We start from the raw sequence: 113,890 nt of genomic DNA on the forward strand, positions 1-113,890 counted from the left end.
GGCGCGGCCCGACCCCGACCCGCACGTCGCGCTCGGTAGACTGCCGCTGCTCGCGGGAGTGGTGGAATCGGTAGACACGCAGGATTTAGGTTCCTGTGCCCCAGGCGTGAGGGTTCGAGTCCCTCCTTCCGCACCCTCGGCCGTTCCGCACCCTCGGCCTTCCGCATCATCGGTGGAGTCACACTTCCGACGGATGGCCGCCACGGTCCCGGGCGGTACCCTCGTTCCGCGGGAGTCTCCCCGTGCCCGCCGTCTCCACGACCGGAAGAACCATGCACTCCGTCGCTCTCGCACTCATCCCCTGGCTGGACCCGCAGTACATCCTCGACCACTTCGGGGCCATCGCCGTGCTCGTGGTCTGCGCCATCGTCTTCGCCGAGACCGGTCTGCTGATCGGCTTCGTCTTCCCCGGTGACAGCCTCCTCGTCATCACCGGCCTGTTCGCCTTCGACCGGGGCGGCTCCATCGGCGGCATCCCGATCTGGGTCGCGGCGCTGATGATCGGCGCCGCAGCCTTCCTCGGCGGTGAGCTCGGCTACTACATCGGCAAGAAGGCGGGGCCGCCGATCTTCGAGCGCAAGGAGAGCGGCCTGTTCTCCAAGGAGAACGTCGACCGGACGAACGCGTTCTTCCACCGGTTCGGGCCCCTCGCGGTGATCCTCGCCCGCTTCGTCCCCGTCGTGCGCACCTTCGCGCCGATCGCGGCCGGCGTCGGGCGGATGAACTACAAGAAGTACTCGCTCTACAACGCGATCGGTGCGGTGATCTGGGGCGTCGGGGTGACCTTCCTCGGGTACTTCCTCGGGTACATCCCGCCGATCGCGTACGTCGTGCGCAACTACATCGACGTGATCCTCATCCTCGCGGTGGTCGTCACGGTCGTCCCCGCAGGGCTGCACTACTGGCGGACGGCGCGGAAGGCGAAGCACGCCGCCGAGGCCGAGCAGGCGGCGCAGACCCCGACCGACGGCACGGCTCGCCCCTGACCGGCTGACGGAGCCCCCGCGGACGGACGCCGAGTGGCGAGACGCCACACGCAGACCGAGACGCCCCCGGAACCGGGGGCGTCTCGTACGTCCGGGGGCGTCTCGCATGTCCGGGGGCAGTCGCCCGCGGCGCCCGGCCCGCCGCCCGGCCGGTCAGACCCCGAAGTACTCCCGCACGATCGGCGCGATCCCCCGGAACGCCTTCGAGCGGTGCGACAGCGCGTTCTTCTCCTCGCGGGTCAGCTGCGCCGCCGAACCCTCCGCGTCGTCCGGGTGGAAGACCGGGTCGTACCCGTGCCCGCCGTCGCCGACCGGCTCCGTCAGGACCTCCCCGTTCCACACCGCCTCGAACAGGTGCTCGGTGCCGTCGGGGGTGACGAAGGCCGCCGCGCAGACGAAGGCCGCGGTGCGCTCGACGACACCCTCCAGGTTCCGGAGCAGGAGCGCGATGTTGTCGGCGTCCACCCGGGTCCCCGCGTAGCGGGCGGAGTGGATGCCGGGCGCGCCCTCGAGGGCGTCGACCGCGATGCCCGAGTCGTCGGCGAGCGCCGGCAGCCCGGTGTGCGCGACGGCCGCGCGCGCCTTGATCAGCGCGTTCGCCGCGTAGGTGTCGCCGTCCTCGACCGGTTCCGGGCCGTCGTAGCCGACGAGCTCGACCCCCTCGCCGAGCGCCTCGCCGAGGATCCCGCGGAGCTCGACGACCTTGCCCTGGTTGTGCGTCGCCAGGACGACGGTGCGCCCGGTCACGCCAGCCCCAGCGCATCCCGCTGGACGGCGGCGAGCGACCGGTTGCCCGCGAGCCCGAGGTCGAGCAGCGTGTCGAGCTCCGCGCGGTCGAACGGCGCGTGCTCGGCGGTGCCCTGCACCTCGATGAACTTCCCGGAGCCGGTCGTGACGATGTTCATGTCGGTGTCGGCCGCCGAGTCCTCGGTGTACGCCAGGTCGAGCATCGGCTCCCCCTTGACGATGCCGACCGAGATCGCCTGCACGCTGTCGGTCAGCGGCGTGGCCTTCTTCGCGATGAAGCCCTTGTCGCGACCCCACTCGATCGCGTCGACCATGGCGACGTACGCGCCCGTGATCGACGCCGTGCGGGTGCCCCCGTCGGCCTGCAGCACGTCGCAGTCGAGCACGAGGGTGTTCTCGCCGAGGCCCTTCATGTCGACCACGGCACGCAGCGACCGGCCGATCAGGCGCGAGATCTCGTGCGTCCGGCCGCCGACCTTGCCCTTGATCGACTCACGCTGCATGCGCTCGTTCGTCGAGCGGGGCAGCATCGAGTACTCCGCCGTCACCCAGCCCGAGCCCTTGCCCGCCATCCAGCGCGGCACCCCGTTCGTGAAGGACGCCGTGCAGAGCACCTTCGTGTTGCCGAACGAGATGAGCGCGCTGCCCTCGGCCTGCGTGCTCCACCCCCGCTCGATGCTGACCGGACGGTGGTCGGTGGCGCTGCGGCCGTCGATGCGGGTGCTCATGGGGTCCTTTCGGTGCGGGGCAGCGTGATCGCCCCTGTCTGGAGGTGTCCGACGCTCGAGACCTCGGGTCCGAGGAAGCGCCGGGCGAGCCGGATGAAGCCGTTGCCGTCGTCGCCCGTCGCCTCGAACGCGTAGGTCGGCGGTTCGGGGCTGGTGCGTTCGAGTCCGTGTTCCACGAGCCGGCGGTAGACGTCGTTCGCCGTCTCCTCGGCGCTCGAGACGAGCGTCACGTCCGGGCCCATCACGTACTGGATCGCCGCGGACATGAGCGGGTAGTGCGTGCAGCCGAGCACGAGCGTGTCGACGTCGGCGGCACGGATCGGCGCGAGGTACTGCGCCGCGACCTCGCGAAGTGCCGGCGACGAGGTGTCGCCCGCCTCGACGAACTCGACGAACCGCGGGCAGGCGGCCACGGTCAGGTCGACGTCGGCGGCCACCGCGAAGGCGTCCTCGTACGCCCGGGAGGCGATCGTCCCCACCGTCCCGATCACGCCGACGCGACCGGTGCGGGTCTGCTTCACCGCTGCCCGGGCCGCGGGCTGGATGACCTCGACGACGGGGATGCCGTACGCCTGCTCGTACCGTTCCCGCGCGTCGCGCAGCACCGCCGACGACGCGGTGTTGCACGCGATCACGAGCGCCTTGACGCCCTGGTCGACGAGGTCGTCCATCACCTCGAGCGCGTAGCGCCGCACGTCGGCGATGGGCTTCGGGCCGTAGGGCGAGTGGGCGGTGTCCCCCACGTACCGGATGCTCTCGCGGGGCAGCTGGTCGATGATCGCCCGCGCCACCGTGAGCCCACCGACGCCGCTGTCGAAGACTCCGATCGGTGCATCCGTCACCGCACCAGCGTACCGAGCCGCGCCGGGGCACCCCACCGGGCCGACCGCGCGCCGCAGCCGCACCCACCTCCGCGTCACTAGTGTCGGGAGCGTGACCAGCGCGCTCCTCACGGACCAGTACGAACTCACCATGGTGGACGCCGCCCTCAAGGACGGCACCGCCGATCGACGCTGCGTCTTCGAGGTGTTCTCCCGCCGCCTCCCCGACGGCCGCCGGTACGGGGTCGCCGCCGGTCTCGGCCGCTTCCTCACCGCCCTCACCGAGTTCCGGTTCGGCGACGACGAGATCGGCTTCCTCCGGGACCGCAACGTGATCGACGAGGGCACCGCACGCTGGCTCGCCGACTACCGCTTCACGGGCGACGTCCGCGCCTACCGGGAGGGCGAGGTGTTCTTCCCGACCTCCCCCGTCCTGCAGGTCGAGGGCACCTTCGCCGAGGCCGTCGTCCTCGAGACCCTCGCGCTGAGCGTCTTCAACGCCGACTCCGCCATCGCCGGCGCCGCGGCCCGCATGGTCTCCGCCGCCGACGGCCGTCCGCTCGCCGAGATGGGCTCGCGCCGCACGGGCGAGTGGAACGCCGTCGCCGCCGCCCGAGCCGCGTACATCGCCGGGTTCGGCGCGACGAGCAACCTCGAGGCCGGCCGCACCTGGGGCATCCCGACGATGGGCACCGCGGCGCACGCCTTCACGCTCCTGCACGACTCCGAGGAGGCGGCGTTCCGCTCCCAGCTCGACGCCCTCGGCGACGGGACCACCCTGCTCGTCGACACGTACGACATCGAGGCGGCCGTCGAGACCGCGGTCCGGCTGACGGACGGCCGGCTCGGCGCGGTGCGCATCGACAGCGGGGACCTGCCGAGCGTGGTCGCGTCGGTGCGGGCACAGCTCGACCGCCTCGGTGCCACCGCCACGAAGATCACGGTCACGAACGACCTCGATGAGTACACGATCGCCGCGCTGCGGGCCGCCCCGGTCGACTCCTACGGCGTCGGCACGAGCGTGGTGTCCGGCTCGGGCCACCCGGCGGCCGGCATGGTCTTCAAGCTGGTCGCCCACCAGACGCCGTCCGGCGACGAGTGGGTGCCCGTCGCGAAGAAGTCCGCGGACAAGGCCTCGACCGGCGGACGCAAGGAGGCCGGCCGTCGACTCCGCAACGGCATCGCCACGGCCGAGGTCGTGCTGACCTCCGGCCGCGTCGGCCCGGACGAGCGACCGCTGCTCGTCCCGGTGGTCGAGCACGGCGAGGTCGACCCGGCGTTCCTCGGGGTCGCCGGCGTCGAGGCCGCACGGGCGCACCACGAGCGCGCGAAGGCGGAGCTGCCGGCGGACGCATCACGCATCGGACGCGGCGACCCGGCGATCCCGACCCTGGTGATCTGAGCGGGACAGCGGGCCCGGTTACTCGGCCTTCATCTTCTCGTAGATCGCCTTGCAGTCCGGGCACACCGGGAACTTCTCGGGGTCACGGCCGGGGATCCACTTCTTGCCGCAGAGCGCCTTGACGGGCTTGCCGGTGAGGGCGGACTGCAGGATCTTGTCCTTCTTGACGTAGTGCGAGAAGCGCTCGTGGTCACCGGGCTCGATCGCCTCTTCCTCGAGGAGCTTCTCGAGTTCGCGGTCCATCACGTCGAGGCCGCCGCCGGGTTCGGTCATGCTCATGCCCCCAGGGTACGACGGTGCGGCTGCGGCCGCGACGGACTGGAGGCGCGTGGCGGGCCCGCCACGCGCCTCCCGTCCGGTGGGTGGTCACGGGACGGCGACGCGTCCCCTCCCACGCGTACCGCTCAGTTCCGCTGGGCCGCCGCGAGCAGGTCCGGACCGTGCCGGTCGAAGAGGCGGCCGCCGACGGCGACGCCCACCGCGAGGACGAGCAGGCCCACGGCGCAGCCGACCACGAGGGTGGCGAGCGCCCAGGGTTCCGGCCCCTCGACCGCGGCGAGCACGGCCAGCCAGACCGCGGGCACCAGCGACAGCAGGATCCCGACGACCATCGTGGTCTGCGCCACCATCGCGGTCGTCCCGGCCGCCTGCGGCTGCTGGAACGGGTGGTCGCCGGGTCGGACCGTCGGGTAGGGCAGGGCCACGGAGACGATGCTGGACAGGCCGAGCCCGGCGAGCAGTGCGCAGACGGCGATGCCGGTCAGCACCGGGAAGGCGGTCTGGTCACCGAAGAGCCGCGCCGAGACGGCCGCGCCGGCGACGACCAGGGGCAACCCGACGACGAGCACCGGCACGAGTCGACCGAGTCGGTCGCTCCACCCGGGGGCGCCGGACGCGACGTGCAGCCACACCGCGGTGTTGTCGTAGGAGACGTCGTTGTGCGGCAGGAAGCCCGCGATGAGGGCCATGATCGGCAGCGGGACGAGCGCCGTCCAGTGCCACGGGACGCCGGCGACGCCGAGGGGCAGCACGACGATCGGCACGAACAGGATGACCAGGTACGACATCCGGTACCGCGGATCGCGGGCCCAGTAGGTCAGGGCGCGGGCGGCCACGGCACCGAGCGGACTCGACCCGAGCGCGTCGAACCAGCCGAGGCCGCGGTAGCGGCGGGTGGACGCACGACCGTCGACGGCCTCGAGCGCACGCCCGACGATCGCCCACCACGCCCACGCGAGCAGGGCGACGACGACGAGCGCGACGAGCAGCTTGAGCACGCCCTCGCCCACCCGGCCGCTCGCGACGTCCGCGGGCACCGCCCATGCCGCACCCCACGGGGTCCACCCGGCCACGTCGGCGACCCGGCGCAGCTCGCTGCTCGCGGGGTCGAGCCAGTCGGAGCGCAGCAGGAGCGAGACGACGGGGAGCCCGAGCACCACGATCACGAGCGCGGCGAGCCAGCCGGCGTCGCGGGAGCGCTGCGGGCCGACGAACACGGCACCGACCGCGCAGCCGACCCGCACGAGCAGTGCGCACGTCGCGACGGCGAGCAGGGCGGCAAGGGTCGCGAGGACGGCGGTCCCGCCGCTGCGCGACCACGCACCGACCTGGCCGACGGCGACGATCGCGACCGCGAGCACCGGGACCCCGACGAGTCCGGCGACGGCGAGACCGACGACCAGGCGACGCCGGTCGATGCCGAAGACCGCGAAGCGCCGCGGGTCGAACTGGTCGCTGCGTCCGACGACGAGCGGCACGAGCGTGAAGGCGACGGAGACGAAGGTCCCGACGGGCACCGCGATCGAGCGCGCGACCTCGACGGGGGCGCCGCGCAGGGCGAGCAGCTCGCCGGCGACGAACACCGCGGCGAGCAGGCCGAGGAGGCTGCCGAGCACGACGAGCACGGACCGACGGGCACCGCCGCGGACCTCACCCGCGAGCAGGTCGACCCTCAGTCGGAGAAGCTGTGCAACCATTCCATGCTCTCTGCCACGACGCGGCCGCCCGCGAGTTCGACGAACTTGTCCTCGAGGCTCCGACGACCGCGGACCTGCGCCATCGTGCCGGAGGCCAGGACGCGGCCGCCGACGATGATCGCGACCGAGTCGCACGTGCGCTGGACGAGCTCCATGGAGTGGCTCGAGAGCACCACGGTCCCGCCGCCGCGCGTGTAGCGGCGCAGGATGTCCGTGATCGTCGCCGCGCTCACCGGGTCGACGGACTCGAACGGTTCGTCGAGCACGAGCACGCGGGGCGAGTGGATGAGCGTCGCGGCGAGGGCGATCTTCTTCGCCATGCCCACCGAGTAGTCGGCGACCTGGCGACCGAGTGCCTCCCCCAGGCCGAACGCCTCGGCGAGGTCGGCGCTGCGCTCCCGAGCGGTCGCACCGTCCAGGCCGCGGAGGGTCGCCGAGTACTGCAGCAGCTGTCCGCCGGTCAGCCGGTCGAACAGGCGCAGCCGGTCGGGCAGGACACCGAGGGCGCGCTTCGCCGCGGTCGGGTCGGACCAGACGTCGTGGTCGAGCACGGTCACCGTCCCGGCGTCCGGGCGCAGCAGTCCGGTGACCATGGAGAGCGTCGTGGTCTTGCCCGCACCGTTCGGTCCGACGACGCCGAAGATCGAGCCCTGGCGGATCTCCAGGTCCACCTCGTCCGCGGCGAGGGTCTGCCCGTAGCGCTTCACGAGGCCGCTCGCGCGCAGCACGACGGGCTGCTGCGGCTGCGCGGCCTGCGCGGCCGTCGCGGTCGCGGTCGGCTGGCGCTTCGGCGTGCGCTTCCGGCCCGCTGCGCCAGCGGCGGCTGCGTCGTCCTCCGCCCCGGTGGGCGCGTCGGCCGTGACGACGGAGCCGTCACCGCGTCCCGTCGCGGCGGCGGTGCCCGGTCCGGCGGGTCGGGACGCACGGCCCTTCCCCTTCCCCTTGCCCTTCCGCGGTGTGCGGGTCGGCGCGGGTGCGGCCGTCTGCTCGTCGGTCATCTCGTCACCATCGGAGGCGTCGCGCGCATCCCCGTCCCCCACGTCGTCGGCGGCGTCCCCGGCCTGGTCGTCCGCCTCGGTCGTCCAGGCGGCGTCGGACGTCGCGTACACGTCGTCGTCATCAGCTGCAGCCACGGCCCAACCGTACCAACGCGTTCCGGACACCGCGGACGCCGGACACCCGAGTCACGAAACGGGCACGAATCGCGTCGGGACGTACCCCGACGGCCGCTCGTTCCGTATCATTCACCAGGGCACGACGGAGTGTTCACCACTTGGAAACCTGCTCGCGCGGGGTTCCCCGATCGATTCGTCGCCCGCCGGAAGGCGCGGTTCCCGGACGTTCTCGGAGAACTCGGACGTTGCGCGAGCACACTGACGAGGCCCGCCCGCGCCCTCCGGGGCGTGCGGGCGGACACCGGAAGGGACCAGCATGACCACGCAGATCGTCATCCTCGCCGCGGGGATGGGCAGCCGCCTCGGCCGCAGCCTGCCGAAGCCGCTGACCGAACTCAGCGACGGCCGCACCATCATGCAGCAGCAGTTCGACAACATCCGCGCCGCCTTCGGGTCGAGCGCCCGGGTCACGATCGTCGTCGGGTACAAGTCCGAGTACATCGTCGAGGCCTTCCCCGAGGCGAACTTCGTCTACAACGAGTCCTACGACTCCACGAACACCTCGAAGAGCCTGCTGCGCGCCCTCAAGGCGACCGGCAAGAGCGGTGTCCTCTGGATGAACGGCGACGTCGTGTTCGACCCGCGCGCCCTCGTGCGTGCCGCCGACATGATGGACCAGGACCGCTCCTTCGTCAGCGTCAACACCGACAAGGTCTCCGACGAGGAGGTCAAGTACACCGTCGACGCGGACGGGTGCATCCACAAGCTGTCGAAGCAGGTCGTGGGCGGTCTCGGCGAGGCCGTCGGCATCAACTACGTCTCCTCGCAGGACAAGCAGGCACTGATCCGCCAGCTCGGCCGCGTGGACGACCAGGAGTACTTCGAGGGCGGCATCGAGGCAGCCATCGCCGAGGACGGGCTACGCTGGTCGCCGATCGACATCTCCGACCTGTACGCGGTCGAGATCGACTTCGCCGAGGACCTCGAGCGCGCGAACGAGCTGTTCGCCTGAGCCACCGTCAGGGTCCCTCGGCGGTACCGCCCGGAGGGAAGCCGTGACCACAGCGAGTGCGCCGACCGTGCCCGCGACGACCGCTCCGCCGTCGTCCCGGAGCGCCGGTCGGCGCTACCGTCAGGCGCTCTGGCTGCTGACGGTCCGTGACCTGCGGGTCCGGTACTCCACGTCGGCACTCGGGTACTTCTGGTCGATCCTCGACCCGCTGGTGATGTCGGCGATCTACTGGTTCGTCTTCACCCAGGTCTTCCACCGCGGGTCGGTCGGCGAGGAACCGTACATCGTCTTCCTCCTGTCGGCCCTGCTGCCGTGGATGTGGTTCACGGGAGCGGTCTCCGACTCGACGCGTGCCTTCATCAAGGAGAGCAAGCTCATCCGGTCGACGACCATCCCCCGGAGCATCTGGGTGGCACGCGTCGACGCGTCGAAGGGGATCGAGTTCCTCCTCAGCTTGCCGGTGCTCGCGGTGTTCGCGATCGCGACCGGGGCGACCGTGCACTGGGAGCTCGCGCTGTACCCCCTCGCCATCGTCCTGCAGTGCGCGCTGGTCTACGGCCTCGGCCTGATCGTCGCGCCGCTCGTCGTGTTCTTCCGCGACCTCGAGCGGGCCGTCAAGCTCGTGCTGCGCTTCCTCTTCTACGCGTCGCCGATCATCTACGGCACGCACGCGCTCCCCGACCGTCTGCGCGACATCGCGGCGCTCAACCCGCTGAGCGGCATCTTCGGGATCTACCGATCGGCCTTCTTCCCGAACCAGCTCAACTGGTTCGAGGTCGGGGTGTCGGTCGTCGTCACCGTCGTCGTGCTGGTCGTCGGGCTGGTCGTGTTCCGGCGGAGCGAGCACCGCGTGCTGAAGGAGCTGTGATGACCACCACCGACCGGACTGCGCCCTCGACCACGGTCGCTCCCGTCATCTCGGTGCGCGATGCGGGCATCCGGTTCAAGCGGAACCGGCGCGCGAGCCGGAGCTTCAAGGACCTCTTCGCCGGCAGCGACCGTCGGAAGCGCGCGGACGAGTTCTGGGCGCTCCGGGACGTCTCGTTCGACGTCCGTCCGGGCGAGGCCATCGGCGTGGTCGGTCGGAACGGCCAGGGCAAGTCGACCCTGCTCAAGCTCGTCGCGCAGGTCATGCTCCCGGACGAGGGCCGGGTGCAGGTGAACGCGGGCGTCGCCCCGCTCATCGAGATCACGGGCGGCTTCGTCGGCGACCTGTCGGTACGCGACAACGTCTGGCTCACGGCCGGTCTGCACGGCATGTCCCGGGCCGAGATCCGCGCGGCGTTCGACGAGATCATCGCCTTCGCGGAGATCGGCGACTTCGTCGACACCCCGTACAAGCACCTGTCCAGCGGCATGAAGGTGCGCATCGCGTTCGCGGTCATCTCGCGGCTCGACGAACCCGTCATCCTGGTCGACGAGGTCCTCGCGGTGGGCGACAAGGGCTTCCGCGAGAAGTGCTACAAGCGCATCGAGGAGCTGCTCGCCGCGGGCCGGACGCTCTTCTTCGTCTCGCACAGCGACAAGGACCTCCGCCGGTTCTGCGACCGCGGCCTGTACCTCGACAAGGGCCGGCTGCAGCTCGACGACACCATCGAGGCGGCGCTCGCCCGGTACGCCGCGGACCACGGCGCCTGACCCACCACTCCTCCACACCGGGAGCCGCCCGACGCTCCTCCACAGGCCGACCGGCGCACCGGTCTCCCGAGGCCCCCGACGTCGGCCCCTCCCCCTAGCGTGTCGCCCATGCACCACCCACCAACGGCATACGCAGTCCCGTTCACCGTCGACCGATCCCGGGCACCACGTCGCTACGACCTGGTGAACACCGGCTCCGAACCGCTCCACGCGATCTCGCTCACCCACCTCGGCAACGGGTACTGCCCGCCGCTCGCCGTGAACCAGCTCGACCCCGGGCGCTCGCTGTCCATCGCGGTCTTCGGTGCCGACCCCGAGCAGACCGGCATCGTCGTCGTCCGGTGGCGACGTCCCGACCGCTCCGAGTACCTCTGGCGGATGTCGCTCGTCGGTGACCGTCTGGTCGGACTCGCCTGCTGACGGCGGGCACGGCCGACGCCGTGCCGTCAGGACGCGCCGCGCGCCGCAGCCTCCTCGTGCCAGCGAGCCACCAGCTGGTCCACCGCGGTGTGCAGGCGGGCGGTCGCCACGCCGGGTGTGGTGTCGCCGAAGTAGTGCTGCACCCAGCGCCGGAGCTTCGCGAGCTCCTCCGCGTCGGTCGCGGCAGCGTCCACCCGGGCGACGACGTCCTCCGCGTCGGCGGCGTGCAACCAGTCCGCGTCGCCGAGGTACCCGCGCTCGTCGACGTCGGCGCCCGGGGCGGCCGGCCGTGTCACGATGAGCGGCTTCCCGACGGCCAGCCGGTCGTAGATCATCGCGCTGATGTCCGTGACGGCGACGTCGGCGTCGGCGAGCTGCCACCCGAGCTCGGGCCCGTCGTCGTACACGTGGTGGGCCGCCGGATCGGCCGCGTTCGCCGTCGTGATCGCGGCGACGATGCGCTCGTGCGCGGCGCGGTAGGTCGGGTCGAGCACGCCGCTGCGCGGGTGCGGCCGGTAGACGAGCCGGTGCCGCGGGGACGCCAGCAGTCGCTCCGCGAGCGTCACGCCGTGCGTCGCGATCGACCCGTAGGCCGCCGCCGCCCGGTCGCCCTCCCACGTCGGCGCGTAGAGCACGACCGTGCGGTCGTCCGCGGGGTAGGGCACGGCACCGGCGAAGTGGTCCGCCTGGGGGCGGCCGATGGCGGTCGTCCGCGCGTCGACGTCGTAGCCCCAGAGCGCCGCGGCCAGGCGCTCGCGTGCCGCGTCACCTGCGATCAGGGCGTGGTCGTACGCCTTGAACTGGTTCGTCGTCATGTACATCTTGTCGCTCTCGCCGTGGTTGACGAAGACGTGCCACATGCGGCCGTACCGCATCATCTGGAAGTTGCGGGCGTTCTGGTTGACGTACAGGACGATCTTCGGAGCCTGCTCGTCGACGAACCGTTCGAGGTCGACGACCTGACGGGCGTACACCACGGGGACGGGCGACTCGTCGAGCAGCGTGGTCATGGTGCCGGGACTGCGGGAGACGATGGCCACCGGGTGCTCGGCGGCGAGCTCGGCCAGCGGGGCGTACCACTGCCGCACCTGGTACATGTTCACCGGGCCGTCGGCGAAGTACACCGCGATCTCGATCGATCCCGGTGCGAGGGCGGGCACGGACGGCAGCCGTCGGGCGAGTTCGCGACGACTGCGTCGCGAAGCCACCAGGCGCTGGGCGAGGCGGATGGCGGTCCGGATGTCCTTCATGACGGGCATGGTGGTCCTCAGGGTACGTCGGTGGTGCTGTCGGGCTCCGGAGTGGCCGCGGTCAGACGACCGGCGGGCGACCCGCCAGCGTCATCCGGCCGATGGTCAACCACCCCATCGTGTGCGCCGCACCGCAGTCGGCGGTCCAGCCCTCGCGCACGCCGGCGAGCCAGGTGCGCAGTCGTCCGGGGTGTCGCCACCAGCGCGCGACCTGGATCGCGGCCCACGAGCCGACGTACAGCGGACGGAGCACCGCGGGCAGGTTGCGCCGGGCGAGGAACACCCGGTTCCGGGCGTTCAGCCGGATGTACTCGGTGTGCCGAGCGGGGTCGATCGCGGGGTGGTGGGCGACGAGGTCCCCGGCGTACCAGGCGCGTCGACCGGCATCCCAGACGCGCCACGCGAGCTCGATGCCCTCGTGGGCGTAGAAGTACGGCGCACCCCAGCCGCCGACCGCGCGGTAGACGTCCATCGGCAGGACCACGGCGCCCTCCCAGACGGAGAACACCGGCGACGAGTCCGTCGGTGCGCCCTTCCGGATGCGCGGCACCCAGCGGCGGGGGTTGGCGACACCGGTCGGGTCGACCACCCGGGGCTGCACGAGTCCGAGCGACGGGTCCCGTTCGAACAGCGCGACGGCGTCGCGCAGGAAGGTCGGCGACGGGATCGAGGCGTCGTCGTCGAGGAAGAACACGTGGTCGCCGTCCACGACCTCGGCGCCGGCGTTGCGACCGGCCGGGATCCCGACGTTCTCCGGCAGTGCGAGCGCACGCACGCCCTCCGGCAGACCGGTGGGCGCCCAGCCGTTGCCGACGCAGACGACGTCGAGCTCGACGTCCTGCTGTGCGAGGACGCTCTCCAGGCCCCGGCGGAGGTCGTCCGGCCGGGTGCCCTGCGACAGGCTGACGACGGCGATGCGGGGCCGCTCGCGGTGCGGGACCGCGTGGCGCCGGGTCGTGCCGGGCGTCACGCCCGGACCCGCTTCGACGAGATGATCGCGAGGAAGTGTCCGGCGGTCGCCAGGACCGCGAGCGGCAGCAGCGCGCCGACGAGGATCCGGTCGGCGAGCGGATGGCCGATCACCAGTCCGAGCAGGGCGAAGACGAACGCCAGGATCGACAGCTCGACCGAGTGGTACAGCCGGTGGAACGGCAGGAAGCGCGCGGCCTTGCGGAGCGACGCGAGCCGCCGACCGGAGGGCACGGTGCCGGCGTCACGGCGGTCGACGAGCTTCTCGAGCCCGGCGTTCGCACGGGCGACGTGCACCATGTCGTTGAGCGCCTTGTTGAGCACGATCACGAGTCCGAGGGCGCAACCGATGGTCGTCCACATCCAGTCCGCACCGTGGATCGGCCACGTGGCCGCCCGGACGCCGAGCGCGATCGGGATGAGCCCCTCGGTCGTGTAGTGCCCGACCTTGTCGAGGAACACGCCGGCCGGCGACCGGGTGCCCCGCCACCGCGCGACCTCGCCGTCGCAGCAGTCGACGAGCATCTGCAGCTGTCCGAGCACGAGGGCGAGCAGCGCCCCCCAGATCCCCGGGATCAGCAGTGCGGCGGCGACGCTCCAGCCGACCAGGATCATGAGGCCGGTCACCTGGTTCGCCGAGACCCGCGTCCTCAGCAGCAGCCAGGTCAGGTACGGGGAGACGTCGCGCAGGTACAGCGACGCCGTCCAGTGCTCCGCGTTCGCGCGCGAGCGGACCTCGTCCGGCTGGGCGACCGCGCGGAGCTCCGCGATCGAGGAGGGCCGGGCGCTGCCGCGGCCGGTGGTGTCGTCGGTCAAGGTCAGGTCACCGTCCCGTGTGCGTGGTCAGCTCGGAGGTCCGGGTGAGGAACCCGATGATGAAGCCGATCCCCCAGCCGACGTGGATGCACGGGAGCACGACGATCAGCCAGAGCATGGTCGACGGGCCCGAGCGCCGCGCCACGAGGACGGCACCGAGCACGACGAAGACGAGGTAGACCGCGGGGACGACGAACCCGAGCATCGCCCAGGCGACCGGGGACCCGAGCACGGCACCCACGATCCCGACGATGCCGGCGAGCACACCGAGGCCCATCGCGGCGACCATCGCCGGGGGCACGAAGTACCGCAGCCCGTTGTTCGCGGGGAACCGGCGGGCGAGCTCTCCGCGCCACAGGCCGGTGGCCACGAACTGCCGTCCGAGCCGTCGCAGACTCGGCCGCGGACGGTAGGTCACGACGAGCTCGGGGGTGAACCACACCGTGCCACCGGTCTGGCGGAGACGCCGGTTCAGCTCCCAGTCCTGCCCGCGCTTGATGCCCTCGTCGAACAGGCCGACCGCGAACAGGCGCTCGCGACGGAAGACACCCAGGTACGCGGTCTCGGCCGGACCCGCCTTCCCACCGACGTGGTGGGGCGTGCCACCCAGACCGACGCGGCTGCCGTAGGCCAGGGCCACTGCGCGCTCGAACGGCGTCCGCCCCTCGGCGTGCATGATCCCGCCGACGTTGTCGGCACCGGACTCGAGCAGCACGCGGACCGCGGTGCGCGTGTAGTCGGCCGGCAGCACCGAGTGCGCGTCGACGCGGATCACGACGGGGTGCACCGACGCCCGGATGGCGACGTTCAGGCCGGCCGGCGTCGAGCCGACGACGTTCTCGACCGCACGCACACGGGGATCGGCGGCGCTCATCTCCGCGACCAGCTCGTTCGTGCCGTCGATCGACGGGCCGAGGGCGAGGATGACCTCGAACGGGCCGGCGTAGTCCTGCTCGAGCAGGCTCGCGACCGCTGCGCGGACCTCGGTGACCTCGTTGAGCACCGGCATCACGTACGAGACCCCGGGCAGGGGCTGTCCGTCTGTCTGCATGCGGTCCTCGGGATCGGGGCTGGTGCGCGGGGCGCACCACGACGGGGCACCGCCCCGGAGAGCAGCCCTGAGCCTATCAAGCGGCCGGAGCGCCCACCTGCGCCGCTCCTGGCACCCGTGCACAGCACCGGACGACGGGAACGACGGACGGGAGGTGGGCCCCGCCCGGCCGGTACCGGCGCGGCACGGAGCCTGCGGAGTGCCGTGACGGCCGAGACGGGAGGGACAGTGCCAGCCGGCACCGCGCCTCCCGTCCGTCGTGTCCCGCGTCAGCCCTTGTAGGTGCCGAGCGTCACGTTCGTCTCGCGGGTCTCCCCGCCGCGCACGTAGGTGATCGTCGTCTTCGCGCCGCCCGCGAAGTACCGGACCTGCGCGGTGAGGTCGGTCGCGTCGGAGACGGTCGCGGACCCGATCTTCGTGACGACGTCGCCCTTCTGGAGGCCGGCGTCGGCCGCCGCGCCACCGGACGACACCGACTTGATGAGCGCGCCCATCTGGGTGGCGTTGGCGTCCTCGGAGGCGTCGCCCACCGTCGCGCCGAGCAGACCGTGCGTGGCGGACCCGTTCTCGCGGATCTCGTTCGCGACCCGCTCCACCAGGTTCGACGGGATCGAGAAGCCGACGCCGATGCTGCCCGACTGCGAGTCGGACGACTGGGAGCTGCCGGCGCTCGCGATCGCCACGTTGATGCCGATGAGCTTGCCCTTGGAGTCGAGCAGCGCACCACCCGAGTTGCCCGGGTTGATCGGCGCGTCGGTCTGGATGACCGGGAGCGAGACCGTGGTCTTGGTGCCGGAGCCGCCACCGTTGCCCGGGAACTCGAACGGGCTGCCGTTGCCGTTGCCGCCCTCGTTCGAGTCGCCGCCCTGGCTGGGGGCGCTCGACGCGACCTGGATGCTGCGGTCGAGGGTCGACACGATGCCGTCGGTGACGGTGTTGGAAAGGCCGAGCGGTGCACCGATCGCGACCGCGGTGTCGCCGACGTTGAGGTCGGACGAGTCGGCGAACGAGATCGGCTTCATGTCGGTCGCGTCGATCTTGATGACAGCGAGGTCGACGGTCGGGTCCGTGCCGACGAGCTTCGCCGGGTAGATCTTGCCGTCGGACGTCGTCACGGTGATGGTGCCGTTCGCGCTGTCGCCGTCGAGCGTCACCACGTGGGTGTTCGTGACGATGTAGCCGTCCTTGCTGAACACGACGCCGGAGCCGGTGCCGCCGGCGGAGCCCGACGACACGTTGATCGTGACGACGGACGGGGTGGCCTGTGCGGCGACCGCGGTGACCACGGTGGCGTTGTTGTAGTCGTTGACCGTGAGGTTGCCACCGCTCTGCGACGAGCCGGAACCGACGACGGTGCCGCTGCCGCCGTGCGACGCACCCGCGGCCCAGCCGGCGCCACCGCCGACGAGGCCGGCGAGGACGAGGCCGGCGACGATCGGCAGGACGAGCTTGTTGCGGCCCTCACGCTGCTTCGTCGTCGAACCGGCGGCTGCTCCCGCCGCGGCGCCCGTGGCGGCACCGCCGAAGTAGTGGCCGTTGCGCTGGTTCGAGCCGTCGACGTCGCCGAAGGCGCTGGCGGAGGCCGGGGCCTGGGCGGAGCCGGGGTACTGGGCACTGCTCGGGTACTGGGCGCTGCTCGGGTACTGGGCGTCGTGGGTCGTGCCGTACCGGGAGTCGCCCTGTGCGTACTCGCCGTAGCGCGGCTGGCCGTACTGGTCCTGGCCGTACTGACCCTGGCTCTGTCCGTACTGGCTCTGCCCGTACTGACCCTGGCTCTGGCCGTACTGACCCTGGCCCTGGCCGTACTGACCCTGGTCCTGGCCGTACCGGCTCTGGCCGTACTGACCCTGGTCCTGGCCGTACTGGCTCTGCCCGTACTGCTGCTGGCCGTACTGACCCTGGTCCTGGCCGTACTGGCTCTGCCCGTACTGCTGCTGGCCGTGGTGGCCGTTGTCCGACCCGTACGGGCTCGTCTGCTGCGAGTCGGTGTCCGACCGGCCGCCGATCGTCGGGTAGGGCGCCGTGTACCGGTCGGTCGGGTGGTCCCCCGGCGTCGAGATGACGTCGGTCTCGTCGGCGCGAGCGTGGCCGATGACGTCGGTGTGGTCGTGGTCCGCGGGGCGCGAGTTCGGCTCCTGGGAGGCGTCCGGCGCCGACGTGCCCTCGCCGGAGGTGTCGCGCGGGGCGTCCTCGGCTTCGGCCCGGTGGTCGGTGTCCTGGGGGCGGTTCTCGTCGCCCTGGCCGTGAGGCGTGGTGTCGGTCATGCTGGACGTGCTCCTTTCAAGCTCGTGCAGTCTTCCGGACCCACCTGTGCGGTGCTCCTGCTGGGGCTGCAAGCGACCTATGGCGATCTTATGCGTCGGCTGTGGGAGGCTCCCGGGCTCGGTGCCGCCCGAGCGCTAGGTTGGGACGGACCGCGACGTCGAGCGCACGGAGGACCCATGCACCGCACCGGACCGTGGCTGCGCGCCGCCGAGGGGGCCATGCTGCTCGGCCCGGACGGCGTCCCCGCGCCGACCGTGTTCGCCGAGATGAGCGCCCTGGCCGCCGCCACCGGCGCCGTGAACCTCGGACAGGGCTTCCCCGACGAGGACGGCCCCGCCGTCGTGCTCGACGCGGCCGTCGAGGCCATCCGGCAGGGCGTCAACCAGTACCCGCCCGGCCGGGGCACCCCGGGGCTCCGCGCCGCCGTCGCCGAGCACCAGTCGCACTGGTACGGGATCGACGTCGATCCCGAGCGTGATGTCCTCGTCACCGCCGGCGCGACCGAGGCCCTCGCCGCCACGCTGCTCGCCTTCGTCGAACCCGGGGACGAGGTCGTCACCTTCGAGCCCTTCTACGACGCGTACGGTGCGCTGATCCGGCTCGCCGGGGGCACGCACGTCACGGTGCCGCTCACCGCACCGGACTTCCTGCCCGACGAGGACACCCTGCGCGCCGCGTTCTCCGACCGGACCCGGGTCGTCCTGGTGAACACGCCGCACAACCCCACCGGCCGGGTGCTCCCCCGCGAGGTCCTGGCCACCGTCGTCGAGCTCGCCGAGCGGTACGACGCGCTCATCGTCACGGACGAGGTGTACGAGCACCTGACCTTCGCCACGCCGCACGTGCCGATCGCGACGCTCCCCGGAGCCGGCGAGCGGACCGTGACGATCTCGAGCGCTGGCAAGACCTTCAGCACCACGGGCTGGAAGATCGGCTGGCTCACCGCCGCACCGGCGCTCGTCGAGGCGATCGTGTCGGTGAAGCAGTACCTGACGTTCGTCAACGGCGCTCCGTTCCAGCCCGCCGTCGCCGTCGGACTCCGACTGCCGGACGAGGTCTTCCACGGCATCGCGCAGGACCTCGCCGCCAAGCACGACCTGCTCGCCGCCGGCCTCCGGTCCGCCGGGTTCGACGTGCTGCGACCGGACGGCGGCTACTTCGTCATCGCCGACACCGCGCCCCTCGGCCACGAGGACGCCCGTGCGTTCTGCCTCCGCCTCCCGGAGCTCGCCGGCGTGGTCGGCGTCCCGGTCTCCGCGTTCGTCCGGCCGGAACACGCGTCGGGCTACCGGTCCCTCGTCCGGTTCGCGTTCTGCAAGCGGCGGAGCGTGCTCGCCGAGGCGGCGACGCGCCTCGCGGCACTCGCACCAGCGCGCTGAGCCGCCGCGCCCCGACCGGCTGCGTGCTGACCGGCTGCGTGCCGGTCGCGCAGCGCCCCCGTTCGGACCCATGTCCGCGCCGAGCGGGCGAATCCTGCGCCGGTGACCGCCCGGCGTCCACCCCGCCCCTCCCCGCACGCACGAACCCGCCCGCTTGGCTGCGAGCGGGCGGAACACGTCAGGCGGCCGTGCCGTCGCCGTCGCTTCCGCCCGCTCGCCGGCCCCGACGTCCAAGTCGTCCACGAGATGCACGCCTTCCGCCCACGTCCACGAACGGGCGGAACGTGCTCGCACGGCGCCGTCCCCGCGACGCTTCCGCCCGCTCGCGCGCCGGACGCGAGGACGGTCACCCCGACGGGAGCACCCGACTGCACGAGCGGGCGGGACGTGCGCCATCGCCGACGCCCTGGCGCCTCCTCCGCCCGCTCGCCGCCCAGCCCGCGCACCCTGGGGCCCGGAGAGCCGTCGGGTACCGGACCGTGGCTGCCCCGGCCGGGACTCAGCCCCGCGGCACCACGTCGAAGCGCCGGAGCGCCAGGGACGGGTTGACCGCACGGACCCCCTCGGTCGTCGCGGTGTCGATCGTCGCCACCAGCAGGCCCGGAGCAGCACCGGCTGCCGCGACCGCGACGCCCGACGGGTCGACGACGACGGACCCGCCGATCCCCACCGGACCGGTCTGGCCGACGCCGACCACCCAGACGGTGTTCTCGATCGCCCGCGCGGTGAGCAGCGTGCGCCAGTGGTGCTCCTTGCCCGGACCGCGGACCCACTCGGCCGGCAGGACGACGACGTCGGCGCCGCCGGTCTCCGGAGCTGCGAGCCGTCGGGTCACCTCGGGGAAGCGCAGGTCGTAGCAGGTCTCCAGCCCGATCCGCACCCCGCCGAGCTCGAAGACGGGGACCTGGTCGACCGCGCCGGACTCGATCCGGTCGGACTCCCGCGACCCGAAGGCGTCGTACAGGTGCACCTTCCGGTAGGTCGCGCCGATCGACCCGTCGGGGTGTACCGCGACGAGGGTGTTGCGGAACCGACCCGACACGTCGGCCGTCTCGGCCACGCCGACCACGAGCGCGATGCCGACCGTCCGCGCCACCTCGCGCAGCCCGGACACGAACGGCCCGTCGAGCGGTTCCGCTGCTGCGACGAACCGGTCGTCGATCTCGGCGGCGAACCACGACGTGTACTCGGGTGTGACCAGCAGGTCGGCGCCACGGGCGGCAGCGTCCTCGGCGGCGGACCGGACGGTTCCGAGGTTCGCGAGGGTGTCGTCGACGGGGGCGAACTGCGCGGCGGCGATCGTGAGGGTGCCCATCCGGTGAGCGTACCCGGGCGCCGCACACGACGAAGGCCCCGGTCCGAGTGGACCGGGGCCTTCTGGTGACGCTTGGTTGCGGGGGCAGGATTTGAACCTACGACCTCTGGGTTATGAGCCCAGCGAGCTACCGAACTGCTCCACCCCGCGGCACGTCTTACAGCCTACACACGCCCGTGGCGGGGCACAAATCGAGTGCCCCGCCACGGCGTGTCAGTTGCCGCTGTCGGCTTCGGTGGCGGCCTGGATCGCCCGCTGCAGGCGCTCGTCCGCCTCGGCAGCGGCGACCAGGTCGTTGTCCGCGTACGCCTGCTGGCGGTCGTCGAGCGCGCTCTTGGCGTCGTTCAGCGCCTTCTGCAGCGCCTGGTTCGCGGTGCCGCTCGACGAGCCGCCGCTCGCGCCACCCGAGGTCCCACCGGTGGATCCGCTCGAGGAGCCGCCGTCGGACGTGTCGGATCCGGAGTCCGTGGACCCCGAGCCGGAACCGTCCGCGGCTCCCTGGTCGCCAGCAGCCGCGCCGGAGTCACCGTCGAACAGGCTGTTCAGTGCCTGGTCGAGGGTGTCCTCGAACGCGATCTTGTCGCCGAAGGCCACGAGCACCTTCTGCAGCAGCGGGTAGGAACCGCTCGACGTCGACTGCACGTAGACGGGCTGCACGTAGAGGAAGCCGCCACCGACCGGCAGGGTCAGCAGGTTGCCCTGCTTCACCGTGGAGTTACCCCGCTTCAGGATGTTCAGCTCCTGCGACACGGTGGTGTCACCGTTGAAGAGGCTCTGCACCTGCGCAGGACCCGGGATGTTGTCGGTCTTCGGCATCGTCAGGAGCGTGAGCTTGCCGTAGTTGGCACCCTTCTCGCCCTTGCCGGCACCACCGGCGTCCGAGTCGACCGCCAGGTACCCGGTGAGCACGTTGCGGTTGTTCGCCCCGGCCGACTGCTGCGGGATGTAGGTCGTGTAGAGCGAGTACGCGGTGTCCTGCCCCGGGACCTTCATCGTCAGGTAGTACGGGTCCTGCAGGTTGCCCTGCGTCGCCGTGGTCTGGGTGCCGAGCGCGTTGGTCGTCGTCTGCGAGACGTTGTCCGCCGTCGAGTCGGTGTCGCTCTCGGTCGTGCCCGTCGTGGTCTCCTGCGGCGTGTTCCACGCGTCGTCACCCGAGTAGAACGAGTTCGCGTTGGTCACGTGGTACGTGCCGAGGATGGACCGCTGCACCTTGAACAGGTCGGTCGGGTAGCGCACGTGGTCGAGCAGCTCGGCACTCATCTGCGACACCGGCTCCGTCGTGCCGGGGAAGATCTTCTGCCAGGTCTTCAGCACCGGGTCCTGGGTGTCCCACGCGTAGAGCGTGACCTTGCCCGTGTAGGCGTCGACGGTGGCCTTCACCGAGTTGCGGATGTAGTTCACCTGGTCGGTGCGGAACGCCGAGGAGTCCGTGCCGTTGACACTGTCCGACATGCTCTGGCTCTGCGAGTACGGGTACGCGTCGCTCGTCGTGTAGCCGTCCACGATCCACTGGATGCGGTGGTCGACGATCGCCGGGTAGGCGTCGCCGTCGAGCTTCAGGTAGGGCGCGACCTTCTGCACACGCTGGATCGGGTCGCGGTCGTAGAGGATCTGCGAGTCGCGGTTGACGGCGTCGGAGAGCAGGATCTGCTCGGACTGGAACTTCGCCGCGTAGACGAGCCGGTTGAAGAACCCGCCGAGGCTCGGTCCGCCGTTGCCCTGGTACGTCGTCGTGGCGTTCCCGCCGTCGCTGTCGTCCGAACCGGCCGGGTAGTCGAGCTCGACGTTCTTCGTCCCCTCGGGGCCGCCGACGATCGAGTAGGGCGGCGAGGACTCGCCGAAGTACACGCGCTGCTGGTAGTCGCCGAGGGCGCCGTTCGCCGGGATGCCCGACTCGAGGAACACCGGCTTGCCGTCGCTCGCGCGCTGGTTGCCGTAGGCGGCGGTGACGCCGAAACCGTGCGTGTAGACGAACGTGCGGTTGTACTGCGTGTTCGCCTGGGCGCTGAGGCCCTCGAGGTCGATGTCGCGGACCGCGATCACCGTGTCCTCGGTCTGCCCGTCCACGTCGTACCGGTCGACGTCGAGCTCCCGCGGGAACTGGTAGTACTGCCGGTACTGCTGCAGCTGGCTGAAGGTGTCGGGGACGATCTTCGGGTCGATCAGGCGGATGTTCGCCGTGGTCTGCGCGTCCTGCGCGAGCGCCCCCGAGGTGACCTCGGTGGTGGCGTCGTAGTTCTGCTCCTGCACGCCGCTCACCCCGTAGGCGTCGCGCGTGGCCTTGATGTTGCGCTCGATGAACGCGGACTCGTAGGTGCGCTCGGAGGGCTTGACCTGGATGCGTTGCACGATCCAGGGGTAGATCCCGCCGATGACGATGGCGGCGACCAGCAGCAGGCCGGTGCCGACGATCGAGATGCGCCAGCGGCCGATGACCGCGGTCACGATGAAGAGGATCGCGACGATGGCGGCGATGCCCGCCATGATCTCGCGCCCGGGGATCACCGCGTTGACGTCGGTGTACTGCGCACCGGTGATGAGCGGATTGTCCTTCGTCAGCGCGGCGTACTGGTCGAGCCAGAGGCTGACGGCCTGGAGCGCGACGTAGACGGCGGCCGTGACGGCCAGCTGGATGCGCGCCGCCCGCGAGATGCGGACCTCGCGCCCGCCGAAGCGGAGCGCACCGTAGAGGTAGGTCGCGGCGAGCGCGGCGATGCCGGCGAGGAGGACGACGGCCGACGAGTACGCAACGATCGAGCGCCAGAAGGGGAGCTCGAAGACGTAGAAGCCGATGTCCAGACCGAACTGCGGGTCCTTCTTGCCGAACGACGTCCGGTTGAAGTACTCGAGGACCATGCTCCACCGACCGGCGGTCGCGAGCCCGGCGAAGAGGCCGAGCACCACCGGGATGCCGATCACGACGGCCCGGCGCAGCGGCTCGATGACCTGCTGGTAGCGGTCGAGCTGCGAGTTGAGCTTGGCGTAGACGGGACGGAACCGGTACGCGAGCGCGATGCTCACGTACACCGGGACGGCCATGCCGAGGAACCCGGCCACGAACATCAGGGTGCTCGCGACCCACCTCGTGGTGAGGACCTGCTGGAAGCCGAGCTGCGCGAACCACGCGTAGTCGGTGTACAGGCTGGCGAAGATGAAGAAGCCGATCACCAGTGCGGCCAGCACGATGATCGTGACCACGATCGGGACCCGCGGCGAGCGCCGCCCAGAAGGAGAGGGACCCGAGGTGGACGAGGTTGTCGTCACTTGATGTGCTCCAGACGTGTCGGACCGGCGGGCCCGGCGCGGCGGGCCGTCAGTGCACCGATCCTACGGGTCCCCGCCGACAGCCAAGCTGTGCGGGGACTCAGGAAGGTGATCCGCTCCTCCAGGCCGTCCGGACGGGAGGCGCGGATCGCGACGTGCGCGCACGTCGCGGGTATCCGGTGGTCGGTCCTACGACGTGCAGCGCGCGAGACCGGCGGTGCTCTTCCCCGACGCGATGGTCTGCAGGTCGGTGACCGCCTGGTCCAGCGTCGCGACCTTGTACACGTCGAGCCCGTCGGGGACGTGACCGACGACCTCGTCGCAGTTCTCGGCGGGTGCGAGGAAGACGGTCGCGCCGGCGTCCTTCGCGCCGTACAGCTTCTGGCGGATGCCACCGATCGGTCCGACCTCGCCGTCGGCCGTGATGGTGCCGGTCCCGGCGACGTGCTCGCCGCCGTTCAGCTCGCCGGGCGTGAGCTCGTCGATGATCCCGAGCGCGAACATCATGCCCGCGGACGGACCGCCGACGTCCTGCAGGGCGATCTTCACCTCGAAGGGGAACTCGTAGTGCTCGGTGACGCCGACGCCGAGCAGTGCGGTGCCCTGCTCCTCGCGCGGGGTGACCTCGACGGTCCGGCTCGTGCCGTCGCGCTCGACGGTGACCGCCGCCGGGGACGAGGTCCCGTGGTCCGCCACCGCCGCCCGCAGCGAGCCGGCGTCGACGTTCGTGGTGAGCTGGTGCCCGTCGAAGGCCGTGATGACGTCGCCCTTGCGGAGGACGCCGTCCGCGGCGGACCCATCCTGCACCGAGCCGACCTCGAGCCGGGTGGGCAGGTCCTCGCCCTGGTGGATGAGCGCGGCGGCGACGGCCGACTGCTGCGACGACTGCATGTCCGCGGCGTCCTGCTGGTTCACCTGCTCGGTCGTGGTGCCCTCCGGGTAGACCGCGCTGGCCGGGATGACGGCCTCGGAGCGCGAGAACAGCGCCCGGATGACGCTCGTCCACGACGGCCGGTTCGTCGCGTCGCCCTGGATCCCGACGGTGAGCATGTCGAGCGCACCCGCGGTCGGGTACGTCCGCGCGCCGTCGATCTGGATGAGCTCGACGTCCTTCGCGTCCTTGCCCTGCCCCTGCCGCTGGGTGCCGATGGTGTTGTACACCGGACCCGGCACCTCGATGAGGTACGGGCTCGGCAGGAAGCTCGCCAGGAGCCCGAGCACCACGGCCCCGATGACGAACGCCCACCCGACGGTACGTGAACGGGAGCGGCGACGGGGCGCAGGGGCGAAGAGGGTCACGGACGTCCTTCCACGGGGTGGGCGCCCGCGCGTGCACGGGCTGTTCGCCCTCGGCGCAGCGGTTCGGGCGACCCCACGGGGGCATCCCAGGCGCGGTCCCGTGAGCAGCGATTAGCGTAGTCGGCATGCCTGATGAACCGCAGCGGGGTCCGGACGACGACTTCCAGGAGATGCTGCGCAAGCTGCTCTCCGGAGAGGGACAGATCGACCCGTCGCAGCTCGCGGGCGCGGCCGGCCTGCCGAACGACCCGGCGTTCGTGGCGAACCTCATGAGTCAGCTGCAGCGGGCCGCGCAGTCCGGCGGGGACGGCATCGACTTCTCGGTCGCGTCGGAGCGCGCGACCGCGATCGCCCGCGACGGCGGCCACCCGGTGGACCCGGCGACCTCGCAGGCCGCCGGGCAGGCCTTCCAGGTGGCTGCGCTGTGGCTCGACGAGGCGACCTCGGTCCCCGAGCTCACGGCGACGCCGAGCACCTGGACGCGCGAGCAGTGGGCGCGCGCGACCACCCCGGTGTGGGCGCAGATCGCCGAGCCGGTGGCGCTGAGCATCGCGAACGCCCTCACCGAGGCGATCGACCAGCGCGCGCCGGAGCAGCTCAAGGCCATGCTCGGCGACGTCTCGAAGGCGATGCGCGGCGTGGGCGGTGCCCTGTTCGCGGTCCAGCTCGGCCAGGTCGTCGGACAGCTCGCGAAGGAGGTCGTCTCGGGCGGCGACGTCGGCGTCCCGCTCCTCGACGAGCAGGTCGCGGTGCTCCTGCCGCAGAACGTCGCCGAGTTCGCCGAGGGCCTCGACGTCCCCGAGGACGAGGTCCGCATCTACCTGGCGGTCCGGGAGCTCGCGCACGCGCGGCTCTTCCGGTCGGCGAAGTGGCTCCGGCTGCACATCATCTCGTCGATCACCGACTACGCGCGCGGCATCCACATCCCGTTCGACCGGGTCGAGGAGCTCGCGTCGGAGATCGACCCGACGAACCAGGAGCAGCTCCGCGACGCACTGGCGTCGGGCGCGCTCATCCCGCCGCGCACCGCCGAGCAGGAGGCCGCGCTCGGCCGCCTCGAGACGATGCTCGCGCTCGTCGAGGGCTGGGTCGACACCGTCACCGCCGCCGCGACCGTCCGCCTGCCGCGGTCCGACGCCATCGCCGAGATGGTCCGTCGCCGCCGCGCCGCCGGTGGCCCCGCCGAGTCCGCGTTCGCGACGCTGGTCGGGCTCGAGCTGCGGCCCCGCCGCCTCCGGGAGGCCGCCGCGCTCTGGCAGCGGGTCACGGACGAGCTCGGTGCCGAGGAGCGCGACGCCCTGTGGGCGCACTTCGACGCCGTCCCGACCTCCGAGGACGTCGACGACCCGGAGGCCTTCGTCCTGCGGCTCCGCAACCCGGGCCGGTCCGCCGAGGACGACGCGTTCGACCGGGCGCTCGAGGACCTGCTCAACGACACGACCGGCGACCGTCCGCGCGAGGACGAGGCGGGTGGGATCGACGAAGCAGGCGGTCCGGAGGACGGCGGCACCCGGGACGGCGACGGGGACTCGCCCAAGTAGTTCTCCACAGATGGCGACGGCCGGTCCCCTCGGGGCCGGCCGTTCCGTCACGGTGGGGACATGGGCATCCGCATCGACCCCACGCTCGAGTTCGTCTGGCGCGACCCGGGGACCGTGCAGCTCGGCGTCGACCCGCCGCGTGCCGTCGTCCCGGTGCCGTCCACGGCCGAGGAACGGTTCCTCTGCGCACTCCGACGGGAGACGAGCCGTGACGCGCTGACCGCACTCGCCGCGACGACCGGGTGCCGCCCGGAGGTCGCCGCGCGGATCCTCGGCGACGCCTCCCCCGCCGTGGTCGAGGTGCTGCCCGAACCGCTCGCACGGGTCGAGGTGCACGGGCCGGGCGCCCTCGCCGACACGGTGGCGGAGCTGCTCTCCGGCGAGGGCGTCACCGTCGCCAGGACCGCCGCGCCGCGTGGCGGTCCGGTGGTGCTCCCCGACCCGCCGCCGTCCCTCGCGCTCGTGGTCGCCGACCACGTCGTCGACCCGGCCCTCCGCGCGGCCTGGGCACGTCGCGGGACGCCGCACCTCGCACTCGTCGTCGGCGACGGCCGGGTGCGCCTCGGTCCGGTGCTCGTGCCCGGCGAGGGCCCGTGCCTGCAGTGCGTCGAGTACGCACGCGTCGACGCCGACCCGGCGTGGCCGGCACTCGCCGCGCAGGTCTGGGGTCGACCGGCAGCGCCGCTGTCACCGTGGCGGCTGGCCGCGCTCGCGTCCGCCGCCACCCGGATGCTCGTGCAGCGGCTGCCGAGCACGACGCAGGAGCCGGGGACGGACCAGGTCGTGTTCGACCGCGACGACCTGTCCGTCAGCCTGCTGCCGGTGGCTCCGCACCCGCGGTGTGCGTGTCGAGCGCTGCCAGGAACCGGCTCGGGGCCCGGGCACCCCCTCGCGTGGAACCCTGTCGCGACCACGTGACGGTGACGGACCGGCGTGCGCGGGTGAGGCCCACGTAGAAGAGCCGCCGTTCCTCGTCGACCTCGTCGTCGGTGGACGCGTGCGAGATCGGCAGCAGCCCCTCGGCGGCACCGACCACCAGGACGTGCGGCCACTCCAGGCCCTTCGACGAGTGCAGCGTGGCGAGCGTGACCGCGTCGAGCTCCGGCTCGTGGTGGGTCGCCGCACGGTCCACGAGGTCCTGCGTGAACTGCTGCATCGTCGTGCCCTCGGGCGAGGCCTCGGCCAGGCCCATGATCGCCTGCAGCGCCTCCCACTGGTCGCGGACCGCGCCCGTGCCGTCGGGCTGGGTGGGGGTCCAGCCGCTCAGCTGCAGCACGAGCCCGACGCGTCGGGTGAGCTCGTCGTCCGTCTGCCGGACCGCCTCGCCGCGCATGTGGTGCACGGCGAGCTTCACCTCGGGCCGGTCGAAGAAGCGGGTGCCGCCCTGCACGCGGTACGGGATCCCGGCACGACCGAGCGCGGACTCGAGTGCGGCCGCCTGCGCCCCGACGCGGTACAGCACGGCGCACTCGCCGAACCGGGCGTCGCCCGCGACGAGCTCGCCGATGCGCCGTGCCACGGTCTGGGCCTCGTCCCCGTCGTGCACGCACGCCAGGACCTCGGGCGCAGGCCCCGGCTCGGCCGTCTGCGCGACGAGGTCGAGCGCGCCCGGCTGCCCGCGCATGAGGGTGTTCGCCGCGTGGACGACCTCCCGCGTGGACCGGTAGTTCCGCTCGAGCCGCAGCACCGATCCCCGCGGGAACTCCGAGCCGAAGCCGAGCAGGTACCGGCTCGAGGCCCCGGCGAACGAGTAGATCGTCTGGCTGGCGTCACCGACCACGCACACGTCGTCGCGACCGCCCAGCCACGCACGGAGCAGGTCGTGCTGGACGGGTGAGACGTCCTGGTACTCGTCGACGACGAAGAACCGGTACTGCTGCCGCACGTACGATGCCACGCGCGGCTCCGACTCGACCATCCCGAGCGTGGCGAGCAGGACGTCCTCGAAGTCGAGCTGCCGCCGGTCGTCCTTGAGCTGCTCGTAGGCGCGCATGAGGTCGACGACGCGTCGCGCCGGGGTGTCCCGCGGCATCACCCGGTCGACGGCGGCGGCCTCGTACTCGTCGTACGTGAGCATCTGCACCTTGCGCCACTCCACCTCGGCCGCCAGGTCGCGCAGGACCGGGGTGTCGACGTGGATCCCCACGGTGTCGGCCGCGTGCGCGATGACCCGGCCCTTGGACTCGACGATCCGCGGTGCGTGCCCGCCGACGGTGTCCGGCCAGAAGTAGCTGAGCTGCGCCATCGCGGCGGCGTGGAACGTCCGGGCCTGCACGGTGCCCGCACCGAGGGCGCGCAGCCGGGAGCGCAGCTCACCCGCGGCGCGCGTGGTGAAGGTCAGCGCGAGGACGTGGTTCGGCGAGTAGGTGCCGGTCGCCACCCCGTACGCGATGCGGTGCGTGATCGCCCGCGTCTTGCCGGTCCCGGCGCCGGCGAGGACCGCGACCGGACCGAGCAGGGTGCGGGCGACGGTCTGCTGCTCGGCGTCGAGCGCGGCGAGGAGCTCGTCGGGCGAGGGCGGCCGCACCGGGGCGGGGCGTCCGTCGGTCACGGCAGGTCGAGCGGCCCGCCGTACCACTCCTCGATGATGGCGCGGGCGATGGACGTCCGGCCGGGCAGCAGCAGGGTGTCACCGGCGCGTTCGCGGACCTCGTCGCGCGAGAACCACCGGACGTCGAGGATCTCGACCCCGTCCGGGCGGACCGTTGACGGGTCGCCGTCCAGGGCACGCGCACGGAAGCCCAGCATGAGCGAGGCGGGGAACGGCCAGGGCTGCGATCCGAGGTACTCGGGTTCCTCGACGCGGACGCCGGACTCCTCCCAGACCTCGCGTCGCACGGCATCCTCGAGGGACTCCCCCGGCTCGACGAACCCGGCGAGCAGCGAGTACCGGTCGGCGTCCCACGCCGCGTTCGAGCCGAGCAGGATGCGGTCGTCCGCGTCGGTCACGCCGACGATGATCGCCGCGTCCGTGCGCGGGAAGATCTCGTGCCCCTCCGGGTCGCGGCGGACCCACCCGCCGCTGACGACCGCCGAGGGCGAGCCGGTCCGCGGCGAGAACCCGTGCACGGCGTGCCAGTTGGCCATCGCCACGGTCTCGACCGCGAGGCCCTGGTCGCGTGCGGACAGCTCGGTGCCGAACATGCGGAGGCTCGCCCACGCGTCGTCGTCGGGCTCGATCGCCGCGGCCGCGGCCGTGTCGAGCAGCGCGGCGACGAAGCGCGTCCCGGCGGGGGCGTCCGGGGCGTCCGCGACCGCGCGGCCGAGGTACAGCACCACGGCGTCCTCGGGCACGGCCGTGACCTCGACGAAGCGGAGCGCACCGTCCGGTTCGCGGAGCAGGTCGGCGCCGCGCACCGGCAGCCACCGCGTCGAGGGGTCGTCCCGGAGGACGCGCTCGAGGTCCGGCGTGGTCCGGAACTCCGCGTCACGGTCGAGTTCGTTGCGGGACAGCGGGAGCCTTGCGGCGAACTCGACGGTCACGGCAGGGCGCTCCTTGCGGTCGGGACAGGGTCTCCGGCTGTCGTCCGGCGGGACCCCGTGGACCGTTCCGGGGCTCGACGGGCCAGCGTGGCGTGCGCTCGGCCCCCGGACGCGGACCTACCCTGAGGACATGGCGGGATTCCAGTTCACTCTAGCCGCGTTGGCGACGACGGCCGTTCCCGGCATGGTCGTCACGGGCACACGCACACTCGGCTCGGCGGCGTCCGGCGACTACGAGTCGGCCGTCCTCCGCGACGCTGACGGCGCGCTGAGCGCCATCCGCCGACCGCGCAACCAGCGCGCCGAGGCCCGGCAGTCGGCCGACCTCGTCGCGATCCGCGCCCTGAGCGCCGGCATCCGCACCCGACTCCCCTTCGCGGTGGCCGAGTACCGCGGCCAGGCACCGGTCGGGTCGACGCGCGCCATCGTCACGACCTACGTGCACGGTGCGCACCCGACGCTCCGCGACCTCGGGGAGCGCCCGGAGCTCGCCACCGCCGTGGGCCGCGCCGTCGCCGCCGTGCACCAGCTGCCGACGAGCTTCGTCACCGACGCCGGCCTGCCCTCCCTCACCCCGTTCGAGGTGCTGCGCTCCGCCGTGTCCGTCATGGACCGTGCGGTCGCGACCAAGCTCGTGCCCGCCGCGCTCGTCGAGCGCTGGGAGGGCGCTGCGCGCGACCAGCAGCTCTGGCAGTTCACGCCGACCGTCGTGCACGGCGCCGTCGGCACCGGGGTCCTGCTGGTCGACGGCGACGCCGTCAGCGGTGTCCTCGACTGGGGCGAGCTCCGGCTCGGCGACCCCGCGAAGGACCTCGCGTGGGTGCTCGCGGGGCAGCGCGAGGCGTTCGACACCGTCCTCAGCGCGTACGAGGCGAACGGCGGCGGTCGTGACCGCCAGCTCGCCCAGCGCGCCCGGGTGTACCACGAGCTCGAGACCGCGCAGTGGCTGCTGCACGGTGTGCAGGCGAAGAGCACCGAGGTCGTCGACGACGCCGTCGCGATGATGCACCGCCTCGTCGACGCGGTGCAGACGCCGACGGCGGCGCCGCTGCAGTCGGTCTCCCCCGAGACGATGGAGATCGGCGAGGTCGAGCAGCTGCTGTCGTCGACCGAACGCCGCCACGGCTGACCCGACGAGCGGGCGCACCGCGCCCGAAGCGTCCCGACCGCACACGGTGCGTCGCGACCGCGCAGCCGATCGACTGTCGGACGGGAGGCACGGGGCGGGCCCGCCACGCGCCTCCCGTCCGCTGTCGGATCAGCCGACGGCGTCCCGCCACGCGCGCTCGAGACCGGCGCGGTCGAGCAGCTCGGTCGGGCGGACCTCGAGGTCGTCGGCGACGAAGTAGAACACCGCGTCGACCTCGTCGAGCGGGCGACCCGTGAACTCCGCGTAGGCGACGCGGTAGAGCGCGAGCTGGAGCTGCCGCGCGGCCAGGTCGTCCGCGCCGCTCGGCGCCTTGCCCGTCTTCCAGTCGACGACCTCGGCCCGACCGTCGATCTCGTACACGGCGTCGAGCTTGCAGACGATGCTGTGGCCGAGGAACGGGATGTGGATCTCGCGCTCGACCTCGATCGGCGTCCGACCGGCCCAGCGTGACCGGGCGAACGTCGCCTGGAAGGCCGCGAGCCGTCGGGCGTCGTCGTCGGTCACGGCCGCGTCCGCGGAGGCGTCGACCGCCTCGTCCGCGTCGAGGTCGCGCTCGCCGTCCCACAGGTCCAGCGTCTCGAGGGACCCGCCGCTCCCCGCACGCTGCTCCACCCACCGGTGGAACAGGGTGCCGAGCCGGGTGGCCCGGTAGGGGCGCTCGGGCATCGGACGCCGCAGTCGCTCGGCGACGGCGCCGGGCTCCGCCAGGTAGTCCTTGAAGCCGGAGGCCGGGACCCGGTGCGGGACCGCCACGGCGTGCCGGGCGGACCGGCGCGCCTGCCGCTCGGCGAGCAGCAGGTCGATCTCGGCGGCGAACCGCCCGGCCGCGCCGGGGTTCGCGTTCCGCACCCGGTCGGCGGCGGCGAGCACCCGGGCGCCGCGCTGCCCGAAGGGCACGTGCGGCCAGGTCTGGGTCGCGCCGTCCTCGCCGAGCGGGTCCTCCTCGTGCACGGTGCGGTCGGGCACCGCCTCGGGGTCCACGATCCCGGCCTCGACCAGGTCGCGCAGGTACCGACTCGGCTCGGTCGGCTTCACGCCGCCGGCCCACCAGGACCCGGAGACGAGCAGGTCGTGCCGGGCCCGGGTGAGCGCGACGTACGTGAGCCGGCGTTCCTCGTCCTCGTTGCGGGAGCGCACCTGCTCCTTGTAGGCGTCGATCGCGTCGACCACGCCCTTCTGGTCGGCGTTCCCCCGCCAGGCGAGCTGCGGCAGTTCCTCGGCGTCGCCGCGGAACTCGTAGGGCAGCCGGCCGAAGCCCAGCCAGCCGGACGAGCCCTCCTGCGGTCGTGCCGGGAGCGCACCCTCGACGAGGCGCGGGACCGCGACGGCGTCCCACTCCAGGCCCTTCGACCCGTGGATGGTCAGGACCTGCACCGTGCCGGCCTCGGGCTCCTCGGACCGCGGGCCCATGTCGTCGCGGCGGGCAGCCGCGTCGATCCAGCCGAGGAAGGCGCCGAGGTCCGCCCGGTCGTCGGTGGCCGCGAAGCCCGCGAGCTCGTCGACGAAGGCGTCGAGGAACGCGGCGCTGCCCTGCTCGTGCGCGGCGACCTCGACGTCGAGCCGCATCTCCTGCACGACGAGCGTGACGAAGTCGACGAGGTCCCCCGAGGCCCGGGAGCGGAGCGCGGCGAGCTGCTGCCCGAGGGCACGCATGCGCTGCCGACCAGCGGGGCTGATGCCCTCGAGGGCACCGTGCTCGTCCGGGGCCGTCGCGACGAAGTCGAGTGCGTCGACGATCGAGCCGTGCTCCCCGGCCGCGACCGACGCCCGGAAGGCCGCGGTCACCTCGTCGTCGAGCCGCTGCTGCGTGTGGTCCCGCCCGAACAACCACCGCGCGAGCTCGTGCAGTGCGACGACGTCCGCCGCGCCCACGCGCCACCGTGCGCCCGCGAGCAGGCGGATCAGGTCGTTGCCCGCGGACGGGTCGTGAAGCACGCGCAGGCACGCGACCAGGTCGACGATCTCCGGTCGCTGCAGCAGGCCGCCGGTGCCGAGGACGTGGAACGGCACGCGCTGCGCGGCGAGCGCGGCGGTGAACGCCGACAGGTCCTTCCGCGAACGCAGCAGCAGCGCCATCGAGCCGTCGGGCGTCGCGGCACGGCGCGCGGCGAACCACCGAGCGACGCCCTCGGCCTCCTCCGGCAGGGTCTCCGGGAACAGCGCCGTGACGGTGCCGCGGTCCGCGCCCGGCCGCGGGGACAGGCGCTCGACGGCGACCTCCGACGCGGCGGAGAGCGGGTCGACGACGGCGTTCGCCCCGGCGAGCACGTCGACCGGGTTCCGCCAGCTCGTGGACAGGGCGAACGTGACCGGTGCGGGGCCCGCGTCGCCGAAGTCACGGGGGAAGCGCGCGAGGTTCGCCGCGCTCGCACCGCGGAAGCCGTAGATCGACTGGTGCGGGTCGCCGACGGCCATCACCGGGTGTCCGCGGAACAGCCGGGCCAGGAACCGGGTCTGGACCACCGAGGTGTCCTGGTACTCGTCGAGCAGCACGACGCGGAACCGGTGCCGCAGGTCGTCGACCACGCGCGGCGCGGACTCGGCGGCGGCGAGCGCGAGGGCGATCTGGTCGGAGAACTCCACGAAGCCGCGGTCGACCTTCTGCCGACGGAACTCCTCGACCAGGTCGACGAGCGGTTCGAGGGCGCCGATCGCCGCGACCGCGTCCGTGACCGTCTTGTAGGGGTTGCCCCGGGCGTTCCCGGGCAGCTCGAGCAGGCCCGCGAAGTCGATCGCGAAGCGCCGCAGGTCCGCGGGGTCGACGAGGTGCTCGGACACCGCGCCCGCGAGGGAGACCACCGCTGCGGTGACGGTGTCGACGTCACGGTCGAGCCCGGCCAACCGGTCGTCGCGCGCGGCGACGACCACGCGGCGCGCCAGCTGCCAGGCGGACGGTTCGGTGAGCACCTGGGACTCGCCGTCGCGTCCGACGAGCAGCGCGTTCTCGCGGAAGACCGCGTTCGCGAAGGCGTTGTACGTCGACACGGTCGGCGCCTCGAACGCGTCGCCCGCGGCGAGCAGGCCGACGTCCTCGAGCGCACGGATCCGGTCGTTGATGCGGACCGAGAGCTCGCCGGCGGCCTTGCGGGTGAAGGTCAGGCCGAGCACCTCGGCCGGTCGGACGAACCCGTTCGCGAGCAGCCAGACGACGCGGGAGGCCATCGTCTCGGTCTTCCCGCTGCCGGCGCCGGCGACGACGAGTGCGGGGGCGAGCGGCGACTCGATGACGGCGCGCTGCTGCGCGGTCGGGCGGGGTCGGCCGAGGGCGTCGGCGATCGCGTCGGCGTCGTGCTGCGCGGGAGCGCCTGCCGAGGGGTCCGCCGCCGCCGGCCGCTCGGTCTCGTGCTCGGTGCCGGTCGTCACCACGTCACCTCGCCCACCACGTGGATGCGGCACTCGACCCCGGTGCGTGCCCGGTCGCAGTGGTCGTCGACGTTCGCGAGGAAGGTCCGTCCGGCCATGCCCCGGGCGACGCCGTGGAGGCGGGCGCGGTACGCCTCGCGGGCCTCGTCGTCGAAGGCGTGCTGGGTCCGCTCCGAGAAGGCGCGACCACTCCGCGGGTTCTGCACGAAGACGAGCCGGGCGTCCGCCATCGACGACCCCGCGGGCACGCCCTCGACCGCGCCGTCCTCGACCGCGAGCTGGTACGCGCCGAGCTGCGGGTGCTCCGGCATGTCGTTCTTCTCGCTCGGCATCGAGCGCCCGGTCTTCAGGTCGACGACGCTGACCCGGCCGTCCGGGTCGACCTCGATGCGGTCGATGCTGCCCCGCATCCGCGCCGGTCCAGTTACGAGCGCGAACGAGGTCTCCGCGCCGAGGAGGCGCCGCCCGGCGCTCGCGAACGTCCGGAGGTAGTCGCTCAGCCCCTCGATCATGCGGCGGGTCCGGGCGCGCTCACGGTCGGCCACCCACGGCGACTCGAACGTGAGCTCGTCCCAGCGGCCCTCGACGTGCTCCCACAGGGACTCGACGTCGACCGTGGTCGCGTGCTCCATGGCCTCGTGCACGATCGTGCCGATGCCCATCGCCGGGCTCGGCGCCCCGCCGCCGAAGGTCTGCGCGAACCAGTGCACCGGGCACTCCTCGAAGGTGCCGATGCGCGACGGCGACACCGCGACCGTCGGCGGCACGGGTTCGCCGCCCTCGTGCTCCGGTGCCGGTGGGGCGTCGAGGTCGACGAGCGGGGCGTCCGTCGTCGGTGCGGCGGTGCCGTACCACTCGTCGGGAGACGCCCCGGGGACGTCGGCGTCGGCCAGGCGTGCGAGTGCCGAGGCGGCCTCGTGGTCCCCCGAGGTCACGACGCGACGGCGCAGCGACCCGGCCAGACCACGCAGGGACAGGGGGTGCACGGTCGGTTGCCGGTCGGGCGGCACGGGGACGAGCCGGACGAAGGGCGACGGTGCCTCGTCGTCGTTGGCGACGGTGCCGATCACCACCTGCGTCGTCGCGCGCGACACGGCCCGGGCGAACAGGCGCAGCTCGTCGGCGACCACCGCCGCCCGGTCGTCCACCGGGCCGTGTTCGACGCCCGCGGCCGCGCGGACCAGGCCGTCCGGGTCGAGGAGGCTCCCGCGGACCCGGGTGTTCGGCCACACCCCGTCCTGCAGCCCGAGCACGACGACGACGTCGCACTCGAGCCCGATGGTGGCCGACGGGGTGAGCACCCGGACACGGCCCGCCGTCCGGTCCGGTCCGATCGAGTCCTCGGGCAGGTCGGCCCCGAGCAGGTCGTCGACGAACACGCGGGCGGGGGCGTCCGGGGTGCGTTCCACGAAGCGCTTCGCCGCGGTGAACAGCCCGACGACCGCGTCGAGGTGCCGGTCGGCCTCGGCGGCGCCGACCCCACCGGCCGCCGACTGCCCGCCCCACGTGGTCGCCAGGCCGCTGCGCTCCCAGAGCCCCCAGAGGATCTCCTCGATGCTCGCGTCCGCGGCGGCGTCGGCGTGCGCGCGGACCAGGCTCCGGGCGAGCCGGGTCGTCCGGCGCGCGAACCCCGCGTCGACCGTCGCGAGCCGTTCGGGCGCGCCGAGCGCCTCGACCAGCAGCTCGTCGGCCGTGCGCGTGCCGCCGCCGGCGAGCTCCTCGCGGCGCAGGGCCAGCCGGAGTCGTCGCATGGCGAGGGTGTCGAGGCCACCGAGCGGCCCCGTCACGAATGATGTCGCGAGCTCGGCGTCGAGCGCCACGACGCCGAGTGCCACGCCGGCCGCGTCGAGGAGCGCCCGCGCGGCACCGTCGTCCCGCGGTCGGATCGGGGCGGCGCCGGCCGTGGCGGGGACCTCGGCGACGGACAGCGCCCGGACCAGCTCGGGGATCGCCGCGCCGCTGCGCGTCACGACCGCCATCCGGTGCCAGGGCACGCCGTCGAGCAACCGGTGCTCCCGCAGGCGACGGGCGACGGCGACGACCAGGGCCGACCGGCTCGCCGCCTCGAGGTGCAGCACGGCGTCGCTCCTGGCGTCGGTCGCCGATGCCGCCGCGGTGCGCTGCCGACCCGCGGCGGCGGCACCGATGCGCGCGGTCACGGCGCTCACGAGGGCGCGGACGGGCGCGGCGTGCCGGTGCACGGTGCCGAGCACGATCTCGTCGACCCGCTCGACGCCGAGGCGCACGGCCAGACGCCCGAGCACGTCCGGCTCGGCGCCGCGGAACGCCGACGCCGCGATGTCCGGATCGCCGAAGGCCACGACCTGCGTCCCCGCACGGGCGAGCGCGCCGAGCAGCGCGACCTCGCCCTCGACGAGCTCCTGCGTGTCGTCGACGACGACCAGCCGGAGCGCCGCCACGCTCGCCGGGACCTCGCCGCGGAGCACCGCGGCGGTCGCGAAGGCCACGAGCTCGGCGGCGTCGAGGCTGCTGCCGCGGAACGCGCTGACCGTGGCCCGGTACTCGTCGACGAAGTCGCCGACGGCCCGCCACTCCGGCCGCCCGGACTCGTCGCCGAGCTCGCGCATGTCCTCCGGCTCGACGCCGGCCGCGACCGCGCGCATCATGACGTCGCGCAGGGCCGTGCGGAACCCGGCGCGCTCCCGGACCACCGCGGTGATCGGTGCGGGCCACGCGGGCCCGGTGCCGTCGACCTCGTGCCCGTCGAGCAGGTCGGCGATGATGCGGTCCTGTTCGCCGCCGGTGAGCAGGGTCGGCGGCTCCTGTCCCTGCAGGGCGGCCGCGTGCGCGACGACCTGGAAGGCGAGCGAGTTCACGGTCCGGGCGAGGGCTCCGGGCACGACCCGGCCGGCCGCGGCGGCCAGACGGTCGCGGAGCGTGGTGGCGGCCGTGCGGGCCGAGGTCAGGGCGAGCACCGTCGCGTGGCCGTCCGCCGACACCGCGTCGGCCCGGCCGAGTCGATCGGCGACGAGCCGTGCGAGCGTCGTGGTCTTGCCGGTGCCGGGCGCCCCGAGCACGGCCGCGTGCCGTCCGTCCGGCAGCGCGAGCACCGCGTCCTGCGTCGGGTCGGCGACGAGCGGGCGGGCGACCCCGACGTCCTCGGGGAGGGTCGTCAGCGTCGTCCTGGGCACGCGGCAACGGTACCGAGGACGGCCGACAGCTCCGGCCGACGCACCGGTGCCGCGGCGGGAGAGCGGGCGCGTCCGCGGCCGGGGACGGCCACGAGTGCGCCCCGGGCGAACGCTCGATCCGCGCGCGGGGTGCTCGGATACGCTGTGCTCGTGGACATCAAGATCGGCATCATCAACAGCCCGCGCGAGATCGCCTTCGAGACCGCCCAGAGCGCCGAGGAGATCGAGCAGGCCGTGGCGCAGGCCCTCGAGTCGCAGTCGACCCACCTGTCGCTCAAGGACGACAAGGGCCGCCGCTTCATCGTGCCGGTCGCCTCGCTCGCCTACGTCGAGGTCGGCGCCGAGGAGTCGCGCCGCATCGGTTTCGTCGCCTGACGTGGAACTGCTCTTCGCCGTGCTCGGCGGCCTCCTCGCGGGGGCCGTCGCGCACGTCGTGGTGCCCTGGCGCTCGACCCGGGGCGCGCTGCTCGGCCCGGCGGTCGGCGGCATCACGGCCGCCGTGGCCTGGGAGGCCCTGACCTGGGCCGGCTGGCGGTACGACGGCGGCTGGATCTGGGTGGTCGCCCTGGTCGGTGCCGGTGTCGTCGCGGTGGTCACCGAGTGGGTGCTCGGTCGTCGTCGCACGACCGCGGACGACGCGTTCTTCGAGCGCGCCCGCGCCTGAGCCCGCCGGACCGCCCGCGCCTGATCTCGCCGGACCGTCGGCGCGCCCGCGCCTGACCCGCCGGACGGTCAGGCCGTCAGGCCCAGCGCGTCCATCCGCCGCGTGTGCGCCGCGATGAGCTCGGTCCACACCGGCTCGAGCCGCTCCTGGTCCTCACGCGCGTGCGATGCCAACGCCGACCGCGCCACGAGGAGCGTGTCCCCGACCAGCCGCCGGCCCCACATCGCGAGCCGCGAACCGACCTGCGGGTCCTGCTCGATGTGCGCCGCGAGCTCGTCCACGACCGCGCGTTCCTCACGGGCGTCGAAGACCGTCCGCAGGCGCTGCCGCACGTCGGCCGGCAGCGAGCGGAGCAGGCTGCCGAACAGGTCGTTGAGGATGCCGGCGGTGACGTACCCGGTCAGCATCGACTCGTACCAGTCGGCGCCGCTCGTGCGGGCGAGGAAGCGGTCGATCGCCTCGCGGTGCGGCTCCATCAGCTCGGCGGGCTGCCCGCCGTGCCGTTCGATCTCGGCCACGAGCGTCCGGTGCCGCTCGAGCGCGGTCGTCGCGAGGACGCCGGTCACCAGGCGGCCCGACATCGTCGGTGCCGCGGCACCCGCGCGGCCCATCGTCTCGTAGAGCGAGAGCTGGAGGTAGGCGGCCTGTCCCAGGTACACGTCGAGTTCCGGACTGACGTCGTCCAGCTGCAGGCGCTCCACGGGCTTGGCGTTCCGCGGGTTCCGCGACGCCAGCCACGCCGCCGCGAGCTGCGCAGCGCGCTTCCGGTTCCACCACGACACCACGCGACCAGCATAGGGGCCGTGGCACCCCGCTCCGGCCCGCGGGCGTGCTCGTCGCCGACCGTCGGTAGACTGGCCTGGACTTCCACCAGGACTAAGGTGCTTCTTTGACTTTCGCAGACCTCAACATCGAGCAGGACATCGTCGACGCGCTCGCGACGAAGGGCATCGCCGAGCCCTTCCCGATCCAGCAGCAGACGATCCCGCTCGCCCTCACCGGCCAGGACATCATCGGCCAGGCCAAGACGGGTACCGGCAAGACGTTCGGCTTCGGGCTCCCGCTCATCCAGCGCCTCGGCGCCGACCCGGAGCACGGCGTCAAGGCGCTCGTCGTCGTCCCGACCCGCGAGCTCGCGGTGCAGGTGACCGAGGACCTCGAGCTCGCCACCTCGAACCGGTCGACCACGATCGTGTCGATCTACGGCGGCAAGGCGTACGAGGGCCAGATCGAGCAGCTCAAGGCCGGCGCCCAGATCGTCGTCGGCACGCCCGGTCGTCTCATCGACCTGCAGCGCCAGCGCCTCCTCGACCTCTCCCACGTGCAGGAGGTCGTGCTCGACGAGGCCGACCGCATGCTCGACCTCGGCTTCCTGTCGGACATCGAGCGCATCTTCCAGGCCGTCCCCGCGGTGCGGCACACGATGCTGTTCTCGGCGACGATGCCGGCGCCGATCGTCGCGCTCGCCCGCCGCTTCATGACCCGCCCGGTGCACATCCGCGCGACGGACCCCGACGAGGGCCTGACGCAGGCGAACATCAAGCACGTCATCTACCGCGCGCACTCGCTCGACAAGGACGAGGTCATCGCCCGCATCCTGCAGGCCGAGGGCCGCGGCAAGACCGTGATCTTCACGCGCACCAAGCGCGCCGCCGCGAAGCTGGTCGAGGAGCTGAAGGACCGCGGGTTCAACGCCGCGGCCGTGCACGGCGACCTCAACCAGGAGCAGCGCGAGCGCGCGATGGCCGCCTTCAAGGCCGGCAAGCGTGACGTGCTCATCGCGACGGACGTCGCCGCCCGCGGCATCGACGTCGACGACGTCACGCACGTGATCAACCACACCATCCCGGACGACCCGGACACGTACCTGCACCGCGCGGGCCGCACCGGTCGCGCCGGCAAGACGGGCATCGCGGTCACGTTCGTCGACTGGGACGACCTGCACAAGTGGACGCTGATCGACAAGGCCCTCGAGTTCGGCATCCCCGAGCCCGTCGAGACCTACTCGTCGTCGCCGCACCTGTTCAGCGACCTCGACATCCCCGCCGGCACGAAGGGTCGCCTGCCCGGCGCGCCCTCGCACGCGGCCGAGGCCGGCTCCTCCTCCGCCGGCCGTGGCGCCCCGCGCAGCGGTGACCGTCGCGGGTCCGAGCGCAGCGGTGACCGCCAGGGCGGCGAGCGGGGCGGCTCGCGTCCGCGCTCGCGCACCCGGACGGGAGGCTCGTCCGAGGCCGCCACGTCGGCTCCGGCCGTCGAGTCCACGAGTCCCGACGCCGCGCAGCCCGCTGGCGAGGGCTCGACCACCGACGGCGCCGCGAAGCGTCGCCGTCGCCGCCGTCGCCGCGGCGGCAGCGGTTCCGCCGAGGCGACCGCCTCGGCTCCGCAGGGGTCGTCGGACGGCGAGTAGCGCCTCCGGACCGGAGGGCCCGTCGCTGACGCGACGGGCCCTTCGTCGTCCCAGCCCACGCGCGGGCCGGCCGTGCCGGGGTCGAGCGGACGGGGGTCAGGCCAGGCGGGAGCCCGCGCCGTGCACGGGCGCGCTGCCCGTCGCCTGCTCGACGATCGCGTCGAAGGAGACCCGGGCCGTGCGGTGCTCACCGAAGCGGTTCGGCTTGCCGGTGCCGTGGTAGTCGCTCGACCCCGTCACGAACAGGCCGTAGCGCTCCGCCCAGTCGAGCAGGGTGCGCTTGCCGTGCGCGAGGTTCTCGCGGTGGTCGACCTCGAGGCCGCCGAGCCCGGCGTCGACGAGTTCCCGGAGCGCCGGTTCGTCGATGACGATCCCGCGCGAGGACGCCGCCGGGTGCGCGATGACCGGGACCCCGCCGGCCGCCCGGATCAGCTCCACCCCGCGCAGGGGCGTCGGGGCGTCGTGCGGCTCGTAGTAGCCGGAGGCTGGGTGCAGGATGCCGCGGAAGGCGGCGCTCCGGTCGGGCTCGAGCCCGCGGGCGACGAGTGCGTCGGCGATGTGCGGGCGGCCGATGGTCGCACCGTCGCTGGCCTGCGCGATCACGTCGTCCCACGTGATCGGGTGGTCGCGGCCGATCCGGTCGACCATGCGTCGGGCGCGGGCGAACCGGCCGTCGCGGATGCGGGTCGTCTCCTCGACGAGGCCCGGGTCGGACGGGTCGACGAGGTAGCCGAGCACGTGGACGCTCCGGTACCCGACGCGGGTGCTCAGCTCGAGTCCGGGCACCAGTGTCATCGGCCGGTCGCGGACGGCGGCGATGGCCTCGTCCCATCCCGCGGTGGTGTCGTGGTCCGTCAGGGCGACGCCGTCGAGTCCGGCCGCGGCGGCTGCGGCAACGAGTGCGGCGGGGCGCTCGGTGCCGTCGGAGACGCTCGAGTGGGCGTGCAGGTCGATGAACGGATCGGGCACGTCGACCATGCTAGCGACAGGTGAACAGCCGCTCAGGCCGCACGGTCAGCTCGGTGCGATGATGGGTGACATGGCCGACACCACCCCTCGCGCGACGAGCAACCGTTCCACCACCCCCGGGTCCTCGACCTTCAAGGACCACATCGCGTCGCAGTGGGCGGACCGTGTGCGGCCCACTCCCGAGCCCCGCGAGCAGTCGGCCTTCGCAGCCGAGCGCCGCGCCCGGATCTCGGAGCTGCACCCCGGGCGCACGATCGTGGTGCCCGCCGGACAGGCGAAGGTGCGCTCGAACGACTGCGACTACCCGTTCCGCCCGCACTCGACCTTCGCGCACCTGACCGGCTGGGGCACCGACACGGTCGTCGGCTCCGTGCTCGTGCTGACGCCGAACGGGTCCGGGCACGACGCCACGCTGTACTTCCGCGCCACGGCCGGCCGCGACTCCGAGGAGTTCTACGCGAACCCCGAGATCGGCGAGTTCTGGGTCGGCCCGCGTCCGTCGCTCGACGAGGTCGCCGCCGACCTCGGGCTCGCGACGGCCGACCTCGGCGCCTTCGCCGAGGTCGCCGACGGGCTCGACGCCTCGGTGCTGCTCGTCCGCGACGCCGACGACGAGCTGACCCGCGCGCTCGACGCCCGCCTCGGCACCGCGGTGGGCGGGGCCGAGGCGACCGACGCCGCGCCCGCGACCGACGACGTGCTCTCCCGCGACCTGTCCGAGCTCCGGCTCGTGAAGGACGCGTACGAGGTGAACGAGCTCCGGAAGGCCGTCGAGGCCACGAAGTCCGGGTTCGACGACGTCATCGCCGACTTCGACGCCGTCCTGGCGCACCCCCGGGGCGAGCGCATCGTCGAGGGCACCTTCAACCGCCGTGCCCGGGCCGACGGCAACACGGTGGGCTACGACACCATCGCCGCGTCGGGCCACCACGCCTGCATCCTGCACTGGACCCGCAACGACGGTGCCGTGGAGCCGGGCGACCTCATCCTCATCGACGCCGGCGTCGAGGTCGACTCGTTCTACACCGCCGACATCACCCGCACGCTGCCGGTCAGCGGGACCTTCACCGACGTGCAGCGGATGGTCTACGAGGCCGTGCTCGAGGCGGCGGACGCCGCGTTCGCGATCGTCAGGCCCGGGATCACCTTCCGCGAGGTCCACGCCACCGCCATGGAGGTCATCGCCCGGAAGACCGCCGAGTGGGGCTTCCTGCCCGGGACCGCGGAGGAGTCGCTCCAGCCGGACAACCAGTTCCACCGCCGCTACATGGTGCACGGCACGAGCCACCACCTCGGGCTCGACGTGCACGACTGCGCGAAGGCCCGCCGCGAGATGTACATCGACGGCACCGTGCAGCCCGGCATGGTCTTCACGATCGAGCCCGGCCTGTACTTCCAGCAGGACGACCTCACCGTCCCCGAGGAGTTCCGCGGCATCGGTGTCCGCATCGAGGACGACGTCCTGGTGACCGAGGACGGTGCCGAGAACCTCTCCGTGGGCATCCCCCGGACCCCCTCGGAAGTGGAGGGGTGGATCGCGCGGTCCGGCCGCTAGCCTGGACCGGTGACGACGATGCCCGACACCAGCCCCAGCACGACGCCCGCCGCGGTCCCCGCACCGACCGGCACCACCGTGCCGCGCGGGCTGTCCATCGACGTCGAGCACTTCGACTCGCCGGACGCGCAGCGGCTCCGGGCCGCGCAGCGCCTGGAGATCGACCGGTCCTACGGTGGCGACACCGAGCCCGGCGAGAAGCCGACGGCCGAGTCCATCGCGGTGTTCTTCGTGGCGCGGGACGAGGACGGCACGCCGCTCGGCTGCGGTGGGCTGCGCCTCGTGCAGGACGGCATCGCCGAGGTGAAGCGCATGTACGTCCGACCCGAGTCGCGCGGTGCCGGGGTGTCGACCGGGATCCTCCGTCGCCTCGAGGAGGCCGCGATCGACCTCGGGTCGCCCGCGCTCGTGCTCGAGACCGGTGACCAGCAGCAGCGCGCCATCGGGTTCTACGAGCGCGAGGGCTTCACCCGCATCGCCAACTTCGGCCCCTACGTCGGGGCTGCGCGCTCCGTCTGCTACTCGAAGGTCCTGTAGCCGGGACCCCCGCACGACGACGCCCGCGCCGACCCGTTGGTCGGTCGCGGGCGTCGTTCCGTCGGCGAGGGCCTCGGGTCGTCAGGCGCGGTCGTCGTCGCGCCGCTGCTCCGGTGCACCGTCAGCAGCACCGCCGCGGTCGGCACCGCGCCCGCGGTCGTCGTCCGCGCCCGTGACACGCTCGCCGTACTGCGGGCGCTCGTCGGACCGCGACTGCGGCACCCGCGGGTCGACGGCCGGCGCGGGCTGCTGCGCGGTCTGCGGGGTCTCGCCGTAGCGGGGTCCCTCGTTCGTGCCGTACCGCGGGCCGTCGTTCGTGCCGTACCGCGGGCCACCGTCCTGGGGGCGACCGCCGTCACCGGGGCGACCGCCCTGCGGACCGGGGGCCGACGTGCCGGGCTGCTGCGTGCCTCCCGGCCGGTGCGGCGTGGCGTGTCCGCCGTACGGCGACCCCTGCTGCGGGCCCGGGCGCCACGGTTCCTGGCCCTGGAAGGGCCGCGCGCTCGTGCCGGGTGCTCCCGGCTGCGGGGCGTCGTTCCAGTGCGTCGACGGGGTCGCGCCGTGCTGGCCGAGGATCTGCTGCGCCTGCCCGGTCAGCTGCGGGTCGACCACGATCTGGTAGTTCGTTGCGAGCACCTGGTGCACGCTCGTGAAGTCGCGCTGCCGCTTCGTGATGGCGAAGGAGACGATGCCGTAGAGCATGCCGAACGCGGCACCGATGATCGCGGCAGCGATGATCAGGCCCCCGGCGGTCGGCGAGAACAGCGTCAGGACGATGCCGAAGAAGATGCCCAGCCAGAGGCCGGACAGCGCGCCCGCGATGGCGGCGCGTCCGTACGTCATCTTGCCGGTGACGCGCTCGACCGTCTTGAGGTCGTTGCCGACGATCGCGATCTTCGCGACGGGGAAGTCCGCCTCCGCCAGCTTCGCGACGACGCGCTGCGCGTCCGGGTAGCTGTCGTAGGTGCCGAGGACGTCCCCGCGCGGCAGCGTCGGGAAGGCCTGGGCGGTGCGTCCGGCGAACGGGCTCTGGTTGCTCACCCAGCCATCATCCACCGAGCACCTTGCGATCACACGTGCGCCTCCCGGGTGTCTCCGGGGTGCTCCGCGGTGCTCCGTCGGCGCAGACTTCGCCTCCGGGCGCCTCCGGGATGCCTCAGGGTCGGCGCCGTCCGTCGGGCATGCGCCCGGACCGGCACCGACTACGCTGGACGGGTGAGCGCCTCGAAGGTCTTCGTCGCCCGCCTCGCCGGGTGCTCCGTCTTCGACCCCGCGGGCGACCGCGTCGGCCGCGTCCGGGACGTCCTGGTGGTGTACCGACGGGCCGATCCCCCACGCGTGGTCGGGCTCATCGTCGAGGTCCCGGGCAAGCGCCGCATCTTCCTGAGCATCGGACGCGTCACGTCGATCGGTGTGGGCCAGGTCATCACCACGGGCATCGTCAACATGCGCCGCTTCGAGCAGCGCGGCGGCGAGGTCCGGGTGATCGCCGAGATGCTCGGACGCAAGGTCCTGCTGACCCGCGACCGCATCCGCGCCACGATCGAGGACGTCGCGATCGAGGACCGCGGGCAGGGCGACTGGGAGGTGTCGCAGCTCTTCCTCCGCAAGCCGAAGACGACCCCGTCGCCGTTCGGCAAGGGGCCGACGACCTTCGCCACCTGGAACGAGGTCACCGAGGACGAGCTCCCCGGCGAGGCCCAGTCCGCCGAGCACGTCATCGCCGCGTACTCCGACCTGGTCCCCGCCGACCTCGCCAGCACGCTGCTCGACCTGCCCGAGGAACGCCGCTTCGAGGTGGCCGAGGAGCTCCCCGACGACCGGCTCGCCGACGTGCTCGAGGAGATGCCCGACCAGGAGCGCATCGACATCCTGACCCGGCTCGAGGACGCCCGCGCCGCCGACGTCCTCGACCAGATGCAGCCGGACGACGCCGCCGACGTGCTCGCGCAGTTCCCCGACGACCGGAGCGAGGCACTGCTGCAGCTCATGGAGCCGGAGGAGGCGCAGGACGTGCGCATGCTCCTGGAGTACGAGCCGGACACCGCCGGTGGCCTCATGACCACCGAGCCGGTCATCGTCTCCGCCGACGCCACCGTGGCCGAGGGGCTCGCGCTCATCCGCCGGCACGAGCTCGCCCCGGCGCTCGGCGCGAGCGTCTGCGTGACCCTGCCGCCGTACGAGCCGCCGACCGGTCGGTTCCTCGGCCTGGTGCACTTCCAGCGCATGCTCCGCTACCCGCCGAACGAACGCCTCGGCACGCTCATCGACCAGCAGACCGAACCGGTGCGGGTCGACGCCAGCGCCGCCGAGGTCACGCGCGTCATGGCGACCTACAACCTCGTGTCCGTCCCCGTGGTCGACGACGCCCACCGCCTGGTCGGGGTGGTGACGATCGACGACGTCCTCGACCACGTCCTGCCCGACGACTGGCGAAGTCAGGGCGAGGGGGAAGCCCCCTCGCGACTCCGCCAACGCCCGCGCAAGACGCCCGTGACGACGGGAAGGAGGACCACCCGTGGCCCGAACGGATGACGACCGCCAGGAGCGTCTCGACTCGCCCAAGGGCATGCGCACGCGCGTGCTCCCGACCCGGCGTCGCGGCCGCGGTGACACCTTCGGTCGGGCGACCGAGGGCATCGCGCGCGCGATGGGCACGCCCTGGTTCCTCGTCGGCCTGACCCTCTTCTGCGCCGTCTGGATGGGCTACAACACGCTGGCCCCGAAGCCGTGGCAGTTCGACTCCGCGGCGATCGGCTTCACGGCGCTGACGCTCGTGCTGTCGCTGCAGGCCTCGTACGCGGCACCGCTCATCCTGCTCGCGCAGAACCGGCAGGACGACCGCGACCGCGTGCAGTTCGAGCAGGATCGCCAGCGTGCCGAGCGGAACCTCGCCGACACCGAGTACCTCGCCCGCGAGGTCGTCGCCCTCCGCCTGGCGATGCGAGACATGGCGTCGAAGGACTTCATCCGCGCCGAGCTCCGGTCCCTGCTCGAGGAGCTCGACCGCCGCGACACCGAGGACGCCGGCTTCGCCGACGAGCCGGGCACGACCACGCGTGGCTGAGGAGCGTCTCGGCGAAGCCGTCCTCGCTGCGCTCGGCCGCGTGCTCGACCCGGAGATCCGTCGCCCCGTCACGGAGCTCGACATGATCCGCGGCGTCGACGTGCAGCCGGGAGGCTCGGTGCGCGTGGACCTGCAGCTCACGATCGTCGGGTGCCCGGCCGCCGACACGATCGAGCGCGACGTACGGTCGGCCGCCGGTTCGGTGGACGGCGTGCACCACGTCGACGTCGACGTCTCCGTCATGAGCCCGGCGACGCGGGCCGCGCTCACCGAGCGGCTGCGTGGCGACCGGCCGCGCGGCGTGCAGTTCACGCCGGACACCCTGACCCGGGTCATCGCCGTGACCAGCGGCAAGGGCGGCGTCGGCAAGTCGACCGTCACCGTCAACCTGGCGGTCGCGCTCGCTGCCGCCGGACAGCGGGTCGGCGTGGTCGACGTCGACGTGCACGGCTTCAGCGTCCCCGGGCTGATGGGGCTGACGGACGCGCACGGCGTCGCACCCCGACCGACCCGCGTGGACAGCATGATCCTGCCGCCGGTCGCGCACGAGGTGAAGGTCGTCTCGATCGGCATGTTCGTCGACGACGTCTCGACCGCGGTGTCCTGGCGCGGGCCGATGCTGCACCGGACGGTCGCGCAGTTCCTCACCGACGTGTGGTTCGGCGACCTCGACGTGCTCCTGCTCGACCTGCCGCCCGGGACCGGCGACGTGGCGATCTCGGTCGGCCAGCTGCTCCCCCACGCCGAGGTGCTCGTCGTCACGACGCCGCAGGCCGCGGCGGCCGACGTCGCCGAGCGGAGCGGGGTCGTCGCCCGACAGACCGGGCAGCGGGTCATCGGCGTCGTCGAGAACATGGCCGGGCTCGTGCAGCCCGACGGCACCGTGCTGCACCTGTTCGGCGAGGGCGGCGGGGACGAGACCGCGGCGCGGCTGTCCCGTGGGCAGGACGTGCCCGTGCCGGTGCTCGGTCGCGTGCCGCTCTCGGTGCCGCTCCGGGAGGGCGGGGACATCGGCCTGCCCGTCGTGCTCGGCAGCCCGGAGGACCCGGCGGCCGTAGCCCTGCGCGGGGTCGCCGAGCGGATCACGACGATGGGCCGCGGGCTCGCCGGCCGGAAGCTCGGGCTGACACTGTCCTGACCGCCCCTCCAAGGCGGCGCTCGCGTCACCGACGGCCGCCTCGGTACCGTGTCGGCATGGACAGCACCGACCACGTCACCGTCGACTGGGACGCCGCGCGGGACACGAACCGCGCGAACTGGGACGACCGCGTGCCCATCCACGAGGGCGCCTACGACGTCGCCGCGCTCGACGACCCCGCGTACCGGTCCGACGTCGTGCGCGACGACCTGCCCGCGCTCGCCCCGTGGCTGCCGGGCGGCTCGCTCGACGGGCTCGACGTCTGCCACCTGCAGTGCCACATCGGCACGGACACGGTGTCGCTCGCGCGCGAGGGCGCACGGCTGACCGGAGTCGACTTCTCGGCACCGGCCCTCGCGTCGGCGGCCGCCCTCGCGTCACGCCTCGGCCTCGACGTCACGTGGGTCGAGACCGACGTGCTCGACGCCCGCGCCGCCGTCACCGGCGACTTCGACGTCGTCTACACGAGCATCGGCACGATCTGCTGGCTGCCCGACCTCGACCGGTGGGCCGCACAGGTCGCCGCGCTCCTGCGTCCGGGCGGCGTGTTCTTCATCCGCGACGGGCACCCGGCGCTGTACGCCCTCGACGAGGACGCGGCCGAGCTCGTCAGCCGGTACCGGTACTTCCCGGACGGCACGGCGCAGCAGTGGGAGGACGCGGGCACCTACGTCGGGGAGGGCACCGTCGCGAACACCCGGACGTACGAGTGGCCGCACCCGCTCTCCGAGGTCGTGAACGCCCTGCTCGGCGCCGGGCTGCGGCTCCGCCGGCTCGACGAGGGCCGGACGCTCCCCTGGCGCTTCAGCCCGCGCATGGAGGAGGACGGTCACGGCTCGTGGGTGTGGCCCGCCGGGGACCGCGACCGCGTGCCCACGACGTTCACGATCGTCGCGACGAAGGACTGACCCGACGCGACCGGACGACGGACGGGAGGCACGGTGCCAGCCGGCACCGTGCCTCCCGTCCGTCAGAGGTCACGAGACGTTCGTCAGGTCGCCTCGGTGTCGTACGGCGCGGCCTCGCCCTCGGCGAGCGGCACCGTCGGTGCCGTGGCGCGCACCTTCGACGCGGTGACCTGCGCGGTCTGCACGGCAGCCATGCCCGCGGCGGTGCTGTCGCCCGAGTCGAGCAGGGCGTCGCGGATGATGCGCCGCGGGTCGTACTGCCGCGGGTCGAGCTTCTGCCAGTCGACGTCGTCGAACTCGGGGCCCATCTCCTCGCGCATCCGGTCCTTCGCGGTGTCCGCGAACCGGCGCACGGCCTTCACGAACTCGGCGAGCTTCTGCGCGTACATCGGCAGGCGCTGCGGCCCGAGCAGCAGCACCGCGATGATCCCGATGATCAGGATCTTGTTGAAGTCGATGGACACGGCAACGAGCGTAACCCGTGACACTGCGCCGCACCCGTAGAGTTGTCCTCCGAACGGAGTGTGCGTGTCAGAGAAAGAGTCGAACTGGAAGTTCGCCGAGGACATCGTCTCGGAGCCCGAGGTGATCGCCCGAGCGCGAGAGCACTCCCTGGAACTCGGGGTCGAGGCGATCTCCCCCGCGATCGGCGCCCAGGTGGCCGTGGTCGCCGCGGCGTCCCGCGCGACCAGCATGATCGAGATCGGCACCGGGCTCGGCGTCTCCGGGCTGTACCTGCTGCGCGGCGCCCCGGACGCGACCCTGACGACGATCGACGTCGAGGTCGACCACCAGCAGTACGCGCGTGACGCCTACCTCGCGGCCGGCACGGCACCCGCGCGGGTGCGGTTGATCCCCGGTCGTGCGAACCAGGTGCTCCCCCGGATGAACGAGGCCTCCTACGACGTCGTCCTCGTCGACGCCGACCCCGAGCACGTCATCGAGTACGTCGAGCACGGCCTCCGGCTCGCGCGGGTCGGCGGGACGGTGCTCGTCCCGCACGCCCTCTGGCGCGGCCGTGTCGCCGACCCGGTGCGGCGGGACCGCGCGACGACGGACTTCCGCCTGCTGCTCACCGAGGTGTCGACCTCGGGCGCGGTGCGCAGCGCCCTCTCGCCCGCGGGCGACGGGCTGCTGCAGATGACGAAGGTCTCCGCCTAGCGGAACCCGGTCTGGAGGCGCGGGTCACCCCAGGTGGCGCAGGTACCGTTCCGGCGCGGCGAGGAAGGCCCGCTGGTCGCGGACCAGGTCGAGGTCGCCCCACGCGGTGCGGCGCAGCCCCCACTCCCCCACCTCGTGCACCGCGGCACCGGGGAACGCGGCGAGGACCGGGGAGTGCGTCGAGAGCAGGACCTGGCCGACCCCGGTGTCGACGACGGACTGCAGCAGGCCGATGAGGGCGAGGCACCCGGAGAACGACAGCGCCGACTCGGGCTCGTCGAGGATCCACAGGCCGGGCCACCGCGACCGGTCGATCACGAAGTCGAGGAACGACTCGCCGTGGCTGCGCTCGTGGAAGCGCGGTTCGTCGGGCCGCCCGCCGTGCCCCTCGAGGTACGTGAAGAAGCCGTGCATGGTCTCGGCACGCAGGAAGAACCCGCTCTTCGGGGCACCGGGCTCGCGCACGAGCAGGAGGTGCTCCCACAGCTGCGACTCGGTCGGCCGGGTCGAGTGGCCGGACATCGTGGAGCCGCCCTCGGGCGACATGCCGTAGGCGAGGGCGACCGCCTCGACCAGGGTGGACTTGCCGACCCCGTTGTCGCCGACGAACACCGTCACCGGGTCGAGGTCGAGCCCCTCGTCGAGGACCTGCCGCACCGGCGCGAGCGTGCCGGGCCAGGAGTGACGCGACAGCGGGTCGGGCGCGTACTCCTCGATGCGGCGGATCGGCAGGCGGGTGCGGGGCACGCGACCCATCCTGTCCGACGGCACCGACAGACGCAGGAGGCCGTGGACGGCAGGAGGCCCGGAGCGACAGCAGGCCCGGAGCGTGGGTGCTCCGGGCCTCCTGTCGTGGTGCTTCGACGGACTAGGCCGAGACGACCTCGGCGAGTGCGTCGTGGAGTTCCTTGGCCTCGGCGTCGTTGACCGAGACCACCAGGCGGCCTCCACCTTCGAGCGGAACCCGCACGATGATGAGTCGACCCTCCTTGACAGCCTCCATCGGCCCGTCGCCGGTCCTCGGCTTCATTGCTGCCACCAGATGTCCCCTTTCGTGCAGTACATGCCTGCCCATTATCCCGTATCAGCGGGGCAACTGCGAAACCGCCCAGGTTGGGGGCCGCGGATCGCTGCGTTCTCGCGGGTCGGAGTGGTCACCTTGGCGTGTGCCGAACACTTCCTCCACGACCCGGACGCCGGACCGGGTCACCGCTGACGCCGTCCCGACGGGCATGCGCATCGCCGGCGCGTTCTCGTGGCGCTTCCTCGTCGTGGTCGCCGCCCTCGCCGTCGTCGTCGCCCTGGTCGTCCTGCTGCAGGAGATCGTCGTGCCGTTCCTCGTCGGCCTGCTCGTCTGCGCGCTGCTCGCACCGATGTCGGCGTTCCTGCAGCGGCACGGGTGGCCGAAGTGGCTCGCGGTGCTCTCGTGCTTCGTCGCCGTCCTCGTCGTCATCGGTGTCCTCGCCCTGGTCGTCACCGCCCAGATCCGCTACGACCTGCCGACGCTCGAGCACCGCCTCCGGAGCAACGTGCAGACGTTCCAGACGCTGCTGGCCACGGAGCCGTTCGGCATCACGTCCGCCCAGGTGACGAAGTACCTCTCCGAGGCGACGACGTTCCTGCAGGCCCACGTCTCGTCGATCCTCTCCGGAGCGGCCGAGGCCGGCACCGGGCTGGTCCACGCCCTCGAGGGCCTGTTCATCGTGGTCTTCACGACGATCTTCGTGCTGGTCGACGGACGCCGGATCTGGTCCTGGGTCGTCCGGATCTTCCCCCGTCGCTCCCGCGGTCGCATCGACGCGGCCGGGCAGGCCGGGTGGAAGACCCTGACGAGCTTCATCCGCGTGCAGCTCATCGTCGCGGTGACGGACGCGCTCGGCATCGTCATCGGCGCCCTCGCCCTCGGGCTGCCGCTCGCCGTGCCGATCGGCGTGATCGTGTTCTTCGGCGCCTTCGTGCCGGTGGTCGGCGCGATCGTGGCGGGGATCGTCGCCGTGGTCATCGCGCTCGTCTTCAACGGCCTGGTGCCGGCGCTGATCATGCTCGCCGTGGTCGTCGCCGTGCAGCAGCTCGAGAGCCACGTCCTGCACCCGTTCCTCACCGGGTCAGCGGTCCGGGTCCACCCGCTCGGCGTCGTTCTCGGCGTCATCGCGGGCACGACCATCGCCGGGGTGGTCGGGGCGTTCTTCGCGGTGCCGTTCATCGCCACGGTGAACGCGATGGTGCACGCCGCCGCCGAGTGGCGCCCCGGAGAGCAGGACGACGCGACCCCCGCCGCGCAACGGTCAGACGACCGCGAGGCCGATCACGGCGGAGTCCAGTCGTAGCCGTCGACCCACCAGCAGGTGTCCAGCCACACCCACTGCAGGCCGAGGCAGACGACGACGAGGAGCACGCGGTACACGCGGGAGCGCGGCAACGCGACGATGCCGAGCAGCGGGGCGATCGGCAGCAGGATCCGCCACGTGCTCGACTGCGGGAAGAACACCGCGAGCAGGTACACGACGTAGGCGATGCCCCACAACCGGAGCTCCAGGCCGATGCGGCGGGCGGCGGGGTGGAGGACGAACACGGCGAACCCGACGACGGCCACCGCGAGCAGGACCCCGCCCGCCGGCTGCCGGAACCACCAGCCGAAGCCCTGGATCCACGGGGTGAAGGGCACGAGCTCCTGCCAGCCGATGTACGACGACCGCCAGGCGAGCTCGGTGTCCGTGTAGGCCTTCGGCACCCCGGTGACGGCCCAGGCGATCGCGGGCCACGCCAGGCCGACCAGCCCCGAGACGACCCCGACCACGAGGGGCGGGACGGCGCGACGGACCGTGAGCCGTCCGGTCTCCCGGACCCATGCCGGACGGACCGCCCACGCGCCGAGGAAGAGCACCACCAGGAGCGCGAACGCGAGCCCGGTCGGCCGGGTCATCCCGAGCAGGAGCACGACGGGCAGCATGGTCCACCAGCGTCGGTCGACCATCAGGAGCAGGGCGACGAGCAGCAGGAAGAGCCCCATCGCCTCGGCGTAGGCGACCTGGAACACGGCGGACACCGGCGCGACGCAGAACAGCACGGTCGCGAACGTCGCCCGACCGTCGTCGAGGAAGCGGCCCATCAGGCGCCGGAAGACCAGGGCCGCGCCCCACCCGGCGGCGAACGAGACCGCGACCGCCACCGCTTCGAACGAGGCCCCCGTGAGCACCATGAGCCCGCGCACCAGGAACGGGTACGCCGGCATGAACGCCCACGCGTTCTCGGTGACGTGCCCGGCGCTGTCGACCGGCAGCGTCGAGGGGTAGCCGGACGAGGCGATCACCCGGTACCAGGCACCGTCCCAGATGGACGCGAACGACAGGTAGGACGGGTGCTGGACGGTGAAGGAGTTGGCGGTCTGCACGCTCGCGAACGCCAGGAGCATCGCGCCCGTCACGAGCCGCGCCACGAGGTAGACCACGCTGACCCGGACCCACCACGGGACGACGCGGTAGCGGGCCCGCCACCGCGTGGTGCTGCTCCGCCCCGCGACGACCGGCGCGGGGCCGGTGGTCACGCCGTCAGCCACCGACGCAGGCCGTCCTCGACCGCGGTGATCTGGTCGACGGGGACCTGCTCGTCGTCGTGGTGGGCGAAGACCGGTTCGCCGGGGCCGTAGTTGACCGCGGGGACGCCGAGCGCCGAGAAGCGCGCGACGTCGGTCCAGCCGTACTTCGGGCGGGGCGCGGGACCGCCGACGGCGGCGACGAACTGCTGCGCGAGCGGGGCGTCGAGGCCGGGGCGGGCACCGGCGGCGAGGTCGACGATCTGCACGTCGTACCCGTCGAAGAGCTCGCGGATGTGGGCGACGGCCTCGTCGGCGCTGCGCGACGGGGCGAAGCGGTAGTTGACGTGCACCATCGCCTCGTCCGGGATGACGTTGCCGGCGATCCCGCCGGTGATGCCGACGGCGTTCAGGCCCTCGCGGTACTCGAGTCCGTCCACCGTGACCGTCCGCGGTTCGTACGCGGCGAGGGTGGCGAGGATCGGGGCGGTCTTGTGGATGGCGTTGTCGCCGATCCAGCTGCGGGCGCTGTGGGAGCGCTTGCCGGAGGTGCGGACCTCGGCGCGGAGGTTGCCGTTGCAGCCGCCCTCGATCTGCGCGCCGGAGGGTTCACCGAGGATCGCGAAGTCCCCGGCGAGGAGCTCCGGCCGGGTCCGGGCCAGGCGGCCGAGACCGTTCAGGGCGTCGCTGACCTCCTCGTGGTCGTAGAAGACCCACGTGACGTCGACGTTCGGCTCGGTCAGGTCGTGCGCGAGCTTGAGCTGCACCGCGCAGCCGGCCTTCATGTCGACCGTGCCGCGGCCCCAGAGGATCTCGGTGCCGTCCTCGGCGGTGCGGAACTCCGTCGGCAGGTTGTGGTTCAGGGGCACCGTGTCGATGTGCCCGGCGATGACGACGCGTCGTGCCCGCCCGAGCTGCGTCCGCGCGACGATCGCGTCGCCGTCACGGACCACGTCGAGGTGTGGCAGCGACGCGAGCGACGCCTCGATCGCGTCGGCCAGACGCCCTTCGTTGCCGGACACCGACTCGATGTCGCAGACGGCGCGCGTGATGTCGATGGACGAGGCGGTGAGGTCGAGCAGCTCCGGCATGCGGGCAGCCTACCGGCCGTGCCTCGCGCGCTCCGTGAGGGACCGCACACCTGTGGACGACGACCGCTCACGTCCCCGGGCCGTCCGCCCGGACGGTCCGTCGCCCGGGGCGCTCGCTAGCCTGGTCCCGTGACCGAGACGACCCCCACCGCCCGACCGTCCCACGCCTGGGGCCACGGCCTCGCGACGATCGCCGCCGACGGCACCACCCTCGACACCTGGTACCCCGAGACGCACCTCGGCGAGCGCCCCGCCGACGCGGCCTTCCCCGAGGAGCTCCGCACCCACGTCGGCGACGACCCCCGGCGTGACGTCCGGATCGAGGCGGTCACCACCGAGATCGCGATCGACGCGGCACCGACCAGCACGCCGGACGCCTACCTGCGGCTGCACCTGCTGAGCCACCTGCACGTGCGGCCGAACGAGGTCTCGCTCGACGGGGTCTTCGCGCACCTGCCCATCGTCGCGTGGACGAACGCCGGACCGGTCCACCCCGAGGCCCTGACGCGGCTGCGCCCGTCGCTCCAGCGCGCCGGCATCGCGGTGCACGCGGTGGACAAGTTCCCGCGGCTGCTCGACTACGTCGTGCCGGACCGTGTCCGCATCGGTGACGCGAACCGTGTCCGGCTCGGTGCGCACCTCGCTCCCGGCACCACGGTGATGCACGAGGGCTTCGTCAACTTCAACGCCGGGACCCTCGGTGACGCGATGATCGAGGGCCGGGTGTCCCAGGGCGTGGTCGTCGGCGTCGGCACGGACATCGGCGGCGGCGCGTCGATCATGGGCACGCTCTCCGGCGGCGGGACGCACCGGGTGTCCCTCGGCGAACGGGCATTGCTCGGGGCGAACGCCGGGCTCGGCATCTCGCTCGGCGACGACTCCGTCGTCGAGGCCGGGCTCTACGTCACCGCGGGCACGAAGGTCGTGCTCGTCGGCACGGCCCCCTCCCCCGACGGCACGCCGCGCACCGTCAAGGCGGCCGAGCTGTCGGGGGTGCCGAACGTGCTGTTCCGGCGGAACTCGCTCACCGGGGCGGTCGAGGCGTCGCAACGGCAGGGGCAGGGCATCCAGCTCAACACCGACCTGCACGCCTAGGCACCGGGACACGACCCCGCGGGACACCGCCGCGCCCGCTCGCCGGACCAGTACGCGGGAACGACGTCTCCGGAAGCGGACACGGCTCGACGGCGACGGCTCCGTACGCTCGCGGCGTCCCTGTCCCGACCGAGGAGTCCTGATGACCTCGTCCCCCTCCCGTGCCCGCGGTGCGCGCGTCGCGCTGAGCGGCCTCGTGCTCGCCTCCACCGTCTTCGGCACGGTGCTCGTCCCCGCCACCGCGAACGCCGCCACCGACCCGGCACCGACCACCCCCGCTGCGACCGCCCCGCCCACGTCCGACGTCGACGCCGTCGGCATCCCCGCTCCGATCGTGGGGACGAGTGCCTCGGACCTCGCGGTCGCGCCGCTCGGCATCGCGGAGGACGCCCAGTGGGAGGACGGCACGCGCTACGCCCGCAGCGACCTCCGCCAGGCCGGCCGGTGGATCAAGAAGGGCCAGCAGATCGCCGTCACGGTGCCGGAGGGCATGGGCGGCGTCTTCGTCGGTGTCGGCCAGTACGGCAACCACATCGGCATCAACCAGTGCAAGAACGTCGGCGTCGCACAGTTCGCCGCGCGCGGGGGCGTCACCACCGAGATCACGGCGCCCCACGACGGCCTCGTCTCGGTGTTCGACACGAGCGACACCGACACGGGCATCGTGCACATCGCGGGTGGGTACCCGGTCCCGACCTTCGTGAAGGGGCAGACCGACCGCGCGAAGTTCGACCGGCAGCTGCGCGAGTGGACGGCCAGTCCGTTCTTCCTGCTCATCGGCGAGCGCGTGCAGGCGGACGTCCGTCGGCACTCGGACGAGCCGAAGGACGACCAGAACGAGGAGCTCGTCCACGGGGACGACCTCGACGCGCGCCTCGCCGCGTGGGACGACGTCGTCGAGACCAACGCGAAGTTCTGGGGCGGTCAGGGCAAGCACCGCGTGCACATCGCGACACCGAGCTACGACGTCTCCGGCAGCTCCGAGTACGCCGACGCCCACAACGGCTTCGTGTCCTTCCCCACGGACTTCGCCGACCCCCACAACCTGCTGACCGGCGACCGCACCCAGGCGGGCGAGGGCCACTTCCGGCACGCGATCGGGCAGGTCTACCAGCAGCGCTCGACGCGCTGGAAGAACGGCTTCGGGCAGGCGGACGACTACGCCTCGGCAGACCTCGCGAGCCTCGTCATCGAGGAGCGGGTGAACGGGCGGAACTGGCTCGACGGGTGGACGCACAAGGTCCGGGAGTTCCGTGCGAAGCCGATCGAGCAGCGCGACTTCTGGGCGAACCAACTGAACGCCACCACGCGCAGCCTGATGTTCGACCAGCTGCGTCGTGCGTACGGGAACGACGTCGTCGCGCGGACGACCGCTCGCGCGAACGAGGACGGCGACCGCACCTACCGCCGCGCGTTCATCCGTGCCGCAGCCCAGGTGACGAAGCAGGACCTCACGCGCTTCTTCGCGGAGTGGGGCATCAGCGTCGAGGACGACGTGCGCGCCGAGATGGCCACGTACCCCGAGCCGAAGACGCCCATCTGGGACGACTTCGACGCCCTGGACTGATCCCGACGACGGACAGGAAGCGCGTGGCGGTCCCGCCACGCGCCTCCCGTCCGTCGGGTCGAACCACGGAAGCGACATCGAACCGACCGGGCGGGCTGGTTCGACGTCGCTTCGGTGGTTCGACGCACGCGCGCGTTCCGCGCGGTCGCACGCGCGTCACCGAGCGGGCAGGACACGCCGCGTGCGCGTCGCCGAGCGGGCAGGATCCGTCGCCGCCGCGTCCCAAGGTGACAGAAAAGGCCCGCTCGCGGGACGCGAGCGGGCCTTTCGGCACCGACGACGGCACAGCGCCGTCGTCGTCGGCCTCAGCGCGCCGGCAGGTCCCGTTCCGGGTGTCCGACGTACAGCTGCTGCGGGCGGCCGATCTTGTTGAGCGGGTCGTTGTTGAGCTCGCGCCACTGGGCGATCCACCCCGGCAGCCGCCCGATCGCGAAGAGCACCGTGAACATCCGCGGCGGGAAGCCCATCGCCCGGTAGATGATGCCCGTGTAGAAGTCGACGTTCGGGTAGAGCTTCCGGCTGACGAAGTACTCGTCCTCGAGCGCGATCTGCTCGAGCTCCATCGCGATGTCGAGCAGGTCGTCCTGCACGCCCAGCGACTGCAGCACCTCGTGCGCGGACTCCTTCACGAGCTTCGCCCGCGGGTCGTAGTTCTTGTACACGCGGTGCCCGAAGCCCATGAGCTTCACCCCGCGCTCCTTGTTCTTCACCCGCTCGACGAAGCGCGACACCGGCTCGCCCGAGTCCTTGATCTGCTGGAGCATCTCGAGCACGGCCTCGTTCGCACCGCCGTGCAGCGGCCCGTACAGCGCGTTGATGCCGGCGGAGATCGACGCGAACATGTTCGCCTTCGTCGAGCCGACCAGGCGCACCGTCGAGGTCGAGGCGTTCTGCTCGTGGTCCTCGTGCAGGATGAGGAGCCGCTCGAGCGCCTTGGACAGCACCGGGTTCGGCTCGTACGGCTCGGCCATGGTGCCGAAGTTCAGCCGGAGGAAGTTGTCGACGAACGACAGCTTGTTGTCCGGGTAGAGGAACGCCTGGCCGATCGCCTTCTTGTGCGCGTAGGCCGCGATGACGGGGAGCTTGGCGAGGAGCCGGACGGTCTGCAGCTCGACCTTCTCCGGATCGTCGACGTCCATGTCGTCCTCGTAGTAGGTCGACAGGGCGCTCACGGCGCTCGACAGGACGGACATCGGGTGCGCCGAGTGCGGCAGGGCGTCGAACAGGCGGCGGAGGTCCTCGTGCAGCAGGGTGTGCCGGCGGATGCGGGCGTCGAAGCCCGCGAGCTCCTCGTCCGTGGGGAGCTCGCCGTAGATGAGGAGCCAGGCGACCTCGAGGTAGGTGCAGCCGGACGCGACCTGGTCGATCGGGTACCCGCGGTAGCGCAGGATGCCCTGGTCGCCGTCGATGTACGTGATGGCGCTCTTCGTCGCCCCGGTGTTCACGAAGCCGTAGTCGAGCGTGTTCAGCCCGGTCTGCTTCTTGAGCGACGAGATGTCGATGGCGGACGCGCCGTCGACGCTCGGCAGGATCGGGAACTCCGCCGTGCCACCCGGGAACGTCAGCGTCGCGGTCTCCGTCGACTCGGCGGCGGCAGGGCTCACGGGAACGGGCGTGGTGGGCGGTGTGGCCGTCTTCTGAGCATCGTTGGCAGTGTCAGTCACGGGGACAGCCTAACTGCGAGGACTGTCGGTCGTGCACCACCCGGAGGCGAAGGTTTGGTGGACTCCACGGATTGTGCGGAGCACGCACGTCGTGCGTTGCGGTGTCGGTCGGGAGGCGCGGTGCGCCTCCGTCAGGACGCCGCCAGTCGGCGGGCGCTCGCCAGACGCTGCGCGGCCGCCGCGATCCGGTCGTCGGTCGCCGTGAGCGCCACCCGCACGTGCTCCGCACCCGCGGGACCGTAGAAGGTGCCCGGCGCGACGAGGATGCCGCGGTCGGCCAGCCAGCCGACGGTGTCGAGCGCCGGCTCGCCCCGGGTCGCCCAGAGGTAGAGCCCGGCCGTGCTGTGGTCGATCCGGAAGCCGGCGCCTTCGAGTGCCCGTCGGAGCATGTTCCGGCGGGCCCGGTAGCGGGCCTTCTGCTGCTGCACGTGGGTGTCGTCGGCGAGGGCGACGATCATCGCGTCCTGCACGGGCAGCGGCGGCATCATGCCCGTGTGCTTGCGCACCGCGAGCACGTCGGCCAGGACCGCGGCGTCACCCGCCACGAACGCGGCGCGGTAGCCCGCGAGGTTCGACTGCTTCGACAGCGAGTAGACGCTGAGGACGCCGTCGGTGGTGTCGCCCACGACCCGGGGGTCGAGGATCGACGGCGTCGGTGCGGCGTCGTACGGCGGCTCCCACCCGAGCTCGGCGTAGCACTCGTCGCCCACGATCACGGCGCCGAGTGCACGGGCACGTTCCACCGCGGCACGGAGCTGCTCGACCGTGAGCACCCGGCCGTCGGGGTTGCCCGGCGAGTTGAGCCACACGAGCTTCGTCGTGTCCGGCCACGCGGCGGGGTCGTCCGACGCCAGCGCCTCGGCACGCACCAGGGCGGCACCGAGCTCGTAGGTCGGGTACGCGGCCTCGGGGAACACCACGGTGTCGCCGGGTCCGATGCCGAGCCACAGCGCCAGCCCGGCGATGAACTCCTTCGAGCCGATCGTCGGCAGCACCTGGTCCGGCGTGAGCGTCACGCCCTGTCGGCGGGCGTACCACGCGACGATCGCCTCGCGCAGGGCCGGTGTGCCGGCGACCTGCGGGTAGGCGTGCGCGTCGGTCGCCTGAGCCAGCGCCGTCCGGACGACCTCGGGGGTCGGGTCGACGGGCGAGCCGACGCTGAGGTCGACGATGCCGCCCTCGTACGCCGCGGCGCGCTGCTTGAAGGGGACGAGCTGGTCCCAGGGGAAGTCGGGGAGGTCGAGCGCCACGGTCCGGTCCGGGGTCAGCCGCGCGGGGGCTCGGCCATGACGACCGGGTGGTCCTTGTGGATCACACCGACCTTCGCGGCGCCACCGGGCGACCCGACCTCCTGGAAGAACTCCACGTTGGCCTTGTAGTAGTCGGCCCACTCGTCGGGGAGGTCGTCCTCGTAGTAGATCGCCTCGACCGGGCAGACCGGCTCGCACGCACCGCAGTCGACGCACTCGTCGGGGTGGATGTACAGCGACCGGTCACCCTCGTAGATGCAGTCGACCGGGCATTCGTCGATGCAGGCGCGGTCCTTGACGTCGACACAGGGCTGGGCGATCACGTAGGTCACGGTGCGGGTGCTCCCTTCGGACTGAGCGTGGTCGAGTCTACCCGCGGCGCCCGGGAGCCCCGGACCGCGCGGGGTCCGCGGACGACGGAGCCGACGCCGCTGCGGCGCGGGCGCGGAGTCCGGACAGGTCGGGCCACGCGAGTGCGAAGGCCGCGATCACCGCGGGTGCGAAGGTCCAGACGTACCCCGCGAGGTTCGCGAGCACGAGCGGTGACGACTGACCGCCGACGCTCACCAGGACCTGCGTGGCGACGATGATCGCGATGCCGGCCGCCGCGACCATCGCCCGCGAGCGGTACAGGAGCCGCAGGCCCACGACGAGCCCGAGCACGACGAGCGTGGTCAGGACCATGCCGACCGGGAAGCCCCCGAGTCGCTGCTGGTGCGTGACGGTCCCGAGCGCTCCGACGACCAGTCCGGCGACCGCCGCGACGACGATCGCCGTGACCTTGCCCTGACGGCCGAGGTCGGCGAAGGTCTCCGGTGCCGGCGGGACCGGGTCGGCGTCGTGCCGGAACGCCTCCACCGCGGGGGCCGCCTGCCGGACACCGTGCGGCATCACCCAGGTCAGGCGCTGCGGATCGACCGGGTCGACCGGGTCGACGGTCACCTGCGACCGGTACTGCTCCACCGCGGCACGGACCTTCGCCCGGACCGGCGCGACGTCGACCGTCAGGTCCACCTCGGGCGAGTCCGCGGGGACGATCATCGAGAAGGCGACCTCCTCGGCGCGGGCGGCGTACCGCGCGGCGTGGTGCACGCGCACGTGGTCCGGGTGGCCGTAGCCGCCGTCGTCGGCGTAGCTGACCACCGCGTCGGCCCCCGTCGAGCGGATCGCCGCGCGGACGTCGTCGACGACCTCGCCGAGGTCGGCCGCGGTGAGCGAGTCGACCGGGGCGTCGGCGGCGGCCGTGGCACGCCCGTCTGGCCCCCACTGCATGCCGGAGTCGGTGTACCGCCGCTCGGGCAGGTCGGTGGGGCGCGCTCCCCTGCCGCCGAGCCACAGGTGCGCCGGGCCCCCGAGGGCGGCCAGCGCGGCGGCGATCTCGGTCTCGCGGTGCGCGGCCACACGGGGACCGTCGCCGAAGAGCGGCGCGAGGGCCTCGGTGAGCATCTCCCCGCGTTCGCCCCGGGTCGCGGTCAGGACCGTGACCTCGGCACCGAGCTCCAGCAGGGTGGCGATGGTCCCGCCGGACGACAGGGTCTCGTCGTCGGGGTGGGCGTGCACGAACAGGACGCGCTCGGGACGCGTTGCGGGAGCCTTGGACATCGCGTCCCAGGGTACTTCGCTACCGGGGCGTGACGATGTACGTCGCGGTGGCACCGGCCTCGGAGTCGGACACGGTCAGGACCACGCGGTACGCGTCGCTCCGGAACAGCCCGAACGCGCTCGTCGCGTCGGCACGCTTCGCCGACTCGGTGTAGCCAGCCGCGGCCAGCTGCTCGTCCGCCGCGCCGAACTCGTCCACGGAGGCCACCCGGACCTGGACGACCCAGCCGGTGCCGTCCGGGCCGGCCCCTCCGCCGAGGACGGTGCCGTCGACGAGCGGGACGTCCGCGGACGGGAAGCCGTCCGGGACCTTCCCGTCGCTCGTCACGCCCGAGCCCGACAGTGCCGCGTCGAGCGCGCCGTCGATGCCGCCGGCGACCGAGGCCATGCCGTCCTGGACGGCCTTGCCGTCGATGCCCTGCACCGTCTCGCTCATGTTCGACGCGACCGAGGAACCGAGGTCGGTGGCCTGGCGGACGGCGTCGGCGGAGCAGCCGGTCAGGCCGGCGAGGGCGATGCCCGCCGTGACGGCGGCGATCAGGGTCCGGGGCGTGCGCATGGGCAGCACCCTAGGGCCCCATCCGCCGGGCTCGGCGTGCGTTGGCTGTGGATCTCCCGCCCGCCGCGCCTCAGGACAGCCAGCCGCGAGCGGCGGCGGTCAGGGCGTCGACGCCGACGGGGATCGCGGTCTCGGCCTGCGGGGCGTAGAACGGCGAGTGGTTGCTCGGGATCTCCTCGCCGCGACGGAACAGTTCGGGGTCGGTGATCCCCGTGAACCAGTAGACGAGCGGCACGCCGGCGGCCGTCGCGAGCTGCCCGACGTCCTCCGACGCCATCGCGAGCCCGATCTCCAGGTCGCGGGCGTCCGGCACGACCCCGCGGAGCGCGTCGAGCACCCGACGCGCGGCGTCCGCGTCGTTCACCGTGACCTCGGCACCCGGTGCCCGCTCGATGGTCGGGGCGGGCAGACCGCCGGCGTCGCTCTCGGCCCGCACGATGCGCTCGATCGAGGCGATGATGCGCTCGCGGGTCTCCTCGTTCCGGGCCCGCGTCGAGATCTCGATGACGGCCTGGTCCGGGATGATGTTCGGGCGCGTACCGGCGTGGAACGAGCCGACCGTGACGACCCCGGCGTCGGACGGCGAGACCTCGCGCGAGACCACGGTCTGCAGGCGCACGACGGCGCTGGCGGCGGTGACGATCGGGTCGAGCGACGCCTGGGGCGCCGAGCCGTGCGCACCGCGGCCGTTGAACGTCACCGTCAGGCGGTCGCTCGACGCCATCACGGGGCCGGAGCCGACCGCGACGACGCCGACCGGGGCCGGCGCCGAGTGCTGCCCGAGGACGACGTCCGGCTGCGGGAAGCGCTCGACCAGGCCGTCCTCGATCATCGCGCGGGCGCCGGAGATCACCTCTTCCGCGGGCTGGAAGACCGCCACGACCGTGCCGTGCCACGCACCGCGGTCGTCGACGAGGCGCTCGAGGGAGCCGAGCAGCCACGTGACGTGGATGTCGTGCCCGCAGGCGTGCATCGTCGGGACCTCGGCGCCGTCGTCGTCGCGGCCGGTGTGCGTGCTCGCGTACGGCAGGCCGGTGCGCTCCTGCACGGGCAGGCCGTCGATGTCGGCGCGGAGCCACACGACCGGACCGTCGCCGTTCGACAGGACGCCCACGACACCCGTGCCGCCGACGCCCGTGGTGACCTCGATCCCGCCGAGCTCGGCGAGCCGGTCGGCGATGACGCCGGCGGTGCGGTGCTCCTGGAAGCCGAGCTCCGGGTGGGCGTGCAGGTCCTGGTAGAGGGAGAGGAGATCGAGGGTCACGCGCTCCACCGTATCGCCACAGACCGACGGCCCGGCCACCTCGTGAGGTGACCGGGCCGTCGGACGGAGGGGTGCCTCCAGACCGGTGTCGGACCGCTTACGCGTCCTGGCGCTTCAGGCGGGCGTACGAGCGCTGGCGGGCCTGCGCGTCGAGCTCGACCTTGCGGATGCGGACGGCGTCGGGGGTGACCTCGACGCACTCGTCCTCGCGCGCGAACTCCAGGCACTCCTCGAGCGAGAGCTGGCGCGACGGCGTCATCGACTCGAAGGAGTCGGCGTTCGCCGAACGCATGTTCGTGAGCTTCTTCTCCTTCGTGATGTTGACGTCCATGTCGTCGGCGCGCGAGTTCTCGCCGATGACCATGCCCTCGTAGACCTCTTCGGTCGGGTTCACGAAGAACGACATGCGCTCCTGCAGGTTCGTGATCGCGAAGGGCGTCACCACACCGGAGCGGTCCGAGACGATCGAGCCGTTGATGCGGGTCTGGATCGGGCCGGCCCACTCGTCGTAGCCGTGGAAGATCGCGTTCGCGATGCCGGTGCCACGGGTCTCCGTGAGGAACGACGTGCGGAAGCCGATCAGGCCACGCGACGGCACGACGAACTCCATACGGATCCAGCCGGTGCCGTGGTTCGTCATGTTCTCCATGCGACCCTTGCGCGCGGCCATGAGCTGCGTGATCGCGCCGAGGTGCTCCTCCGGCGTGTCGATCGTCATGTGCTCGTACGGCTCCTGCAACTTGCCGTTCTCGTCACGGCGGGTGACGACCTGCGGCTTGCCGACGGTGAGCTCGAAGCCCTCGCGACGCATCTGCTCGACCAGGATGGCGAGCGCGAGCTCACCACGACCCTGGACCTCCCAGGCGTCCGGACGCCCGATGTCCTCGACCTTGAGCGAGACGTTGCCGATGAGCTCGCGGTCGAGGCGCTCCTTGACCATGCGGGCGGTGAGCTTGTGGCCCTTGACCTTGCCGACCAGCGGCGAGGTGTTCGTGCCGATCGTCATCGAGATCGCCGGTGCGTCGACCGTGATGGTCGGCAGCGGACGGACGTCCTCGGGGTCGGACAGCGTCTCACCGATGGTGATCGTGTCGAAGCCGGCGACGGCGACGATGTCACCGGGGCCCGCGGACTCCGCCGGGTAGCGGTCGAGCGCCTTCGTGATGAGCAGCTCGGTGATGCGGGCGTTCGCGACGGTGCCGTCGTGCTTGACCCACGCGACCGTCTGCCCCTTCTTCATCGTGCCGTGGAAGATGCGGAGCAGCGCGAGGCGGCCGAGGAACGGCGACGCGTCGAGGTTGGTGACGTGCGCCTGCAGCGGGTGCTCGTCGTCGTACTTCGGCGCCGGGACGTGCTGCAGGATCGCCTCGAAGAGCGGCTCGAGGTCGTCGTTGTCCGGCAGGGTGCCGTCCTCGGGCTTGTTGCGCGACGCGGCACCGGCACGGCCCGAGGCGTAGACCACGGGGACGTCGAGGATCGCGTCGAGGTCGAGGTCCTCGACCTCGTCCGACAGGTCGGAGGCCAGGCCGAGGAGCAGGTCCTGCGACTCGGAGACGACCTCGTCGATGCGGGAGTCCGGGCGGTCCGTCTTGTTGACGAGCAGGATCACCGGGAGCTTCGCGGCGAGCGCCTTGCGGAGCACGAAGCGGGTCTGGGGCAGCGGGCCCTCGGACGCGTCGACGAGCAGCACGACACCGTCGACCATGGAGAGGCCGCGCTCGACCTCACCACCGAAGTCGGCGTGGCCGGGGGTGTCGATCACGTTGATCGTGATGCGACCACCCGGGTTGAACTCCTCGGCGTGCTTCCCGTTGTAGAGCACCGAGGTGTTCTTCGCGAGGATGGTGATGCCCTTCTCGCGCTCGAGGTCGTTCGAGTCCATCATGCGGTCTTCGCCCTCGAAGTGGGCGTCGAACGAGTTGGTCTGCGTGAGCATCGCGTCGACGAGGGTGGTCTTGCCGTGGTCGACGTGTGCCACGATGGCGACGTTGCGCAGGTCGGACCGGGTGGCGAGCGCCATACAGGACATCCTTCAAGTGTTCGGAGAAGATCGGGCGGCCGGTCGACGTGGACACATGGCACCCGCGGGCAGAACGCCCGACACGCCAGTCTACCGGTAGTTCGCAACCCTGAGGAGTACAGCCCGTGAGCAGACGACGAACGTGGATCGAGATCACGATCGTCCTCATGCTCTCGCTCGGCGGCAGCGCGCTGTACTCGGTCCTGCAGATCATCGACGACCTGTCCCAGACCACCCCGCTCGGCGAGCAGTCCACGGCGCTCAACACGTCGACCACGACCGTGCAGTACGTCGACCTCGCCCGGCAGCTCGTCGGCATCGCGGTCGACCTGGCCCCGGTCGCGCTGGTCTGCTACCTGCTCTGGAGCACGACCCGCCCGCACCTCCGACGGCTCGGCATCGACAGGTTCCGGGCCCGGCCCGACCTCGGTGGCGCCGCGCTCATCGCGCTCGGCATCGGCATCCCCGGGCTCGCGCTCTACTTCACCGGGCGGGCACTCGGCTTCACGGTCGACGTCGACCCCGCGGCGCTGAACACCTACTGGTGGACCATCCCCGTCCTGCTGCTCTCGGCGATCCGGTCCGGGCTGCAGGAGGAGGTCATCGTCATCGGGTACCTGTACGAGCGCCTCGGAGGCATCGGCTGGGGGCGGTGGCAGGTCATCCTGTCGACCGCGGTCCTGCGCGGGAGCTACCACCTGTACCAGGGGTTCGGCGCCTTCGTCGGCAACGCCGTCATGGGCGTCGTCTTCGGGTGGATCTACACGAAGTGGGGACGGCTCCTGCCCCTCGTCATCACGCACTGCCTGCTCGACGCCGTGGTGTTCGTCGGCTACCCGTTCGTCGCCGCGGCCCTCCCCCAGCTGTTCCGCTGACCCGCTGACCGCGCGACGACCTCGGTGCATCCGCCCAGCGCGCGTCCAGCGGGCCGGGGCGTGGTTCCCTGCCGGACGCCCTAGCGTGGTCGCATGCAGATCCCCGAGGTCGGTGAGCCAGCGCCGGGCTTCACCCTGCCCGGCACCACCGTGCGGGGCGGCGCCCGCACCGACGGCGAGTACGCGCTGGCCGCCGAGATCGGCCGGACGGTGGTGCTCGCCTTCTACCCGGGCGACGCCACCCCCGTCTGCACCGCCCAGCTCTGCAGCTACCAGGAAGAGCTCGACGACTTCGGCGACCTCGGCGCGGTGGTGTGGGGCATCAGCCCGCAGGCCCTCGACTCGCACGCGGCCTTCGCCCACGGCTCCTCGCTCACCTTCCCCCTGCTGAGCGACCCCGCCGGCGACGTCGTCCGCGCGTACGGACTCGTCGCACCGGGCATCGGACTCCGCCGCTCGGTGTTCGTCATCGGGCCGGACGGCGTCGTGCGGTGGCGGCACGTCGGCCTCGTGGGGCTGCGCTTCCCGAAGGCCGCGACGATCCGGGCGCAGGTCGAGCAGCTGGTCGCGTAGCGGGTCGACGGCGTGTCGATCTCCTGAAGGTTCCGCAGTGGGGTGTTGACACCCGAACGGGGGACGGGGACCATCAGAGGGACGAGCGGTCCACACGGACTCGCCTCCCCGGGGAATCGGGTCGTCCGGAGGTACGCGCCGGTGTGTCACGCCCGCTCCCCGGACGTCCCCGGGGAGGCGCTCTCGTCACGCTCCCCGGCCGTCACGGCACCGTCCGAGGGTCGGCGCTCTCGACGTCTCCGAGGGTCGGCGCGCCTACCATCGTCGGGTGATCTCCACCGTGATCGTCGCCCCCGGCATGCGCCGGCTCGCCGTCGTCCTCTGGGGCATCGCCGTCGTGCTCGTGCCCCTCGCCCTCGTCGGCGGCGGCTCCCCCTGGTTGGTCCCCGTGCCGAGCTGCTTCATCGCCCTGGTCGCCTGGGCCGTCTTCTGGCGCCCCCGCTTCGAGTGCACCCCGGACCACCTCCGCATCGTGGACGTCCGACGCACGAGCACCTACGACTGGCGCCGCGTCACCGAGATCCGCACGAAGTACGGCATCGAGGTCGTCACCAGCGAGGGCGTCCGCCGCACCTGGCTCGCCACCCGTCCCACCGCACGGCTCGGCGAGACCAGCGGCCGGCCGGGAGGCACCACCCCCCTCGACGTCGACGCCGCGGCCCGCAGGATGCGCACCTTCGTCCCCGCGCCGGTCGAGCAGACCGGCCCACCGCCCGCGACGGTGGTCCCGGCGCCGATCACGCACCGGGCGCACGGCTGGTCGGTGACCGGGATGGTCGTCCTCGGCGTCGCCGCGTCGATGGCCGCCGCGCAGCTCTGACCCGACCGGCCAGGGGCGTCCGACCCGGCCGCCCGTGGGCGGGACCGACGGGACGGGCCGGCACCGTGCCTCCCGTCCGACCCGCCTGCGCACCGTCCCGGACGCACGGGACCCCCGCCGCCCGGAGGCGACGGGGGTCCTGCGCGGCGGGGTGACTACTTGGTGTAGCCCACGTCCTGCCACTTGACGGAGCTCGACTGGAACTGCGCCGGACCGTAGTTCACGAGGTCCTTCCGCACGCCCCAGGCGTAGGGCTCCGCGAACAGCGGGATGGTGCCGGCGACCGCGACGATCTTCTTGTCGATGGCCTGGGCATCCTTGATCCGGGCACTCGCGTCGAGTTCGGCGTTCGCCTTGTCCCACGCGTCGCCGAGCGAGTCGTCGGTGACACCGGCGTAGTTCTGTCCGGCGTCGGCCGGGTAGAAGATCGACTTGAGCGAGGACACCGGGAACGGCGTGCCCTGCCACGCGAAGTACGTGGCGTCGAAGTCACGCGTCTCGGTGGTGATGTACTTCGTGAAGAAGTCGTCGGTCGGCACGGTGTCGATCGTGACCTTGAAGCCGGCCGCCTTCGTCTGCTGCTGCACGAGCTGCGCGATGTTCGCCGAGTTCTGGTTGTCCGACGGGATGACGAAGCGGACGTCGAGCTCCTTGCCGCCCTTCGACGCGTAGCCGTCCGAACCGATGGTGTACCCGGCGTCCTGCAGCTTCTTCTTGGCGTCCTCGACGCTGTAGCCGTAGACCTTCGAGGCGTCGTCCTCGTAGCCCTTCTGCCCCGGCAGGTACACCATGTTGTTCAGCACGTCGCCCGGGCTCTTCACCGGCGACAGGATCGCCTGGGCGAGCACCTTGCGGTTCAGCGACTGCGCGAAGGCCTGGCGGACCTCCTTGTCCTTGAAGACCTCGGAGGTGCCGTTGAGGGTCACGTGGCGCCAGGTGGTGCCGAGCGAGCGCTCGATCTTCGAGTCGGACCGGCTGTTCGCGGTCTTCAGGTTGTCGGCGCTGCCGTAGAGGTTGAAGGCGTCGAGCTCCTTGTTGGCGTAGGCCTGGGCGAGGCCGTCGCGGGACACGGTCTTGAAGACGATCGTGTCGAGCTTCGGGGTGTCGCCCCACCACTTGCTGTTCTTCTCGAACGTGAGCACGCCGCCGTTGGCGTCGAAGGACTTCAGGATGTACGGACCGCCGGAGACGAAGGTCTTGCCGTCGGCCGCGTACGGGCCCTTGGCCCACGCCTTGTTGAAGTGGTCGGGGGTGTCGACGGCCCAGGCCGGGTAGATGCCGGAGAGGACGCTCGCCCAGTCGGCGTTCGTCTTCTTGAAGGTGATGACCACGTCACGCTCGTCGGAGCCCTGCTCGACGGACTCGACGTCCTCCCACACGTTCGTGGCAAGCGGCGCGAAGGCCGGGTTCGTGCCGTTGAGCGCCTTCCAGTTCGCCGCGACGTCCTTCTCGGTGATCGGCGTGCCGTCGGACCAGACGGCCTTCGGGTTGATCTTGATCTCGACGGTCTGCGGCGAGTCCTTCGTCAGCTTCACCGAGTCCGCGAAGTCCGGGTTCGCCTCCCAGTCGCCGTTCTCCTTGAACTGGATGAACCCGGGCAGGTACACCCCCGCGATCGTCTGGTCGTCGACCGTCCCCGAGTCGAGGTTGCTGATCTGGAAGTTGGCGGGAGCCGAGTCGATCGGCAGCGTCAGCGAACCGCCGTCCTTGACCGAGTCGCGGTCCGCGCTCGTCCACCCGGTCGACTTCAGCGACGACTGGGCGACGGCGGAACTGCTCTCGCCCGCCGTCCCACCACCGGAGCAGCCGACGAGCACGAGGGCTGCGGCGGCCGCGGTGGCGAGCACGGCGGTGGTCTTGATCCTCATTCGCATCGCGAGGATCCCCTTTCGATGTGTCTGCGCTGAGCGCCTTGCGACCCCGACGGCCCCTGCCGTCGGGTCTGTTGGTTGAGAACCCTAACCACATCCGCAGCGACCACAAGAGTCCCTGCGAGGAATCGAAACACGGCTGTAACACATGTTGCATAGCGTCACTTCGCATCACCACGACGTGGTCGGATGGGGTTACGCTCTCGTCACCGACAACGCCGTCCGTACCCCTAGCGAGGTCCATCGTCCATGCTTGCCTTCATCGCGAAGCGGATCGTCAACTACGTCATCCTGACGATCGTCGCGACGACCCTCGGGTACCTGCTCGCCAGTTCCACGCTGAACCCGGCGTCTCGGTTCCTCGGCCGCAACCCAGCCGTGCCGCAGGGCACGATCGACGCCTCGCTGCAGAAGCTCGGCGCCGACCCGGGCACCCCGCTGCTCGTCCGCACCTGGGACTGGTGGACCGGGCTCGTCACGCACGGTTCCCTCGGCATCAGTGCCCGTGGCACCGAGGTGACGGCGGACATCGTCGCCCGGGCCGGCACGAGCCTCCGCCTGCTCGTCATCGGCACGCTGCTCGGCGCGCTGTTCGGTGTGCTGCTCGGCGTCTGGAACGCGGTCAGGCAGTACCGGACGTCCGACCAGGTCTCGACGTACCTGTCGTTCGCGGTCCTGGCCACGCCGCCCTTCGTCATCGCCGTCGTCCTGATGATCCTGGCCACCTCGCTCAACAACGCGACCGGCACGCAGCTGATCAGCTTCACGGGTGAGTACACCCCGGGGGTGACCGGGTTCCTCCCCGTCCTCGGCGACCGACTCGTGCACCTGCTGCTCCCCACGATCTCGCTCACCGTCGGCGCCGTCGCGTCGTACTCGCGCTACCAGCGGTCGGCGATGCTCGACGTCCTGTCGAACGACTTCATCCGGACGGCCCGGTCGAAGGGCCGGACGCGCGGGTCGGCCATCATGCGGCACGGCGTCCGGGTCGCGCTCATCCCGATGTCGACGTTCTTCGCGTACTCGTTCGGGCTGATCCTGACCGGCGCGAGCATCACCGAACTGGTCTTCAGCTGGCACGGCATGGGCGAGTACTTCGTGCAGAGCATCACCAACAACGACATCAACGCGGCAGCGGGCACGATCCTCTTCACGGCGGTCCTCGTGCTCATCGCAGGCACCCTCGCGGACCTGCTCTACGCCGCGCTCGACCCGCGAGTGAGGGTGTGACCCGTGTCCGTACTCGACCCCACCACCACGACCACTGCCGGTGACCCGACCGACGGGGCTGCCGGCGAGCCGGCGCACGTCGTCGAGGTCACCGGCGGCCGGACGCCGCTCTGGCGCAAGGTCTTCGGCACCTGGCGCGCCCGCATCGGTGGCGGTGCGCTGCTGCTCATCCTCCTCTGGGCCTTCGTCGGCCCGTACCTGTACCACTGGAACGCCGTCGACTCCGACGGTCTGGCCTTCGGCGCCGCGCCGAGCGCCGCACACTGGTTCGGCACGAACGACATCGGTCAGGACATCTACGCGCAGACCCTCGTGGGCCTGCAGAAGTCGCTGCTCATCGGCCTCATCGCCGGGCCGGCCGCCACGCTCATCGCGGGCATCGTCGGCGCGATCGCGGGCTACTTCGGCGGGTTCGTCGACCGCGCGCTCGTCTGGGGCATCGACCTGCTGCTCGTCATCCCGTCGTTCTACGCGCTCGTGCTCCTCAGCCCGCTGTTCAAGAACCTCAGCTGGGTCGCGCTCATCATCGGTCTGGCGATCTTCGGCTGGATGATCATGGCGCGTGTCATCCGCGGCCAGACGATGTCGCTGCGGGAGCGCGACTACGTCAAGGCCGCGCGGTTCATGGGCGTGCCCTCGTTCACGATCATCCGCCGGCACATCCTGCCGAACGTGGCCTCGCTGCTCATCATCGACGCGACGCTCGGCGTCGGCGCGATGATCCTGTCCGAGAGCGCGCTGAGCTTCTTCGGCTTCGGCATCCAGGTGCCCGACGTGTCCCTCGGCACCCTGCTCGCCGCGGGCAGCCAGTCCGCCGTCACCCGCCCCTGGCTCTTCGTGCTGCCGGCCGCGACCCTCGTCGCGACCGTGCTGTCGACCAGCCTGCTCGGCGACGCCCTGCGCGACGCCATCGACCCCACCTCTGGAGCCAACCGTGACTGAGCCGCTGCTCACCGTCTCCGACCTGTCCGTCACGTTCAACCCCCGGACGAAGCCGGTCCACGCGGTCCGCGGTGTCGACTACTCGGTCAACCAGGGCGAGTTCCTCGGGATCGTCGGCGAGTCCGGGTCCGGCAAGTCGGTGTCCTCCATGGCCGTGATGGGCCTGCTGCCGTCCTCCGCGCACGTCGAGGGCAGCATCCGGTTCGACGGCCAGGAGCTCGTCGGGCGCTCCGACCGCGAGATGTCCAGGCTCCGTGGGAGCGACATCGCGATGGTGTTCCAGGACCCGCTCTCCGCGCTGACGCCGGTGTACACGATCGGGCAGCAGATCGTCGAGGGCCTCAAGCTGCACGACCGGGCGCTGACCGCGCAGGCCGCCCGGGTCCGCGCCGAGGAACTCCTGCGCGCCGTGGGCATCCCGAACGCGGCACGACGCCTCGACGCATTCCCGCACGAGTTCTCCGGCGGCATGCGGCAGCGCGCGATGATCGCGATCGCCATCGCGAACGACCCGAAGCTCATCATCGCCGACGAACCGACGACGGCGCTCGACGTGACGATCCAGGCGCAGATCCTCGACGTGCTGCAGACCGCGAAGGACATGACCGGTGCCGCCGTCGTGCTCATCACGCACGACCTCGGCGTCGTCGCCGGCAACGCCGACCGGGTCGCGGTCATGTACGCGGGCCGGATCGTCGAGACGGCGCCCGTCGGACCGCTGTTCCACGAGCCGGTGATGCCGTACACGATCGGCCTGCTCCGCTCGATGCCGAACATGACCTCGTCGCGCGCCGAGCGTCTCGTGCCGCTCGAGGGTCGCCCGCCGCTCCTCACCGCGAAGCCGACCGGCTGCCCGTTCGCGGACCGCTGCCCCGCGGTCCTCGACGCCTGCCGCGACGGCGAGCCGGCCCTGCTCGCGCCGAGCGTGCCGGCCGGGGTGGACAACCCCGTGCTCACCGGAGCCGTGCCGACGATCTCGAACGGCGCGTTCGACGACGACCACGTCGCCGCCTGCATCCGACGCGACGAGATCGCCGCCGGCACCCTCGCCCGCTCCGAGATCTTCCCCCGCCCCGAGGACGTCCCCGAGTCGACGATCGACCACGGCGACGACGTCGTGCTCGAGCTGCAGGACGTCGTGAAGACGTTCCCGCTCACCAAGGGCGCCGTCTTCCGCCGCCGCATCGGCGAGGTCCACGCCGTCGACGGGATCTCGCTGACGCTGAAGCGCGGGCAGGTCCTCGGACTGGTCGGCGAGTCCGGCTGCGGCAAGACCACGACGATCATGGAGATCCTCGAGCTCGCCGGCGCCCAGCAGGGCACCATCCGGGTCAACGGGGTCGACACCGGCACGCTGTCGAAGCGCGACCGCCGCGCGCTCCGCAGTGACATCCAGGTCGTGTTCCAGGACCCGATGGCCTCCATCGACCCGCGGCTCGACATCGGCTCGGTGATCGGCGAACCGCTGACCGTGCACGGGGTCGCGAAGGACGAGATCCGCCGACGGGTGCGCGACGTCCTCGAGCTCGTCGGCCTCGAGCCGAGCTACATCGACCGGTACCCGCACGAGTTCTCGGGCGGGCAGCGGCAGCGCATCGGCATCGCCCGGGCGCTCATCGTCGAGCCGAAGATCCTCGTGCTCGACGAGCCCGTGTCCGCGCTCGACGTGTCCGTGCAGGCCGGCGTGATCAACCTGCTCGAGGACCTCAAGCACCGCCTGGGCCTGTCCTACCTGTTCGTCGCGCACGACCTGTCCGTCGTCCGGCACATCGCCGACGACGTCGCGGTCATGTACCTGGGCCGGATCGTCGAGTACGGCGAGGGCGACCGGGTGTTCGACGACCCGCAGCACCCGTACACCCGCGCACTGCTGTCCGCCGTGCCCGTGCCGGACCCCGACGCCGAGGCCGACCGGGGTCGCATCCTGCTGCAGGGCGATCTGCCCTCACCGACGGAGCGAATCGACGGCTGCCGGTTCCGCACCCGGTGCCCGCTCTACCAGCTGCTCGACGAGGGTCGTCAGCAGCAGTGCCGGACGATCGACCCCCGGCTGCAGGACGTCGCCGGTCGCGGTGTGGCGTGCGTGCAGACCGACCAGGAGCACCTGCTGACGGAGCACGCGGCCGCAGCGGCGGTCTGACCCACCGACGGACGGGAGGTGCGGGGCGGGGCGGCCACGCGCCTCCCGTCCGGTGCGTGGTGCCGCCGGTCCGGTCCGCCGCGCGAGCGGGCCTCGTCCGTCACGCCCGGGTCGTCCGGTCGACGTGATCTGCCCGCTCGGTGCGCCCGGCGCGCCGGATCGCGAGCGGGCGGAAGCGGCTCCCGCACCGGGCTCGATGCCGCACGATCCGCCCGCTCGCGAGGAGCAGCCACGAGCGGGCAGAACCGCACCGCCTGCCCGCGTCGGCACCACGGGAACCGCCCGTTCGCGGGGGTGGGGAGGGTCGAGCACGGCACGCGGTCGCCGAACGGGCGGAACCGGCCCGCGCACCGATGTCCGCGCGGCAGGATCCGCCCGCTCGGCGCGAGCCGCGCACGGGTCCGCCCGTCCGGGAGGAGCGACCGCGAGCGGGCGGAGGACGCCGTGCGCGTCGGTGAGCGGGACGGAGAACGCCCGCTCGCGCCGCGACGGGACGGCGAGCCGACGACGGACGGGAGGCTCGGTGGAGGCTCGTCACGCGCCTCCCGTCCGGCGAGCGGTCGCCGTCAGCGCGACGCGGTCAGCGCAGGGCGACGCTCAGCAGCGACACCGCGAGCAGGGCGAGGGCCCCCGCTCCGACGAGCAGGGCCTCGCGGTCCCACCCGCGGTGCACCGCACCGCCGACGGCCCCGGCATCGCGCCGAGCCGCCCAGCGGTCGAGGAGCACCCGCATCTCGTCGGGCTGCGGGAGCGTCCGGGGCTCGCCCCGCCGCGCCGGCTTCGGGCGCGGCAGCGACGGCCCGCCCCAGCACGCGACCTTCCGACCGTCGGTCGCCTCGACCACGATCTGCCACCGCAGCCGGACGTCGGCGACCTCGCCCCACGGCACGCGCGTGACGCGGAGCGGGTTGACGACCGTGAGTGCGTCGTCGTCGAGTCGGATCGACGGCCGGTACGTCAGGACCCAGAGCACCCAGAGCAGCACCGCGAGTGGGCCGACCGCGGCGAGCACGACGTCCCAGCTCCCGCGCACGCCCGCGTCGACGAGCAGCAGCAGGGCCAGGACGGCGACGAGGCCGGACGTGACCGCTCCCCCGCGACCTGCGCGGAGGACGGTACGTCCGGCCTCGGTGGTGCCCAGACGGATCAGCGCCCGAACTCGAACCCGGCACCCGGGATCGCGGCGAGCAGGTCCTTCGTGTACTGCTCCTGCGGGGAGGCGAAGACCTCGTCGGTCGTCGCCTTCTCGACGATCTGCCCCTTGCGCATGACGCAGACGTTGTCCGCGACGAGGCGGACGACGGCGAGGTCGTGCGTGATGAAGAGGTAGGTCAGGTCGAGCTCGGTCTGCAGCTCGGTCAGCAGGTCGAGGATCTGCCCCTGCACGAGCACGTCGAGCGCGGAGACCGCCTCGTCGAGCACGATGACCTCGGGCTTCAGCGCGAGTGCACGGGCGACGGCGATGCGCTGCCGCTGGCCACCGGACAGCTCGTTCGGGTAGCGGTTCACCATCGACTTCGGCAGGGCGACCTGGTCGAGCAGCTCGAGCACGCGGGCCCGGCGGCTCGCCTTGTCGCCGACCTTGTGCGTGGCCAGGGGCTCGGCGATCGTGTTCCCGACGTTGTACATCGGGTCCAGCGAGCCGTACGGGTCCTGGAACACCGGCTGCACGCGGCGGCGGAAGTCGAAGAGGTCCTTCCCCTTCAGCGCGCCGATGTCGATGCCGTCGAAGGTGACCGACCCGCTCGTGATCGACTCGAGCTGCAGCACGAGCTTCGCGACGGTCGACTTGCCCGAACCCGACTCCCCGACGAGCGCCGTGGTGGTGCCCTTCGGGATCGCGAAGGACACGTCGTCGACGGCCTTCAGCTCACGGGACTGCAGGTTCTTGCCGCGGAGCTTGTAGACCTTCTGGAGGTTCTTCACCACGATGAGGTCCTGCTTCGGGTGGTGCTCCCGCTCCTGGGCGCGGGCGATGAGCTCGTCGTCCTCGCTCCCGGCGTCCGCGATGTCGACCCGCTGGTGCTGCACCTTCGACTGGATGCGGCGGCTCGCGAGCGAGGGGGCCGCGGCGACGAGGCGCTGCGTGTACGGGTGCTGCGGGTTCGCCAGGATCTCCTTGGACGGACCCGACTCGACGACCTGCCCCTTGTACATCACGACGAGCTTCTCGGCGCGCTCGGCGGCGAGCCCGAGGTCGTGCGTGATGAACAGGACCGAGGTCCCGAAGTCGCGGGTCAGCGTCTCGAGGTGGTCGAGGATGATCCGCTGCACGGTGACGTCGAGTGCCGAGGTCGGCTCGTCGGCGATGAGCAGCTGTGGGCGGCTCGACAGACCGATGCCGATGAGCACGCGCTGCCGCATGCCGCCGGAGAACTCGTGCGGGAACTGCTTGAGCCGGGTGGCGGCGTCGCCGAGGCCGGCCTCCTGCAGCACCTCGACCGCGCGGGCGCGGACCGCGTGCTTGCCGGTGGCCATGCCGTTGGCCTTGATGGCCTCCTCGACCTGGAAGCCGATCGACCACAGCGGGTTGAGGTTCGACATCGGGTCCTGCGGGACGTAGCCGATCTCCTTCCCGCGGATGCCGGCCATCTCCTTGTCGGACAGCCCGACGAGCTCGCGCCCGTTGAACTTGATCGACCCGCCGGTGACCTCGCCGGTGCCGGCGAGCAGCTTGATGATCGCCTGCGCGCTGGTCGACTTGCCCGAACCGGACTCGCCGACGATCGCCAGGCGCTCGCCCTGCTCGAGGGTGAAGTCGACGCCGCGGACGGCCTGCACGAGACCGCTCTGGGTGCGGAACCCGACCTGCAGGCCGGAGACCTCGAGCAGCGGCGCGCCGGAACCGGCCGGACGACGGGTGGTGGGATCGGTGAGCGTCTCGGTCATCGACGGGCCCTCGCCTTCGGGTCGAGCGCGTCGCGGACCACGTCGCCGAGGAGCAGGAACGCGAGCACGGTGATGGACAGGGCGGCGGACGGCCAGAAGATCGTCGACGGGTTGGTGCGGATCGACGTCTGCGCGGTGCCGATGTCGAGGCCCCAGCTGAGCGCCGACGGCGGCAGCCCGATGCCGAGGAACGACAGGGTGGCCTCGGCGACGATGAACGAACCGAGCGACACCGTCGCGATGACGATGACCGGTGCGATCGCGTTCGGGATCACGTGGCGGACCAGCGTGGTGAAGCGGCTGACGCCGAGCGCCGCGGAGGCGGTGACGTAGTCGGACTGCTTCGCGCTGAGCACCGCGCCGCGCATGATGCGGGCGATCTGCGGCCACGCGAACGCGGCGAGCACGAGGGCCACCGTGATCGCGTTGCGGGCCGGGATGACCGACATGATCACGATCGCGCCGAGGATGGTCGGGATCGAGAAGAAGATGTCGCCGATGCGGGAGACGATCGTGTCGAGCCAGCCGCCGTAGAAGCCGGCGAGGGCGCCGATGATGATGCCGACGAGCGACACCAGGATCGTGGCGACGAGGCCGACGATGACCGAGCTGCGCGCACCCCAGATGACACGGGCGTACACGTCGTAGCCCTGGCGGTTGTACCCGAGCGGGTGACCCGGACGGGCACCCTCGTCGCTGAAGTCGAGGTTCGCCGCGCGCGGGTCCACGTGGGTGAACAGCCCGGGGAAGATCGCGACGACGAGCACGAGCAGGATGAGGACCGAGGAGATCCAGAACGTCGGTCGGCCGCGCATGGACTCCCACGCGTCGGTCCAGGTCGACCGGGTCTTCTCCGTCTCGTCGACCTGGTCCACCGCCTGCAGCGGCGTCTCCTCGATCGGCGCCACGTAGTGCGTCACGGAGCGGGGTTCGGCGTTACTTGGCATAGCGGATCCTCGGGTCCAGGACGGCGTAGAGCAGGTCGACCAGGAGGTTGGCGAGCATGAAGATGATGACCATCACGGCGACGAACGAGACGACCGTGGGGCCCTCGCCGAGCTTGACGGCGCGGAAGACCGTACCGCCGACGCCGTTGATGTTGAAGATGCCCTCGGTCACGACCGCGCCGACCATCAGGTTGCCGATGTCGACACCGAGGTAGGTCACCACGGGGATGAGCGAGTTGCGGAAGATGTGCACGCCGACCACACGGCGACGGGGCAGGCCCTTCGCGGTGGCGGTCCGGACGAAGTCCGCGTTCATGTTCTCGGCGACGCTCGCACGCGTGAGCCGGACGATGTACGCGAACGAGACCGTCGCGAGCACGATCGCGGGGAGCACGAGCTCCGACCACGGCGCCTGACCGGAGACGGTGACGCGGAACAGTCCGAGCTGGATGCCGAAGACGTACTGCAGCAGGAAGCCGACGACGAAGGTCGGGACCGAGATGAGCAGCAGCGAGACGACGAGGGCGGTGGTGTCGAACCACTTGCCCTTGCGCAGACCCGCGATGACGCCGACGACGATGCCGGCGACGGCCTCGAACAGCAGGGAGAGGAGCGCGAGGCGCGCGGTGATCGGGAACGCCGACGCGAGCTGCTGCGACACCGGCAGGCCCGAGTAGGTGACACCGAGGTCGCCGCGGAACACGCCACCGATCCACAGCAGGTACTGCACCAGGAACGGCTTGTCCAGGTTGTACTGCTGCCGGAGCTGCTCGATCACCTGCGGCGACGGCTGGCGGTCGCCGAACAGCGCGGCGATCGGGTCGCCGGGCAGCGAGAAGACCATGAAGTAGATGAGGAACGTGGCCCCGAAGAAGACGGGGATGAGCTGCAGGAGGCGCTTGCCGAGGTACCAGAGCATCAGATCGCTCGGTCCTGCGCGGGGCGCATGTCGTTCAGGTTCATGTCGTGAAGGGGTGGACGGCTCGCGGGTCGGCACGGGTGTCCGGTGCGGGCGGCGGCGCCCGCGGTGGTGGGGGTGGTGTTGCCGCCGAGGTACGGGGGCCCGGAGACCGTGTGGTCTCCGGACCCCCGTCCGGTGGCCGCGGAGCAGGATACCTGCTCGCGGTGGGTCTCCGCGGTGTTCGACCGCAGGGAGACCGGTGTTACTTGGTGACCTCGATGTCGTAGTACAGCGGCACGGAGTCCCAACCGAACTTGACGTTCTTCACGTTGTCGGCCGACCAGACGCCGGTGACGTTGGAGTACCAGAGCGGGATCTCGGGCAGGTCCTTGAAGAGCAGCTCCTGGGCCTGGTCGAAGATCTTGTTGCCCTCTTCGACGGTGGCGGCCGAACGGCCCTTCGCGAGCAGGTCGTTGTACTCGGTCGAGTCGTAGCGCGCGTAGTTGCTCGACGAGCCCTCACCCATGGTCGGGCCGAGGAAGTTGTACAGCGACGGGTAGTCGGCCTGCCAACCGGTGCGGCTACCGCCCGTGAGCTTGTCCTGCGTCTGCGCGTCCAGGGCTTCCTGGAACGTCGGGATCGCCTTGCCCTCGGCCTTGATGCCGAGCGTGTTGGAGATCGAGTTGGTGACCGCGGTCACCCAGGCCTCGTGGCCGCCGTCCGCGTTGTAGGCGATCGAGAGGGTCTCGTCGTACGGCGAGATCTTGTTCGCCTCGGCCCAGAGCTTCTTGGCCTCGTCGGGGTTGTACTCGAGCACGTCCGAGCCCTCGAGGTCGCCGTTCCAGCCGGAGATCACCGGGGAGGTGAAGTCCTTGGCCGGGGTGCGCGTGCCGTCGAAGATCTTGTCGGTGATCTGCTTGCGGTTGACCGCCATCGACAGGGCCTCACGACGGAGCTTGCCCTCGTCGCCGCTCCAGTGCTTCAGGTAGTAGGGCAGGTAGAAGCCCTGGAAGATCGCCGCGGCCTGGTTGACGTTCGAGTCGGGGAAGTCCGACTTGTAGGTCTGGAAGGCGCTGTCCGGGATCGCGTCGAGGACGTCGAGGTTGCCGCCCTGCACGTCCGCGTAGGCGGTGTCCTGCGAGGTGTAGAACGTGATCGTGAGACCACCGTTCTTCGGCTTGCGCTTGCCCGCGTAGTCCGAGTTCGTGACCAGCTTGATCGACTGGTTGTGCGTCCACGCACCCTTGCCGTCGAGCTTGTACGGGCCGTTGCCGATCGGGTTCTCACCGAACGCCTTGGTGTCGTCGTAGAACGACGACGGCAGCGGCATGAAGGCCGAGTAGCCGAGCGACAGCGGGAAGTCCGACTGCGCCGACTTCAGCGTGACGGTGAACTCGTCGTCGCCGACGACCTTGAGGCCGGTGAGCTTCGAGTCCTTGTCGGCGTCGTAGCCGACGATGTTCTCGAAGAAGTAGCTCGCGCCCTGCGCGTTCGACTTCTGCGCCGCCCAGTCCCACGCCTTCGTGAAGGACTCGGCCGTGACCTTCTCACCGTTGGTGAAGGTGTAGCCGGTGTTGAGCTTGATGTCGTAGGTCTTCGAGTCATCGGTGTCGATGCTCTTCGCGACCTCGTTCACCGGCTTGCCGTCGGCGTCGTAGGAGACGAGACCCTCGAAGATCGACGTGATGATCTTGCCGCCACCGGTCTCGGTGGAGTTCGAGGGGATGAGCGGGTTCTGGGGCTCGGAGCCGTTCGTGGTGACGATGCCCGACGCGTTGGTCGAGCCCGAGTCACCGCCGTTGCTGCTGCCGTTGCTGGAGCAGCCGGTCAGGGCGATTGCTGTGGCCCCGAGCACGGCGAGGGCAGAGAGCCCAGCGCGCTTCTTGATCAAGGTTCCTCCTGGTGCATGGGACGCGCCAGGCACAGAGGTGCTGCCGGGCGCGCTTGTCCTTGCACTGTAGGCAGTGCCAGGACCCCCGACCAAACCCAGCGACCATCGGTTACAAACCGGAAACCAAGTTGCAGGATCGTTGCGAGAGGATGCAAGATTCGGGCGCTCGCGCCGGGGCCGTGCGGGTTTGTTGCTTCCGCATCGAACATGTTGCACGAGCGCACACCGTGTGCAAGACGAGCAGCCCTCGCCCGTAGCTGGAGCGCTCCCATCCACTCCCGGCCACGGAGACGGGTGTGCCCCGCCCGGATCACCGGACGGGGCACACGCTACGCGTTCGACGACGTCTCCGCCGTCGCGTGACGTCGATCAGGCGAAGGCCTCGATCGGCGGGCACGCGCACACCAGGTTGCGGTCGCCGTACGCCTGGTCGATCCGGCGCACCGGGGGCCAGTACTTCCGCGCACTGATGCCCGGGACCGGGTAGACCGCCTGCTCCCGTGTGTAGGGGTGCGTCCACTCCCCCGAGATCGCGGACGCCGCCGTGTGCGGGGCGTGCACGAGCGGGTTGTCGTCCGCCGGCCACTCCCCCCGCTCGACCGCCGCCGCCTCGGCGCGGATCGCCAGCATGGCGTCGACGAACCGGTCGAGCTCGGCGAGGTCCTCGCTCTCGGTCGGCTCCACCATGAGGGTGCCGGCGACCGGGAACGACATGGTCGGTGCGTGGAACCCGTAGTCGACGAGGCGCTTGGCGACGTCGTCCACGGTGATGCCCGACGTCTCGCGCAGCGGACGCAGGTCGAGGATGCACTCGTGGGCGACGAGCCCCGACTCCCCCGTGTAGAGCACGGGGAACGCGTCACGGAGCCGCGAGGCGACGTAGTTCGCCCCGAGCACCGCGGCCTCGGTCGCGCGCGTGAGCCCCTCGAGTCCCATCATGCGGACGTAGGTCCACGTGATCGGCAGGATGCTCGGGCTGCCGTACGGCGCCGCGGAGACCGGGCCGCCGGCGTGCGCGAGGCGGCCGTCGGTGCCGTCGGCGGACGAGCCCGGGCGTCGGTCGGCCTGCTGCGCCATCGCGTGCCCCGGCAGGAACGGCGCGAGGTGCGCCTTCGCCGCAACCGGCCCGACGCCCGGGCCGCCGCCGCCGTGCGGGATGCAGAAGGTCTTGTGCAGGTTGAGGTGCGACACGTCGCCGCCGAAGTCGCCGAAGCGGGCGTGCCCGAGCAGGGCGTTGAGGTTCGCCCCGTCGACGTACACCTGGCCGCCGGCCTCGTGCACGGCGTCGCAGACCTCACGGACGTCGTGCTCGTACACCCCGTGCGTCGACGGGTACGTGATCATCAGCGCCGCGAGGGTCTCCGCGTGGGCGGCCGTCTTGGCGCGGAGGTCGGCGAGGTCGACGTTGCCGTCCTCGTCGCACGCCACGACGACGACCCGCATGCCGGCGAGGACGGCCGACGCGGCGTTCGTGCCGTGCGCGCTCGACGGGATGAGGCAGACCGTCCGGTCGAGGTCACCGCGCGAGCGGTGGTACCCGCGGATGGCGAGCAGGCCCGCGAGTTCGCCCTGGCTGCCGGCGTTCGGCTGCAGCGAGACGGTGTCGTACCCGGTGACCTCGGCCAGCCAGGTCTCGAGGTCGCCGATCATGTCGAGGTAGCCCTCGACGTCCGACCGGGGCGCGAACGGGTGCACGTTCGCGAACTCCGGCCACGTGACCGCCGCCATCTCGGTCGCCGCGTTGAGCTTCATCGTGCAGCTGCCCAGCGGGATCATGCCGCGGTCGAGCGCGTAGTCCTTGTCGGCGAGGTGCTTGAGGTACCGCATCATGCGGGTCTCGCTGCGGTGTGCGCTGAACACGGGGTGCGTCAGGTACTCGCTGCTCCGCAGCAGGTCGGACGGGAGGCCCGTGGCCGCGTCCCGCACGGCGGTCTCAGCCGCCGGGACGGTCGCGTCCACGACCCCGAACACGTGGGCGAGCGCGCTCACGTCGTCCGGCGTGGTCGTCTCGTCCACCGAGAGCTGCACGGTGTCGGCGTCGACCAGGTGGAGCAGGTACCCGGCGTCGCGCGCGGCGTCCACCACCGACGCGGCACGTCCGGCAGCACGCAGGGTGAGCGTGTCGAACCAGTGCTCGTGCACCACCTCGAACCCGGCGTCACGGGCCACCCCGGCGAGCGCCGACGTCGTCCGGGCGACCCGTTCGGCGATGAAGCGCAGCCCCTCGGGCCCGTGGTAGACGGCGTACATCGACGCCATCACGGCGAGGAGCACCTGCGCGGTGCAGATGTTGCTCGTCGCCTTCTCGCGACGGATGTGCTGCTCGCGCGTCTGCAGGCTGAGGCGGTAGGCCATCTGCCCGTCGGCGTCGAAGGACACCCCGACCAGGCGACCGGGGAGCTGGCGCTCGAGTCCGGCACGGACGGCGAGGTACCCGGCGTGCGGGCCGCCGAAGCCGAGCGGGACGCCGAAGCGCTGGCTCGTGCCGACGGCGACGTCGGCGCCGAGATCGCCCGGGCTGGCGAGGAGCGTCATCGCGAGGAGGTCGGCGGCGACGACGGCGATGCCGCCGCCGGCGTGCACGCGCTCGATCGTGCGGGACGGGTCCACGACCCGGCCGGAGGCGCCCGGGTACTGCAGGACGACGCCGAACGCACCCTCGAGCTGCTCGTCCGACGGACCCTCGACGGGGTCGAAGCCGCGCAGGGCGATGCCCACGGCGTCGGCGCGGTGGTCGAGCAGGGCACGGGTCTGGGGCAGGAGGTCGGCGTCCACGAGGAACGCGTCGCCCTTGACCTTCGACGCGCGCCGGGCGAGCAGCATGCCCTCGACCACGGCGGTGCCCTCGTCGAGCATCGATGCACCCGCGGTGGCCATGCCGGTGAGGTCGGACACCATCGTCTGGAAGTTGATGAGCGCTTCGAGGCGGCCCTGCGAGATCTCCGGCTGGTACGGCGTGTAGGCCGTGTACCAACTCGGGTTCTCGAGAACGTTCCGCTGGATCACCGCGGGCGTGTGGGTGCCGTGGTACCCGAGGCCGATCATCGCGCGACGGACGGTGTTGCGGCCGGCCTTCGTGCGGAGCTCGGCGAGCGCCTCGGTCTCGCCGACGGCGGCGGGGATCGTCGAGCGCTCGGCCGGAGCGGCGTGGATCGACTCCGGGATCGCCGCGCGGACGAGGGCGTCGAGCGAGGGCTGTCCGACCGCGTCGAGCATGACCTGCTGGTCGGCGGCCGTCGTGCCGATGTGCCGGTCGGCGAAGGACGTCTGGAGGTTCTCCTGTGCCCGGGTCATGCGATCGACGCCCGGTACGCGTCGTGGTCCATCAGGTCCTCGGGGAACGAGGTGCCGTCGACCTTGAGCTTGACGAGCCAGCCGGCACCGAACGGGTCCTGGTTGACGGTGTCGGGGGCGTCGACGACGGCGTCGTTGATCGCGACCACCTCGCCCTCGATCGGGGCGAAGAGCTCGCCGACGCTCTTGGTCGACTCGATCTCGCCGATCTGCTCGCCGGCGGTCGTCGCGGTGCCCACGGCGGGCAGCTCGACGTAGACGACGTCACCGAGCTGCTCGGCGGCGTGGTCGGTGATGCCGACGGTGACGGTGTCGCCCTCGACGAGGATCCACTCGTGGTCGGCGGTGTACTGGAGTGCGGTCTGGTCGGTCACGGTGTCAGCCTCTCGGAGTGCGACGGTAGAAGGGGAACGGGGTGACGATGCTGGGGATCGCGGTCCCGCGAACGTCGATGTGCAGGAGCTGTCCCTCGCCGGCCACGGCCGGGTCGACGAAGGCCATGGCGACGGGGTGCCCCAGCGTCGGCGAGAGCGCCCCGGACGTGACGGTGCCGACGACCTGCCCGTCGTGCACCACGTCGTACCCGGCGCGCGGCGCACGGCGTCCCTCGGTCACGAGGCCGACGAGCACGCGGGCGTCCTCCGCGGGCTGCACGCCGGCGTCCCCGACGAACGACCCCGAGGTGGCGACGACCCGACCGAGTCCGGCCTGTGCCGGACGGACGGTGGCGTCGAGCTCGTGCCCGTAGAGCGGCATGCCTGCCTCGAGCCGCAGGGTGTCGCGGGCGGCGAGTCCGGCGGGCACCACGCCGCGGTCGGCACCGGTCTCGAGCAGCGCGTCCCAGATCACGGTCGCGACGTCGGTGTCGCTGTAGATCTCGAAGCCGTCCTCGCCCGTGTAGCCGGTGCGCGCGACGAGCACCTCGGCGCCGTCGAACAGCGCGTGCAGGACCCGGTAGTAGCGGAGCTCGTCCAGCGGGGTCTCGGGCTGCAGACGATCGGCCACGACCAGCGCGTCGAGCGTGCCCGCCGCGGCCGGACCCTGGATCGCCACGAGGGCGGTGCTGTCGGAGTCGTCCGACACGACGGCGTCGAAGCCCGCGACGCGTTCGGTCAGGGCGTCGACGGCGACGACCCGGTTCGCGGCGTTCGCGACGACGAGGAAGACGTCCTCCCCCGTGCGGTAGACGACGAGGTCGTCGAGGATCCCGCCGTCCTCGGCCAGCAGGAGCGAGTACTTCGCGCGGCCGACCGGCATCGCGCCGAAGGACCCGGCGAGCGCGTGGTCGAGGAACGCCACGGCGTCGGGGCCGCTGACGCCGACCTCGGCCATGTGCGACAGGTCAAAGACCCCGGCAGCCGTGCGCACCGCGTGGTGCTCGGCGAGGTCGGACGAGTACCGCACGGGCATGCGGTAGCCGGCGAAGTCGGTGAAGGTGGCGCCCGCGGCCTCGTGCGCGGACTCGAGTGGGGAGGAACGCATGACGGAGTTCTCCTGGCATCGGCAGGACCCGACGGACGTCGTCGGGTGGGAACTCCCCCTCTGTCATGGGCCTGAGAGTTTCACCGCGGCCCGTGAGGTCCGGCGGCTTTCACCGTGGGCGAGACACCGCGGACGCCCGGGCGGGGACGCGTGCCTGCTTTTCAGAGTGGCCTGTCCGCTGCGGTGTGGGACCTGAGAGATTGACGGGGAGGTTGCTCCTTCGGTGCCGTGCGCATGCGCTCGGCTCTCCCGCGGCGGGTGATCGGCCGGTGTTGAGTTGTGCTGCGACGAGCATACCGATCCCGCGTTTCGGGCATGTGTCGCGACCGCGCGTTCGACGTCTCGTAGAATGCGGGGATGGCAGGACAGCGATCGCGCCCCCGCGGGCAGCTCGAGCAGGCCGTCCTCGAGACCCTGCGTGCCGCGGCGGACGGCGGCGACGACTCCGGGTGCACCGCGCGGCAGGTCCTCGACGCCTTCCCGGAGCCGCGCCCGGCGCTGACCACCGTGCTCACCGTGCTCGACCGCCTCGGCCGCAAGGGCCAGGTCGAGCGGCGCGAGCACGACGACGCCCCGCTGACCTTCCGCGCCGTGCACAGCCGCGAGCAGCAGACCGCCTCGCTCATGTCGAGCGCGCTCGCCGCCGCGTCGGACCGCGAGGCGGCGCTGCTGCAGTTCACCGGGTCGCTCGCCTCGGACGACCTCGACGTCCTGCGCCGCGCCCTCGACGCCCGAGCCCGCTCCTGACCGGACCCGAGCAGTGGTCGTCGCCGGAGTCGCCCTCATCGCCCTCGCCCTCGTCGTCGTGGTGGTCGCCCCGCGCGTCCTGACCCGGTCCGCCTGGACGATCGACCGGCCCCGGACGGCGCTCGTCTCGTGGTCCGTCGCGGTCGTGCTCGGCGTGGTCGGCTTCGTGGTCGGGGTCGCCCTCGTCGTCGTGGCCGACCGCCCGCTCGACCCCTTCCGGCTCGCAGAGTCCCCGACGCACGGCCTGAACCTCGGCGTCGCGCTCCTCGGCGTGGCCGCGTTCGTCGTCGCGGTCCGCGTCCGTCCCGGCGCCGAGCACGAGGCAGTCCGGCAGGCGATGCGGTCCGGCGCCGCGCCGCACCGCGAGATCGACGGCACCCCCGTCGCGCTCGTCGAGGCGGACCACGCGCTCGCCTGCGCGGTGCCCGGTCGCGCGGGCGGCGTGCTCGTGAGCACCGGGCTCGCGGACCTGCTGCGGACCGACGAACTGGAGGCCGTGGTCGCCCACGAGCGCGCCCACCTGACCCAGCGCCACGCGGTCGCCGTCGCGGTCGCCGAGTCGATCGAGCGCGCGGTCCCGTGGGTGCCCGGCGCGCGCGCCATGGCGCGCTCGACGCGCGTGCTCGTCGAGTTCGCGGCCGACGACGCGGCGGCACGACGCGTCGGACGCGACGCCCTGCGCCGAGCGGTGCTCGTGGCGGACGGGACGAGCGCGCTCGGGGCGATCCGCGCCTCCCGGCTGGGCTGACGGCAGCCGCGCGCACGTCGGCGGTGAGGCATAGGGTTGCAGGCACCGTGAAGCCACTGACCGAAGCAGACATCCGTTCGTCGTTCGTGAACGCCACCCCGGACGAGCTCGAGCAGCTCCCCATCCCCGGCCTGCACGAGATGCTGTGGGACGAGCGCGAGTTCCTCGGCTGGCGCGACCCGCAGGCCGCCCGCCGCGGCTACATCGTGTCCTGGATCGACGACCGCCCGGTGGGCATCGTCGTCCGGTCCGCCGGGGGCTCGCTCCGCCCGGGCATCGCCGCGATGTGCTCGTTCTGCCACTCCCCGCAGCCGGCGACGCAGGTCCGCCTGTTCTCCGCCGCCCGCGCCGGTGAGTCGGGCCGGAACGGCAACACCATCGGGTCGTACATCTGTGAGGACCTCGGCTGCTCGATGCTCATCCGCACGGCGCCGCCGCACCTCAACCCGCCGGCGACGATCGCGATGCGCGGCGAGGCACTGCTCGGGCGCGTGCGGAACTTCACCGAGGACGTCGCGAAGACCGCGTGAGCCGGTTCGACACCGCTCGCTGGGCCGTCGTCGAGGAGCAGGGCGACGGCCGCTGGAGCCTCAGCATCCGCGACGAGGCCGACGACGAGCTCGCCGCGCTCGGCCTGGGGGTCGAGGGCGCGTGGGACCCGGACGTCGAGCCGCACGTGGCGTTCGTGCTCGTGCAGCTCGGGCTGGCGCTGCGCGGCACCCGACCCTGGCGCGAGGACGAGCTCGGCGACCAGCGCGCTCCGGTGCTGCCGCTCGGCTGAGGGCGTCCGGCGCCGCGAGCGCCGCGACGATCCACTTCGCTGTCGAACCACGGATGCGACGTGGAACCGGGCGCGCCGGCTGGTTCGACGTCGGCTCCCTGGTTCGACACCGTGTCGGGCGCGCGGTCAGGACCCGGTCGCGGCGGTGAAGTTCCGGAGGATCTCGCGGTCGTCGTCGGCCCGGACCGCCCACACCAGTTCGCTGCGGTGCGGGTCGTCCTGCAGCGGGAGCAGGACGACGGAGTCGGGTGCCGCGAGCGTCGCGCTCTCCGGGGCGATCGTCACGCCGAGCCCCGCACCGACGAGGTGCAGCACGGTCGCCCAGGTCGTCGCCTCCTGCACGACCTCCGGCCGTCGTCCGCCGGCGACCACGGGTGCGAGGTTGCGCTCGGTCGCGACCGCACCGGCCACCGCGGGGAAGAACACGAACGGGTCGTCGACCAGCTCGGTGCCCCGGATCGCCGCCCGGTCCGCGAGCCGGTGTCCGCGCGGGACCGCCGCGACGAACCGCTCGGTCCGGAACGGCAGGAAACGCACGGCCGGGTCCGGGTCGGGGTCGCGCAGGACCGCCAGGTCGAGCTCGCCGCGGACGATCCGGGCGAGGAGCGTCGACGAGTAGCCCTCCGTCAGCTCGACGCGGACGAGCGGGAATCGCTGCCGGAAGGCCTGGACACGCTCGATCGGCCCGAGCGGCAGCGCAGAGACGACGAACCCCACGTCGAGCCGTCCGGCCTCGCCGCGCCCGACGCGGACGACCTCGTCGAGGTCCCGCCGTGCCTGGTCGAGCAGCGACCGTGCACGGCCCTGGAGCACGCGCCCCGCTGCGGTCAGCGCGACGCTCCGCGACGTCCGCACGAACAGGTCGACGCCGAGGTCGCGCTCGGTCCGCCGGATCTGCTGCGAGAGCGCGGGTTGCGCGATGCGGAGGCGCTCGGCCGCCCGCCCGAAGTGCAGCTCGTCCGCGACGGCGAGGAACGCCCGCAGCTGCCGGAGGTCGACATCCATGCACGCAGCGTATCGATCAGCACGAACGAGTATTGGACGCGACTGCGTCGTCGATCGAGGATGGACGCATGCCCGACGCGACGCACACCCTCACCATCGCTGAACTGTCCTCCCCCGCCGACGCCGACGCGTTCCGCGCGCTCAACGAGGCGTGGATCGAGCGGTACTTCACGCTCGAGGACGAGGACCGTGCGATCCTCGGCGACCCGGTCGGCCGCATCGTCGAGCCCGGCGGTGCGGTGTTCGTCGCACGCCTCGACACCGAGGTCATCGGCTGCATCGGGATCATGCCCGTCGGCGACGGCGTGGTCGAACTCGTGAAGATGGCGGTCTCGCCGGCGCACCAGGGGCACGGCACCGGCCGGAAGCTCATCACCGCAGCACTCGACCGCGCTCGGGCGCTGGGCGCGCGTCGGGTGGCGCTCGAGAGCAACAGCGGTCTGGCGAGCGCCGTGCACCTGTACGAGGCGTTCGGCTTCCGCCACCTCGACCACGACCAGGTCGCACCGAGCCCCTACGTCCGCGCCGACGTGCACATGGTGCTCGACCTCTGATCGGCGGGCAACCGCTACGCTCGCCGCATGGCGACGTACGAGGTGCAGGCCGTCCGTGAGCGCGGCGTGTGGCAGGTGTTCATCGAGGGGACCCCGATCACCGAGGTCCAGCGCTGGTCGTCCGTCGGCCCCGTCGCCCGCGAGTTCCTCGCCATGGACCGGGACGACGACCTGCGCATCCGCGTCGTCGGGCGCAACCAGTACGTCGACGACTGACCGCCGCTCGCTCAGGCCACGTGCCAGACGAGCCCCTCCTGCGCGCCCGACGGGTACGCCGCCGCGATGCGGAGCACGGCCTCGCGCAGCGTCTCCGGTGAGCACGCCAGGTTGAGCCGCGCGAACCCCCGCCCCTGCGCACCGAACCCGAGCCCGGAGTTGAGCGCCACGTACGCGTGCTCCCGCAGCGGCACCGCCGGGTCGTCCCCGAGCCCGATCCCCCGGAAGTCGAGCCACGCCAGGTACCCTGCGCGCGGCCTGGTGTAGACGACCCCGGGCAGGTGTTCGGCGAGCAGTGTGCCGAGCAGCCGCTCGTTCGCCACGATCCGGGCGACGACCTCGTCGAGCCAGTCGGTGGCCACGGTGAAGGCCGCCAGGTTGGCGTGCAGCCCGAGGATGCTCGTCCGGCAGGCGACTTCCTCCCACAGCGTGTCGAGCAGGTCCGCGGTCCGATCGTCGCCCGCGACCATGACCGAGCACTTCACCCCGGCGAGGTTCCACCCCTTGCTCGCACTCGTCACGCAGACGCTGCGGGCACCCGCGGCCTCGGCGACCATCGCGAACGGGGTGAAGCGGACGCCCGGGTGGGTCAGCGGCGCGTGGATCTCGTCGCTGATGACGAGCACGTCGTAGCGTGCTGCGAGCTCGGCGAGCGCGACCAGGTCGGCGCGGTCGTGCACGAGTCCCATCGGGTTGTGCGGGTTGCAGAGCAGGAACACCCGGACGCCGTCCGCGAAGGCCCGTTCGAGACCCGCCAGGTCGAGCCGGTAGACGCCCCACTGCTCGGCGAGCGGGACCTCCTCGACCCGACACCGTGCCTCCTCGACGAGCTCGAAGAACGGCGGGTACACCGGCGGCGTGATCGCCACGCGGCCGCCGTCGGGCAGCGCGAGCCGCAGCGACTCGACGATCCCGACGCTCACGTCGGTCGCCAGGTGCACGCGGGACGGGTCGACGTCCCACCCCCACCGCTCGCGCGCGAACTGCGCGAAGGCCGGTGCCAGCGGTCCCGGTCCGTCGAGGTACCCGAGGTCCGACTGCTGCACGCGCTCGACGAGCGCCTGTCGGATCGCCGGGGCGACGTCGTGGTCCATCTCGGCGACGAACAGCGGCAGCACCTCGGGTGCGTAGCGCGTCCACTTGATGCTCGTGCGCACCCCGCGGAGCGTCCCGACCGGGTCCTGCTCGTCGTCCGCCATGCGTCCCAGGATGCACCGGCCGGGAGGTTCGGTGCGAGTCCGCCCGTCATCCCGCGTCGTCTTCCGGTCGCCGCCCGGGCGCCGCAGGGCTCGGCCGCATAGGTTCGGCTCCATGAGCACGAGCACCGCCGACAAGGCCACCACCCTCAAGCAGCTGCACGAAGCCCCCGAGATCCTCCGCGTCGTCAACGTGTGGGACGCGATCAGCGCGAAGGTCGTCAGCGACCTGCCGGAGACGAAGGCCGTCGCCACGGCCGGGCACTCGATCGCCGCGAGCGCCGGGTACGACGACGGCGGGATGCCGCTCGACGTCGCCCTCGCGGGCGCCGCGACCATCGCCGCCGCGACCGACCTGCCGGTCACCGCCGACCTCGACGACGGCTACGAGGACCCGGCGGAGACGATCCGCCGGGCGATCGCCGCCGGGATCGTCGGCGCCAACGTCGAGGACCGACTGCGCCCCTTCGACGAGGCCGTCGCACGCGTCGCCGCGATCACCGCCGCGGCGCAGGCCGAGGGCATCGACTTCCAGCTGAACGCCCGGACCGACGCGATCGCCCGCGGCGGCGACCGGCCGATCGACGAGAGCATCGAGGACGCCATCGCGCGCGGGAAGGCCTTCCTCGACAACGGGGCAGCCCTCGTGTTCGTGCCGGGTGCGATCCAGCGCGACGTGGTCGAGCGTCTCGTGGCCGGGCTCGGCCGCGGCAAGCTGTCGGTGATCGGTCTGCCCGGAGCCCTCCCCGCCGCCGAGTACCAGGAGCTCGGCGTGGCCCGCATCTCCTACGGCCCGCTGACGCAGCGCGTCGCGCTGCGCGCGCTCCGTGACCTGGCGACCGACCTGTACGGCGACGGCGTCGTGCCGGAGGACACCCCGGTCCTCAACTGAGCACCGACGACGGACGGGAGGCGCGGTACCAGCGGGTGCCGCGCCTCCCGTCCGTCGTGTGGTCGTCCGTGATCTCCTGGACGTTCCGGAGCAGATGCCGTATAGTGTCTGGTTGGTGCACTGCAGCGAACCCATCTGACTCGCGCACACCAGCCCGTCTCGCCACCGACCCGCCGGGTCGCATTCCACCGAGACCACCGCTCGATCCGAACGGACGAGCAGCACGTCGAGACACGACGTGCGCACCCGCAGCCGATGCGTCGTGCCGGACCACGCAGGTCCGCCGACCAGAGCACGGCCGGGTGCCGAACGACCAGGAAGTACCGCACCACCATGACCAGCAACGACCGCATCACCATCTCCGGGACCGCACTCGCGGCGCCCGTGATCTCCCCTGACCGCATCGCCGAGTTCCCCGTGCGCGACGACCGCTCGCAGCGCGAGTACCTCGTCCGCATCCCGGCCGACGACCTCCGCCTGTTCGTCACCCGTGACGCCCGCCTGGCCGTCGACGGCGAGGCCGGCTGGACCGTGCCTGGCCGCTCCTGGCGGGGCGAGTCGAGCCGGACCATCCTGCTCGCCCGCCGCGTCGACCAGCGCGAGCTCGCCCTGGCCGCCTAGGCCCGTCCCGCCCGCGCTGCCGGGCCCGACACCACGAACGCCGCCGGCTCGAGCCGGCGGCGTTCGTCGTTCCTGTTTGGTCGTCAGGCGTCCGGGTCGACGTCAGGCGTCCGTGTGCGCCGACGGCTCCTCTGCGCCGCGGAAGCGCACACCGCCGTCGGCGTCCACCGGACGCTCGGGGCCGGCGCGCCGTGCCGCATCGCGGAGCCGCCGGATGAAGGCCGGGTCCTCGGGTTCGAGTTCGTCGTCGGGCGCGATCGTCACGCAGAGCTCGCTCGCCGGGCCGACCAGCAGGATCGACGTCGACACGGAGCCGTCGTCGCCCACGCTCGGCACGGTGATCGTGTCCGTGCGCGCGTTCGCACCCAGCACCGCCGCGTAGTCGGCGACGGCGTCCGCGATCAGGTCCCCTGTGAGGATCAGACTGGCGTCGTAGTGGATGTACTTCACGGTCCCCTCCTCATCTCTCCACCGACGGTAGGTTTCCGCACCTCCACGCCGTCCGGAGTGTGCGTTCCGTGGCCAGGGCGGGACAGGGCTCGTCCGTCAGTACTCGCCCTTGACGACGAAGTAGGAGCCGCGGATCGTCCCGGCGAGCTTCGACCGCTGCCGCGCGAACTTGAAGGCGCCGAGCTCCTCGGGCTCGTCCATCCCGTCCGAGAGCTTGAACCCGACCGCCCGCTTGCCGCCCGCCTCGAGTGCGTAGAGGACGTTGATCGACAGGCCGGACTCGTGGAAGACGTACGTCCACCGGACGCCGTCGACCTCGAACTGCGTCGCCTCGAGCACCGGGGACGCGATGACGATCCCGCGTTCCTCGCGCAGGACCCGGGCCACGTACTCGACGAGCTCCGGTACCTCGGCCGCCGGGTGCGTCGTGAAGACGTGGTCGTACTTGTTCCGGAAGTACCGCGCCTCGTTCGCGCGGAGCCCGGCGAGGGCGTCGGCCACCGGGGAGGACTCGAGGCCCTCGGTGGACACGGTCACGAAGTCGACGACGTTCGGCACGGCTGGTTCCTCCTCGGGACGGGTTCAGCCACACCGTACTGCGGCGGGCCAGACCTGTGGCGGATCAGACCTGTGGCGGATCAGACCTGTGGCGGATCGGTGCGCAGGCGCTTCGCCTCGGGCTCGTCCGAGTGCGACGACGCCGCGTCGGAGAACCGTCCGCCGCCGACCGCCGTGGTTCGACGGGCGAGCTCGTTGACGAGGTCCTCGTCCTCCGGCTCCAGCTCGTCGTCCGGCGCAGCCTCGACCATGATCTGGGACGCCGGGCCGAGCAGCACCTCGGCCGTCGTGCCGTAGCCCTCGGCGTCCGCGGTCGGGATCTCGACGATGTCCGTCGTCCCGTTCTCGCCGAGCGCCGCGGCGTAGGCGAGCACCGCCTCGGCGATCGCGTCGCCGGTCAACACTCGGTTCTCTCCGTAGACCACGTACTTCACCTGTCCATCGAACGCGGTGCCGACGAGCCGTACTCAGGAACGGGCGTGATCCGGGGGACACCGGGAGACGCGACCCGTGCGCCACGCCGATCGCGCCAGAGCGCGGAGAACGGCTCTTCCCAGTTCTGGGGGTGGTCGCGCACCCCCGGCGACCGGTGGACTGATCGCATGCGATCGTTCCAGCCCCTCGACACGTCCGCGCTGCTCCGGGTCGAGGTGGTCGCCGCCATGATCCGCGTGCTCCGCGCCAACGCACTGCACGAGGTGTCCTACGAGCACGTCGCCGTCGAGGCGGGTCAGACCGTCGAGGTCGTCACCGAGGTGTTCCCGACCTGGGACGGACTGCTGCTCGCCACCATCGACCAGTGGAACGACCAGCGGACCACGCCCCTGCTGCCCATCGCCGAACGGAGCGGCACCATCGTCTTCCTCCGGGCGATCGTCGGCGCGAACGTCGCCGACCCCTCGCTCATGCGCTTCCTCACGTCCACGCTGAACATCGCCGCAACGCCGCACCACCCGCTCGCACCGATGCTGTACATGCGGTGGCGGAAGTTCCACGGCTTCGTCCTGCAGTCGCTGCAGCACGACATCCAGGTCGGGCGGGAGCCGCAGACCATGGAGCCGGCGCGCGGTGCCGAGCAGCTGCTCGCGACCTACGAGGGGCTGCAGCTGCAGTCGATGGTGCGGCCCGAGATGGACCTGCTCGAGTCGTACGACCGCGCGGTCACCCGCCTGCGCGAGGGCTGGTCGCGCGAGTACGTGCCGCCGGTGTGGGACCTCGAGGTCATCGGCGGGTACTGACCCCGCCGTCGAGCCCCGACGGCCGTCAGACCAGGCGCTCGAACACCATCGTCGCCTGGATCCGGTCGCCGCCGCCGAAGCCCGTGCTACCGGAGGTCGTCGTCGTGATCGTGTGCAGGCGGTAGCCGAGCCGTGCCTGCGCGTTGATGGCGTCCTCGAGCTGGGTCAGGTTGTTCGACCCCTTGCCGAGGAGCCGCTCCTTGAGGACGACCTGCAGGACGACGTAGTCCATGCCCGCAGCGCCCGAGCGGGGACGCGCGCCGGCGTCGGCGTCGGCGCGCAGGCGGTCGACCAGTCCCGGACCCGCGGGCGGCGGAGCGTCCTGCACCTGCTCGGTCCAGGCGGAGCCGTCCCACCAGCGGGTCGCTCCGGAGCCGTCGTCGTACCAGCCGGGCTGCACGTTCGTCATGCGTCCATCCTGCCGGAGGGCGGGCGTCAGTTGTTGAAGCGGAACTCCACCACGTCGCCGTCCTGCATGACGTAGTCCTTGCCCTCGATGCGGGCCTTGCCGTGCGCCCGCGCCTCGGCGATCGAGCCCGTCTCCATGAGGTCGTCGAAGGAGATGACCTCGGCCTTGATGAAGCCCTTCTCGAAGTCGGTGTGGATGACGCCGGCAGCCTGAGGAGCCTTCCACCCCTTGCCGATCGTCCACGCCCGCGACTCCTTCGGCCCGGCCGTCAGGTAGGTCTGCAGGCCGAGGGTGTCGAACCCGATGCGTGCGAGCTGGTCGAGACCGGACTCGGTCTGCCCGGTCGACTCGAGGAGCTCCGCGGCGTCCTCCGGGTCGAGCTCGATGAGCTCGGACTCGACCTGGGCGTCGAGGAACACGGCCTGCGCGGGCGCGACGAGCGCGGCCAGCTCGGCCTTGCGGGTCTCGTCGGTCAGGATCGCCTCGTCGACGTTGAAGACGAAGATGAACGGCTTGGCGCTGAGGAGTCCGAGCTCGGCGATCGGCGTCAGGTCGATCGAGGTCGCGGACAGCAGCGTGCCGGCCTCCAGGGCGGCCTTCGCCTCCTGTGCGGTGGCGAGCACGGCCGGTTCGGCCTGCTTGAGCTTCACGGTCTTCTCGTACCGGGGCAGGGCCTTCTCGACAGTCTCGAGGTCGGCGAGGATCAGCTCGGTGTTGATGACCTCGAGGTCGTCCTTCGGCGAGACCTTGTTCGCGACGTGCACGACGTCGTCGTCGGTGAAGCCGCGGACGACCTGCGCGATGGCGTCGGCCTCGCGGATGTTGGCGAGGAACTTGTTGCCCAGGCCCTCGCCCTCGCTCGCACCCTTGACGATGCCGGCGATGTCGACGAAGGACACCGGCGCGGGCACGGTCTTCTCCGACCCGAAGAGCTCGGCGAGCTGGTCGAGCCGGGGGTCGGGCAGGTTGACCACACCGACGTTCGGTTCGATCGTCGCGAACGGGTAGTTCGCGGCGAGGACCTGGTTCTTGGTCAGGGCGTTGAACAGGGTCGACTTGCCGACGTTCGGGAGACCGACGATTCCGATGGTGAGAGCCACGGGAGCACAGCCTACCGGCGGCCGCCCGCCGGGGCCGACCCGGGCCTCCAGACGGACGGGGTCAGGACGGCCAGACCCCCGAGAAGAACGCCACGACGGAGAGCAGGAGGCCCTGCGCCGTGCCGACCACGATGAAGGCGACGGTGGCACCGACCGCGACCAGGGCCACGCCGAGCCCGACGGCCCGCCCGGCGTCGTGCGCTCCCGCCTCGGCACGGTGCGCGCTCGCGATCAGGTCGTCCATCTTCCCCGGTTCCCCCATGCCGTGAGCTTACGTCACGTCCGCACCGGCCACCAGGGTCACGAGCCGCAACGCCGAGGGCACGACCGGGTGATGTCGGAACCCCGTGCGACGATCGGGCCCGTGCCGTTGAACTTCACCGCCATCGACTTCGAGACCGCGAACAGCTCGCCCGCGAGCGCCTGCTCCGTCGGTCTCGTCAAGGTCCGCGGCGGCCGCGTGGTCGACCGGGCGTCCTGGTTGATCCAGCCGCCGGCCGGGCACGACACCTTCCTCGAGTGGAACACCCGCATCCACGGCATCGTCGAGTCGGACGTCGTCGGCGCCAAGGGGTGGGCGGAGCAGTACCTCGACATCGTGGCGTTCGCCGAGGGGGACGTCCTGGTCGCGCACAACGCCCGCTTCGACATGGGGGTCATCGCCGGCGGGTGCGCGGCGACGGGCACCGAGCTCGCGGAGCACCACTCGCTCTGCTCGCTCCAGGTGGCGCGCAAGACCTACACGCTCGACTCGTACCGGCTCCCGATGGCGGCACGGGCGGCGGGCCACGTCGGGTTCCAGCACCACGACGCGTCCGCGGACGCCGAGGCCTGCGCGGCGATCGTCGTGCACGCCGCCGGGGTGCACGGGTGCGACACGGTCGAGGCGCTCGGCGCCGCGACCCGGGTGCACGTCGCGCCGGTGCGGGCGCGGACGGAGCAGCCCCGCGCGGCCGGACAGCCGCGGCAGCCGCGGCTGTCGAACCGGCCGATGATCTTCGCGGACTGACGCCGGAGCACGCCCGGGCGGCGCTCCGGGTGGCCGAACGGCCGGTGGTATTGTCACGACAATGCCGCCCGGGCGCCCTCGTCGGCGCCGTCTCCCCCGAAGGACCGCGATGACCAACGAAGGCCAGCTGCCGTCCGACCTGTTCATGGACCTGGACCGGTCGGGTCCGATGCCCCTGTACTTCCAGGTGGCCTCACGCCTCGAGGAGTCGATCCGCTCGGGCGCCCTGCCGCCCGGCGCACGCCTCGAGAACGAGATCGCGCTCGGGGAGCGGCTCGGGCTGTCGCGTCCGACCATCCGCCGGGCCATCCAGGACCTCGTCGACAAGGGACTGCTCGTCCGCCGCCGCGGCATCGGCACGCAGGTCGTGCACGGGCCGGTCACCCGCAAGGTGGAGCTGACGAGCCTGTACGACGACCTCGCGCAGGGGGCGCAGGCCCCGACGACGCAGCTGATCGCACGGGACGACGTCGTCGCCCCCGACGTCGTCGCCGAGGCGCTCGGCCTCCCCACGGGCACCACCGTCGCCCACATCCGACGGGTGCGCTTCGCCGAGGACGTCCCGATGGCGGTGCTCGAGAACTACCTGCCGCCCGAGTTCACCGACGTCACCGACGAGGACCTGCGGTCCCACGGGCTGTACCAGCTCCTGCGCGGACGGGGCGTCACGATGCGGGTCGCGAAGCAGCGGATCGGTGCGCGAGCTGCCAGCGGCGACGAGGCCGACCTCCTCGAGATCGAGGACGGCGACCCGGTGCTGACGATGAGCCGGACGGCGTACGACGCATCGGGCCGGGCGGTGGAGTACGGCGTGCACTGCTACCGCCCGGACCGCTACTCGTTCGAGGTCACCCTCGTCGACAAGTAGCCCCGTCGACGAGTGAGCCGGCGCCTCACCCCGCGGCGGGCACCCCGAGCTCACCGGTCACGTACTGCGCGCGGCCGAAGCCGAACGACCAGTCCTGGGGGCCGTTCTCGACGTAGCCGATGAAGACGTCCTCGCTCGCGACGCCGACCTCGGCGAGCCGGTCGTGCACCGCTCGGTACAGGCCCTGCTTCGCCTCGTCGCTCCGCCCACGCTGGGTGAAGACCTGGATGACGACGACGCCCGCGGTGCGCTCGAAGCCGAGGCCGGCGTCCTGGGCGATGATGTGCTGCGCGGGGTGCTCGGTGATCACCTGGAAGCGGTCGCGCTCCGGGATCCCGTACTCGGCCACGATGGCGGTGTGGATCGCGTCGGCGATCGCACGGACCTCGTCGGGGGTGCGGCCGGTGGCGAGGTCGATACGGACGAGCGGCATGGTGCCTCCTGGTTCGGGAACTTTGTCCTTACATACTATCCGACCCGGGTCCGGAAGTCGCCCCGTGACGGACGGGAGGCGCGGTGCCGGTCCGGCACCGCGCCTCCCGTCCGTCGGCCCGCGCGTCTACAGCACCGGTGCCGCCGCGTCCGTCGTCACCGGCCCGTCGACGCGGGCCACGTCGTGCCACGCCCCGTCGGCGATGGACGCCTCCGCCGCCTCGACGATCGACGCGGCCGCCAGGCCGTCGGCGACCGACGGCGCGAGCTGCTCCCCGCGTCGGACGCTCGCGACGAACTGCGCCGCCTCGATCGTCTTCAGGTCGTCGTAGCCCATCGCGGTGCCCGCGCCCGGCTGGAAGCGGGCGAACTCGCCGTCGCCGGGTGCGACGTAGTGGGTGGCGTACCCGTCGACCTCCTGCCCGTCGAGGAACACCTGCAGTTCGTTCAGACGCTGGAAGTCCCACCGCACCGAGCCCCGCGTGCCGTAGACCTCGAGCGTGTACTCGGCGTGCGGCCCGCGCATCACCCGGCTCGAGTCCATGGTGCCGACGGCACCGTCCTCGAAGCGGAACAGCAGGGCCGCGTAGTCCTCGTTCTCGACCGGCTTCCGCTCTCCCGTCGCCGCTGCCGAGCGGTCGACGATGCCGGCACCGGGCAGCGGCCGCTCGGTGATGAACGTCTCCGCGAGGGCGCTGACGCTCGCGATCCGACCGACGACGTACTGCGCGAGGTCGAGCCCGTGCGACAGCAGGTCACCGAGCACGCCGGAGCCGGCGCGCTCCCGTTCGAAGCGCCAGGTCAGCGGGGCCGCCGGGTCGGACGAGTAGTCGGCGAGGAGCGAGCCGCGCACGTTCGTGATCCGGCCGAGCCGTCCGCTCCGCACGAGCTCACGGGCGCGCTCGACCGCCGGGGCGTGCCGGTAGTTGAAGCCGACGCTGGTGATCACGCCGGCGCGCTGCACGGCCTCGTGGATCTGCCGGGAGTCGCTGGCGTACCGGCCCATCGGCTTCTCGATCCAGAACGGCTTGCCGGCCTCGGCCGCCGCGACCGCCATCTCGCGGTGCAGGAAGTTCGGCGAGCAGATCGAGACGACCTCGACCGCGGGGTCGGCGAGGACCTCGTGCCAGTCGGCGACGGCGCGCTCGTACCCGAGGCGCGTGACGGCCTGGTCGCGCGCGGCCTCGACGGGGTCGGCCGCGACCACGAGCCGCGGCTGCACGCCGAGCTCCGGGAAGTGGTCCGGCAGGGCCCGGTACGCACGGGAGTGCAGTCGCCCCATCCAGCCGACCGAGACCAGGCCGACGCCGACGGTGTCCACGCTGCTCATGCGGCGGGGACGATGATGTCCCGCACCAGGGCGTCGAGCTTGGCGTCCGCGTCGAGGAACTGGCGCAGCGTCGTGACCGTGGCACCGAAGCGGTCGAACTCGTCGACCGTCATGCCGTCGACGTCGTAGCCGCGGGCGAACTCCGGCGTCGCGGACCGCAGCGCCGCGATGACGTCCGCCGGCACCTCGTCGTCGATGGCGTCGGGGCGCCACGGGAACGCGTTCGCGTTGATGTCCCGCGACCACTGGAACGGGGGCGACACGACGAGGTCCCCGCCCTGGAACTCCGACCACTGCAGGGCGTTCCGGAAGGCAGCGACGAGGACCCGGGAGCGGAAGCCACGCTCCTGGAACACCCGGTAGGCGTTCTTCACGGCGGCGACGCCGGCCCACTCGAGGATGCCGGGGTCGACCATGACGTGGTCCCGCTTGACGACGGTCTTCAGCCAGTCGTCGAACCGACCGGCCATCAGCGTGACGACGTGCCCGAACTCCTGCTCCGGCAGCCCGTCGGCGGTGCGGCGGTCGAGGGCGCGCTCGATGGCCTCGCCGACGGCGACGACCTGCGGCACCGTGAACGACACCGTCGCGTTGATCGAGACCCCGCGGTACGCGGCCTCCTCGATCGCGGCGATGCCGACCGCCGTGGCCGGGATCTTCACGATGATGTTCGGGGCGAGCTGCGAGAACCGCACGGCCTGCTCGACCAGGGCGTCCCGGTCGCGGTGCAGGCGCGGGTCGGTCTGCATGCTGAGCCGGCCGTTCCGCCCGCCGGAGGCCTCGAACGCGGGGAGCAGCTGCGCGGCCGCGGCGATCGAGAGCTCCTCGACGGCCTTCCACCCGATCCAGGACTCCCCCGCGGTCGGGTGCTCGGCCGCGATCGCCCGGATGCGCGGCTCCCAGGTCGCCGGATCCTGCTGGATGCACGTGTAGGCGATGACCGGGTTGCACGTCGCGCCGACGGCGCCGTACTCGGCGATCGCGACGGCCAGCTCGTGCGGGTCGGCCGAGTCGTTCCACAGTGCGGTCGGTGTCTGCGTCGCGGCCTGCAGGGTGACGGGCCGGGCGTCGACGCCGGTGGACGCCGGGGTCTCGAGGGTGTCGGTCATCGGGTGAGTCCCTTCGTGATCGTGTCGAGCTGGAACCGGGACACCGCGTCGGCGTCCTCGTCCTCGGCGAAGACGCTGGACACGGCCACGGTGTCCTCGCGGGCGGTGAACCCGACGCGGTCGAGTGCGGCCCAGAAGGCGTCGAAGTCGACGTCCGCCGCGCCGACCGGCAGGTGCTGGTGCACGCGGACCGGGTTGCCGGGCGGGTTGGTGATGTACCGGAGGCCGTGCGACCGGGTGTGGTCGTAGGCGTCGGCGACGTGGACGAGCTGCAGGGAGTCCCCCGCGGCGTCGATGACCTCGTCCATGTTCCCGCCGTAGTGGAACGTGTGGCAGGCGACGTAGACGAACCCGACGTGCTTCGAGTTGAGCCCGCGGATCACCCGGAGTGCCTCGAGGCCGTCCTCGACGAAGTCGTCGGGGTGCGGGTCGATGAGCACGCGGAGCCCGGCGTCCTCGATGATCGGCAGGAGCTCCTCCATCGAGCGGTAGAAGGCGTCCTCGGACTCCTCGGCGCGCTCGGGACGACCGGAGAACTCCGTGTTGATCGTGTCCACGCCGAGACGCTTCGTGATCTCGATGACGCGTTTCCACTTCGTGACCGCCGCCTCGCGGGCGTCGCGGTCCGGGCCGGACCAGCGGAGCACCGGCAGCACGGAGGCGACCTGCACGCCGGCGTCGCGGCACGCTGCGGCGAACGCGTCCACGAGGTCGTCGTCGGCCTTCGGGTGCCGGAAGAACGGGATGAAGTCGCGGTGCGGCGTGAGCTGCAGGTACTCGTACCCGAGGTCGGCGACCTTCCGCGGGAACTCGAGCAGCGAGAGGTCGTGGTGGTACGGGGTCGGGTCGAGGGCGATCTTCGGCATCAGGCCCCCGCGAGCGCACCGGTGGCGGCCGGCGCGCTCGCCGTCTCGCCTGCCGTCTCGTAGAACGCGGGCTTCGCGACCGCGTACTCGACCGACTCCAGCACGCCGGACTGCTGTGCACGGACCGCGACCTCGGCGACGACGGAGGCCGTGTAGCCGTCCCAGGCGCTCGGGCCGTCGATGCCGCCCGTGCGGGCGGCGTCGACCCAGCGCTGCACCTCCTCGTCGTAGGCGGCGCCGAAGCGCTCCTTGAACGACGGGGTGACGCCCTGGCCGGTCGCCCCCGCGGCGACGACGGTCGCGGAGGTGTCACGACCGATGTAGGCGACGCCGGACTCGAAGACGGCGTCCGTCGTGACCTGGTAGCCGAACTGGGCGTTGACGTTGATCTCGACGATCGCCATGGTGCCGGACTCCGTGGTGAACAGCACGAACTGCGGTTCGGGCAGGTCTGCCGGTGCGAGCGAGTTCCTCCGCGGCTTCTTGACCTCGACCGCGACGATCGGCTCCCCCGTCAGGAACGGGATGATGTCGATCTCGTGGATGACCGAGTCGTGGATGAGCATCGACTCGCTGAAGTTCGGCGGGGTCGTCGGGTTGCGGTGCGCGTGGTGCAGGGCGAGCAGTGCGCCGTGGGCACCGGACTCGCGCAGCGCCCGGAGCTCCTGGTACCCCGCGTCGAAGCGGCGCATGAAGCCGACCTGGATCACGGGACGGGCGGCGTGCTGCTGCTCGAGCTCGACGATGCGCAGCGAGTCCTCGGCGCTGGTCGTGAGGGGCTTCTCGCACAGGACCGTGAGGCCGCGCTCGAGGGCCGTCACGAGGATCGGCTCGTGCAGGAAGCCGGGCGTCGCGATGATGACGGCGTCGATGTCGGTCGCGTCGAGGGCCTCGTCGAAGGACGCCGCGGTGACGGCGCCCGGTGCGAGGTCGGCGGCAGCCCGGGCGCGGGCCTCGTCCGGCTCGACGACGGCGACGACGTCGGCGTTCGAGATCTTCGCGGTGATGCGACGGACGTGGTCGGCGCCCATCATGCCGGCGCCGACGACGGCGACGCGGAGGTTCTGCGTGGTCATGGTGTTGTTCTCCCGGGGGGTGGTGACGGCGCGTCAGGAGGCGCGGGCGGCGGAGGTGGATCCGAAGATGTGCTGGAAGGTGCGCTCGGCGATCGGGCCGGGAGCGTCGACCGAGCAGCCGTACATGTCCTGCTCGACGATGCCGAAGACGTCGGGGTTGATCGCCGCGACCGCCTCGATGATCGGGGCCAGCTCGGGCGTGCCGTGCGGCGGCTCGGTCATGATCCCCTGCGCGACGGCGGTGGCGAACGGCACGTCGTTCTTCAGCACGTCGAACAGCAGCTCGGTGTCCACCTGCTTGAGGTGCAGGTACCCGATGCGGTCCGGGTGCTCGGCGATGAGCCGGAGGTTGTCCCCGCCGTAGTAGGCGAAGTGTCCCGTGTCGAGGCAGAGGTTCGTGTACTCCGGGTTCGTCACCTCGAGGAAGCGCACGGTCTCGCGGTACGTGCCGACGTGGCTGTCCGCGTGCGTGTGGAACTGCTGGTGGACGCCGTACTCCTCGAGCAGCGCCTTGCCGAGCTGGTCGTGCCCCTTGCCCAGGCGCTCCCACTGCTCGTCGGTCAGCGTGCGCGCCTCGAGCACCTCCGAGGTCGCGTCCGAGCGCCAGAGGTCCGGGATGGTCACGAGGTGCTCGGCACCGAGTGCCGCGGCGAGGCCGGCCACCGCGACCGCCTGGTCCCACGCGCGCTGGAACTGGTCCTCGCCCTTGTGGAACCCGGTGAAGACCGTGCCGGCTGAGAGCCGCAGCCCGCGGGACTCGAGCTCGTCGGACAGCTGCGCCGGGTCGGTGGGCAGGTACCCGTACGGGCCGAGTTCGATCCACTCGTAGCCGGCCGCAGCCGCCTCGTCGAGGAAGCGCTGCCACGGCACCTGGGCGGGGTCGTCCGGGAACCAGACGCCCCACGAGTCGGGCGCGGTGCCGATCCGGATGGAGGCGGGCGGTGCGTCCGTGGACGGGGTGCCGGCGGGGGTGGCGGTGTCGGTCATGACGTCGCTGTCGCTTTCTGGGCCGCGGCCCGGGTGGTGTGGTTTGGAGGGTCAGCCGAGCAGGGGCCGCTGGTGGGCGACCTGCTGCTCGTAGTCGGTACGGGCCTGCTGCGTGCTCGGCAGGGTGGAGGTCTGCGCGACCGGCACGTCCCACCAGCCGTCGCCCTCGGGCGCGTACAGCAGGGGGTCGGAGTTCACGTGCACGAGCGTGGTGTGGTCGTTCGCCTTCGCCTGCCGGACCGCGGCCCGGAGGTCCGCGATCGCGTCCGGGCCCGGCTGGACCTCGATGACGTCCACGCCGTAGGAGCGGGCGTTCGCCGCCAGGTCCACGGGCAGCGGGTCGCCGTTCTCGAACGACTGCGTCTCGTCGAGGTAGCGGTACCTGGTGCCGTACCGCTCGGACCCGACGGTCTCGGACAGGTGCCCGATCGAGGCGTACCCGTGGTTCTGGATGAGCACGACCACGATCTTGATGCCCTCGGCCACGGCGGTGACGAGCTCGGTGTGCAGCATGAGGTAGCTGCCGTCCCCGACCATCACGATGGCGTCGCGGTCGGGAGCGCCACGTCGGACGCCGATCCCGCCCGCGATCTCGTACCCCATGCACGAGAACGCGTACTCGACGTGGTAGCCGAGCTCGTCACGCACCCGCCACAGCTTGTGCAGGTCACCCGGCAGCGACCCCGCCGCCTGGATCACGACGTCGCGCGGGTCGGATGCCTCCTGCACCGCGCCGATGATCTCCGCCTGACCGGGCAGCGCGAGACCGGACGGAGCGAAGGCGGCGTCGACGACGGTGTCCCACTCCTGCTTGCGCTGGGCGATCTCGGCGGCGTACCCGGGGTGCACCGCGTACGACGGGTCGGACGTGAGCGCGGCGGTCAACGCGACCAGCGCCTCCCGGGCATCCGCGACGACCGGCAGCTGCGAGCCGTGCTTGTACGCGTCGAACGCGGCGACGTTCACGTTCACGAACGTCACGTCCGGGTGCTGGAAGGCGGTCCGCGACGCCGTGGTGAAGTCGCTGTACCGGGTCCCGATGCCGATCACGACGTCGGCCTGGGCGGCGATCGCGTTCGCTGCCGCCGTGCCGGTCGCGCCGATGCCGCCGAGGTACTGCGGGTGGTCCCAGACGAGTGCGCCGCCGCCGGCCTGCGAGGTGCCGACCGGGATGCCCGTCGCCTCGACGAAGGCGGCGAGCTCCGCCGCCGCGTCCGAGTACAGCACGCCGCCACCGGCGACGACCACGGGGCGCTCGGCGGCGCGGATCGCCTCGACGGCCCGGGCGAGCGGACCGTGCTCGGGCAGCGGACGGCGGAGGTGCCACTCGCGCGGCTGGAGGAACGCGACCGGGACGTCGAGGGCCTCGGCCTGCACGTCCTCGGGCAGGGCGATGGTCACGGCTCCGGTCTCGGCCGGGTCGGTGAGCACCCGCATGGCGGCGAGCGCGATCGAGAACAGCTGCTCCGGACGCTCGACGCGGTCGAAGAACCGGGACAGCGGTCGGAACGCGTCGGTGACCTGGATCGAGGTGTCGTGCGGCATCTCGATCTGCTGCAGCACCGGGTCCGTGGTCCGGGTCGCGAACGTGTCCGAGGGCAGCAGCAGCGCCGGCAGCCGGTTCGTCGTCGCGAGGGCGGCGGCGGTGAGCATGTTCGCGGCGCCCGGGCCGACCGACGCCGTGCTGGCGAAGGTCGCACGACGACGGTGCATGCGCGCGAACCCGACGGCCTCGTGCACCATCGCCTGCTCGTTGCGCGCCTGGTGGTAGGGCAGCAGACCCGGCTGCTCGACGTGGAGCTGCTTGATCGCCTGGCCGAGGCCCGCGACGTTGCCGTGCCCGAAGATGCCGAAGATCCCCGGGATCGTGCGCTCGCGGTGGTCGCCGTCGACGGTCCACTGGTTCGCGAGGAACGCGACGAGGGCCTGGCCGACGGTCATGCGGCGGGTGGCGGTCATCGGTCGGACTCCTTCTCGTAGGGCAGGCGCGGGTCGACGGCTTCCGACTCCCACACCTGACGGACCCACCCGTGGGCGGGGTCGTCGGTGATGTTCCAGACGCGCTCCGGGTCGGTCCCGGCCATCACGTTGAGGTAGTACATGTCGTAACCCGGTGCCGCGACGGCCGGACCGTGCCAGCCGTACGGCACGAGGGCGATGTCGCCGCTGCGGACCTGCCGGAACTCGTCGATCGGCCGGTCGTCCGAGGCGTACGTGCGGTGCAGGGCGAAGGGCTCGGCGGTCTCCGGAGCATCGACACCACGGGCCACGTCGGCCTCGTAGTAGTAGATCTCCTCGAGGTCCGACTCCTCGCCGGGGCGGTGCGTGTCATGCTTGTGCGGCGGGTACGACGACCAGTTGCCGGCCGGCGTGATCACCTCGCACACGATCGCCTTGACGGCGTCGAGCGCGGCCGGGGTGCCGAAGTTGTGCACCTGCCGGCTGGACTGCCCGGCACCGCGGAGCTCGACGGGGACGTCATCGCGCGCGATGTACGTCGAGGGCTTCACCGTGTCGGTGGGGACCTCGGCGACCGCGAGCCGACCGCTGCCGGTGATCCGCGCCTCCGACCCGGACCCGAGGTACAGGACGTCGGTCGGTCCGTCGAAGACGCTGCGGCGTCCCGCCAGTGCCTGTTCCCCGGTCCCCGCGTCGCCCGCGTAGGCGACGGAGAAGGTGCCGGCGAGCGGCACCACGATGCGCTCCACGGCGGCGGCCGGGAGGCGCAGCTCGGCCCCGTCGGTCAGCGCGCCGGTCCGCAGGCCGGTGTGCGCCCACCCCGGCACCCGTCCGTCGACCACGTCGGTCCAGCCGTCCTCCGGTCGGCTGCCCGCCCGGACGAACCAGTCGTCGTTCGCCATCCCCGGGTCAGCCGTTCGCGGGGAAGCCGAGGTCGACGCCACCGTGCACGGCGGGGTCGAGCCACCGCGAGGTGATCGCCTTCTGCCGGGTGAAGAAGCTCACGCCGTCCGCGCCGTACGCCTTGTGGTCGCCGAACAGCGAGTTCCGCCAGCCACCGAACGAGTAGTACGCGACCGGCACCGGGATCGGGACGTTGATGCCGATCATGCCGACCTGCACGTCCCGCTGGAACCGACGGGCGGCACCGCCGTCGTTGGTGAAGATCGCCGTGCCGTTGCCGAAGGCGCCGGAGTTGATGAGCTCGAGCCCCTCCTCGTAGGTCTGCACGCGGACGACCGACAGCACCGGGCCGAAGATCTCCTCGGTGTACACGCGACTCGACGTCGGCACCCGGTCGATCAGCGTCGGACCGAGCCAGAAGCCGTTCTCGTCGCCGTCGGGTCGGACGGTGCGGCCGTCCACCACGACCTCCGCACCGTCCTGCTCGGCGACCTCGATGTACGAGGCGACCTTGTCGCGGTGCTGCTCGGTGACGAGCGGGCCCATGTCGCAGCCCCGGCGTCCGTCGCCGATGCGCAGCGTCGCCGCGCGCTCGCTGATCTTCGCGATCAGCTCGTCGGCGACCGGCTCGACCGCGACGACGACCGAGATCGCCATGCAGCGCTCACCGGCCGAGCCGAAGCCCGCGTTGATCGCGTTGTCGGCGACGAGGTCGAGGTCGGCGTCCGGCAGCACGAGCATGTGGTTCTTCGCGCCGCCGAGGGCCTGCACGCGCTTGCCGTGCTTCGTGCCGGTCTCGTAGACGTACTGCGCGATCGGGGTGGACCCGACGAACGAGATCGACTCGACGTCCGGGCTGGTGAGGAGGCCGTCGACGGACTCCTTGTCACCGTTGAGCACCGTGAAGACGCCGTCGGGCAGCCCGGCCTCCCGGAACTTCTGCGCGAGCCAGATCGCCGCGCTCGGGTCCTTCTCGCTCGGCTTGAGCACGACGGTGTTGCCGGCCGCGATCGCGATCGGCAGGAACCACAGCGGCACCATGGCCGGGAAGTTGAACGGCGAGATGATGCCGACGACGCCGAGCGGCTGGCGGATCGAGTAGACGTCGATGCCGGTCGACACCTGGTCGGAGAACTCGCCCTTCATCAGCGAGGGGATGCTCGTCGCGAGCTCCACGACCTCCTGCCCGCGGGCGATCTCGCCGAGCGCGTCCGAGGTGACCTTGCCGTGCTCGCTCGTGATGATCTCGGCGAGCTCGGCCTTGTCGCGGTTGAGGACCTCGCGGAACGCGAAGAGGACCTGCTGGCGCTTCGCGAGCGACATCTGGCTCCAGGCCGGGAACGCGGCCTTCGCGCTCGCGATCGCGCGCTGGATCTCGGACTCGTCGGCCAGGGCGACCCGCTTGGTCACGACGCCGAGCGCCGGGTCGTACACCGGGGCCGTCCGGCCCGAGGTCGACGCGACGTGCTCGCCGTCGATCCAGTGTCCGACCGTTGCGAGTCCCTGCTCGGTGTTCGACTGCTCGGTGGCTGGCTGTTCCGTGGTGGTCATGCGTTGCTTCCTTCCGGGACGGACGTGTCCAGGGTGGTGGACGTGGCAGGCGACCCGGGTCGGTCGCGAGCCGGTGTGGAGGACTCGCCACGGGCCTCCCGGCTGTGGACGAGGGAGGACGCGACGTCGACCGCGGTGGCGACGTCGCCGTCCTGGGGGTAGAGCAGGGTGCGTCCGACGACGAGCCCGCGGACGCCCGGCAGGGCGAGGGCGTCGGCCCAGGTGGCGTAGGTCTCGTCGGGGCTGCCGGACGGGTCACCGCCGAGCAGCAGCGTCGGCAGCGTCGTCGCCGCCATCACGCGGGCCATGTCGTCGACGACCGGGACCTTGAGCCAGCTGTAGGCGCTCGACTCCCCCAGGCCCGCGGCGATCGCCATCGAGGTGATCACGGCCTCGGCGGTCAGGTCGTTGACCACCCGGCCGTCGCGCCAGGACGACATGAACGGCTCGAGCATGATCGGCAGCCGCAGGGCAGCGGCCTCGCTCACGGCACGCGCGGTGGCCTCGAGCGTGGGCGCGGTCCCGGCGTCGTCGAGTGCGACGCGCACGAGCAGCTTCGCGACGTCGAGCCCGGCGTCCTTGATCGCCCGCGCGGAGTACGCCGTGTAGCGGTCGTCGAGCTCGAACGAGGCGCCCCGCAGCCCGCCGCGGTTCATCGACCCGACGACGACCTTGCCGTCGAGGGCGCCGAGGAGCGCGAGGTCCTCGACGATGTCGGGCGTGCCGAGGACACCGTCCACCCCCGGACGACCGAGTGCGACGAGGAGCCGTTCGAGCAGGTCGTAGCGGTCGGCCATCGCGGACGGGTCGTCGCGGACCGCCAGCGCGCCGCGTGCGGGGTGGTCGGCGGCGACGATGAACAGCTTGCCGTCGTCGGCGAGCAGCGGGCGCCGGGTCCGCGCGCGCAGCACGTCGGCGATGCGCTCCGGTGCGCCGGCGCGCAGGTCCCGCAGCCGGGCGAAGTCGGCGGGGCTGATCTCAGGCATCGATGCCCTCCTTCGTGGTCGCCTGCACGGGGTTGTCCCGCAGGAACTGCTCGATCTCGTCGCTGGTCGGCATCGCGGTCGAGCACTCGAACCGCGTGGCCACGATCGTCCCGGCGGCGTTCGCGAACGCCAGCGTGCGGTCGAGGCTCCAGCCCTGCAGCAGGCCGTGGGTCAGCGCACCGCCGAACCCGTCACCCGACCCGAGGCCGTTCACGACGTCGATGGTGTGCGGGCGGAACTCGACCGTCTCGTCCCGGGTCTTCGCGAGCACGCCCTTCGGCCCCTGCTTGACGATCGCGACCTCGACGCCGCGCTCGAGCAGGGCGTCGGCGGCTCGGACCGGATCGGTCTCGCCCACGGCGACCTCGCACTCCTCGCGGTTGCCGACCGCGACGGTCGCGTGCTCCAGGGCGACGGCGACCTCGCGCGTCGCGGCGGCGGGGTTCGCCCAGAACACCGCCCGGTAGTCGAGGTCGAGCACGGTGTGGACCCGGGTGGGAGCCATCGACGCGGACCGGGCCGCGAACGCCGCGTGGTGCGCGCTCCGGCTCGGCTCCTCGCTCAGGCCCGTCACGGTCGTCCAGAAGATGCGCGCCCGTTCGATCTCGTGCAGCGGCAGGGACTTCGCGGTGATCATCAGGTCCGGGGCCTTCGGGGCCCGGTAGAAGTACAGCGGGAAGTCGTCCGGCGGGAAGATCTCGCAGAACGCCACGGGCGTGTTCAGCCCGTCGACCGTGGCGACGAAGTCGTTCGCGACGCCCAGCTCGGGGAGGGTCCTGGCGATGTACCGCCCGAAGGGGTCGTCGCCCGTGCGGGTGACGACGGCCGTCTCCGCGCCGTGGCGTGCGGCGGCGATGGCGACGTTGGTCGCGCTGCCGCCGACGGACTTCGAGAAGGTCGTGACGTCCTCGAGCGGACCGGTCTGCTGGGGGTAGACGTCGACGCTGACGCGTCCCATCGTGATCACGTCGTAGGCGTGGGGAACTTCGTTGGTCATGCGACGCGATGGACCTTCCGTGCGGCTTCTTCGGCGGACGAGCACGACTGTACACGCACTTTGCCCTAATGTCAGTACATGGCTCGAGACCGCGTGTGCGGACGCGTGCTCGCCGCGTCGGCGGGCCGGGAGGCGCGTGTCGGTGGGACCTGCCAGGGTCGCGTCATGCAGATCCTCGCCCTGGTCATCGGCCTCGTCCTCGGCGCGGCCGTCGGTGCCGTCGTCGCGTGGTCGCTCGCGCGCTCCCGCGCGGGCGTCGACGCCGCCGCGGCACGTGCCACCGCCGACGCCGTGCGGGCGCAGCTCGACACCGCGCGCGCCGATGCCGAGGAACGGCTCGACGCGCAGGACGCCCAGTACCGCCGGCAGGTCGACTCGCTCGAGCGTCGGGCGGCCGAGCTCGAGCACCTCGTGCAGCGCATGCACGGCGCCGACGCCGCGCGCACGCAGGGCGAGTCGAAGGTGCTCTCCGCGCTGAGCCCGGTCGCGCAGACGCTCGACGTCATGCGCGCGAAGATCGCCGAGCTCGAGCAGTCCCGCAGCGAGCAGTACGGTGCCCTCTCCGCGCAGCTGCGGTCCGCCGCCGAGTCCGAGGAACGCCTCCGGGCCACGGCGGACACCCTCGCGAGCGCCCTGTCCTCGAACAGCACCCGCGGCGTGTGGGGCGAGACGCAGCTCCGGAACGTCGTGGAGGCCGCCGGGCTGCTCGAACGCGTCGACTTCGACGTGCAGTCCTCGGTCGCGACGACCGCGGGGACCGCCCGACCCGACATGGTCGTGCACCTGCCCGGCGGCAAGACGATCGCGGTCGACGCGAAGGTGCCGTTCAGCGCCTACCTGCAGGCGGCCGAGATCCCGGCGAGCGCGACCGGCGCCGAGGGTGCCCGGCGCGACCAGCTCATCGCCCAGCACGTCAAGGCCCTGCGGGCGCACGTCGACGCCCTCGCCGCCCGCGAGTACTGGACGGGCTACGACGCCTCGCCCGAGCTCACCATCGCGTTCATCCCGTCCGAGTCCCTCGTCTCGACCGCCCTCGCCGCCGACCCCGGGCTGCTCGACCACGCCTTCCGCAAGCGCATCGCCCTGGCGTCACCCGTCACGCTGTGGTCGGTGCTCAAGACCGTCGCGTTCTCGTGGCAGCAGGACGTCGTCACCGCCGAGGCGCGCGAGCTCTTCCGGGTGTCCCGCGAGCTGTACGGCCGCCTGGCGACCATGGGCGGACACGTCGACAAGCTCGGCCGGGCGATCCGCGGCTCGGTCGTCGACTACAACCGCTTCGTGGGGTCGCTCGAGCGGCAGGTGCTGCCGAGTGCCCGGCGGCTGTCGCTGCTCGACGAGTCGAAGGTGCTCGCCGACCCCGCGACGATCGACGACGAGCCGCGGCTGCTCACCGCGCCGGAGCTCGTCGGCGCCCTCGACGAGGACTGACCGCCGCGCGGGCGCGCGCGGCGCGAGGTGCTCCGGCGCAACGAGGAGCACCCCGAACCACGTGATCCCGTGGTTCGGGGTGCTCCTCGTTGTGCGAGCGGTCAGCCGTCCGGCCGCAGCCTCAGCGGATCAGAACCACTTCTCGGCGCGGTGGTCCGCCTGGATCCGGCGGATCGTGTTCGAGCGCGAGCGGAGCACGAGCGAGTCGGTGTGGATGACCCCGCGGGAGCGACGGACACCGTCCACGAGGACACCGTCGGTGACGCCCGTGGCGACGAAGAACGTGTTGTCGCCCGTGACCAGGTCGTCCTGGTCGAGCACCTTGTCGAGGTCGTGCCCGGCGGCGATCGCCTTCTCGCGCTCCTCGTCGTCCTTCGGCTGCAGCTTGCCGAGGATCACGCCACCGAGCGCCTTGATCGCACAGGCGGTGATGATGCCCTCCGGCGTGCCGCCGACACCGACGCACATGTCGATCTTCGAACCGGGCAGCGCCGCCGAGATGCCGCCGGCGACGTCACCGTCGAGCAGCAGTCGCGTGCCGGCACCGGTCGCGCGGATCGCGCGGATGAGCTCGTCGTGGCGCGGGCGGTCGAGGACGGCGATCTGCATGTCCTCGATGTCCTTGTCCTTCGCCTTCGCCAGGGCGCGGATGTTGTCACCGATCGGCTTGTCGAGGTCGAGGACCCCGCGCCCCTCGGGACCGGCCGCGATCTTGTCCATGTAGAACACGGCCGACGGGTCGTACATCGAGCCGCGGTCGGACACCGCCATCACCGAGATCGCGTTCTGCCGGCCGGCGGCGGTCAGCGACGTGCCGTCGATCGGGTCGACCGCGATGTCGCAGGCCGGGCCGTGGCCGTTGCCGACGTGCTCGCCGTTGTACAGCATCGGGGCGTTGTCCTTCTCGCCCTCACCGATGACGACGACGCCGTCGAAGTTCACCGTGCCGAGGAACTTGCGCATCGCGTCGACCGCAGCGCCGTCCGCGAGGTTCTTCTCGCCCCGACCGACCCACGGCTGCGCACGGATCGCGGCGGCCTCCGTCGCACGCACGAGCTCGAGCGCGAGGTTGCGGTCGGGCTGGAGGAACAGGGCACCGGTCTCAGTCGTGGGAGTCACGACCAGAGCCTACCCACCGCCCTCACAGGAGCCGCACCGGGTGCACGGACGTGCACGCTGTGCCCCCTGGGGGCTCGCTGACTAGGCTCGCACGGGACACCACCAGTCGAAGGAGATCGCAGTGCCCATCGCAACGCCGGAACAGTACGCCGAGATGCTCGAACGAGCGAAGGCCGGCAAGTTCGCCTACCCCGCGGTGAACGTGTCCTCCTCGCAGACCATCAACGCCGTCCTCCAGGGACTCCAGGAAGCCGGCTCGGACGGCATCCTCCAGGTGACGACGGGCGGCGCCGACTACTTCGCCGGCCACACCGTCAAGAACCGCGCTGCCGGCGCCCTCGCGATGGCGCGCTTCGCCCACGAGGTCGCGAAGAACTACGACATCACCGTGGCCCTGCACACCGACCACTGCCCGAAGGACGCCCTCGACGGCTTCGTCCTCCCCCTCATCGCCGCGAGCGAGGAGGAGGTCCGCCAGGGCCGCAACCCGATCTTCCAGTCGCACATGTGGGACGGCTCGGCCGTGCCGCTCGACGAGAACATCGAGATCGCCCGCACGATGATCGAGAAGACGCGCAACATCAACGCGATCCTCGAGGTCGAGATCGGCGTCGTCGGCGGCGAGGAGGACGGCGTCCAGCACGAGGGCACGAACGACGCGCTCTACACGACGCCGAACGACGTCGAGAAGGTCGTCGACGCGCTGGGCCTCGGTGACAAGGGCCGCTGGATCGCCGCCCTGACCTTCGGCAACGTGCACGGCGTGTACAAGCCGGGCAACGTCAAGCTGCGTCCGGAGCTCCTCGGCGAGATCCAGCGCTCGGTCGCCGAGAAGCACGGCACCGGCGAGAACCCGCTCGACCTCGTCTTCCACGGCGGCTCCGGGTCGACCGACGACGAGATCCACGAGGCCGTCCGCAACGGCGTCATCAAGATGAACATCGACACGGACACGCAGTACGCGTTCACGCGCTCGATCGCCGACTCGATGTTCCGGAACTACGAGGGCGTGCTCAAGGTCGACGGCGAGGTCGGCAACAAGAAGCAGTACGACCCGCGCGCCTGGGGCAAGGTCGCCGAGACCGCCATGGCGGCCCGCGTCGGCGAGGCCGCGAAGGTCCTCGGCTCGGCCGGCAACACCAAGGGCTGATCCAGCCGTACCCGGGGTCACTGCCTGGAGGAACGGGGCGCGTCCGACGGACGCGCCCCGTTCCGCGTCCGGTCACCACCACGGCCCGTGACACGATGGGCGGGTGACCACCGACGCCATCGCCTCCTCGTTCGCCCAGTACGTCACCGAGTCCCCGACCGCGTTCCACGCGGCTGCGGTCGCGCGGGACCAGCTCGTGGCGGCGGGGTTCACCGAGCTGTCGGAGCTCGACGCCTGGCCCACCGAGGCCGGCGCCTACGTCGTCGTCCGTGACGGTGCGGTCATCGCCTGGCGCCTGCCGGAGTCGGCGACCGCGACCACCCCGTTCCGGATCCTCGGCGCGCACACCGACTCCCCCGGGTTCCGCATCAAGCCGAACCCCGGCGTCCGGACGGGCGGCTGGGAGCAGCTCAACGTCGAGGTCTACGGCGGCGCGCTCCTGTCGACGTGGTTCGACCGCGACCTCCGCATCGCCGGCCGCGTGGTCGACGCGGACGGCGCGGTCCGACTCGTGTCGACGGACGCCGTCGCCCGGATCCCGAACCTCGCCATCCACCT

Annotated in this window: 105 protein-coding genes, 2 tRNA genes and 1 riboswitch (1 of these 108 running past the window's edge); of the genes, 44 read left to right on the forward strand and 63 right to left on the reverse strand. The window is 72.1% G+C overall.

Annotation, left to right across the window (positions count from 1 at the left end; genetic code table 11):
• Nucleotides 1–52 precede the first annotated feature (52 nt).
• Nucleotides 53–133, forward strand: a tRNA-Leu gene (locus tag AB0N84_RS01310).
• Between the two features lie 139 nt (nt 134–272).
• On the forward strand, nt 273–986 hold the full coding sequence (locus tag AB0N84_RS01315; RefSeq protein ID WP_182046476.1) for a DedA family protein: 714 nt from the start codon (nt 273–275) through the stop codon (nt 984–986).
• A 153-nt stretch (nt 987–1,139) separates the two neighbouring features.
• Here AB0N84_RS01315 and rdgB read toward each other — a convergent pair whose 3' ends face one another.
• From rdgB to murI, 3 genes are read right to left on the reverse strand one after another with little or no spacing between them, the layout of a single operon-like run.
• Nucleotides 1,140–1,733 carry an RdgB/HAM1 family non-canonical purine NTP pyrophosphatase gene (gene rdgB, locus AB0N84_RS01320; RefSeq protein WP_182046477.1) on the reverse strand — a complete coding sequence of 198 codons (594 nt, stop codon included), beginning with the start codon at nt 1,731–1,733 and terminating at the stop codon, nt 1,140–1,142.
• Nucleotides 1,730–2,461, reverse strand: coding sequence for a ribonuclease PH (gene rph / locus AB0N84_RS01325; RefSeq protein WP_182046478.1), 732 nt, complete (start codon nt 2,459–2,461; stop codon nt 1,730–1,732). The genes rdgB and rph overlap by 4 nt, the downstream gene beginning before the upstream one ends.
• The gene (gene murI, locus AB0N84_RS01330) at nt 2,458–3,303 is read right to left on the reverse strand and encodes a glutamate racemase (RefSeq protein WP_182046479.1); all 846 of its coding nucleotides are present in this window, start codon (nt 3,301–3,303) and stop codon (nt 2,458–2,460) included. The genes rph and murI overlap by 4 nt, the downstream gene beginning before the upstream one ends.
• A 91-nt stretch (nt 3,304–3,394) precedes the next feature.
• Between murI and AB0N84_RS01335 the strand changes: the two genes are divergently transcribed.
• Nucleotides 3,395–4,684 (forward strand): nicotinate phosphoribosyltransferase, encoded by a 1,290-nt coding sequence (locus AB0N84_RS01335; protein WP_363543245.1) that lies wholly within the window; start codon nt 3,395–3,397, stop codon nt 4,682–4,684.
• A gap of 18 nt (nt 4,685–4,702) precedes the next feature.
• Here the strand turns inward: AB0N84_RS01335 and AB0N84_RS01340 are convergent, their stop codons facing one another.
• From AB0N84_RS01340 to AB0N84_RS01350, 3 genes are all read right to left on the reverse strand, one after another.
• The gene (locus AB0N84_RS01340) at nt 4,703–4,963 is read right to left on the reverse strand and encodes a DUF3039 domain-containing protein (protein WP_092384164.1); all 261 of its coding nucleotides are present in this window, start codon (nt 4,961–4,963) and stop codon (nt 4,703–4,705) included.
• A 125-nt stretch (nt 4,964–5,088) separates the two neighbouring features.
• Nucleotides 5,089–6,660, reverse strand: coding sequence for an ABC transporter permease (locus AB0N84_RS01345; RefSeq protein WP_363543249.1), 1,572 nt, complete (start codon nt 6,658–6,660; stop codon nt 5,089–5,091).
• A complete protein-coding gene (locus AB0N84_RS01350) occupies nt 6,636–7,793 on the reverse strand; it encodes an ABC transporter ATP-binding protein (RefSeq protein ID WP_289457715.1) in 1,158 nt (385 codons plus the stop codon). Before AB0N84_RS01350 ends, AB0N84_RS01345 begins: the two co-directional genes overlap by 25 nt.
• Before the next feature lie 298 nt (nt 7,794–8,091).
• On the opposite strand from AB0N84_RS01350, the gene AB0N84_RS01355 reads away from it, so the two are divergent.
• The 4 genes from AB0N84_RS01355 (at nt 8,092) to AB0N84_RS01370 (ending at nt 10,845) form a co-directional block, all read left to right on the forward strand.
• Nucleotides 8,092–8,787: a phosphocholine cytidylyltransferase family protein gene (locus AB0N84_RS01355; RefSeq protein WP_069711608.1), complete on the forward strand. Its 696-nt coding sequence runs from the start codon at nt 8,092–8,094 to the stop codon at nt 8,785–8,787.
• A gap of 43 nt (nt 8,788–8,830) precedes the next feature.
• On the forward strand, nt 8,831–9,655 hold the full coding sequence (locus AB0N84_RS01360) for an ABC transporter permease (RefSeq protein ID WP_182046482.1): 825 nt from the start codon (nt 8,831–8,833) through the stop codon (nt 9,653–9,655).
• Entirely contained in the window at nt 9,655–10,425 is a 771-nt protein-coding gene (locus tag AB0N84_RS01365; protein ID WP_289457716.1) for an ABC transporter ATP-binding protein, read from the forward strand. The genes AB0N84_RS01360 and AB0N84_RS01365 overlap by 1 nt, the downstream gene beginning before the upstream one ends.
• Before the next feature lie 108 nt (nt 10,426–10,533).
• On the forward strand, nt 10,534–10,845 hold the full coding sequence (locus AB0N84_RS01370) for a hypothetical protein (protein WP_289457717.1): 312 nt from the start codon (nt 10,534–10,536) through the stop codon (nt 10,843–10,845).
• A gap of 26 nt (nt 10,846–10,871) precedes the next feature.
• Here AB0N84_RS01370 and AB0N84_RS01375 read toward each other — a convergent pair whose 3' ends face one another.
• From AB0N84_RS01375 to AB0N84_RS01395, 5 genes are all read right to left on the reverse strand, one after another.
• Nucleotides 10,872–12,104, reverse strand: a complete 1,233-nt coding sequence (locus AB0N84_RS01375) for a CDP-glycerol glycerophosphotransferase family protein (RefSeq protein ID WP_289457718.1) — start codon at nt 12,102–12,104, stop codon at nt 10,872–10,874.
• Nucleotides 12,105–12,156: 52 nt separating this feature from the next.
• Nucleotides 12,157–13,065: a glycosyltransferase gene (locus AB0N84_RS01380; RefSeq protein ID WP_363543256.1), complete on the reverse strand. Its 909-nt coding sequence runs from the start codon at nt 13,063–13,065 to the stop codon at nt 12,157–12,159.
• Nucleotides 13,062–13,880 carry a CDP-alcohol phosphatidyltransferase family protein gene (locus AB0N84_RS01385; RefSeq protein WP_182046486.1) on the reverse strand — a complete coding sequence of 273 codons (819 nt, stop codon included), beginning with the start codon at nt 13,878–13,880 and terminating at the stop codon, nt 13,062–13,064. Before AB0N84_RS01385 ends, AB0N84_RS01380 begins: the two co-directional genes overlap by 4 nt.
• Nucleotides 13,881–13,887: 7 nt before the next feature.
• Nucleotides 13,888–14,931: a glycosyltransferase family 2 protein gene (locus tag AB0N84_RS01390; RefSeq protein ID WP_289457721.1), complete on the reverse strand. Its 1,044-nt coding sequence runs from the start codon at nt 14,929–14,931 to the stop codon at nt 13,888–13,890.
• A 269-nt stretch (nt 14,932–15,200) separates the two neighbouring features.
• Nucleotides 15,201–17,195, reverse strand: coding sequence for a trypsin-like peptidase domain-containing protein (locus AB0N84_RS01395; protein WP_363543258.1), 1,995 nt, complete (start codon nt 17,193–17,195; stop codon nt 15,201–15,203).
• 177 nt (nt 17,196–17,372) lie between these two features.
• Between AB0N84_RS01395 and AB0N84_RS01400 the strand changes: the two genes are divergently transcribed.
• Nucleotides 17,373–18,575, forward strand: a complete 1,203-nt coding sequence (locus AB0N84_RS01400; RefSeq protein ID WP_289457723.1) for an aminotransferase class I/II-fold pyridoxal phosphate-dependent enzyme — start codon at nt 17,373–17,375, stop codon at nt 18,573–18,575.
• Nucleotides 18,576–19,074: 499 nt separating this feature from the next.
• Here the strand turns inward: AB0N84_RS01400 and AB0N84_RS01405 are convergent, their stop codons facing one another.
• From AB0N84_RS01405 to AB0N84_RS01420, 4 genes are all read right to left on the reverse strand, one after another.
• Nucleotides 19,075–19,890, reverse strand: a complete 816-nt coding sequence (locus tag AB0N84_RS01405) for a carbon-nitrogen hydrolase family protein (RefSeq protein ID WP_363543261.1) — start codon at nt 19,888–19,890, stop codon at nt 19,075–19,077.
• Between the two features lie 73 nt (nt 19,891–19,963).
• Nucleotides 19,964–20,040, reverse strand: a tRNA-Met gene (locus AB0N84_RS01410).
• Between the two features lie 63 nt (nt 20,041–20,103).
• Entirely contained in the window at nt 20,104–23,088 is a 2,985-nt protein-coding gene (locus tag AB0N84_RS01415) for a UPF0182 family protein (RefSeq protein ID WP_182046491.1), read from the reverse strand.
• Between the two features lie 255 nt (nt 23,089–23,343).
• Nucleotides 23,344–24,453, reverse strand: coding sequence for a S16 family serine protease (locus AB0N84_RS01420; protein WP_182046492.1), 1,110 nt, complete (start codon nt 24,451–24,453; stop codon nt 23,344–23,346).
• Between the two features lie 125 nt (nt 24,454–24,578).
• On the opposite strand from AB0N84_RS01420, the gene AB0N84_RS01425 reads away from it, so the two are divergent.
• Together AB0N84_RS01425 and AB0N84_RS01430 are read left to right on the forward strand one after the other, a co-directional pair.
• Entirely contained in the window at nt 24,579–25,994 is a 1,416-nt protein-coding gene (locus AB0N84_RS01425; RefSeq protein WP_363543263.1) for a zinc-dependent metalloprotease, read from the forward strand.
• Nucleotides 25,995–26,054: 60 nt separating this feature from the next.
• Nucleotides 26,055–26,912, forward strand: a complete 858-nt coding sequence (locus AB0N84_RS01430) for a TOMM precursor leader peptide-binding protein (protein WP_182046493.1) — start codon at nt 26,055–26,057, stop codon at nt 26,910–26,912.
• Here AB0N84_RS01430 and AB0N84_RS01435 read toward each other — a convergent pair.
• Complete coding sequence (locus AB0N84_RS01435) at nt 26,803–28,545, reverse strand: ATP-dependent helicase (protein ID WP_363543266.1); 1,743 nt, start codon at nt 28,543–28,545, stop codon at nt 26,803–26,805. The genes AB0N84_RS01430 and AB0N84_RS01435 overlap by 110 nt on opposite strands.
• Nucleotides 28,542–29,477 (reverse strand): NAD(+) diphosphatase, encoded by a 936-nt coding sequence (gene nudC, locus AB0N84_RS01440; RefSeq protein WP_363543269.1) that lies wholly within the window; start codon nt 29,475–29,477, stop codon nt 28,542–28,544. The genes AB0N84_RS01435 and nudC overlap by 4 nt, the downstream gene beginning before the upstream one ends.
• A 130-nt stretch (nt 29,478–29,607) precedes the next feature.
• Here nudC and AB0N84_RS01445 point away from each other — a divergent pair, with 130 nt between their 5' ends.
• On the forward strand, nt 29,608–30,606 hold the full coding sequence (locus AB0N84_RS01445; protein ID WP_363543271.1) for a phosphotransferase: 999 nt from the start codon (nt 29,608–29,610) through the stop codon (nt 30,604–30,606).
• 129 nt (nt 30,607–30,735) lie between these two features.
• Here AB0N84_RS01445 and AB0N84_RS01450 read toward each other — a convergent pair whose 3' ends face one another.
• Nucleotides 30,736–33,990 (reverse strand): ATP-dependent DNA helicase, encoded by a 3,255-nt coding sequence (locus tag AB0N84_RS01450; protein WP_363543274.1) that lies wholly within the window; start codon nt 33,988–33,990, stop codon nt 30,736–30,738.
• Nucleotides 33,987–37,142: a PD-(D/E)XK nuclease family protein gene (locus AB0N84_RS01455; RefSeq protein ID WP_363543276.1), complete on the reverse strand. Its 3,156-nt coding sequence runs from the start codon at nt 37,140–37,142 to the stop codon at nt 33,987–33,989. The genes AB0N84_RS01450 and AB0N84_RS01455 overlap by 4 nt, the downstream gene beginning before the upstream one ends.
• Before the next feature lie 150 nt (nt 37,143–37,292).
• Here AB0N84_RS01455 and AB0N84_RS01460 point away from each other — a divergent pair, with 150 nt between their 5' ends.
• Both AB0N84_RS01460 and AB0N84_RS01465 read left to right on the forward strand, forming a co-directional pair.
• Nucleotides 37,293–37,517 carry a DUF3107 domain-containing protein gene (locus tag AB0N84_RS01460; protein WP_069711785.1) on the forward strand — a complete coding sequence of 75 codons (225 nt, stop codon included), beginning with the start codon at nt 37,293–37,295 and terminating at the stop codon, nt 37,515–37,517.
• 1 nt (nt 37,518) lies between these two features.
• Entirely contained in the window at nt 37,519–37,806 is a 288-nt protein-coding gene (locus AB0N84_RS01465) for a hypothetical protein (RefSeq protein WP_069711621.1), read from the forward strand.
• 68 nt (nt 37,807–37,874) lie between these two features.
• Here AB0N84_RS01465 and AB0N84_RS01470 read toward each other — a convergent pair whose 3' ends face one another.
• Nucleotides 37,875–38,591, reverse strand: a complete 717-nt coding sequence (locus AB0N84_RS01470) for a ferritin-like domain-containing protein (protein ID WP_259346270.1) — start codon at nt 38,589–38,591, stop codon at nt 37,875–37,877.
• A gap of 104 nt (nt 38,592–38,695) precedes the next feature.
• Between AB0N84_RS01470 and AB0N84_RS01475 the strand changes: the two genes are divergently transcribed.
• A complete protein-coding gene (locus AB0N84_RS01475) occupies nt 38,696–40,213 on the forward strand; it encodes a DEAD/DEAH box helicase (protein WP_363543279.1) in 1,518 nt (505 codons plus the stop codon).
• Nucleotides 40,214–40,309: 96 nt separating this feature from the next.
• On the opposite strand, the gene AB0N84_RS01480 is transcribed toward AB0N84_RS01475, so the two are convergent.
• Nucleotides 40,310–41,191 carry a PHP domain-containing protein gene (locus tag AB0N84_RS01480; protein ID WP_363543281.1) on the reverse strand — a complete coding sequence of 294 codons (882 nt, stop codon included), beginning with the start codon at nt 41,189–41,191 and terminating at the stop codon, nt 40,310–40,312.
• A gap of 61 nt (nt 41,192–41,252) precedes the next feature.
• Between AB0N84_RS01480 and AB0N84_RS01485 the strand changes: the two genes are divergently transcribed.
• Nucleotides 41,253–42,737, forward strand: coding sequence for an aminopeptidase P family protein (locus AB0N84_RS01485; RefSeq protein ID WP_289457738.1), 1,485 nt, complete (start codon nt 41,253–41,255; stop codon nt 42,735–42,737).
• A gap of 18 nt (nt 42,738–42,755) precedes the next feature.
• Nucleotides 42,756–43,274: a GNAT family N-acetyltransferase gene (locus AB0N84_RS01490; RefSeq protein ID WP_083263761.1), complete on the forward strand. Its 519-nt coding sequence runs from the start codon at nt 42,756–42,758 to the stop codon at nt 43,272–43,274.
• 81 nt (nt 43,275–43,355) lie between these two features.
• On the opposite strand, the gene AB0N84_RS01495 is transcribed toward AB0N84_RS01490, so the two are convergent.
• Entirely contained in the window at nt 43,356–44,315 is a 960-nt protein-coding gene (locus AB0N84_RS01495) for a general stress protein (protein WP_363543284.1), read from the reverse strand.
• 174 nt (nt 44,316–44,489) lie between these two features.
• On the opposite strand from AB0N84_RS01495, the gene AB0N84_RS01500 reads away from it, so the two are divergent.
• From AB0N84_RS01500 to AB0N84_RS01515, 4 genes are read left to right on the forward strand one after another with little or no spacing between them, the layout of a single operon-like run.
• A complete protein-coding gene (locus AB0N84_RS01500) occupies nt 44,490–45,809 on the forward strand; it encodes a CBS domain-containing protein (protein ID WP_363543286.1) in 1,320 nt (439 codons plus the stop codon).
• Nucleotides 45,793–46,341, forward strand: a complete 549-nt coding sequence (locus tag AB0N84_RS01505; protein WP_189319537.1) for a DUF1003 domain-containing protein — start codon at nt 45,793–45,795, stop codon at nt 46,339–46,341. Before AB0N84_RS01500 ends, AB0N84_RS01505 begins: the two co-directional genes overlap by 17 nt.
• Complete coding sequence (locus AB0N84_RS01510) at nt 46,334–47,479, forward strand: P-loop NTPase (RefSeq protein WP_363543290.1); 1,146 nt, start codon at nt 46,334–46,336, stop codon at nt 47,477–47,479. Before AB0N84_RS01505 ends, AB0N84_RS01510 begins: the two co-directional genes overlap by 8 nt.
• 56 nt (nt 47,480–47,535) lie before the next feature.
• Nucleotides 47,536–48,387 (forward strand): methyltransferase, encoded by an 852-nt coding sequence (locus AB0N84_RS01515; protein ID WP_289457740.1) that lies wholly within the window; start codon nt 47,536–47,538, stop codon nt 48,385–48,387.
• A gap of 83 nt (nt 48,388–48,470) precedes the next feature.
• Here AB0N84_RS01515 and AB0N84_RS01520 read toward each other — a convergent pair whose 3' ends face one another.
• Entirely contained in the window at nt 48,471–48,851 is a 381-nt protein-coding gene (locus AB0N84_RS01520) for a twin-arginine translocase TatA/TatE family subunit (RefSeq protein WP_069711629.1), read from the reverse strand.
• A 64-nt stretch (nt 48,852–48,915) separates the two neighbouring features.
• Here AB0N84_RS01520 and AB0N84_RS01525 point away from each other — a divergent pair, with 64 nt between their 5' ends.
• Entirely contained in the window at nt 48,916–49,548 is a 633-nt protein-coding gene (locus tag AB0N84_RS01525; RefSeq protein WP_182047057.1) for a class I SAM-dependent methyltransferase, read from the forward strand.
• A 24-nt stretch (nt 49,549–49,572) separates the two neighbouring features.
• Here AB0N84_RS01525 and AB0N84_RS01530 read toward each other — a convergent pair whose 3' ends face one another.
• Nucleotides 49,573–50,295: an AAA family ATPase gene (locus AB0N84_RS01530; RefSeq protein WP_363543294.1), complete on the reverse strand. Its 723-nt coding sequence runs from the start codon at nt 50,293–50,295 to the stop codon at nt 49,573–49,575.
• A gap of 121 nt (nt 50,296–50,416) precedes the next feature.
• Nucleotides 50,417–50,587 (reverse strand): DUF3117 domain-containing protein, encoded by a 171-nt coding sequence (locus tag AB0N84_RS01535; protein WP_017887054.1) that lies wholly within the window; start codon nt 50,585–50,587, stop codon nt 50,417–50,419.
• Nucleotides 50,588–50,714: 127 nt separating this feature from the next.
• Here AB0N84_RS01535 and AB0N84_RS01540 point away from each other — a divergent pair, with 127 nt between their 5' ends.
• Nucleotides 50,715–51,875: an AI-2E family transporter gene (locus AB0N84_RS01540; RefSeq protein ID WP_363543296.1), complete on the forward strand. Its 1,161-nt coding sequence runs from the start codon at nt 50,715–50,717 to the stop codon at nt 51,873–51,875.
• On the opposite strand, the gene AB0N84_RS01545 is transcribed toward AB0N84_RS01540, so the two are convergent.
• The gene (locus AB0N84_RS01545) at nt 51,854–53,092 is read right to left on the reverse strand and encodes a hypothetical protein (protein ID WP_363543298.1); all 1,239 of its coding nucleotides are present in this window, start codon (nt 53,090–53,092) and stop codon (nt 51,854–51,856) included. The two genes, AB0N84_RS01540 and AB0N84_RS01545, sit on opposite strands and share 22 nt — an antisense overlap.
• Complete coding sequence (gene dapE / locus AB0N84_RS01550) at nt 53,089–54,171, reverse strand: succinyl-diaminopimelate desuccinylase (protein WP_182047053.1); 1,083 nt, start codon at nt 54,169–54,171, stop codon at nt 53,089–53,091. Before dapE ends, AB0N84_RS01545 begins: the two co-directional genes overlap by 4 nt.
• A 129-nt stretch (nt 54,172–54,300) precedes the next feature.
• Here dapE and dapD point away from each other — a divergent pair, with 129 nt between their 5' ends.
• A complete protein-coding gene (dapD, locus tag AB0N84_RS01555) occupies nt 54,301–55,266 on the forward strand; it encodes a 2,3,4,5-tetrahydropyridine-2,6-dicarboxylate N-succinyltransferase (RefSeq protein ID WP_363543301.1) in 966 nt (321 codons plus the stop codon).
• A 142-nt stretch (nt 55,267–55,408) separates the two neighbouring features.
• Nucleotides 55,409–56,833 carry a M60 family metallopeptidase gene (locus AB0N84_RS01560; RefSeq protein ID WP_363543304.1) on the forward strand — a complete coding sequence of 475 codons (1,425 nt, stop codon included), beginning with the start codon at nt 55,409–55,411 and terminating at the stop codon, nt 56,831–56,833.
• 305 nt (nt 56,834–57,138) lie between these two features.
• On the opposite strand, the gene AB0N84_RS01565 is transcribed toward AB0N84_RS01560, so the two are convergent.
• The 7 genes from AB0N84_RS01565 to typA all read right to left on the reverse strand — a co-directional run bounded on the left by AB0N84_RS01565 (nt 57,139) and on the right by typA (nt 65,192).
• Nucleotides 57,139–58,437, reverse strand: coding sequence for a citrate synthase (locus AB0N84_RS01565; RefSeq protein WP_083263736.1), 1,299 nt, complete (start codon nt 58,435–58,437; stop codon nt 57,139–57,141).
• Nucleotides 58,438–58,628: 191 nt separating this feature from the next.
• Complete coding sequence (gene dapC / locus AB0N84_RS01570) at nt 58,629–59,747, reverse strand: succinyldiaminopimelate transaminase (protein ID WP_363543306.1); 1,119 nt, start codon at nt 59,745–59,747, stop codon at nt 58,629–58,631.
• Between the two features lie 14 nt (nt 59,748–59,761).
• Nucleotides 59,762–60,079, reverse strand: a complete 318-nt coding sequence (gene fdxA / locus AB0N84_RS01575; RefSeq protein WP_069711637.1) for a ferredoxin — start codon at nt 60,077–60,079, stop codon at nt 59,762–59,764.
• Nucleotides 60,080–60,116: 37 nt separating this feature from the next.
• Complete coding sequence (locus tag AB0N84_RS01580; RefSeq protein ID WP_363543308.1) at nt 60,117–61,349, reverse strand: PIG-L family deacetylase; 1,233 nt, start codon at nt 61,347–61,349, stop codon at nt 60,117–60,119.
• 19 nt (nt 61,350–61,368) lie between these two features.
• Entirely contained in the window at nt 61,369–61,908 is a 540-nt protein-coding gene (locus tag AB0N84_RS01585; RefSeq protein ID WP_363543310.1) for a hypothetical protein, read from the reverse strand.
• Between the two features lie 70 nt (nt 61,909–61,978).
• Nucleotides 61,979–63,172 (reverse strand): amidohydrolase, encoded by a 1,194-nt coding sequence (locus AB0N84_RS01590; RefSeq protein WP_363543312.1) that lies wholly within the window; start codon nt 63,170–63,172, stop codon nt 61,979–61,981.
• A gap of 97 nt (nt 63,173–63,269) precedes the next feature.
• Nucleotides 63,270–65,192 carry a translational GTPase TypA gene (typA, locus tag AB0N84_RS01595; RefSeq protein WP_069711641.1) on the reverse strand — a complete coding sequence of 641 codons (1,923 nt, stop codon included), beginning with the start codon at nt 65,190–65,192 and terminating at the stop codon, nt 63,270–63,272.
• A gap of 125 nt (nt 65,193–65,317) precedes the next feature.
• Here typA and AB0N84_RS01600 point away from each other — a divergent pair, with 125 nt between their 5' ends.
• From AB0N84_RS01600 to AB0N84_RS01610, 3 genes are all read left to right on the forward strand, one after another.
• Nucleotides 65,318–66,067, forward strand: a complete 750-nt coding sequence (locus AB0N84_RS01600) for a CPBP family intramembrane glutamic endopeptidase (RefSeq protein ID WP_363543314.1) — start codon at nt 65,318–65,320, stop codon at nt 66,065–66,067.
• A 93-nt stretch (nt 66,068–66,160) separates the two neighbouring features.
• On the forward strand, nt 66,161–66,640 hold the full coding sequence (locus AB0N84_RS01605) for a peroxiredoxin (RefSeq protein ID WP_363543316.1): 480 nt from the start codon (nt 66,161–66,163) through the stop codon (nt 66,638–66,640).
• A 268-nt stretch (nt 66,641–66,908) separates the two neighbouring features.
• The gene (locus AB0N84_RS01610; RefSeq protein ID WP_363543318.1) at nt 66,909–67,460 is read left to right on the forward strand and encodes a hypothetical protein; all 552 of its coding nucleotides are present in this window, start codon (nt 66,909–66,911) and stop codon (nt 67,458–67,460) included.
• Nucleotides 67,461–67,615: 155 nt separating this feature from the next.
• Here the strand turns inward: AB0N84_RS01610 and AB0N84_RS01615 are convergent, their stop codons facing one another.
• Nucleotides 67,616–69,328 carry an ABC transporter family substrate-binding protein gene (locus AB0N84_RS01615; protein ID WP_363543320.1) on the reverse strand — a complete coding sequence of 571 codons (1,713 nt, stop codon included), beginning with the start codon at nt 69,326–69,328 and terminating at the stop codon, nt 67,616–67,618.
• 252 nt (nt 69,329–69,580) lie between these two features.
• Between AB0N84_RS01615 and AB0N84_RS01620 the strand changes: the two genes are divergently transcribed.
• From AB0N84_RS01620 to AB0N84_RS01630, 3 genes are read left to right on the forward strand one after another with little or no spacing between them, the layout of a single operon-like run.
• On the forward strand, nt 69,581–70,561 hold the full coding sequence (locus AB0N84_RS01620; protein ID WP_069711646.1) for an ABC transporter permease: 981 nt from the start codon (nt 69,581–69,583) through the stop codon (nt 70,559–70,561).
• Between the two features lie 3 nt (nt 70,562–70,564).
• Nucleotides 70,565–71,503: an ABC transporter permease gene (locus tag AB0N84_RS01625; RefSeq protein ID WP_069711647.1), complete on the forward strand. Its 939-nt coding sequence runs from the start codon at nt 70,565–70,567 to the stop codon at nt 71,501–71,503.
• Complete coding sequence (locus AB0N84_RS01630; RefSeq protein ID WP_289457755.1) at nt 71,496–73,643, forward strand: ABC transporter ATP-binding protein; 2,148 nt, start codon at nt 71,496–71,498, stop codon at nt 73,641–73,643. The genes AB0N84_RS01625 and AB0N84_RS01630 overlap by 8 nt, the downstream gene beginning before the upstream one ends.
• A 580-nt stretch (nt 73,644–74,223) precedes the next feature.
• On the opposite strand, the gene AB0N84_RS01635 is transcribed toward AB0N84_RS01630, so the two are convergent.
• The 8 genes from AB0N84_RS01635 to gcvT all read right to left on the reverse strand — a co-directional run bounded on the left by AB0N84_RS01635 (nt 74,224) and on the right by gcvT (nt 85,047).
• Entirely contained in the window at nt 74,224–74,676 is a 453-nt protein-coding gene (locus AB0N84_RS01635; RefSeq protein ID WP_363543323.1) for a PH domain-containing protein, read from the reverse strand.
• A 113-nt stretch (nt 74,677–74,789) separates the two neighbouring features.
• Complete coding sequence (locus tag AB0N84_RS01640; protein WP_363543325.1) at nt 74,790–76,532, reverse strand: ABC transporter ATP-binding protein; 1,743 nt, start codon at nt 76,530–76,532, stop codon at nt 74,790–74,792.
• Nucleotides 76,529–77,479 carry an ABC transporter permease gene (locus tag AB0N84_RS01645; protein ID WP_182047039.1) on the reverse strand — a complete coding sequence of 317 codons (951 nt, stop codon included), beginning with the start codon at nt 77,477–77,479 and terminating at the stop codon, nt 76,529–76,531. Before AB0N84_RS01645 ends, AB0N84_RS01640 begins: the two co-directional genes overlap by 4 nt.
• On the reverse strand, nt 77,469–78,398 hold the full coding sequence (locus tag AB0N84_RS01650; RefSeq protein WP_182047038.1) for an ABC transporter permease: 930 nt from the start codon (nt 78,396–78,398) through the stop codon (nt 77,469–77,471). The genes AB0N84_RS01645 and AB0N84_RS01650 overlap by 11 nt, the downstream gene beginning before the upstream one ends.
• Before the next feature lie 244 nt (nt 78,399–78,642).
• Nucleotides 78,643–80,271 (reverse strand): ABC transporter substrate-binding protein, encoded by a 1,629-nt coding sequence (locus AB0N84_RS01655; protein WP_363543328.1) that lies wholly within the window; start codon nt 80,269–80,271, stop codon nt 78,643–78,645.
• A gap of 369 nt (nt 80,272–80,640) precedes the next feature.
• A complete protein-coding gene (gcvP, locus tag AB0N84_RS01660; RefSeq protein WP_363543330.1) occupies nt 80,641–83,565 on the reverse strand; it encodes an aminomethyl-transferring glycine dehydrogenase in 2,925 nt (974 codons plus the stop codon).
• On the reverse strand, nt 83,562–83,939 hold the full coding sequence (gene gcvH, locus AB0N84_RS01665) for a glycine cleavage system protein GcvH (protein WP_069711655.1): 378 nt from the start codon (nt 83,937–83,939) through the stop codon (nt 83,562–83,564). The genes gcvP and gcvH overlap by 4 nt, the downstream gene beginning before the upstream one ends.
• Before the next feature lie 4 nt (nt 83,940–83,943).
• Nucleotides 83,944–85,047, reverse strand: coding sequence for a glycine cleavage system aminomethyltransferase GcvT (gene gcvT / locus AB0N84_RS01670; protein WP_363543333.1), 1,104 nt, complete (start codon nt 85,045–85,047; stop codon nt 83,944–83,946).
• Between the two features lie 171 nt (nt 85,048–85,218).
• A riboswitch (glycine riboswitch) is annotated at nt 85,219–85,309 on the reverse strand.
• 95 nt (nt 85,310–85,404) lie between these two features.
• Between gcvT and AB0N84_RS01675 the strand changes: the two genes are divergently transcribed.
• Genes AB0N84_RS01675 through AB0N84_RS01690 form a run of 4 tightly spaced genes read left to right on the forward strand, consistent with a single transcriptional unit; the run spans nt 85,405 to nt 87,323 of the window.
• The gene (locus tag AB0N84_RS01675; protein WP_182047034.1) at nt 85,405–85,794 is read left to right on the forward strand and encodes a BlaI/MecI/CopY family transcriptional regulator; all 390 of its coding nucleotides are present in this window, start codon (nt 85,405–85,407) and stop codon (nt 85,792–85,794) included.
• A gap of 13 nt (nt 85,795–85,807) precedes the next feature.
• Nucleotides 85,808–86,542, forward strand: a complete 735-nt coding sequence (locus AB0N84_RS01680; protein ID WP_289457761.1) for a M56 family metallopeptidase — start codon at nt 85,808–85,810, stop codon at nt 86,540–86,542.
• A gap of 47 nt (nt 86,543–86,589) precedes the next feature.
• Nucleotides 86,590–87,072 (forward strand): FBP domain-containing protein, encoded by a 483-nt coding sequence (locus AB0N84_RS01685; RefSeq protein WP_081985224.1) that lies wholly within the window; start codon nt 86,590–86,592, stop codon nt 87,070–87,072.
• A complete protein-coding gene (locus tag AB0N84_RS01690) occupies nt 87,069–87,323 on the forward strand; it encodes a hypothetical protein (RefSeq protein WP_182047031.1) in 255 nt (84 codons plus the stop codon). The genes AB0N84_RS01685 and AB0N84_RS01690 overlap by 4 nt, the downstream gene beginning before the upstream one ends.
• 126 nt (nt 87,324–87,449) lie before the next feature.
• Here AB0N84_RS01690 and AB0N84_RS01695 read toward each other — a convergent pair whose 3' ends face one another.
• Nucleotides 87,450–88,328, reverse strand: coding sequence for a LysR substrate-binding domain-containing protein (locus AB0N84_RS01695; protein WP_363543336.1), 879 nt, complete (start codon nt 88,326–88,328; stop codon nt 87,450–87,452).
• A 68-nt stretch (nt 88,329–88,396) separates the two neighbouring features.
• Between AB0N84_RS01695 and AB0N84_RS01700 the strand changes: the two genes are divergently transcribed.
• Together AB0N84_RS01700 and AB0N84_RS01705 are read left to right on the forward strand one after the other, a co-directional pair.
• Nucleotides 88,397–88,882: a GNAT family N-acetyltransferase gene (locus AB0N84_RS01700; protein WP_363543338.1), complete on the forward strand. Its 486-nt coding sequence runs from the start codon at nt 88,397–88,399 to the stop codon at nt 88,880–88,882.
• A 27-nt stretch (nt 88,883–88,909) separates the two neighbouring features.
• Nucleotides 88,910–89,098 (forward strand): hypothetical protein, encoded by a 189-nt coding sequence (locus AB0N84_RS01705; RefSeq protein WP_363543340.1) that lies wholly within the window; start codon nt 88,910–88,912, stop codon nt 89,096–89,098.
• Nucleotides 89,099–89,109: 11 nt separating this feature from the next.
• On the opposite strand, the gene AB0N84_RS01710 is transcribed toward AB0N84_RS01705, so the two are convergent.
• On the reverse strand, nt 89,110–90,297 hold the full coding sequence (locus tag AB0N84_RS01710) for an aminotransferase class I/II-fold pyridoxal phosphate-dependent enzyme (RefSeq protein ID WP_363543342.1): 1,188 nt from the start codon (nt 90,295–90,297) through the stop codon (nt 89,110–89,112).
• 112 nt (nt 90,298–90,409) lie between these two features.
• On the opposite strand from AB0N84_RS01710, the gene AB0N84_RS01715 reads away from it, so the two are divergent.
• Together AB0N84_RS01715 and AB0N84_RS01720 are read left to right on the forward strand one after the other, a co-directional pair.
• Nucleotides 90,410–91,186: an isocitrate lyase/phosphoenolpyruvate mutase family protein gene (locus AB0N84_RS01715; RefSeq protein WP_069711665.1), complete on the forward strand. Its 777-nt coding sequence runs from the start codon at nt 90,410–90,412 to the stop codon at nt 91,184–91,186.
• 333 nt (nt 91,187–91,519) lie between these two features.
• Nucleotides 91,520–91,807, forward strand: coding sequence for a hypothetical protein (locus AB0N84_RS01720; RefSeq protein ID WP_182047026.1), 288 nt, complete (start codon nt 91,520–91,522; stop codon nt 91,805–91,807).
• Between the two features lie 102 nt (nt 91,808–91,909).
• Here AB0N84_RS01720 and AB0N84_RS01725 read toward each other — a convergent pair whose 3' ends face one another.
• The 3 genes from AB0N84_RS01725 to AB0N84_RS01735 all read right to left on the reverse strand — a co-directional run bounded on the left by AB0N84_RS01725 (nt 91,910) and on the right by AB0N84_RS01735 (nt 93,216).
• On the reverse strand, nt 91,910–92,257 hold the full coding sequence (locus AB0N84_RS01725; protein WP_182047025.1) for a hypothetical protein: 348 nt from the start codon (nt 92,255–92,257) through the stop codon (nt 91,910–91,912).
• Nucleotides 92,258–92,353: 96 nt separating this feature from the next.
• The gene (locus AB0N84_RS01730) at nt 92,354–92,815 is read right to left on the reverse strand and encodes a phage tail protein (RefSeq protein ID WP_182047024.1); all 462 of its coding nucleotides are present in this window, start codon (nt 92,813–92,815) and stop codon (nt 92,354–92,356) included.
• An 80-nt stretch (nt 92,816–92,895) separates the two neighbouring features.
• Nucleotides 92,896–93,216, reverse strand: a complete 321-nt coding sequence (locus AB0N84_RS01735; protein WP_363543346.1) for a hypothetical protein — start codon at nt 93,214–93,216, stop codon at nt 92,896–92,898.
• A gap of 201 nt (nt 93,217–93,417) precedes the next feature.
• Here AB0N84_RS01735 and AB0N84_RS01740 point away from each other — a divergent pair, with 201 nt between their 5' ends.
• A complete protein-coding gene (locus tag AB0N84_RS01740) occupies nt 93,418–94,053 on the forward strand; it encodes a hypothetical protein (RefSeq protein WP_182047022.1) in 636 nt (211 codons plus the stop codon).
• 25 nt (nt 94,054–94,078) lie between these two features.
• Here AB0N84_RS01740 and AB0N84_RS01745 read toward each other — a convergent pair whose 3' ends face one another.
• From AB0N84_RS01745 to AB0N84_RS01755, 3 genes are all read right to left on the reverse strand, one after another.
• Complete coding sequence (locus AB0N84_RS01745) at nt 94,079–94,462, reverse strand: DUF2510 domain-containing protein (RefSeq protein ID WP_363543348.1); 384 nt, start codon at nt 94,460–94,462, stop codon at nt 94,079–94,081.
• Nucleotides 94,463–94,488: 26 nt separating this feature from the next.
• Complete coding sequence (gene ychF, locus AB0N84_RS01750; protein WP_182047015.1) at nt 94,489–95,562, reverse strand: redox-regulated ATPase YchF; 1,074 nt, start codon at nt 95,560–95,562, stop codon at nt 94,489–94,491.
• A gap of 61 nt (nt 95,563–95,623) precedes the next feature.
• On the reverse strand, nt 95,624–95,824 hold the full coding sequence (locus AB0N84_RS01755; RefSeq protein WP_363543351.1) for a hypothetical protein: 201 nt from the start codon (nt 95,822–95,824) through the stop codon (nt 95,624–95,626).
• Between the two features lie 102 nt (nt 95,825–95,926).
• Here AB0N84_RS01755 and AB0N84_RS01760 point away from each other — a divergent pair, with 102 nt between their 5' ends.
• Nucleotides 95,927–96,571 (forward strand): exonuclease domain-containing protein, encoded by a 645-nt coding sequence (locus tag AB0N84_RS01760; protein ID WP_363543396.1) that lies wholly within the window; start codon nt 95,927–95,929, stop codon nt 96,569–96,571.
• A 109-nt stretch (nt 96,572–96,680) separates the two neighbouring features.
• Nucleotides 96,681–97,439, forward strand: a complete 759-nt coding sequence (locus tag AB0N84_RS01765) for a GntR family transcriptional regulator (RefSeq protein WP_182047012.1) — start codon at nt 96,681–96,683, stop codon at nt 97,437–97,439.
• Nucleotides 97,440–97,464: 25 nt separating this feature from the next.
• Here AB0N84_RS01765 and AB0N84_RS01770 read toward each other — a convergent pair whose 3' ends face one another.
• From AB0N84_RS01770 to iolC, 11 genes are all read right to left on the reverse strand, one after another.
• Nucleotides 97,465–97,872, reverse strand: coding sequence for a tautomerase family protein (locus tag AB0N84_RS01770; protein ID WP_289457773.1), 408 nt, complete (start codon nt 97,870–97,872; stop codon nt 97,465–97,467).
• 126 nt (nt 97,873–97,998) lie between these two features.
• Nucleotides 97,999–99,201 (reverse strand): Gfo/Idh/MocA family oxidoreductase, encoded by a 1,203-nt coding sequence (locus AB0N84_RS01775; protein WP_363543353.1) that lies wholly within the window; start codon nt 99,199–99,201, stop codon nt 97,999–98,001.
• Complete coding sequence (locus tag AB0N84_RS01780) at nt 99,198–100,310, reverse strand: transaldolase family protein (protein WP_363543355.1); 1,113 nt, start codon at nt 100,308–100,310, stop codon at nt 99,198–99,200. The genes AB0N84_RS01775 and AB0N84_RS01780 overlap by 4 nt, the downstream gene beginning before the upstream one ends.
• Nucleotides 100,307–101,176 carry a sugar phosphate isomerase/epimerase family protein gene (locus AB0N84_RS01785; protein WP_069711679.1) on the reverse strand — a complete coding sequence of 290 codons (870 nt, stop codon included), beginning with the start codon at nt 101,174–101,176 and terminating at the stop codon, nt 100,307–100,309. The genes AB0N84_RS01780 and AB0N84_RS01785 overlap by 4 nt, the downstream gene beginning before the upstream one ends.
• The gene (locus tag AB0N84_RS01790; protein WP_363543358.1) at nt 101,176–102,252 is read right to left on the reverse strand and encodes a Gfo/Idh/MocA family oxidoreductase; all 1,077 of its coding nucleotides are present in this window, start codon (nt 102,250–102,252) and stop codon (nt 101,176–101,178) included. Before AB0N84_RS01790 ends, AB0N84_RS01785 begins: the two co-directional genes overlap by 1 nt.
• Before the next feature lie 33 nt (nt 102,253–102,285).
• Nucleotides 102,286–103,239 carry a sugar phosphate isomerase/epimerase gene (locus AB0N84_RS01795; RefSeq protein WP_363543360.1) on the reverse strand — a complete coding sequence of 318 codons (954 nt, stop codon included), beginning with the start codon at nt 103,237–103,239 and terminating at the stop codon, nt 102,286–102,288.
• Nucleotides 103,240–103,290: 51 nt separating this feature from the next.
• Nucleotides 103,291–105,198 carry a 3D-(3,5/4)-trihydroxycyclohexane-1,2-dione acylhydrolase (decyclizing) gene (gene iolD, locus AB0N84_RS01800; protein ID WP_363543362.1) on the reverse strand — a complete coding sequence of 636 codons (1,908 nt, stop codon included), beginning with the start codon at nt 105,196–105,198 and terminating at the stop codon, nt 103,291–103,293.
• The gene (gene iolB, locus AB0N84_RS01805; protein WP_363543364.1) at nt 105,195–106,100 is read right to left on the reverse strand and encodes a 5-deoxy-glucuronate isomerase; all 906 of its coding nucleotides are present in this window, start codon (nt 106,098–106,100) and stop codon (nt 105,195–105,197) included. The genes iolD and iolB overlap by 4 nt, the downstream gene beginning before the upstream one ends.
• A 7-nt stretch (nt 106,101–106,107) precedes the next feature.
• On the reverse strand, nt 106,108–107,652 hold the full coding sequence (locus AB0N84_RS01810; protein ID WP_182047139.1) for a CoA-acylating methylmalonate-semialdehyde dehydrogenase: 1,545 nt from the start codon (nt 107,650–107,652) through the stop codon (nt 106,108–106,110).
• A complete protein-coding gene (locus AB0N84_RS01815; RefSeq protein ID WP_363543366.1) occupies nt 107,649–108,638 on the reverse strand; it encodes a deoxyribose-phosphate aldolase in 990 nt (329 codons plus the stop codon). The genes AB0N84_RS01810 and AB0N84_RS01815 overlap by 4 nt, the downstream gene beginning before the upstream one ends.
• Nucleotides 108,631–109,635 (reverse strand): 5-dehydro-2-deoxygluconokinase, encoded by a 1,005-nt coding sequence (gene iolC / locus AB0N84_RS01820; protein ID WP_363543368.1) that lies wholly within the window; start codon nt 109,633–109,635, stop codon nt 108,631–108,633. Before iolC ends, AB0N84_RS01815 begins: the two co-directional genes overlap by 8 nt.
• A 165-nt stretch (nt 109,636–109,800) precedes the next feature.
• On the opposite strand from iolC, the gene AB0N84_RS01825 reads away from it, so the two are divergent.
• Nucleotides 109,801–111,063 carry a DNA recombination protein RmuC gene (locus AB0N84_RS01825; protein WP_363543370.1) on the forward strand — a complete coding sequence of 421 codons (1,263 nt, stop codon included), beginning with the start codon at nt 109,801–109,803 and terminating at the stop codon, nt 111,061–111,063.
• Nucleotides 111,064–111,192: 129 nt separating this feature from the next.
• On the opposite strand, the gene glpX is transcribed toward AB0N84_RS01825, so the two are convergent.
• Nucleotides 111,193–112,182: a class II fructose-bisphosphatase gene (glpX, locus tag AB0N84_RS01830; protein WP_083263742.1), complete on the reverse strand. Its 990-nt coding sequence runs from the start codon at nt 112,180–112,182 to the stop codon at nt 111,193–111,195.
• A gap of 121 nt (nt 112,183–112,303) precedes the next feature.
• Here glpX and fbaA point away from each other — a divergent pair, with 121 nt between their 5' ends.
• Nucleotides 112,304–113,332, forward strand: coding sequence for a class II fructose-bisphosphate aldolase (gene fbaA, locus AB0N84_RS01835; RefSeq protein ID WP_363543372.1), 1,029 nt, complete (start codon nt 112,304–112,306; stop codon nt 113,330–113,332).
• Nucleotides 113,333–113,435: 103 nt separating this feature from the next.
• Nucleotides 113,436–113,890, forward strand: the beginning of a protein-coding gene (locus tag AB0N84_RS01840; RefSeq protein ID WP_182047143.1) for a M18 family aminopeptidase. It continues 802 nt past the right edge of the window; 455 of the gene's 1,257 nt are visible here — the first part of the coding sequence; it begins with the start codon at nt 113,436–113,438; its stop codon lies beyond the right edge, outside the window.

This window comes from Curtobacterium sp. NPDC089185 (genome assembly GCF_040685235.1).
Lineage (GTDB): Bacteria > Actinomycetota > Actinomycetes > Actinomycetales > Microbacteriaceae > Curtobacterium > Curtobacterium citri.

Bases quoted from the DNA above. Each gene is read 5' to 3' on its own strand.
- AB0N84_RS01795 (WP_363543360.1), bottom strand. From the start codon at position 103,239: ATGACCGACACCGCCACCCCCGCCGGCACCCCGTCCACGGACGCACCG.
- AB0N84_RS01430 (WP_182046493.1), top strand. From the start codon at position 26,055: ATGGGCATCCGCATCGACCCCACGCTCGAGTTCGTCTGGCGCGACCCG.
- AB0N84_RS01720 (WP_182047026.1), top strand. From the start codon at position 91,520: ATGACCAGCAACGACCGCATCACCATCTCCGGGACCGCACTCGCGGCG.
- AB0N84_RS01515 (WP_289457740.1), top strand. From the start codon at position 47,536: ATGGACAGCACCGACCACGTCACCGTCGACTGGGACGCCGCGCGGGAC.
- AB0N84_RS01825 (WP_363543370.1), top strand. From the start codon at position 109,801: ATGCAGATCCTCGCCCTGGTCATCGGCCTCGTCCTCGGCGCGGCCGTC.
- iolB (WP_363543364.1), bottom strand. From the start codon at position 106,100: ATGGCGAACGACGACTGGTTCGTCCGGGCGGGCAGCCGACCGGAGGAC.
- AB0N84_RS01640 (WP_363543325.1), bottom strand. From the start codon at position 76,532: ATGACCGAGACGCTCACCGATCCCACCACCCGTCGTCCGGCCGGTTCC.
- AB0N84_RS01585 (WP_363543310.1), bottom strand. From the start codon at position 61,908: ATGCGCACGCCCCGGACCCTGATCGCCGCCGTCACGGCGGGCATCGCC.
- AB0N84_RS01740 (WP_182047022.1), top strand. From the start codon at position 93,418: ATGCGATCGTTCCAGCCCCTCGACACGTCCGCGCTGCTCCGGGTCGAG.
- AB0N84_RS01605 (WP_363543316.1), top strand. From the start codon at position 66,161: ATGCAGATCCCCGAGGTCGGTGAGCCAGCGCCGGGCTTCACCCTGCCC.
- AB0N84_RS01775 (WP_363543353.1), bottom strand. From the start codon at position 99,201: ATGAGCAGCGTGGACACCGTCGGCGTCGGCCTGGTCTCGGTCGGCTGG.
- gcvP (WP_363543330.1), bottom strand. From the start codon at position 83,565: ATGACCCGGGCACAGGAGAACCTCCAGACGTCCTTCGCCGACCGGCAC.
- AB0N84_RS01765 (WP_182047012.1), top strand. From the start codon at position 96,681: ATGACCAACGAAGGCCAGCTGCCGTCCGACCTGTTCATGGACCTGGAC.
- typA (WP_069711641.1), bottom strand. From the start codon at position 65,192: ATGGCGCTCGCCACCCGGTCCGACCTGCGCAACGTCGCCATCGTGGCA.
- AB0N84_RS01405 (WP_363543261.1), bottom strand. From the start codon at position 19,890: ATGGGCACCCTCACGATCGCCGCCGCGCAGTTCGCCCCCGTCGACGAC.
- AB0N84_RS01780 (WP_363543355.1), bottom strand. From the start codon at position 100,310: ATGACCGACACCCTCGAGACCCCGGCGTCCACCGGCGTCGACGCCCGG.
- AB0N84_RS01615 (WP_363543320.1), bottom strand. From the start codon at position 69,328: ATGAGGATCAAGACCACCGCCGTGCTCGCCACCGCGGCCGCCGCAGCC.
- AB0N84_RS01645 (WP_182047039.1), bottom strand. From the start codon at position 77,479: ATGCCAAGTAACGCCGAACCCCGCTCCGTGACGCACTACGTGGCGCCG.
- AB0N84_RS01340 (WP_092384164.1), bottom strand. From the start codon at position 4,963: ATGAGCATGACCGAACCCGGCGGCGGCCTCGACGTGATGGACCGCGAA.
- AB0N84_RS01695 (WP_363543336.1), bottom strand. From the start codon at position 88,328: ATGGATGTCGACCTCCGGCAGCTGCGGGCGTTCCTCGCCGTCGCGGAC.
- gcvT (WP_363543333.1), bottom strand. From the start codon at position 85,047: ATGCGTTCCTCCCCACTCGAGTCCGCGCACGAGGCCGCGGGCGCCACC.
- AB0N84_RS01715 (WP_069711665.1), top strand. From the start codon at position 90,410: ATGAGCACGAGCACCGCCGACAAGGCCACCACCCTCAAGCAGCTGCAC.
- AB0N84_RS01355 (WP_069711608.1), top strand. From the start codon at position 8,092: ATGACCACGCAGATCGTCATCCTCGCCGCGGGGATGGGCAGCCGCCTC.
- AB0N84_RS01675 (WP_182047034.1), top strand. From the start codon at position 85,405: ATGGCAGGACAGCGATCGCGCCCCCGCGGGCAGCTCGAGCAGGCCGTC.
- dapE (WP_182047053.1), bottom strand. From the start codon at position 54,171: ATGCCGGAGCTGCTCGACCTCACCGCCTCGTCCATCGACATCACGCGC.
- AB0N84_RS01480 (WP_363543281.1), bottom strand. From the start codon at position 41,191: ATGGTCGACGTGCCCGATCCGTTCATCGACCTGCACGCCCACTCGAGC.
- AB0N84_RS01345 (WP_363543249.1), bottom strand. From the start codon at position 6,660: ATGGTTGCACAGCTTCTCCGACTGAGGGTCGACCTGCTCGCGGGTGAG.
- AB0N84_RS01395 (WP_363543258.1), bottom strand. From the start codon at position 17,195: ATGACCGACACCACGCCTCACGGCCAGGGCGACGAGAACCGCCCCCAG.
- AB0N84_RS01425 (WP_363543263.1), top strand. From the start codon at position 24,579: ATGCCTGATGAACCGCAGCGGGGTCCGGACGACGACTTCCAGGAGATG.
- AB0N84_RS01770 (WP_289457773.1), bottom strand. From the start codon at position 97,872: ATGCCGCTCGTCCGTATCGACCTCGCCACCGGCCGCACCCCCGACGAG.
- AB0N84_RS01400 (WP_289457723.1), top strand. From the start codon at position 17,373: ATGCACCGCACCGGACCGTGGCTGCGCGCCGCCGAGGGGGCCATGCTG.
- AB0N84_RS01745 (WP_363543348.1), bottom strand. From the start codon at position 94,462: ATGACGAACGTGCAGCCCGGCTGGTACGACGACGGCTCCGGAGCGACC.
- AB0N84_RS01490 (WP_083263761.1), top strand. From the start codon at position 42,756: ATGCCCGACACCAGCCCCAGCACGACGCCCGCCGCGGTCCCCGCACCG.
- iolD (WP_363543362.1), bottom strand. From the start codon at position 105,198: ATGACCGCCACCCGCCGCATGACCGTCGGCCAGGCCCTCGTCGCGTTC.
- AB0N84_RS01580 (WP_363543308.1), bottom strand. From the start codon at position 61,349: ATGTCCAAGGCTCCCGCAACGCGTCCCGAGCGCGTCCTGTTCGTGCAC.
- AB0N84_RS01485 (WP_289457738.1), top strand. From the start codon at position 41,253: ATGGCCGACACCACCCCTCGCGCGACGAGCAACCGTTCCACCACCCCC.
- AB0N84_RS01370 (WP_289457717.1), top strand. From the start codon at position 10,534: ATGCACCACCCACCAACGGCATACGCAGTCCCGTTCACCGTCGACCGA.
- AB0N84_RS01810 (WP_182047139.1), bottom strand. From the start codon at position 107,652: ATGACCACCACGGAACAGCCAGCCACCGAGCAGTCGAACACCGAGCAG.
- AB0N84_RS01705 (WP_363543340.1), top strand. From the start codon at position 88,910: ATGGCGACGTACGAGGTGCAGGCCGTCCGTGAGCGCGGCGTGTGGCAG.
- AB0N84_RS01390 (WP_289457721.1), bottom strand. From the start codon at position 14,931: ATGCAGACAGACGGACAGCCCCTGCCCGGGGTCTCGTACGTGATGCCG.
- AB0N84_RS01710 (WP_363543342.1), bottom strand. From the start codon at position 90,297: ATGGCGGACGACGAGCAGGACCCGGTCGGGACGCTCCGCGGGGTGCGC.
- iolC (WP_363543368.1), bottom strand. From the start codon at position 109,635: ATGACCAACGAAGTTCCCCACGCCTACGACGTGATCACGATGGGACGC.
- AB0N84_RS01650 (WP_182047038.1), bottom strand. From the start codon at position 78,398: ATGCTCTGGTACCTCGGCAAGCGCCTCCTGCAGCTCATCCCCGTCTTC.
- AB0N84_RS01620 (WP_069711646.1), top strand. From the start codon at position 69,581: ATGCTTGCCTTCATCGCGAAGCGGATCGTCAACTACGTCATCCTGACG.
- AB0N84_RS01755 (WP_363543351.1), bottom strand. From the start codon at position 95,824: ATGGGGGAACCGGGGAAGATGGACGACCTGATCGCGAGCGCGCACCGT.
- AB0N84_RS01445 (WP_363543271.1), top strand. From the start codon at position 29,608: ATGGCGGGATTCCAGTTCACTCTAGCCGCGTTGGCGACGACGGCCGTT.
- rph (WP_182046478.1), bottom strand. From the start codon at position 2,461: ATGAGCACCCGCATCGACGGCCGCAGCGCCACCGACCACCGTCCGGTC.
- AB0N84_RS01815 (WP_363543366.1), bottom strand. From the start codon at position 108,638: ATGCCTGAGATCAGCCCCGCCGACTTCGCCCGGCTGCGGGACCTGCGC.
- AB0N84_RS01315 (WP_182046476.1), top strand. From the start codon at position 273: ATGCACTCCGTCGCTCTCGCACTCATCCCCTGGCTGGACCCGCAGTAC.
- AB0N84_RS01785 (WP_069711679.1), bottom strand. From the start codon at position 101,176: ATGCCGAAGATCGCCCTCGACCCGACCCCGTACCACCACGACCTCTCG.
- AB0N84_RS01560 (WP_363543304.1), top strand. From the start codon at position 55,409: ATGACCTCGTCCCCCTCCCGTGCCCGCGGTGCGCGCGTCGCGCTGAGC.
- AB0N84_RS01700 (WP_363543338.1), top strand. From the start codon at position 88,397: ATGCCCGACGCGACGCACACCCTCACCATCGCTGAACTGTCCTCCCCC.
- AB0N84_RS01365 (WP_289457716.1), top strand. From the start codon at position 9,655: ATGACCACCACCGACCGGACTGCGCCCTCGACCACGGTCGCTCCCGTC.
- AB0N84_RS01375 (WP_289457718.1), bottom strand. From the start codon at position 12,104: ATGCCCGTCATGAAGGACATCCGGACCGCCATCCGCCTCGCCCAGCGC.
- AB0N84_RS01790 (WP_363543358.1), bottom strand. From the start codon at position 102,252: ATGACCACGCAGAACCTCCGCGTCGCCGTCGTCGGCGCCGGCATGATG.